The sequence below is a fragment of the Methylobacterium sp. M6A4_1b genome (genome assembly GCF_053345175.1).
In genome coordinates, this window is the sequence record NZ_JBKEZQ010000005.1 from 1 (window position 1) to 111,851 (window position 111,851).

The window sequence follows — 111,851 nt, forward strand, 5'->3', positions numbered from 1 at the left end:
CTCAGAACGCGTTGGTACGGCGGGTGATTTCGGCGAGGACGGTGCGTACGAGGATCTGGATGTCGAGGCGCAGGCTCTGGTTCTCGATGTACCAGAGGTCGAGGGCGGCGCGGCGCTGCATGTCGGCCAGGGTGGGGGTGGGCCCGCGCGAGCCGTTGATCTGGGCCCAGCCGGTGATGCCGGGCTTGACGGCGAAGCGCTGGCGGTAGGTCGGGATCTCGGCGCCGTAATAGAGGTCGTGGGCCAGGGCATGGGGGCGGGGACCGACCAGGGCCATGTCGCCCTGGAGGACGTTGAGGAGTTGGGGCAGCTCGTCGATGCTGGTCCGGCGCAGGAGGGCGCCGACGCGGGTCACGCGGGCATCGCCGCGGGTGGCCTGGTGCACGACCGCCCCGTCGTCCAGCACGCGCATGGTGCGGAACTTGTAGATCTGGAAGGCGCGCCCGTCCTTGCCGGTTCGGGTCTGGCGGAACAGGACGGGGCCGCGGCTGTCGAGGCGCACCAGCAGGGCGACGAGGACCAGCAGGGGGGCCAGGAGGACCAGGGCGAGGGCGGCCAGGACGGGATCGAGGGCGGGTCGCAGGGCCGCCAGGTTCGGGCGCGGCCGGGCCAGGCCGACGGTCTCCGAGGCGACGGCGACGCTCGTGCGGGCGGAGGTCGTGTCCATCGTGACGGTGCCCTCAGGATAAGCAGACATCGGTTCCCATCCACCCGCTGGCTCCGACACGAACCGGGGCTGACCTGTCCCATTTCGCGGCAAACTTCGGCGTGCGATTATCATTTAGCAGAAAGCAAAACAAATGTCTCGTGAACCATGCGAGTAGAAGAGCACAATGCGGCAGCACCATTCGGCATAAAACTTCCAGATGCCGTAACGGCCAGTATCAAAACGGTTTGATATTTCTACATTGTCACCGAAAGTTGTAGAGTATCGATCGAATATCAGGTTCACATTCTTGTGTCTCATCGAAAAAATCGAATTCTGAAGGTTAACACGCCTAGATCTAGGTCTTCGAAAATAGACTGGCCGTAAAACAGATCATCATCGGGACCAATGCGCGAAGAGTTGCCGTGTCTGCTTTCGACAGATTGGGAAGCAGGTTCTCGTCGGGTGGGCACGATCGATGTCGCGGTTGCCCTTCGGCCGGGCCGATCGAGAGAATCGGGCTTGGGCGAAGGCGCCGGACAGGGAGCGACGTCGGAGGACGGGTGCGGAGCGGTTCGATCCGACGCCGCGCCGGATCGCGGGTCAAACGGCACGGGACAGAGGTTCGGCGCTATCCTGCAAGGGATCGGAGATCGCCCAGCTCTGCCCTCGTCATCGGCGCCAGGACTATGGGGGCCTTCAGGTTGATCGGACCCGCCGGATGAAGGATCCGGGGCGTGAGAACGCAACGGAGACCGCCGCGTCACCGCGCGTCTCGAGGCTGGGGGTTGGCAGGTCGACAAGGATCCGGTTCCCCGCATCCGGCGACGCGCCGGGCGGAAGGTCCCGTAGAAGCGGCGGCGGCGAAACCGGCCGAGGTTCGAGTGTCCGCCGGTGCCAGTCCGCTCTGAAAAAATCGGAACCGATCCCATTTACGGTTGTTGGCCTCCCAACGCAACAGCGAAGGAGACATCGATGCGTAAGCTCGCTCTCATTTCCGCCGTTACGCTCTCACTTGGGGCTATTGGCGCAACCGGTGCTCAGGCACAGGGATACGGCTATGGCGGATCTCGGGATGGCGGCTACAGCCGCGATTACGATCGAGGCTATGACCGGGACCGTGGCTACGAGCGACGCGGCGATCGCCGCGACCGCCGCGGGCTTTCGACGGGCGCCGCCGTCGGCCTAGGCATCGCCGGTGTGGCGGCAGGCGCCGCGGCCGCCGGTGCCTATGACCGGGGCGGTCCAGGCTATTACGGTCGCGGTTACTGAGCGCTTCCATCTGCCAAAGACCTTAGGCCCTGTCGCAACCGTTGCGGCGGGGCCTTTTCATATCTTGCGAGGATCGTGAAGGTTCGGGATCCGCATTGGATGGGCTCACGCGATCGCAAAGCTCAGAATGACAGGCTTCGACGTCGCGTCGGTCCACCCGATACGGAACGCGTCGGCCGCGGGCTCCGTGCCGCAGACGGCTCGCGGGCGAAGCGTCGTCCGGCGCCAAGTCCGGATTGGTATCGCGGGGAGTCGCGGCGACACCAGCCAGCAGATCCGTGACGCCGCCGAGCCGCTGACGACGGTGCCGAAAGGGAGTGGAGCGGGTACCGGGAATCGAACCCGGGTATTCAGCTTGGAAGGCTGCTGCTCTACCATTGAGCTACACCCGCATCGCCGACCTTCGTATCAGGTCACCGAAGCTCGAGACGGCCCGAACGGGTTCGGCATCTCGGTACAGGTTTGGTGGGGGAAGTAGGACTCGAACCTACGAAGCTTACGCAGCGGATTTACAGTCCGCCCCCTTTGCCGCTCGGGACATTCCCCCAAACCGGCCGCCTCTCGACGGCGCGCCGTCCTTATGATGACCGCCCGACGCCGAGTCAACCGCGTGGCTCAATCGAAATACGCGAGATCGCAGATCCGCATTTGTGCCCTCTCGGCGCCGCGCCAGGTGTCCACCGAGAGCGTGCCGGCGACGTGCACTTCGCGGCCGATGCCGGAGAGGATGGCCTGTCCGAGTGGCCCCTGCGCGGCCCGGAACGCGATGGCGCCGATGGCCTGCCCGTCGCGGCTTCGCAGACGGGCCCGCACGTGCCCGTTGCCCACGATCGCGGCATCGACGATGCGATGCCGGGCCAGGACGAAGGTCGGCTCGGGGGCCGCCGATCCGAACGGCCCGGCCCGGTGGATCGTGCGGACCAGTTCGGCGGTGACGCCGCCCGCACTCATCGCGCCGTCCACCAGGAGCGCTTCCACCGCCCGCGCCGCGCTGACGGGCGCGGACAGCGCCGCCGCGAGGTGATCGCGAAAGCGCGCGACATCCGGACCCGGCAGCGTGACGCCGGCCGCCATGGCGTGGCCGCCCCCTTTGAGGGCTAGGCCCGCCTCCACTGCGCCACGGACCGCCTGTCCCAGGTCGGCGCCCACGATGGAGCGTCCCGAGCCGGTCGCGGTGCCGTCCGGCCGGAGGGCGAAGGCGAAGGCCGGGCGACCGAAGCGCTCCTTCAGGCGCGCGGCGATGAGCCCGACCACCCCGGGATGCCAGTCGGCGGATGCGGTCACCAGCACCGGATGCTCCGGATCGAGACTGAGGGCATGGTCCATCTCGGCCTCGGCGGCAGCGACCGCTTCCGCCTCGATGACCTGCCGCTCGCGGTTGAGCCGGTCGAGTTCCGCCGCGATCCGTGCGGCCTCGGCGGGGTCGGCGGTGGTGAGCAGCGTCGCGCCGAGGCCCGCATCCCCGATACGGCCGCCGGCATTGATGCGCGGGCCGACGAGGTATCCGAGATGCCACGCCTCCGGCGCCTCGCTCAGGGACGCGGCGTCGAGGAGCGCGGCGAGGCCGACGCGGCCGCGCGCGCGCATTACCTTCAGGCCCTGGACCACGAAGGCGCGGTTGAGGCCCGTGAGCGGTACCACGTCCGCCACCGTGGCCAGGGCGACGAGGTCCAGCGATTCGGCGAGATCGGGCAGCCGGTCGGCGAAGGCGGCCTCCCGGCGCAGGCGTCGGTTCAGGGCGACCAGGGTGAGGAAGACGACGCCGGCGGCGCAGAGATGCCCGAGGCCGGAGAGGTCGTCGAGGCGGTTCGGATTCACCAGGGCGTGGGCCGGCGGCAAGTGCTCGGGCGCGCCGTGATGGTCTAGGACGACGACGTCGAGGCCGAGCGCCGCCGCGGCCTCGAGGGGCGCGTGCCCGCTCGTCCCGCAATCGACGGTGACCAGCAGGGTCGCGCCGGCCTCCCGCAGAGCCGAGACGGCGGCGACGTTGGGGCCGTAGCCCTCGGTGATCCGGTCGGGGATATGGATCTGGACGGTCAGGCCGAGGCTGCGCAGGTAGCCGGCCAGGAGGGCGGCGCTGGCCGCGCCGTCGACGTCGTAGTCGCCGAACACCGCGACCCGCTCGCCGGCCACGACCGCACGGGCGAGCCGCTCCGTGGCGGACGTCATGTCGACGAGGCAATCCGGGTCGGGCATCAGGTCGCGCAGGCGTGGGCGCAGATGCGCGTCCGACTCCGCCGGGCGGATGCCGCGCCCGGCCAGCACGCGGGCCAGCAGTTCGGGCAGGGCATGCGCCTGAACCATGGTCGCCGCATAGGCCTGGAGGGCCGGATCCGCGCAGCGGTCCCGCCAGGGCCGGCCGAGGACCGAGCGGTTGACGTCGAGGAACGCGCGGGGCGCGTCGAGGGCGAGGGCGGCTGACACGGGGCGGATCATAGCGCCATGCGCGGCGCAGGGCTGCATCCGAAACGACAAAGGGGCCGGCGAACATGCGCCGGCCCCCCGTCGGTTCCGCTGCGGGCCATCGCCCGCATCGGTCTCAGAGGTTCTTGACGATGCTGTCGACCACCTTCTTCGCGTCGCCGAACAGCATCATGGTGTTGTCGCGGAAGAACACTTCGTTCTCGACGCCCGCATAGCCGGAGCCCATGCCGCGCTTGATGAAGAGCACGGTCTTGGCCTTCTCCACGTCGAGGATCGGCATGCCGTAGATGGGCGACGTCTTGTCGGTCTTGGCGGCCGGGTTGGTGACGTCGTTGGCGCCGATGACGAAGGCCACGTCGGCCTGCGGGAAGTCGCCGTTGATGTCCTCCAGCTCGTGAACCTCGTCATAGGGCACGTTGGCCTCGGCGAGCAGCACGTTCATGTGGCCGGGCATACGACCGGCGACGGGGTGAATCGCGTACTTCACGTCCACACCCTCCTTCTTGAGCATGTCGACCATCTCGCGAAGGCTGTGCTGGGCCTGGGCCACCGCCATGCCGTAGCCGGGCACGATGATGACGCGCTCGGCGTTCTTCATGATGTAGGCCGCGTCGTCCGCCGAGCCCTGCTTGACCGGACGGGTCTCGACGGCGCCGCCCGCGCCGGCCGCGGCGGCGTCACCGCCGAAGCCGCCGAGGATCACGGAGATGAACGACCGGTTCATCGCCTTGCACATGATGTAGGACAGGATCGCACCCGAGGAGCCGACCAGCGCGCCCGTGATGATGAGCGCGAGGTTGCCCAGGGTGAAGCCGATGCCGGCCGCTGCCCAGCCCGAGTAGGAGTTCAGCATCGAGACGACGACGGGCATGTCGGCGCCGCCGATCGGGATGATGAGCAGCCCGCCGAGCACGAAGGACAGGACGACGATCAGCCAGAAGATCGCCTTGCTCTCGCTGCCGATGAAGATCGCGATCAGCACCACCAGCGCGATGCCGAGGGCGATGTTGATGGCGTGCCGCTGGGGCAGCATGATCGGCTTGCCGGACATGCGTCCGTCGAGCTTCAGGAACGCGATGACCGAGCCCGTGAAGGTGATGGCGCCGATGGCCACGCCGAGGGCCATCTCGAACAGCGACTCCTTGTGGATGTGGCCGTTCTCGAGGATGCCCACCGCCTGCGGGGCGTAGAGGGTCGCGGCCGCACCCATCACGGCCGCGAGGCCGACGAGGGAGTGGAAGGCTGCGACGAGCTGCGGCATCGCCGTCATCGGCACGCGCTTGGCGATCACCGCGCCGGCGCCGCCGCCGATCGCGAGGCCGAGGATCACGATGACCCAGGCGCCGAGCCCGGCCGGCGGATGGCCGACCAGGGTGGTGAGCATGGCGAGGCCCATGCCGATCATGCCGTACAGGTTGCCCTGCCGCGACGTGGTCGGGTGCGAGAGCCCCCGCAGCGCCATGATGAACAGGACGCCGGAGACGATGTAGAGAAGGGATGAGACGTTCTGGGACATGTCTCAGGCCTTCTTCTTGTACATGCCGAGCATGCGCTGGGTGACGAGGAACCCGCCGAAGATGTTCACGCTGGCGAGGATGATGCCGACGAAACCGAAGAAGCGGGCCCAGCCGGTGCCGTGCTCGACATAGGGAACGCCGGCGGCCAGGAGCGCGCCGACGATGATCACCGACGAGATCGCGTTGGTGACGGACATCAGAGGGGTGTGGAGGGCCGGGGTCACCGACCAGACCACGTAGTAGCCGACGAAGATCGCCAGCACGAAGATCGCGAGCTGGAAGACCGTGGGGTCGACGGCGCCGTGGGTCACGGCGCTGAGGCCGTGGCCGAGGCCGTCGGCGTATTTCTGCGCCTGGAGCGCGTGCTGCTGCGCGATGTCGGCAGCGGTTCGGGCCGCGGCGGCGGCGGCGCGCGCCTGCTCGGCGGCCTGATCGGGGGGAAGCGTGGCCATCGTATCCTCCGGCGGGATCAGGATTTGGGCTGGAACGAGGGATGCGAAACCTGGCCGTCGCGGGTCAGGTTGGTCGCCTTGACGAGCTCATCGTCCCACTTGACCGCCAGGGTCTTGGCCTCCTTGTCGATCAGCGTCTCGACGAAGGCGTAGAGGTTGCGGGCGTAGAGGCTGGAAGCGGTGGCCGCGAGGCGTCCGGGCACGTTGAGGTGGCCGACGATCTTCACGCCCTTGTCGGTCGTGACGATCTCGCCGGCCTTGGCGCCCTCGACGTTGCCGCCGCGCTCGACCGCGAGATCGACGAGGACCGAACCCGGCTTCATCGATGCGACCATGGCCTCGGAAACCAGCTGCGGGGCCGGCCGTCCGGGAATCAGCGCCGTGGTGATGACGATGTCCTGCTTGGCGATGTGGGTCGTGACGAGGTCGGCCTGCTTCTTCTTGTACTCGGCCGACATCTCCTTGGCGTAGCCGCCGGACGTCTCGGCCTGCTTGAACTCCTCGTCCTCGACCGCGACGAACTTCGCGCCGAGGGACTCGACCTGCTCCTTGGTGGCGGGACGCACGTCGGTGGCGGTGACGACCGCGCCCATCCGGCGCGCCGTCGCGATCGCCTGGAGGCCGGCGACGCCCACGCCCATGACGAAGACGCGGGCCGCCGGAACCGTACCGGCCGCGGTCATCATCATCGGCATGGCCCGGCCGTACTCGGCGGCGCCATCGATCACGGCGCGATAGCCGGCCAGGTTCGCCTGCGAGGAGAGTACGTCCATCACCTGGGCGCGGGTGATGCGCGGCATCAGCTCCATGGCGAAGGCGTCGAGGCCGGCCTCGGCCATCGCGCCGAGTTCGGCCTCGTGACCGTAGGGGTCCATGATCGCGACGACGGTGGCGCCGCGCTTCAGGAGACCGATCTCCTCGGAAGACGGGCGCCGCACCTTCAGGACGAGGTCGGCCGATCCGGCCGCCTCGCCGGCGGCACCGGCGATGGAGGCACCGGCGGCCTCGTACTCGGAATCCGGAACGCCGGCCTTGAGGCCGGCCCCCGCCTGTACGGTGACCTCGGCCCCGAGAGCGATGAATTTCTTGACCGTCTCTGGCACCGCCGCGACCCGCGGCTCCGCGGGATCGGTTTCCGATAATACAGCGATGCGCATGCAGGAATGCTCCTTAAAGGACGGCCCGAAGGCGACCCGCAAAATCAGTCAAGAATCGTTCGGACCGGGATCAGGCGAAGGCGAGGTACAGGGCCAGCAGGATGCCGACGGCCAGGGGGGCTTTCCAGCCGATCGCAGGCGCCAGGGCGCCCACCGCACCGGCGATGCCCGACAGGATCACGCCGAAGATGGCCGTCAGCCAGGCCTCACGGAGTCCACCGACCGCCAGGGCCAGCACCCAGCACAGCACGACGCCGGTGCCGATCTCCACGAACCGAACGAAACCGCGATACGTCTGCTCGTGGGTCTTCTCATCCATCGCCGGGCTGTAATGCGCGCCGGACACGGTCTTGGTATCGGCCATCTTGTGGGCGTCCCCTTGGGCGTCGTCTTGATTTGTTCCAAGGGGATTTAGCGCAAGCCAAGGTCGCTCGCAATCGACATGCGCGCCCTGTAATCGGCGCGAACGGCTTTTTATTGCCACGCTTTCAAGCCGGCAACGAAAGTCCCGCCGTGGTCAGGGCCTCGCCCTGGCGGGCTTCGAGCTCCGCGAGGGAGAACCGGTCGATCTCCGCCTCGAACAACCGGTGGTAGTTCAGTTCCGAACGGAGGTGGAGGAAGACCGCGCCGAGGCCGACGGCGGCGCGGTCCATGAACACGAATTCCTGCGGGATCGTGACGGGACCGCGCGCCTTGAGGGCCTGATGCACTTCGAAGGCCTGGCGCCGCCCGTACTCGCCCGGCTTGACGCCGTCGGCCACCGTCCGGGTCCGGTCCTCCAGGATCGGCCCGTAGATGAAGCGCGCCCAGATGTTCAGGATCTCGACGAGCTCCTTGTTGAGGTTCTTGAAGCCCCAGGTCTCGTAGGCGTGGACGATCCGGGCGTTGTCGTTGGTCAGAAGGCCCCGGTACAGGTCGACGACGCCGCCGACGAAGCGCGGATGGAAGATCCGCACGCAGCCGTAATCGAGCAGGTTGATGCCCTGGGCTTCGCCGTCCTCCGAGAAGACCGTGTAGTTGCCGAGATGCGGATCGCCGTGGATGACCGCCGCGCGGCTGAAGGGATGCCACCAGGCCTTGAACATCGACTGGGCCAGCCGGTTGCGGATCTCGACGGGCGCCTCGGCGAAATCGAGGATCCGCTGGCCGTCGAGCCAGCCGAGGGTCAGCAGGCGTTTCGTCGAGAGATCCTTGTGGATGGCCGGAACCCGCACCGCATCGACGTCGCGCAGGACGTTCCCGTAGAGGACCGCGTGCTTGGCCTCGCGCTCGTAATCGAGTTCCTCCCGCACGCGGGCGCCGATCTCCTTGGCGATCTCGCGGGTGTCGAGCCAGGACGACATCCGGCGGTGGAGGGCGAAGGCGACCTCGAGCTGCTTGAGGTCGGCCTCCACGGCCGATTGCATGTCCGGGTACTGGAGCTTGCAGGCGAGCCGGGTGCCGTCGAGGGCGGTGGCGCGGTGGACCTGCCCGAGGGAGGCGGCCGCGGCCGGCTTGAGGTCGAAGCTCTGGAAGCGGGCCTGCCAGTCGGCCCCGAGTTCGGCCATCATGCGGCGCTTCACGAAGGCCGCGCCCATCGGGGGCGCGTCGGCCTGCAGCTTCTGCAGCTCGGTGGCGTATTCCGGCGGCAGCAGGTCCGGCACCGTGGCCAGCAGCTGCGCCACCTTCATGATCGGCCCCTTGAGGCCGCCGAGGGCCTGCGCCAGGGCCGCGGCGTTGGTGGGCGCCTCCTTGCCGCCGAACAACTTGGCGCCGGCCATCCGCGCCGCCACCCCACCGACATTGGCGCCGACGCGGGCGTAGCGGCTCGCGCGAGCGGAAAAACGGTTGGCTTCGCGATCGGTGTCGGCCATCGGGATCATTCAACTCGGCGGGAGAGGCTTACCCCGAGATAAGCGCGACGGCCCGGCCTGCCAGGGCGGCGGGCTCATGGGTCGCGGCTCGGCCCTCAGGGCGTCGGCCAGTTGTCGCGGATCCAGCGGGCGAGGCCCGCTTCCTCGATCTCGCCGGCGGCGAGGCCTCGGATCATCACCACGGCCTCGGCCTCGTCCACCAGGAAGTCGATGCCGTTCAGCCCGAGGAACGTGATCAGGGACAGGAAGGCCGCGCGCTTGTCGCCGTCGATGAAGGGAGGGTTTTTCGCGATCCCGAAGGCATAGGCGGCACCCAGCTGGCCAGATCGACCGCATCATAGGCGGCGCGGTTCACCGGCCGACCGAGGGCGGATTCCAGAGCACCCTCGTCGCGGAGTCCGCTCGGCCCGCCGAACAGTCTGAACTGACGGGCATGGATCGCCTGGACGAGCTCGCTCGTCAGCCAGACGATCTCGCCCCCCGATTCGCTCACTTCGCGAGTTCTGTGAGCGCGTTGCGATAAGTCTTCATCGCACGCTCGGCGATTTCCATTCCCTTCTCGAACGTCGGATCGAGCGGAGACAGCCGCACCGAACCATCGGCGTTCTCGGTCACCGAAAGCCAGTCGCCTTGAGCCAGATTGAGTTTTCCAAGCAGCTCCCCCGGCAGGATCAGGCCCGTGGAATTGCCGATCTTCCTGACTTCGAGTTTCATGGGGCGCCGCCCTTCGTTGTACGGAACGTATGACGGAAGGCGGCGCGCGCCGAGGGTCTTACGCTTCCATCGCCTCCAACTCGACGATCATGCCCTCGATCATCGACAGGCCGATCTGCCAGAAGCCCGGGTCGCGGGCGTCGAGGCCGAAGGGGGCCAGCAGTTCGCCGTAGGGCTTGGCGCCGCCCGCCGAGAGCAGGGCGAAGTAGCGGTCCACGAAACCGTCCTCCGCCTTGGCATAGACGCCGTAGAGCGAGTTCACGAGGCAGTCGCCGAAGGCATAGGCGTAGACGTAGAACGGTGAATGGATGAAGTGCGGGATGTAGGCCCAGAACGGCTCGTAGCCCGCGTCGAGGGTGATCGCCGGACCCAGGCTCTCCGCCTGCACCGACATCCAGAGACCGTTGATCTGCTCGGCGGTGAGCTCGCCCTGCGCCCGGGCGAGGTGGACCTTCCGCTCGAAGGCGTAGAACGCGATCTGGCGCACCACCGTGTTGATCATGTCCTCGACCTTCGCCGCCAGCATGGCGCGACGCTGGCTCGGGCTGGCGGTCGCGGCCAGGAGGCGGCGGAAGGTCAGCATCTCGCCGAAGACGCTGGCGGTCTCGGCCAGGGTCAGGGGCGTCGGCGCCATCAGGGCGCCGTTCGGGCCGGCGAGGACCTGATGCACCCCGTGGCCGAGTTCGTGCGCGAGCGTCATCACGTCCCGCGGCTTACCCTGGTAGTTGACCAGCACGTAGGGATGGGCGGAGGGCACGGTCGGATGCGCGAAGGCGCCGGGCGCCTTGCCGGGCCGGGTCGGCGCGTCGATCCAGTTGCGGTCGAAGAACGTCCGGGCGATGTCCGCCATGCGCGGCGAGAAGGCCTGGTACGCATCGAGGACCGTGTCGCGGGCCTCGCTCCAGGGAATGGTGCGCTGATCGACCTTCGGCAGGGGCGCATTGCGGTCCCAGTAGGGCAGCGCATCGCGCCCGAACCACTTCGCCTTCAGGCGATAGTAGCGGTGCGACAGGCGCGGATAGGCCGTCTGGACGGCCTCGACCAGGGCGGCGACCACCTCGGGCTCGACCCGGTTCGAGAGGTGGCGCGCATCCGCCACGTCCTTGAAGCCGCGCCAGCGGTCGGAGATCTCCTTGTCCTTGGCCAGCGTGTTGGTGATCAGCGTGAAGGTGCGCAGGTTGGCGCGGAAGACCTCGCTCAGGGCGCCCGCCGCCTCCTTGCGGATGGCGCCCTCCGGATCCTGAAGCTTGTTGAGGGTCGGCTCCAGGGTGAGCTGCTCGCCCTGCACCGAGAAGCGCAGCGAGGCGATGGTGCCGTCGAACAGGCGGTTCCAGGCGGAGCGCCCGGTGACGGACTTCTCGAGGAACAGCTTCTCGGTGCGGTCGTCGAGCTGGAACGGCTTCTCGCGCCGCAGATCCTCGATCCAGGGCGCGTAATGGGCGAGCGGGCCACCGGCCATCGCCCGGTCCATCGCCGCATCGGGGATGCGGTTCAGCTCGAGGGCGAAGAACAGCAGGTGGCTGGAGGCGGCGGTCAGGCGCTCCTGCGTGTCGCCGTAGAACTTCTCGCGCCGCTCGTCGGTGGTGTCGCCGGAATAGATCAGGCCCGCGAAGGACATCAGGCGGCCGAGCAGGTCTTCGATCCCTTCGTAGGCCGCGACCGCCGCGGCGAGTTCGGCCGAGGCCTCGGCGCCCTCGGCCATCGCCAGGAGCCGGCCGGCGTAGCGCTCGGAGAACGCGGCGCATTCCGCCTCGGCGCGCGCGAGGTCGGCGGCGAAGTCCGGCGAATCGATCCCCGCATAGAGGTCCGTCAGGTCCCATTCCGGCAGGACGCCGAGATCGGCCGCGTGCGCGGCGGCCCTGGCGGCGCTGGCCCCTTCCGCATGCGCGACGATGCCGGAACGAGTGGCATGGGCGCGAGTGGCACGGGCGACGGCTCGGCTCGGCATGATGTTCTGGTTTCCTCTGGGAGCGGTGAGTGCCGTGCGCGGTGATATCGAGTGCGGGGGCCCTTCGATCAATCCGGAACCGGCAGAATCCTGAGGGGCGAGACGGTTTGTCAGGGGGCGGCCGGCCCGGTCCCGAGCGCCGGCGGCCGCCGCGCCCGGAAAAGTCGGATCGTCGTTAAGCGCGGCTTTACGCTCTTGGGCCACCCTACGGTTCGAAACGAAACACGCCGGCGCAGATGGTGCCCGGACGACGCCCCGTCGCCGGCCACCTCACCGCTTGCGAACAGCGAGGCCGCCCCATGTCGACAACGGTCCTGATCGTCGACGACGATCCCGTGCAGCGCCGCCTCGCCGAAGCGATGGTCCGACGTCTGGGCTTCGAGGCGAAGGTCGCCGAGAGCGGCGAGCAGGGGCTCGCGACGCTCCGGTCCGGCGACGCGATCGACGTGGTGCTCCTCGACCTCGTCATGCCCGGCGGCCTCGACGGCCTCGGGGTGATGGCCGAGATGCGCAAGACCGGCCTCGACGTGCCGGTGATCGTGCAGACCTCCAACGGCTCGATCGACGCCGTGGTCACCGCGATGCGGGCCGGCGCCACCGATTTCGTGGTCAAGCCGGCCGGGGCCGAGCGCCTGCAGGTCTCGATCAAGAACGCCCTCAAGGTCGACCAGCTCGAGGAGGAGGTCCGGCGCATGCGCCGGCGCGCCTCCGGCGCCCTCACCTTCAAGGACCTGACCTCGCGCAGCGCCGACATGGAGCGGGTCATCCGCCTCGCGGAGCGGTCGGCCAAGTCGAACATCCCCGTGCTGATCGAGGGCGAGTCCGGCGTCGGCAAGGAAGTGCTGGCCCGGGCGATCCAGGGCTCCGGCGACCGGCGCGGCAAGGCCTTCGTCACGGTCAATTGCGGCGCGATCCCCGACAACCTCGTCGAATCCACCCTGTTCGGCCACGAGAAGGGCGCCTTCACCGGCGCGACTGAGCGCCACGTCGGCAAGTTCGTCGAGGCCTCGGGCGGGACGCTCTTCCTCGACGAGATCGGCGAACTGCCCCTCGACGCGCAGGTGAAGCTCCTGCGCGCCCTGCAGGAGGGGGAGGTCGACCCGGTGGGCGGCAAGCGCAGCGTGCGCGTCGACATCCGCCTGATCTCGGCGACGAACCGCTCGCTCCTCGACCTCGTCAAGCAGGGCCGGTTCCGCGAGGACCTCTACTACCGCCTCAACGTCTTCCCGATGACCCTGCCGCCCCTGCGCGCCCGCCGCGAGGACATCCCGGACCTGGTGCGCTCGTTCTGCGCGCGCTTCGCCGCCGAGGAGGGCAAGAAGGTCCGGGCCATCACGCCCGAGGCGATGGCGCTGCTCACCCGCTACGGCTGGCCGGGCAACGTCCGCCAGCTGGAGAACGCGCTCTTCCGCGCGGTCGTGCTGGCGGATGGCGACGAGCTCACCGTCTCCGAATTTCCCCAGATCGCCGCGCAGGTCGAAGGCTTCGACATCCGCATCCCCGCCGCGCCTGTCCAGCCCATGGTCCAGGGCGGGGCGCCGGAGCCCGTGCGCGAGATCGTCCGGGTGGAGGTGCGCGATCCGCACGCCATGAGCCTCGTCGCCGAGGAGACCGGCGAGATGAAGACCATGGAGGGGCTTGAGGCGGAGATCATCCGCTTCGCGCTGCAATTCTATCGCGGCCGGATGTCGGAGGTGTCGCGCCGCCTCGGAATCGGCCGATCCACCCTCTATCGCAAGCTCAAGGACCTCGGCCTCGCGGACGAGGACAAGGTCGACGAGGCCGCCGCCTGACCATCGTCCTGCGGTGAGCGTGCGATTGCGCACGCGCCCGCCCGGTCCGAGTATTCTAATCCCACCGGCCGGCACGGTCGGTTCCGAGGAGTTGCCATCATGGGCGTTTCGCGCTCCGCCTCCGTCGCGCTGTCCGCCCTGCTGGCGGGCTGCGTCGGCTACGGGGCTCACGCCCAGGTCCCCGAGCCCCAGACGTCCCAGGGCCAGCCTCCGCGAGCGCAGGCCTCGGACACGCCGGCCCCCGTCACGCGGAACGCCTCGGTCGATCCCGGGGCGGTCGCGCCGGCCAGGCCCGAACCCGCCGATGCGGCCGCGAACACGGCGAGCCCGGCCCCGACGCCGGACGCGAATTCCTCCACTCCGGGAACGCCGCCCGCGAGCGAAGCGGCGGCACCGCCTCCCCCGCCGAGCGACCCGCAGGCCGCGGCCATCGCCACCCGGCTCGCCGATTCCGCCCCCCTTCTCGCCAGGCTCTCGACCAAGGACCGCGAGGCGATCCAGGCCTTCTACGCGCTCGGCGCCTTCAAGCCGGTCTGGATCGTCGACGGGAGCCTGACCCCGGCGGCGAAATCCGCCGCGGCGCGCCTGGCCGCCGCCGGCGAAGACGGGCTGACGGCCTCGGCCTATCCGGTCCCAGTCCTCGGAACGCAGGGCGCGACCGAGGCCCAGATCGCGGAGGCGGACCTCAAGCTCTCCGCCGCCGTGGTGCTCTATGCCCGCGATGCGCGCGGCGGGCGCATTCATCTGGCCAGCCTGTCGCGCCTGATCACCCCCGTCCTCGACCTGCCGGCGCCGGAGGCCGTCCTCGCCCGCATCGCCTCCGGCGGCCCGTCGGCCGGATCGCTGCTCCAGGGCTACAACCCGGCCCAGCCGGGTTACCTCGCCCTGAAGGCGCGCCTCGCGACGCTGCGCGGACGCGGCCAGACCCCGGCCGCGCCCAGCGTGCAGCTGCCGGCGGGACCGGTGCTCAAGCTCGGCATGACGGACCCGCGCGTTCCGGCGCTGCGCAGCCGCTTCGGCCTCGAGACGCGGACGGCCGGCACCCTCGACGCCGCGCCGGGCAATCCGGAAACCTACGATGCCGGCGTGGTCGCGGCGGTGACCGCCTTCCAGCGCGCGCGAGGCCTGCCCGCCAACGGTGCCCTGACGCCGCAGACCGTGGCCGCCCTCGCCCGGCCCGAGGCCGCGGCGCGCGCCGACGACGCCGAGGCCGCGCTCATCGTCAACATGGAGCGCTGGCGCTGGCTGCCCTCCGACCTCGGCCGCGACTACGTCATGGTCAACATTCCGGAGTTCCGCGTGCGGGTGATCCGGGACGGGCGCCAGCGCGACGAGGCGCGGGTGATCGTCGGCAAGACGGAATCGCCGACCCCGATCTTTTCGGGACTGATGGAATACGCGGTCGTCAATCCGTCCTGGAACGTGCCGCCCTCGATCCTCAAGAACGAATTCCTACCCGGGCTCGCCCGCGACCCGAACTACGCGGCGCGGCGCGGCTACGAGGTGGTCTACCGCAACGGGAACGTCTCCGTGCGCCAGCCGCCGGGCGAGCGCAACGCCCTCGGGTTCATCAAGTTCATGTTCCCGAACAACCACGCGGTCTACCTGCACGACACGCCCAACCGGACCCTGTTCTCGTCTGCGCAGCGCGCCCTCAGCCACGGCTGCGTGCGGGTCGAGGACCCGTTCCGGTTCGCCGACGCCGTCCTGCCGGAGGCGTGGTCGAGCGAGCGCCTGAAGAAGCTCATCGGCAAGGGCGAGCGCCAGATCCGCCTGTCCGAGAAGCTGCCGGTCCACCTCGCCTACTTCACGACCTCGGTCGACGAGGCCGGAACGGTCCGCACCCTGCCCGACCTCTACGGCTACGATTCGCGCATGAAGATCGCCCTGGGCCTCAGCCCGAGCAGCCTCCTCGTCGCGCGCGGGACCGACGGCAGGACGCCGGAGGCCCGGCGCGCCGCCCAGAAGAAGCCTGCGGTGACCGCGCGGACGGGCTCGATCCTGACGGGCGCGCCGAAGCCGATGGCCGAGATGCGGCGTCCGCGCGTCCGGGATGTGAATTCCGAGGGCGATGCGGCGACCCGCACCACGGCGGCCCGTCCGCCCGCCGATTTCGGCGAGCCCGACCTGTGGACGCCGCGTCCCGGCCGCCCCTTGAACGGCTGGTGGTAGGCGACCGGCGCCTCGGCGCGCCGGGTCCCGGCACCGGCGCGGAGTCTCACCGCGAGGAAGAAAATCCGCCCTGTGCGTCCGCGCACAGCGGGGCACGATTTCGCCACGGTTGAGACTTAGCCGTTGAACCATGGGCGGCGACGCGCCGAGGATACGGTAAACCGGACGTTTACGGTTTTCGGCAACCTTGCGTTCACCACGATTCGCGCCCCGCGCGCGACTGGGTAGAGGGTGAGACCACGGTGGGTAAGCTTCTGCGACGCGGCCGTTCGGTCCAGCGCCTCTCCGTCCCCCTGCGCCTCTCGGTCGCGAAGCGCACCGGGCGCCTCGCCTTCATCGTCGGCAGCTTCGGCCTCGCCCTGGTCGGTGGAACCCGCGGCACACAGGATGCCGTCGCCAACGGCGACACCCGGACCATCTCGATCTATCACACCCACACCAAGGAAAGCCTGACCGTCACCTTCAAGCGCGACGGACGCTATGACCGGGCCGCCCTCGAACAGCTGAACTGGCTCCTGCGCGACTGGCGCGCCGACGAGCCGACCAAGATGGATCCCCGGCTGTTCGACACGGTGTGGGAGGCCTATCGGTCGGTGGGCTCCCAGGAGCCGATCAACGTCGTCTCCGCCTATCGCTCCCCCGGCACCAACGCGATGCTGCGGCGGCGCTCGCGGATGGTCGCCGAGTACAGCCAGCACATGCTCGGCAAGGCGATGGACTTCCACCTTCCCGACGTCTCGATCGACCAGATCCGCGCCGTTGGCATGCGGATGCAGCGCGGCGGCGTCGGCTGGTATCCGCGCTCCGGCACGCCCTTCGTCCATCTCGACGTCGGCTCCGTCCGGTCCTGGCCGCGCATGACGCACGACCAGCTGGCCCGCCTCTTCCCGGACGGCAAGACCGTTCACCTGCCCTCCGACAACCGCCCCCTCCCCGGCTACGAACTGGCCCGCGCCGAAATCCTCTCGCGCGGCGGCACCGTCCTCGGCGTCACGGAAGTGGCACAGATGGACGAGGATGACGGCCCGAGCATCAAGGGGTTCTTCGCGAGCCTGTTCGGGGGCGGGCGCGCCCAGGAAAGCGCACCGCCGGTCCAGGCGGCGGCCAAGGCGCCCGAGCGGACGCGGGCCAAGCCGGCGCCGGTCCTCGTCGCCAGCGCCGATCCGGAGGATGCGGTCGGCGCCCGCGCCGCCCTCGCCTACGCGGCGCCGGCCACCGACGAGGCGCTGAAGGGCAATCTTCTCCGCCGGGACGGCCGCAACGCCCAGAGCCTGCTGACCGGCGAGGCGCCGGATGCGGCCGCGACGCCGGCTTCGGAGCCCGTCGCCGCCATCGCCCTGCCGCTTCCGCCCCGGCGTCCGTCGGAATTCGCCGCCGTCACCGCAGCCCTCACGATGCCCCTGCCCCCGCAGCGGCCCGCCGTGCAGGTCGCAGGCCTCGGCAATGCCGGCATGGCCAATCTCGCGTCGACGCCCGTGGCGGCACGGGCGCCGCTGGTTCCCGCCAATGCCGAACCGCGGGTCCAATTGCGCGCCCTCTTCGCTGCCGCGGCCGCGGACGCGGAACCGGCGAGCCGCGCGGCTCCGGTGAAGCTCGCTCCCGCCAAGGCAAAGCTGGACGGCGCGCCGGCGGCCATCGTCATGCCGCTGGCCGGTGTCGCGACCCGCTTCTCCGCCCGCAGCCCCGGCGACGACCTCGCCGCCTCCCGCTTCACCAGCTCCGCCACGCGCCCGGTCCCCGGCACCCGCTGAGGCGCCGTTCCCCGCGATCGGGTCGTCATCCTCACCGCGATCGGCCGACGCGCTCGCGAAACATGCTTGCGATCCGAGGCTGCGCGACCGCGATCCAGGTCGCGCGCGCGACGGCCCTCCGGCCTCGCGGGACTTCGGACCATGGCCTGCATCGGCGCCTTCCGAAACCGGATGCGGTCGGAGCGATCGGCCAGCCGTCGCACCATAGTTCCTAAGATCGATCCAGAACCGGTTCCGATTGCCACTCGACCCGAAGGCCCGGACCGTAGAGGCCTGTATCCAGGCAAGATAAAGCATAGATCAGCGCTTTTGCTATCGCATCTTGCTTTCAGATCCGGACGCAAGCTCCAATTGCACCGAACAACGCGGCACGATCTTCGCTCTCAGGCTATCCGGGTTTATTGTTCCCTCATATTGGACAGCAGATCTGCAAAATCTTGTGATGAAACCGTCCCTTCAAAGTAGCCGTTTCTTTCGCCGATGCGGTCTCTGACCTACCCGTCTGATTGAATTAGCGGCCTCTCGAGCGCTGGCTGTACGTATTTAATCGCGTGCGGAAGTCGGTTCGATCCCCCAAATGGGGTATGCGGTCAGTCCTTCCTTCGAAGGACAAGAGCCGCACCCAGGCACTGGGAGAATCCGGCAATCGTAGGATGAGGACCGCGATGGCTCCAAATCGAAAGGGAGGCGGTTCGTGATGGTGACAATCAGCGTCAGCTGCCTCGTGGCCGGCGTCTCCCTGGCGGCAGCCGCCCAGAACGCGACACGCCGGCGTGCGGCCCTCGAATGGGCCGGCGGCACCCTGCTGATCGCCGGACTGGGACTTCTCGGCGCGGGTCTCCGCCTGTTCCGATAGAGTTCCGCCGGGTCCAGGAAGACCGGAATTCCTGGTCGCGACGTCCGGAGCGGGATTTGCGGGACCGTCGCCCTATCTGCACGGCATGATCGCCCCGCCCCTGCACCGCTACCGAACGGCGGTTTTCGCCGCCTTCGTCCTCTTGGTCTCGGGGCCGGCCCGGGCCGATGCACCGGTCCTTCTGCTGGTGGGCCTCGACGGCAAGACCTTCTTCGAACCGGATGGCGGTCGCAACGGGCCGAACGGCCAGGATGCGGTCGGCCTCGTCGACGTCAGCGACGAGGCCCGGCCCCGGCTCGTCCAGACGCTGCCCCTCGACAATTCCGTCTACGGACCGCCGTCGAATCTTCGGATCACGCCCGATGGCAGGCTCGGCCTCGTGGCGAGCTCCGTCCTGATGCGACAGGAGGGAGCGGCCTGGTACGCGCGGGCCGACAACCGGCTGCACGTCATCGATCTGGCCGCCAGCCCGGCGCGCCTCGTGGAGACCGTCACGGTCGGCCTTCAACCCTCCGGCCTCGCCATCGCGAAGGCCGGCGACCTCGCCCTCGTCGCGAACCGCGAGGGACGCAGCGTCACGGTCCTGACGATCCGGGGCACGGAGGTGCGTCCCGTGGCGACGATCGACGTCGGCGACGAGGCCGCGGCGGTCGCCTTCGCGCCCGACGGACGACGGGCCTTCGTGGCGAAGAACAAGGCCGGGCGCATCGGAATCCTCACCGTCGAGGGGGCGCAGGTGCGCTACGAGCGCGATCGGGACATGCCGGTGGGACCGGGGGTCTATGGGCTCGACGTGACGCCGGACGGGTCCCTGGCGCTCACCGGCAATACCGGATCGGAGCCGAGCGACGGTCACGCCGATACGGTGAGCGTCATCCGCGCCGATGGCCCCCGCCCCCGCGTCATCGATCATCTCGGCATCGGCGACACGCCCGAGGCCCTGGCGATCGCACCCGACGGCCGGCACGCGGCCGTCTCCGTGGTCCGCGGTGCGAGCGCACCGCGCAGCAGCCCGGCCTATACGCCGACCGGCGCCGTCGCCCTGCTGACGATCGCCCCGGACGGCGTCCGGCTGGCGTCGACGGCCGAGGCGGGTGCCGTGACCCAGGGGATCGCGTTCAGTCCGTCCGGGGCCTACGTCTATGTCGGGAACTACGTCGACCGGACGCTGGGCGTCTATCGGGTCGCGGGCGACAGCCTGATCGACACCGGCACCCGAGTGGCGCTGCCCGGCCAGCCCGCTTCCCTGGGCGGACGATAGGGTCCGCCGTGCCGGCCGATCGCGCCCCGACCTCGCTGCCCGCAGCCGGCGATGGCGAAGCCGCAGGACCGCCCGGGAGCGTCCACTACGTCGGCTTCCGTGACGACCGATACTGGAACGCCTACCGCATCTTCGGCGGGCCGCGGGTGATCCACCGGCGCTGGGATTTCTACGCCACGCGCGACGTGGGGCCGGACGATCTCGTGATCTTCGCCCATGGCGACGCGTCGCAACCGATCGCCGATCGCAATGCGGCGGACCTCGACGAACGCTGGCTCTAGGACGACGGTCGGCAGCCTCGCAGCGGGGCTGGCGGGGCGGGTCGGCTGAACCGACGAAGCCCCGCGCCATCGACGGACACGGAGCTTCGACAAGGCATGGAGCGGTCGATCAGGCGGCCTGCTTGCGGCCCTTGGTCTTCGGCTGCGCGTCCTCGTCCTCGTTGCGGTTGGCGACCTGGCCGAGGCCGATGGATTTCGCCAGTTCCGAGCGCATCGCCGCGTAGGACGGGGCGACCATGGGATAGTCGGCCGGAAGGCCGTAGCGCTGGCGGTAGCTGTGCGGATCGAGGCCGTGGCTGCTCAGGTGCCGCTTCAGCGTCTTGTAGCTCTTGCCGTCGAGGAAGCTGATGATGCCGTCCGGCATGACCGACTTGCGGATCTGCGCGGCCGTCGGCTTCTCGGGCGCGATTTCCTCCGCGGTCTGCGCGACGCCGCTGACCAGGCCGTTGAGGGCAGCGTGCACGCTGCGGATCAGGTCCGGGAGATCGGTGGTCCGGACGGGGTTGTTCGACACGTAAGCCGCAACGATGTCGGCTGCGAGATCGACGAAGTCGGTCGTTTGAAGTTCGGTGTTTTCAGACATGCGTACTTTTCTTTTCCCTGTGCCCCCAAGGCACCAGATCGCTCATCCGTAGACATTTATCAAGCGCCAGCGGACAATTTGATCGATTTACATGCCAGACATGCACATCACAGATAAGAGATGTGCACAACAGAGACGCTGCAGGAGAGCGCGTACTGGGGATTATTGCTATTGCCGTCAGGCAGTTCGACGGACTCAACCATCGGGTTGTCGTCGATAGACCGGGAGTCGTCCCTACCGGCCCCGCTTGACGACGAATCGCGGCGATCCGCGCGCGCGCTCGAAAGGCGCGCTTACGAGGAACGCCCGCCGGTTTCGGCGGTCGCTATCCACCCGTCCGGCCCCGATCCTGGGAGATCTCGTCCTGTTGCCGCTGACGCTCCGCTTGCCGCCGCCCGAGCCAGAGACTGTTCAGGAGCCAGGCGAGGGACAGGGGCACCGCCGTCACGGCGACGGCCGTCGAGCCGAGCCCGAGGGCCGCGATCCCGGCGAACGACCAGGCCCCGACCTGATCGCCGACGCGGTAGACCACCGTGTCGATGAAGTTCTTCGCCTTGTAGCGATCCTCGCGCGCCACGACGGTGAACAGCACCTCGCGGATGGGGCGCGCGATGGCGAAGTTGCCCGCCCGGCGCAGCACCTGGAACACCACGATGGCGGTGATCGTCGGAGACACCGCCAGCGCCGCGAAGCCGAGGATGCTGGCCGCCGGCAGCAGGGCGAGGCTCGGCCCGACGCCGATGCGCCGCACGATCCGTCCGGTCAGGAAGAACTGCACCCCGAGGGTGAGCCCGTTCACCAGGAGATCGACGCTGGCGAAGAAGGCCGTCTGCGCCCCGCGATCGGGGAAGCTGCGCTTGGCGATGCCGGCCTGCTCGAAATACAGGAAGGTGGAGGTGATCGAGAACAGCAGCAGGAACAGGCCGATGTTGAGGAGGTAGGGCGAGCGGAAAGTCCGGGTGATGCCCGCGAAGGCGCTGCCGCCGATGGCCTCGGCGGGCGCGGCCTCGCCGGCCCCCGGCGCCTCGCGCAGGCGGTCCGACAGCCGGGCGAGGCCGCGCATGCTGAACACCGCCGCCTCGAGGAGCAGGGCCGCGCCGATCAGGAGCGCCCAGGTCGGCACGTCCCGGGCCAGGATCGCCGTGGTGGCCGAGCCCGCGATGGCGCCCAGGGTCGCGCCGGCGGCGATGAAGCCGAACAGGCGCTTGCCCTGCTCCGTCGAGAAGACGTCGACGATGGTGGCCCAGAACACCGAGACCACGAACAGGTTGAAGATCGACAGCCAGATGAAGAAGGCCCGGCCGATCCAGACGTCGCCCTCCGGTCCCGCGAGGTACAGGGCGGCGGCGAAGACCACGATGTTGGCGGCGAAGAACCGGTAGGTCAGCGGCACGAAGCGCGCCCGCGGCAGGGTCTTCACCAGCCAGGCGAAGGGCACGTTGAGGGCCAGCATCCCCACCAGCGTCCCCGTGAAGAGCCAGGGCAGGTTCTCGATGCCGCCGGCCACGCCCATCTGGTCGCGGATCGGGCGCAGGACGTAATAGGCCGCCAGGATCGAGAAGATGTAGGCCCAGGACCAGGCGAGCGCCGGCGCCTCGCCCGGGCGCACGTCGACGAGACGTCCGAGCCGGGTCGAGGCCGGCCGCTCCGCCGGCGCATCGGGCGAAGCGCCGGCGGCGGTTTCACGGCTCAAGGCGTCACACCGAGGCGCGTGCGCAGGTCCGGGGCGGTGAGTTCGAGGCCGAAGCCGGGCGAGCCCATGGCGAAGCCGTCGGCCTTGGCGAGCGGCCCGACCGCCACCGGATCGAAGCCCGCATCGGTGACGAGCTTCGACACCTCGGCGACGGCCTTCGGGTCGTCGCCCGCGAGGGGAATCGCCATCCGGCCGCCGTCGCGATGGGCGTTCTTGGCGAACAGCTTGTAATTGGCCGCGTTGAAGGCCCGGACGATGCGGGCGCCGGCCAGGTACTTGGCCGAGACGGCGGCGATGCCGCCGGCCTGGACTTCGCCGTAGACCTCGCCGTCGCGGGCCTGGGTGGCGTTGCCGGCGTCGATCACGATCTTGCCCTTCAGGGCGGCGCCGTGATCCTGCGCGATCTGCGGATAGGCCTTGTAGGGCACGGCGACGAGCACGACGTCGCCGAAGGCGATCGCCTCGGCCGGAGTCCCGGCGCGGGCATTGGGTCCGAGCCCCTCGACGAGGCTCTTCAGTTCCTCCGGGTGCCGCGAGGACAGCATGACCGGATGGCCGGCCTTCGCCCAGAGGCTGCCGAGGGTGCCGCCGATGTTGCCGGCGCCGATGATGCCGATGCGCGCGGGCTGGGACGTCGCCTGCGCCCAGGCGGGGCCGGCGAAGGCCACCGCCAGGGTCGCGCCGGCGGCGAGCGCGAGGATCGCGCGGCGGGTCAGAGGATCAGAGTGCATCGACGAAGGCCTCCATGCGGGTGCGCTGTGCGGCGTCGGGCAGGCGGCCCCGAGCGGCGCCGAGGTTGTCCTTGACATAGGCCGCCTTGGCCATGCCGGGGATCGGGCAGGTCACGGCCTCGTGCCCGAGGACGTATTTCAGGAAGAATTGCGGCCAGCTCGCGCAGTCGAACTCCGCGGCCCAGGGCGGGAGTTCACGCCCCTGCACGGCCTTGAACAGGCGGTCCCGCCCGAACGGCACGTTGACCATCACGGCCATGCCGCGCGCCTTCGCCAGGGGCAGGATGCGCGCGGCGGCGCTGCGGTCGTCGAGGGCGTAGTTCACCTGGACGAAGTCCAGGGTCTCGCGCGTCATCAGGGCTTCCAGATCCGCGAGCTGGCTGTCGCGCCAGACCGTCGCTCCGAGGTAGCGGATCTTCCCCTGTGCCTTCAGGCCGCGCAGGGTCGCGAGGTTGGCCTCCGGATCGATGAGGTTGTGGACGGCGACGAGGTCGATCACCGCCGTCTTCAGGCGCTGGAAGGATCGGGCGATCTCCGCCGCACCGGCCTCGCGGCCCGGCGTCCCGACCTTGCTGCAGAGGAACACCTTCTCGCGCAGGCCGTCCTGGCCGAGGATCAGCCCGAGCACGTCCTCGGCGGTGCCGTAGCTCGGCGCGGTGTCGATCACCGTCCCCCCGAGCGATACGAACCGCTGCACCGCCTCGCGCAGCGGAGCGATCTTCTCCGGCGTCGGCTCGACCTCGTAGCGCCGCGAGGTGCCGATCCCGATCACCGGCACGGTTTCGCCGGAAGAGGGAATCGGCCGGCGCAGCAAGCCCATGGAAGGGGCAGGGTCGGCCGTCGCGGGACGACCCGGACAGGCGATCGACAGGGGCAGCATTCCGGCACCGGCGAGCAGCGCGCGTCGTGAGAGATCCATCGGGGCCTGAACTCCAGCGAAGTCGAGCGTCCGAGACATCTAGGGCCGCCGTGCGGCCTTCGACACGTCCGGGAGCGGACGGAGTATCGGTTCGGCGCTTCCGATGCCGGCCGAACCCGCGCGGTACGTCCGACGACAGCGCGGACCGGCCGGTTTCGGCGCGGCCGCGGCGGAACACGGCCCGTGCGAAGGCGCACCCTGTGGCTTTCAGGACATCCGCGGCAGCACACATGGTGCCGACACTTGGAACTGCTCCGAAAACGAAAGCTTAAGCATGCCGCTTAACGCTCGATAAGCACAGAGGACCTACCGATGAACTGAGATCAATTTTACCCTTCACCGAGACCGTGTGATGACGATTTATTACGTCGACGCATCTTCGTCCTCAGCGAGCGACCAGAACGGCGGCCGCTCCACGGCCACCCCCTTCGCGAGCCTCGACGCCGTCAACAAGCTCAAGCTGCAGGCCGGCGACACCGTCGCATTCAAGGCCGGCACGACCTACTCCGCCGCGGCGTCTGGGACGGGGGCGCTGAACATCGCCGCATCCGGCACGGAGGCCGCGCCGATCACCTTCACAACCTATGGCCTGGGGGCCGCGGCCGTCATCAACAACAACGCCTCCGGTTACTCCGACGGCATCAACATCGCCAATTCGAAATACATCGTCGTCGAAGGTCTGAACATCAGCGCGGCCGGACAAGCCGGCATCAACGTCATGAAAACGTCGAGCTTCGTGACGATCCGGAACATCGAGGCGAGCAACGTCGGCGAAGGCGTCATGCTCAACGGCACGAACAACCTCGTCACGCGAAGCTATTTCCATGATCTGAAGATGATCAAGAATACGCCCGACATCAAGGATGACGATTACGGCGCGGTCGGCATCCTGATCGGCAACAGTAACAACGAAGTCTCGTTCAATCGCGTCATCAACGGCAAGGCCGCCAGCTACGACTACGCCTATGACGGCGGCGGCATCGAGCTGTTCGGCAACATGGACAACATCAGGATCCACGACAACTGGGTCGAAAACAGCGTCGGCTTCATCGAGGCCGGCGGTTTCAACAACGCGTTGACGAACATCTCCATCACGAACAACGTCAGCCTGAACAACAACGGCTTCATGGTCCTGCACAATGGCGGCGGCGGATTCGCCAGCAAATTCGCCAACGTGGACGTCAGCCACAATTCGGTCATCGAGCAGAACAACAGCACGAAACAGATGGCGAGCGTCTTCCTGGACGCCGCCTACAAGCCAGGGCAGATCGCGTTCCACGACAATGCGATGTACCTCAATACCGGTGACTCGTTCTTCAAGCAGACCGGCGACTATCACTACAACAACGTCTTCTACATGCCCTCGACGGCGACGCATCTCTACAACAACTGGGACATGACGCTCAATTCCGGTGAGCGCTTCTCGACCCTGAGCCTGACGGGGGATCTCTCCATCGTTCAAGCCCTCGCCGCCCAGTCAGGCGGTGCGGGCGCGACGCTCGTGACGAACGGCAGCGTCGGCTTGATCGCGACCCCGGCCGTGGCGCCGTCCGTGGTCCCGGCGGCGAGCCCCGCCACCGCGGCCGCGGCGGCATCCGCCGACGGAAACTACCGCGCGATCTACCGGTTCTTCGACACCAAAACGGGAGACCATTTCTACACCACGAGCGGCAACGAAAAGCAGCAGATCCAGAGCACGATGCCGACCTTCAACTTCGAGGGCTCGCCCTGGGGGACGCCCGATCAGAGCGCGCTCACCCACGACGTGTTCCGCTTCCTGGAGACGAAGTCCGGCACGCACTTCCTGACCGACAGCGTCGCGGAGCGCGATCAGCTGGTCAATTCCGCCTCGAGCTACCACTACGAGGGCGTCGCCTTCCAGGCCTACAACGACCCGAGCGGGGCCGGGCACATGACGCTGGAGCGCTTCTACAACAAGGTGTCGGGGCTGCATCACTACGCGGGCAGCGCCGAGGAGGCCGCCGGCATCAACGCTGGCGCGGCCGGCGCCGGCTGGGTCGACGAGGGCAAGGCCTTCATCGTCCATGCCCCCTCGGACACCATGCTGTTCGCCTGAGGCGTCTCTCGGGACAGCGCGCCTCGGAGCAGGCGCGCGGCCTGCGGCCGGGGAACGCCGACCGCATGGGCGTCCTCGCTGGATCGCGGGCGATGCCGTGCAGCGACCGCCATCCCCTCGCTTGAAACCGCGACCCCGAGGCGGGACATCCCGGCGATTTTTCCTGCCGATCCAGAAGGAAACAGGGGTTCGCGAGCGCGTGTCCTCGACGCCGGGTCGCCCGTCTCGGGAAACGTCGCCACGGGGCGACGATGGAGGCCGAGCGCGGCGGGCCGGCCCGCGTCGGACCGATCCACACGACCGGCTGGGCATTCCGACGCCGCCGCCGACGCGGCGGGATCGGCCGGCCTGCGTGCCGCCCGGATCGACCGGGCCGATTCCCACCTTGGCGGAACCGCGAAACGGCACCAGTCCTGCTTGCCTGTGCGACGCGTTCTTTCAATTCGCCACGGAGACCCCAGGCATGAAGCGCGAAGACCTCACCGAGAAGCTCCTCGACATCAAGCGCGAGAAGGGCTGGACCTGGAAGTACATCCAGGAGGAGATCGGCGGCATTTCTCCGATCCTGATCACCGCTGCCTGCATGGGGCAGATGAAGCTGCCCAAGGCCCAGGCCGCCAAGGCCGCCGCGCTGTTCGGTCTCTCGCCGTCCGAGGAGCGGATGCTGAACGAGGCGCCCTTCCGCGGCTCGATCGCCCAGATGCCGCCCACGGACCCGCTGATCTACCGGTTCTACGAACTGGTGATGGTCTACGGCACCACCTGGAAGGAGCTGATCCAGGAGGAGTTCGGGGACGGCATCATGTCGGCCATCGACTTCAACATGACCATGGAACGCGAGCCCAACAACAAGGGCGACCGGGTGAAGATGAACCTCTCGGGCAAGTTCCTGCCGTACAAGTACTACGGCAACGAGGAGGGCGTGCCGGAATACGGCTTCAAGGAAGGCTGACCGGCCTGCCGGCGCGCGTCGCCGGCAGTTTCACGTTCCGCAGCACCTGCGTTCCTGGATCCCGGGCTCCGCTGCGCGGACCCGGGATGACGTGGGGCGGCCTGAGATCCCCCGGAAGAGTCCTCGGCTGATTCGCACCCATCGGCGCGAAGAGCCCGTCCGCGATCACTCCATCGTCGGGGCGAGCGTCTTCACGCTCTCGACGTCCTCGCCGAGCCAGGCCGCGTTCTTGGCCGTGCCGTCGAAGGTGGCGGAGGTCTTGAACAGCTCGTACTTGCCCTGGAGCGCGTAGGGCTTGCTGCGCTCCAGGAGCTCGGCCACCGTCGCCTTGTCCATCGGTCGATAGGTCTTCACCGCCTCGAAGGCCTGGTCGAGGTCGCGCTGGCTCTCGATGCCGGTGATCACGACGCTGGTCGGCAGGTTCAGGCAGAAGTGAAGGTATTCGAGCGGCTTGATCGGTGCCTCGCTCTTGAGGATGACCCCGTCGCCGAAGGTCTTCATGCCCAGGGCCGCGATGCCGTGCTGCACGAGATAGGGCAGCACGAGGTGCCCGAACGAGCGGAAATGCGCGTCCATCACGTTGAGCGGCATCTGCACGGCGTCGAACTGGAAGCCGCGCTCCTGCGCGACCTCGAGCATCTGCAGGTGGATGCGCGGATCCTTGTGGCCGGTGAAGCCGATGTAGCGCAGCTTGCCGGCCTTCTTCGCCTCGACGAAGGCCTCCATGGCGCCACCCTCGGCGAAGACCCGGTCCGGATCGTCGTAGCGCAGGATCTCGTGGTGCTGCACGAGGTCGATGCGGTCGGTGCGCAGGCGCCTGAGGGATTCGTCGATCTGGCGCATCGCCTCCTGCTTGGTGCGCCCGTCCATCTTGGACATCAGGAAGACCTTGTCGCGGTAGCCGCCCTGCGCGAGGGCGGCGCCCATGCGCAGCTCCGAGCGGCCCCCGTTGTAGTCCCAGCAATTGTCCATGAACGTGATGCCGCGATCGACGCCGGCCTGGATGAGGCGGGTCGCCTCGTCGTCGGAGACCGCGTTCTTGCCCAGGTGGAAGCCCCCCATCCCGATCGCCGAGATCTTCTCGTCGTGGCGGCCGAACGGGCGGTAGAGCATCTCGCCCCGGCGCTCGCCGGGATCGGTGCGCAGCGGCAGGTCGGCCGGGTCCTTCGGCCGGGTATCGGGCAGGCCGGGGGCGGTCTCGGCCGCGCCGGCGCTGCTGGTGGCGGCGAGGCCGGCGCCGGCGGCGGCGCCCTGAAGGAAGCTGCGGCGTTCCATGTCTGGTCTCCGGTGTGACGGGGGGTGGAGCGAAACGGGCGCGGCATGTCAGGCCCGCCGCCCGTCGTCGGACGGGGCCTCCGCGAGGGCCCGCGCGGCCTGGAGCAGGCGCATCGCCGCGCAGGCGGCCCCGTAGCCGTTGTCGATGTTGACCACGGTGATGCCGGGGGCGCAGCTCGCCAGCACGGCGTCGAGGGCGGTGCGGCCGCCCTCCGCCACCCCGTAGCCGACGGAGGTCGGCACCGCGATCAGGGCGCTGGCGACGAGGCCGCCGACGACGCTGGGCAGGGCCGCATCCATGCCGGCGGCCACGATGAGGATCGGGTGGGCGCGGATCGCGTCGAGCCGCCGGGTCAGGCGCCAGAGCCCCGCGACCCCGACATCGGCGAAGAGGGTCGTGGGGTGTCCCTGGTAGGCCAGGGTCCGTTCGGCCTCGCGGGCGACCGGAACGTCGGAGGTACCGGCGGCGACGATGCCGATCCGGGCCGGCCCGGCCAGCGGCCGGGCGTGGCCGAAGATCGCGGTGCGCGAGACCGCGCAATAGTCGATCCCCGCGCGGTGCCGCTCGGCGAGGGCCGCGTGCTTGTCGGCGTCGAGGCGCGTCAGCAGCAGCCGAGCACCGCGCGCGGCGGCGGCATCCAGGATCGCGTCGATCTGTAACGGCGACTTGCCGGCGGCGTAGATCGCCTCCTCGAGGCCGATCCGCTCGGGCCGGGCGAAGTCGAGGACGAACTCGTCGGCGACGCTCATCGGGCCGCTCCCGTCAGGAAGGCGCTGCCGGTGCGGTAGGCCATGAAGCGCACCGGAGCCTCCGGCAGGTTCGGAGGCGCACCGGCCCGGATCTCCGCCGCCAGGACGCTCCGGCGCGAAACGTCGAGCGCCGCGAGGCTGTCGGGATCGAGCTCCACCACGATCCCGGCGGCGCGGACACGGCAGCGCACGGCGCGCCTCGGACCGGGCGCAGCGTCGAGGGTGCGGCTCACCAGGCCCTCGACGGCGTGGATGAAGGCGAGGGTCTCGGGCTCGATCCGGATTCCGGTCTCGACCCGGCTCGACAGGCAGGGCGCCGCAGGGAGCTCCGCCACCGCCCCGAGGCCGAGGTCGCGGGCGAGCGCCCGCACCGCAGCCTTGTCCAGCCCGGCTTCCACGTAGGGATGGCGCACGCCGTGCATGCGTGCGGCGTCGAGGCCCGGCCGGTACTCGCCGAGATCGTCCAGATTGGCCCCCGACACCATGGTCCGGTCGGTGACGCGGCGGATGGTGCCGTAGAGGTTGGTCTTGCAGAAGAAGCAGCGGTTGACCGGATTGGCGCGGTAGTTCGGATCGGCGAACTCGCCGGCCTCGACCACGCGCAGGGACCAGCCCGCCCGGGCGGCCACGTCCCGCACCCGCAGCGTCGCCTCCGCGGGCACGGCCGGCGAGGCCGCGTGCACCATCAGCGCCCGGTCGGCCCCGAGGAGGCGATGGGCGGTCTCGGCGAGGGTCAGGCTGTCAACGCCGCCGCTGACCGCGACCGCGAGCGGCCCGATCTCCCGAAGGGCATCGTTCAGACGCGACCGGGGATCGCGGCTCATGCCGCGCCTCCGTCCGCGGAATCCGCCTGCAGCGCCAACGCCTCGGCCGCGCGACGCAGGCCGGCGCGGGTGGCGTGGGTCTCCTGCGCGACCGCATCGTCGGCCTCCGCCTTGGCGGTGCGCCCGCCCGGCCGGTCGACCACCTTCACCCGCACGGGCCGGCCCTCGACCGTGACCGTGTGCATCCGGCGCGGCAGGGCGGCGCCCGAGACGATGCGGTGGCGCAGGCCGATCGTGGTGGTCTCGCGGAAGCAGGCCGCCACCGCCGCGTCGAGGGCACCGGCGCGGGCGAGCGCCCGGACATGGGTCATCATCCGCCCCTTCTTGCCGAAGACCGGCATCTGCACGACGTCGAAGATGTCGGGATGGGCGCGCAGGCGGTCGAGGCCCATGCCGAGATCCTCCGCCGACTGGTCGTCCACCTCGAACTCGATCACGCCGAGGTCGCGGTGCTCGCCGCTCCCGCGCGCCGCCACAGGCTCGTAGACCAGGACGCGCAGGCAGTTGCTCAGGCCGGGCAGGACCTTGGTGCCGAAGCCGATGCCCGAGCCCGTCAGCACCCGCGGCGCGGCGGCGCGCGGCGGCGCGACGTCCCGCAGATGGCGCAGGATCGCGGCTCCGGTGGGGGTCACCCGCTCGCCCGGCACGCCGTCGTCCAGGGTCTCGAAGCCTTCGAGGAGGAGGCTGGTGGCGGGTGCGGGCACCGGCAGCGGCCCGTGCTGGGTCCGGACCCGGCCCGAGCCGAGGGGGAGCGCCGACACGCTCCAGGCCTCGGCGTCGAGGGCCGCGATCAGGTGGGCGGCCGCCACGATGTCGGCGATCGAATCCCAGGCGCCGACCTCGTGGAAGGCGACGAACGCCACGGCGATGCCGTGGACCCGCGCCTCGGCCTCGGCGAGGCGGGTGAAGATGCCGATGGCGTGGCTCCGCACGGCCGGATCGAGGGGGGCCGCCTCCAGCTCCGCACGGATGCGCGACCAGGGCCGGTGGCCATGCGCCGCCGGGGCGTCGCCGTGGTGATGCCCGTGCGCGGATTCGTGCTCATGCGCATGTCCGTGATCGGAGTGCCGATGGGGGTGAGCGGCCTCGGCGCGGACGTCCTCCGTCCCGCGGCGCGCCACGCGGAAGCGCCGGCCGGCCAGGATGCCGTCGTTGTGACGGACGAGTTCGCAGCACACCTCCGGCAGGGCGGCGCGGATGCTGTCCAGCACCCCGGCTTCCCGGTCGGGAAAGGCGTCGAGGAGCGCGGCGGCGAACATGTCGCCGGCGATGCCGCCGAGGGCGTCGAGATGGATCTGCATGCGCGTTCGCGTTCGTCGTCCCGTCACCGCAGGGAGCGAACGCGACATCGTCCGGAAAGGTCCGGCGGCAAGCGCCCGGGCGCGGAGACCGAAGGCCGCAGCGGCCGCGCTCAGTCCGCCCGCATCTGCTGCGGGCCGCCGGTCCCGGTTCCTGGCAAGCAGCCGCAGTCCAGGGGCCGGCCGCCGGCCTTGGTCGGCAGGGTCTCGCAGGTGACGAGATGCCGGAGCAGCTGCTCCATCTGCGCGATCTGGTAGGGCTTCTGCATCACCGGCACGGACCCATAGGCCGGCTCGATGCCGGACAGCCCGTAGCCGGTGGCGAAGATGAACGGTATCCGGCGCTCGAAGAGGACGTCGGCCACGGGGTAGCTGAAGGCCTCGCCGAGGTTCACGTCGAGGATCGCCATGTCGATGTCGGCCGCGCGCGCCAGGGCCACCGCCTTGTCGAGCCGCATGGCGATCTCGACCTCGCAGCCGAGGTCGAGCAGCATGTCCTCGCCGAGCATCGCGACCAGGCTCTCGTCCTCGACCAGCAGTACGCGTCGTCCCCCGAGATCGATCATCGTGCGCCCCGCCCCGCCACTAGGTCCTGGCCGTGCCAGCCGAGGGCCGTCAGCGGGATGCACAGGTGACAGGTCACGCCGGTGGGCGCGAAGGCGAGGGTCGCGGTGCCGTCGAATTCCATCGGCAGCTGCCGCTCGATCAGGCGGCTGCCGAAGCCCTTCCGCGTCGGCTCCGTGACGGGCGGCCCACCGGTCTCCGTCCAGACGAGGTCGAGCCGCTCGCCCGCACCGGCCGGCTCCAGGGTCCAGGACAGGCCGACCCGTCCCTCGGGGACCGAGAGCGCGCCGTACTTCGCCGCGTTCGTCATGAGCTCGTGCAGCGCCATCGCGAGGGTCACGGCGACCTTGGGGTGCAGGCGTGTATCGGGGCCGACGAGATCGAAGCGGGCGGTATCCACCTCCGCCAGGGCATGGGGCGCCAGCGCCCCCTCGACCACGCTGCGCAGGTTCGCGCTCTCCCAGTTCTGCGCGGTCAGAACGTTGTGGGTGTTCGACAGGGCGACCATGCGGGCGTCGAAGGTCTGGCGCGTAACCGGGTCGGTCTTGCCCCGGAACGTCTGCGCGGCGATCGACTGGACCGTCGCCAGGGTGTTCTTGACCCGGTGGTTCAATTCGTTGGTGAGCAGGCGCTGGCGCTCGGCCGCCGCCTTCTCCTCGGTGATGTCGCGGACCTCGATGATCGTGCCGATGATCCGGGCCTCGTCGTCGCGGATCGGGCTCGCGGTGAAGCCGACCGGATAGAAATGCCCGTCCTTGTGGACGAAGACTTCCTCGCCGCGCTCCTGATTGTTCTCCGGGAAGGCCCGGTCGATCGCGCATTCGGCGAGCGGGAAGGGCCGCCCGTCCGGATAGGTGTGGTGGACGATGTCGTGGAGCGCGCAGTCGCGGGCGAGCACCTCGGTCAGGCTGAAACCGGTGAGGAGTTCCGCCGCCCGGTTCATGTAGACGCAGTGCTGGCGGTCATCCATCAGGAAGATCGCCACCGAGGCGTTGTTCAGGACCGCGTTGAGGCGTCGCTCGGTCTCGTGAAGCTGCGAGCCGCGTCGCAGGGTGGGCAGGGTGGTCGTGGTCGTATCGAACGTCTGCATCGGTCCAAGGCTCGGCACGAACGATCGTTTCTCGGAAATGGACAGCGCGGAAGCTGGCCGTGACGGTTCAGCGGCGGTGCACGTCGCATATCGCAGGGCGGGGACCTCATCCTGCAGGCATCAGGTCCGCAAGCATGGGTCCACAGAGACGGGTCAGCGATCGGCGCCTACCGCAATCCACGGTTCGGGCATTGGTTCCGATCCCGCCGCGCTCATCCCGGACGCGCGTCATCGACGGGCCGCCGGGCGTCGGGTAGGGAAGCGTCACGCGGCGCGAATCACGCCGGGGGCAAGGTGCCCCCCGGCGCGAACGCCTCCGCCGAGGGTGAAACGGGGGCTCATGGACGACGCGCTCGAACGGCTTCGTCTGAAGGAACAGGCGCTCGAAGCGGACATCGCGGCGCTGCGGGCGCAGCGCGACGCCCTGGTCCGCTCGCCCGATCCGGGGCAGCGAACCTCGGCCGCGAGCGCCGACCTCCTGTTCACGGCGGCCGAGAAGACGCGCATGCCGATGATCATCACCGACCCGAACCTGCCCGATAACCCGATCGTCTTCGCCAACCGGGCGTTCCAGGACCTGTGCGGCTACGGGACCGAGGAGCTGCTCGGGCGCAACTGTCGCTTCCTCCAGGGCAGCGGCACCGATCCCGCCGAGGTCGCCCGGGTCCGCGACGCCATCGCGGCCCGGCGCGACGTGGTGGTGGAGATCGTCAACTATCACCGGGACGGCAGCGCGTTCCGCAACGAGCTCTACATCAGCCCGGTCTACGACCCGGACGGCCGGCTGACCTACTTCTTCGCCAGCCAGCTCGACGTCACCCGGTTCCGCACCGAAGAGGGCAAGCTCGCCGAGAGCGAAGCCCGCTACCGGACGCTGTTCGACGCCATCGATGCCGGGTTCTGCATCGTCGAGATGCGCTTCGATGCCGGCGGCCGGCCGGTCGACTACCGGTTCCTGGAAGTGAACCCGGCCTTCGAGCGCCAGGCGGGCCTCGGCGACGTGGTCGGCTGCTGGGTCAGCCAGGTCATACCGAACCTCGAGCCGCGCTGGCTGGAGACCTACGGCGAGGTCGCCCTCACGGGCCGGCCCGCACGGTTCGAGAGCGGCGCCGTCGCCCTCGGGCGGTGGTTCGACGTCCATGCCCTGCGGGTCGGCGAACCCGTCCAGCACCGGGTGGCGATCCTCTTCAACGACATCACCGGTCGGCGCGAGGCCGAGACGCTGCTGCGGACGACGGCGCGGGACCGGACCGCCGAGCGCGACCTCGTCTGGCGCGCCAGCCGCGACCTTCTGGTGGTCTGCGGGTTCGACGGCATCTATCGCGCCGTGAATCCGGCCTGGTCCGAGATGCTGGGCTGGCCGGCGGACCTCCTCGTCGGAGCCCGCTTCGACGACTTCCTCCATCCGGACGACGTTCCGGCCGCGACCGCCGCGTTGACGCGCCTGACCGAGGGCGGCGTCCTCGACAACCTGGACGTCCGCATGCGGACGGCGGACGGCGACCTGCGCTGGGTGTCGTGGAACGCGATCCCGCAAGGCGACCATTTCTACGGCGCCGGCCGCGACGTGACCGAGCGCAAGGCGCTCGAGGATCAGCTGCGCCAATCGCAGAAGCTGGAGGCGGTGGGCCAGCTCACCGGCGGCGTCGCCCACGACTTCAACAATCTCCTCACGGTCATCAAGTCGTCCACCGACCTCCTCAAACGGCCCGACCTGCCGGAGGAACGCCGCCAACGCTACATCGGGGCGATCTCCGACACGGTCTCGCGCGCCGCCAAGCTCACCGGCCAGCTCCTCGCCTTCGCGCGCCGGCAGGCCCTGAGCCCGGAGGTCTTCGACGTGGCGCGCGGGGTCGCCTCGGTGGCGGACATGGTCGGCACCCTCACGGGCGCCAGGATCCGGGTGGAGACCGAGGTCGATCCGGGGCTCGCCGCCGACGGCACGCCGCTGACCTGCCTCGTCGATGCCGATCCGAGCCAGTTCGACACCGCCCTCGTCAACATGGTGGTGAATGCCCGTGATGCGATGGACGGCGAGGGCCGGCTCCGGATCAGCGTGAGCCGGGCCCGCGCGATCCCGGCCGTGCGGGCGCATCCGCGGGTGCGCGGCGACTTCGTCGCGGTCTCGGTCTCGGATACGGGGTCGGGCATCGCACCCGAGGTGCTGGAGCGGATCTTCGAGCCGTTCTTCACCACCAAGGGCGTCGGCCAGGGCACCGGTCTCGGCCTGTCCCAGGTCTTCGGCTTCGCCAAGCAGTCCGGCGGCGAGGTCGTGGTGGAGAGCGTCCTGGGGCGCGGCACGACCTTCACCCTGTTCCTGCCCCGCGTCCGGGGCGCGATGCCGCCGCAGGCGGTCCTGTCGGAGCCGGCTTCCCTGGCCGATGGACATGGGACCCGGGTGCTGGTGGTCGAGGACAACCTCGAGGTCGGCGCCTTCGCCACCCAGGCGCTTCAGGAACTCGGCTACGTCACCCGCTGGGTCACCGATGCCGAGCAGGCCCTGCAGGTGCTGGAACCGGCGGAGCGCGCCTTCGACGTGGTCTTCTCGGACGTGGTGATGCCGGGCATGAACGGGATCGATCTCGGACAGGCGATCCGGAACCGCCATCCCGAGCTGCCGGTGGTCCTCGCCTCCGGCTACAGCCACGTCATCGCCGAGCGGGGGACGCACGGGTTCGAGCTGCTGCGCAAGCCCTATTCGGTGGAGGACCTCTCCCGCATCCTGCGCCGGGCCGTGGCACAGGGCCACCGCGGCGACGCGTGAGGGCGTCGGCCTGATCGCGGCCCTGCGACCCCGCCGGGATGAACCCGAGCGACGGGCTCCGGGTTGACCCGCGACACGGCGGCGCGACGGACCGGTCCTCGGTCCCGTCGCGCCGCGCAACCATCGGGACATCAGACATGAGCGACGGCGCCACCGCGAGCGACAGCCCCTTCATCAAGGGCCGGAATGCCCGCCTCTACGGCAGGCAGCGCGAGAGCTGCCCCTATGCCGAGGGAAGCGAGGACCGGGCGGCCTGGATCCAGGCCTTCGACGAGGCCTCGGACGACCGCCCGGTAACCGAGACCGGAACCATCGACCCCCAGACCGCCGAGAAGCCCTGACCCGCTTCGATGGGCCGGGGCGGCCGCAGGCCCCGGCTCGACTCAGCCGTTGAGGATCCGCCGCTCGGCCTGTAGGTAGCTCGGGCTGAACTCCGCCAGTGCCCTGAGGCGTTCCCAGTCGAGAATGGTCAGCCGCCTGCCGGAGAGTGCGATGAGGCGCTGCTTGCGCAGCGCCTGCAGCGACCGATTGACGTGCACGTTCGACAATCCGACCGTCACGGCGATGTCGGTCTGCGTCACCGGCAGGTCGTAGGTCATGCCCCTCACCAATCCGACGCCGCTCAGGCGCAGGTGCAGTTCGCAGAACAGGTGCGCGATGCGTTCCAGAGCGGTCCGGCACCCGATGTTGACGATCCACTCGCGCAAGGTCGCTTCGTTGATCAGGATGCACATCCGAAGCGCCTGGCGGACGGCCGGATGTTGCCGCACGACCGCCTGCAGCGCCTCCGAGGGCACCCGCGCGACCCGGCAGGGCGAGAGCGTGCTGATGGTGTTATCCATCCGGTTGATCAGGCCGGTCTCCAGCCTGCAGTGATCGCCCGGCAGGAGATAGGCGGTGATCTGGCGCGCGCCGTTCTGACGGAACTGGTTGCGGCAGGCGAACCCCCTGAGAACGACCAGGACCCCGTCCGCCGGCTCGCCCTCGCGCAGGATGTCGGTATGGGCCGGATAATCCTTGGCCGTCGCCACCAGGCGCGAGATCGCGTTGCGCGCCTCCGCCGAGAAGTCCTGGAAGGCTTCGAGCTTCTGCAGCAGTGCCGAGGCCGGCGCTTCCACTGCCGGGAGGACGGGGCGATCTTCGACCGCCGGATTTCTGAGGACCTGCACCATCTCAACCATTCCGGAGCGCCATGTCGTCGAGGGCGCCGACGAAGCCCGAGGGCATTGCGGATTTCGCCGGCCATGGACCGCCGGAGGCCTTTCGCGTCACGGGGCCGTCCCTGAGGCGCGGTTCGACACCGGGGCGGTTGCCCGACCCCTGCAGCGCTTCAGAGAAATCGGCGGCGACGGTTTCGCCGGCCTGCAAGATCAGCAGCTGTGGCGGTCCATCTCTATCCATGAAACGCCTCCTCGATGTCAGACACCGACCGATTCCACCCTGAACGGCGCTTCAAATAAGACCTCAAACATCAATCGACGCAAGTGCAGCTTCTGATCCCGGTTTGTATGAATTCACGCGATGAACTTCGGTGTGATACCTGACAGTTCAGCTTCGGATCCGATTGGTGGACGCATCCCGGGATAGACTGTCGGCCGTGCGCTTGCCGGGCGGATCGGCGCGGTCGCGACTGTCCCACATCGTTCGGCCTCCGTCGCCGGGTGACCGGGTGAGCCGGAGTACGATCCCACGGGCACGCGGAATCGCCTGCCATGCGCTCAGGGACCCGAGGCGTCCGCACGCCATTCGGCGTGGATCGCGTGTCTCTCTCGCCGCGAACGGATTCGCGCCGATGCCCCGCGGAGAACCGTGGCACGCAGCAGCGGATGGAGTTCGGAGCGAGCGGCATTGCCGATCGAGATCGGCCTCGCCCTGCCGGGCCTCGAAAATCCCGTGACCTCGACACGTGCTCGTGGTCGACCGACGCGGGATTCGCCCACCTTCAGCGGCCTCCGCGCCAGCGGATCGCCGGGCAGATAATCCGTCATTCGGTCTCGATATTCGCGCCTTGGTTTATAAAATTCCGCTTCAAGAGATTAATAACCGTTCTATACAGATAACCCGAGCCTTCTGCAGCGCAAACTTGCCATTTGCGGTCTCATCCGCAACCCTGGATCGATCAGGACATTGAGGACTTGGAATGGAAATCGCCCGTTTACTTCATGCCTTCGCAGGCCCCTTGATGGCCCTCGCGGGAACGATGCCATCCTGGCGTCGACCGTCCGCGCCACCGCCGCTCCTCGCGGGTCCGATGGAGCGGACGCATGATTTTCCGGCCGTCCAGCCCCAAGAAACGCCTTACTGGCCGGAGCGGTCTCACATCCTCTCGGGCAAGCCGGAGCAGACTGCGACCTATATCTACAAAAGCCCCGATGGCTTGTTCGCGGCCGGAATCTGGACCTGTCAGCCGGGCAAGTTCCGCATCGACTTCGGGCGGGCGGAGTTCATCCAGCTGATCGAGGGCGTGGTCACGGTCACCGACGCGGACGGCGTGTCGAAGACTTACCGGGCCGGCGACGCCTTCGTGACGCCCGCTGGATTTTCCGGCACCTGGGACGTGATCGAGCCGGTCAAGAAGCACTTCACCTGGTACGGCGCCGAGCCGGTCTGGTAGCGCGGTTGTCCTACTCGGCGGCGTCGATGATCCGGAAGCCCTCGATGCCCTGGCGCTCGGGATTGATCGCGGCCAGCGCCCGCTTGGCGGCCTCCAGCGGGTGCTCCGCCTCGATCCGTACAGAGGTCAGGTCGGGACTCTTGTAGACGGTGACGATGGTGTCCATCACCTCGGTCAGCGTCGTGCGCTTGTCCTCCGGCGCCGCGATGAGGAGTTGCAGGCCCCACGCCTGGTAGAGGTCCACCAGGGCCTGGCTGTTGCGCACGTCGAGCTTGGAGAACGCCTCATCCAGAAGGCAGAGGCCCAGTCCCGGGTTCTCGTCTCCAGGCCGGTCGCCCGGATAGTAGACCGAGGCGAGCGAAGCGGCGATGGCGACGTAGAACGGCGCCTGCGCCTCGCCGCCGGACCCGCGCAGGGCGCGGTTCGACATCGTGGTGCGGTTGCCAGCCCGATCGCGCATCCCGATCTCGTAGACGAAATAGTTGCGGTAATCGGCGAGCCGCGCCGCACTTTCGTCCCCGGCGATCAGGGCCGTGATCTCGTCGATGGCAGCGGAGAGCGGGCCGTCGGGGATCGCGCCGCCCTCGTCCGGCAGGATCGCCTGGGCGGCGTCCGGCGAGCGCGCGACCTCGGTCGCCAGGGCGTGGACGGCGGCGTAGCGACGGTCCACCTCCGCCTCGAAGGCGTAGGTCTGCCCGGTGAAGGTCTGGCTCGACAGGCGCTCGTTCAGGGCATCGAGGCGCGCGCGGACGCGCTCGAACTTGTCGGCGAGCCGGGTCAACAAATCCTCGATCATCAGGCGGCGCATCTCGTTCTCGGCCCGCCGCGCCTGGTCGCGGTACCGGCGCAGTTCGTGTCCCGCCACCTCGTCATGGGCGCGCTGCGCCCAGCCGTAACCGAAGGAGGCCGGCGCATCGCCGGCACCGAGCGGATTCTCGATACGCCACTGAACGCAGTACTCGGCGAGATCCCGCTCCGCGGCACGTCCCTGGGTTCGAGCCGTCTCAGCCGCTTCGCGAGCCCCCGCGCGCGCCGTGCTGGCGAGGTTCGCCAACGCCTTCGCATCCAGATCCGCCCGCTCCGCACGGAACCCGGTCAGCGCCTGCGGACCGAAGGCGTCCGGACGGACGAGGCGGATGCGCATGCTGTCTCCGCCGGTCCAGCGCCGGTAGGCGGTCCGGCGCGCCTGCAGCGCGGCTCGGGCCGCCTCACGGCTCGATGCCACCTTGGCCTTCAAGCCGGCCTCCTCGCCGAGGAGCAGATCGCGCTTCGGCTCCAGCACCTGGACGAGTTCGGTGAGGTAGGCCGAGCGCTCCTTGACGAGTTCGACGAGTTCCGCTTCCAGGACGCCGGTTTCGGCGCGCTCGACGCTTTCCCGCTCCGTGGTCAGGCTGCGGCGCCGGCCCTCGATGGCGTCCGCCTCGGCGCGCAGTTCGGCGAGATCGAGGCTGGTCTCGGACAGGCGACGGGCCAGAGCGGCGGCGATCCGCGAGGCTTCGCGCAGGACGTCCGCTTCTGCCCGTGCCCGGCGCGCCTCGGCCGCCGCCTGTTCCCAATCCTGGCGGCTTTCTGCCGTGGGCCCGCGATGTCCGTGCGTCATCATCAGTTGGACGGGACGAACCACGGAATAGGCCATCCCCGAAGTCGAGCGCCCGCTCGGGGCCACGGCGCGGCTCATATGAGCGAGCGCCGCATCGCTCGGGGCGAGGTCATAGCCGCCGAGGCGTGCGCCGAGGAAGGCCTGGGCGTGCGGATCCGCCGTCTCGATCAGCGCGAGGGGGCCCTCGTCGTCGCGCCCGCCGCGGCGTCGGGCCGTATCCGTCGTCTTCACGAGCAGGCAGCGATAGAACTGGCTCTTGCGCGCTTCGAGGTAAGCGAAGGCCTCGCTGAGCCGGTCGGGTTGCACCACCAGCGCCTCCCGTGCGGCGCCGAGAAGGCCCTCCAGAGCCTGCCCCCACGTCGGATCGGTGATTTCGGCGAGTTCGCAGATCGGGGTCGCGACGATGCCGCGGCTCGCCAGTTCCTCGCGAAACGCCGCGACGTCGGTGGACAGGCGCGGCGCCGAACTCCGACCCGTGCTCGGTGCCGGAGCCCGGGACTGCGCCTCGTTCTCCAGGGACCGGGCGCGCAAGGCCGCGTCCTCGGCTGTCCGTTCGAGGGGCGTCGCGATCTGGGGCATTCCCGCAAGTCCGCCGATGAGCGCCGCAAGTGGGCCATCCGAGCGCAGGGTTTCCTCAGGATTGGCCTCCCGCCGCAGACCGGACCGGGCGCAGGCCTCCACCAGGCGGGCTGCCTCGGGCGAAACCTTGCGGATCTCGCCGACGATCACCACAAGCTTGCCGGCGTCGAGAACGATGCCGACCAGTTCGCCGACCCGAGCGGCGAGGTCGCGTCGGTCGCGGGCCAGCATGGCGAGACCGGCATTGGAGGCGGCGAGCCGACCCTCGGCGGCGGTACCTGCCAAGAGCGCCTTCTTGCCGGCGATCTCGCCGTCGATCTCGCGGACGAAGCCCTGGCTCGTGGTGACGCTCTCCCGGGCGATTCGCAGGCGCTCGGCGACGTCCCTGAGGGCTTGGCGCGCGGTGACATTGTCGAGGATACGACGCCGCAGGTCGGCATCCGCGGCGCGCAACTCGCCGAGGACCGAGGCGAGACTTGCCTCCGCCCAGGTTTCGTAGCGCCCGAGAATGCGGGCAAGATGGGACAGGCGCCGCTCAAGCTCCTCGATGGTCTCGAGGAGGCGCCGCCAGGTTTCCACAGACTGGCGGATGCGCGCGACGTCGAGGGGCTCGGGCTCGAGCACGAAGGAGCGCACGAAGGCCGAGGAATCGAAGATCGGCTTGAAGGCGACCGCGTTGGAGAAGGTGCGCAGGAAATGGCGCGGCTCCGGCACCGCGGCCCCCTCGCGCAGCATGCCGAGGAGTTCGGCGGTGAAGCGCTCGCCCGACGCCCGGTACTCGTCGAAGGTCTCGCCGCGGGTCCGCAGATCCTTGGCGATCTCGGCCCAGGGCGCGACGAAGCTGCCACCCGGCGCCTCGCGGACGTAGTCGGCGATTTCGAAGCGGTGTCCGACATGGACGAAGCGCGACAGCGTGGTCTCCCGGCCATCCTCCGCTCGCGCCGCCAGGGCGAGCCCGGCCGAGACGACCCGGCCTGTCGTTTCGTTCTCGAAGACGAGGACGATCAGGGTTTCACAGGCCTCGCGCGTGGGACGCCCACCCTCTGCCGGGTCGCTGATCCAGCCGAGGCAATAATCCCGCACCGTACGGGCGCTGCGCCCGGAGGCCGAGGCGTTCAGGGCGAGCCGGCTCGCATTGTTGCCGGCGAGCACCGTGCCGACCGCGTCGAAGATCGTCGACTTGCCGGCGCCCGTGGGTCCCACCAGCGCAGCCGCGCCCCGAATCCGGATCTGCTCGCGGCGGATCAGGTACCAATTCGAGAGAACGATGTCGGTTAGGCGGTACACGGCCGGTGCTGGAAGTCCCGAAGCGAATGCGATCGCCTCGGAATGGACGCTGTGCGCCGCTGATGCAAGCCGCGGCCGGGACCGGCCTGGGGACGTATCACTCGTGTCCGCATGGGACGGCGCAGTCCGGCGGGACCGGGCCGGTATCAGCGACGGCAGCGGCTTTTAACGGTGCGCTTACACTGGACGGCGCCCGATCCGTCAGGCCGCCCCGTCGCCGCGCGCTGAGCCCCAGGCCCGGATCTGGTCCATCCAGGCATCCGGCGACAGCACCGCGATCCCCGGCAGCACCATCAGGGGCGTGATCTTCTCGACCTTGTCGCGTTCACCCAGGCGCAGGCCACCCTTGCGGGAGAACAGGCGCAGGATCTCGGTGAGGCGCGCCTCCTCCGGCGGATCGCTGCGCGTGGCGTTACGGATCGACTCGACGATGTCGTCCGTGGTGCACTCGACGACGCCGTCGGTCGTGACCCGATGGGCGCGCAGGCCTTCCTCGTAAGCGAGGCGGAGGGCGAGCAACACTAGAGTCTCGTCCTTGCGGAGACGTTCCGCCTGGGCATCGTGGCGAACGCCTTCGGGTGGGACCCGCAGGCACACCATCTGGTCGCGGTGCATCACTTCGAAGCCGTAGCCGAGGCACGCGAAGTAGGCTTGGAAAAAGGGTGCGTAGTGCCGGGCGAGTTCATAGGAACGCCCGATGCCCGGCGTTCCGCCATAGATGCACTGGCTCTTCAACATCACCTGAAGAGCACGCGTCAGTTCCTCCTCCGAGGGGGCGCGCGCGCCGGGCGGTGGCGGCTCCTCGCCGTCGAGGATGGCGCGAAAGGCTTCGAGCATGACGGACTCCGCGGACGCGGAAAGCGCCCGCGCCGGTCCGTGTCTCTAGCCCCTCTCCGCGCGTCGCGCCAAGGGCGGGCCGCGCGTCCGTGTACGCCGCTCAGGCTGCGACGGCCGGGGTCGCCCGGAACAGGGAGAGGCAGGCGGTGTCGCGATGCATGCTGAGGATCGAGGCGCGGTCGAGAGAGGGATTGGCCGCGAGGACGCGTTGTACCTCGGCCACGATGGTCTCGTACCGGACCGGATCGTAGTTCGGCTCCAGCGGACTCACCGCGATGTAGGTCTCGACCACGAGAACCCGCTCGCAGCGTTCGCGACCGACTTCAGCAGCGATCCAGGCCGATTTGATGAGGCATTTGGCGGTGGTCATGGGCGAACGCTCCCGCAGACTTTCGTCGCTCCGGTTTCGCGTCTTGCGCGCCAAACCTTAGGGAGGATGAACCCGTCCCAGAATTTTGCCAAGGGCCTGGATTAAACACACCGAGTCATTGACACACGAACGAAGGGGAAGAACTCGGAGCAAGCGTCCCCGGAAAGTGAGGGCGAGAGACACGATCACCGCCGGAGCGAGGGCGCCCTTTCGAGCAGGAAGTCCGGACAGTCGAGCCAGCCGTTCGAGACCCGTCCCCCCACCCGGGACAGCCGATACCGGGTACGCAAGGTGCCGTCGAAAAGGACGTCGATCTCGCGCAGGCGCTGGAAGACAACGAAGTCATCGACGTCGGCGATGTGGATCTGCGATCCGCGGATGGCATGCTCACGCCCGAAGTGAGTCTCGATGAAGGTCACGACGCGCTCCGGAGTCACGGCGACACGCTCGCGGAAGGCATCCTTGGCAGCGATAAAGGCTTCCACGATCGGGTCGATGGCGATCTCCGGCAGGGGCTCGGACTCGATTGCCGCTCGGCGCAGGCGCGGAGCGTAGCAATGCGGCTCCCCGATCGGCGGGCGGAAGAGTGAGACCTGCGGCTCGGGAATCCCGTCGAGGTCGTCGTCGGCCCCAGCCACCGCCCGCAGCGCCGCGGCGGTTCTCTCGATCCGGTTGGAATCGCGGTGGTCGAGGTAGCGCAAGGTGGCGGCGATGCGGCGCTCGAGCCGGGCGACGATGTCGGCGACGGCGTCGAGGTGACGGTCGAGCCCCTCGAAGATCGCCAGGATCTCGGCAAGGTCGCCGCGGACGGCCCGCTCGGCGCTCTCCCGGTCGGGCGCCCGCCCCTCGCGCAGCCCCGAATCGGTGAGCGCCCGGAGGGTCAGGGGATCGCGCAGGGCCCGACCGGCCTCACGCACGATGCCGGACCGGAAGCGGAACGGATTGAAGCGGGTGTGCAGCGTCCGGTAGTCGCTGACGAGGTGTCGCGCCACGAACTCCTCGAAGTACAGGCGCAGCGCGACCCCCTGGTCCGCCTCGCGCAGGATGCGCTCCTCGCTCTTGCGCATCGATCCGGCGAGGCTGCGCAGGTGGCTCAGGAAGGTCCGCGCCGACTTGGCGGCGTTGACCAGCGACTCGGAGCGTTCGGTCGGATTGGCGATGGCGCTTTCCAGGCTGCCCAGCACGTCGAGCACGGCACCCCCGTAGGAGCGCCGCTCACCTCTGTCGAGGCGCGCCAACTCTTCGATCACCATCCGTGCTTCGGGATCGAACTCGACCACCGGGACATAGCGCTCGCGCCGCTCCACCAGCCAGCCGGCGTCGAGAAGGCGGCGATAGACCACCGAGCGACGCTCGCCCGGTTCGACCGACGCCGCGCCTTCGTCGTCGACCTCCCGGTCGACAAAATCGGCGGCGAAGTCGCCGATCGCGGTCAGGAGTTCACTCTTGCGAAGCGGCTCGGCGGTGTCCCCGAACACGCGGCCGTGCAGGTGTAGCAGCAGAGCCGCATTGAAGGCCCGGCTCGGCGAGGCGAGCGGCTTGAAGAGGTCGTCGGAGAGGTGCGTGAACAGCATGACAGGGCCGGGAAAGATGAGCCTCGACCGGCACGGAGAGTCAAATAGCACGAGGCAAATCGCTGGAGGAAGGACGCGCGCGTCCCCTTGAACTCCGGCTGCCGTCGCCGCGTTGATCAGTGGTCGTTCGCGTCCCGCGAAGCCGTCCGTTTTCGCGGAGTCTGCGATGCCTATCTACCACCGGAGCGCCCTGCTCCTCGCCCTGTCCCTGCTCGCGGCCCCGCCCTTGTCCGGAGGCAGTGCCCACGCGCAGCCGGCCGCCGACCAGCCCGGGACGGGCTTCGCGCAGGCACTTCCCGGTGCGATGCGCGGCTCGAAGATCATCGGCCTGCCGGTCGTCGGCATGGATCACGTGCGGGTCGGTGCGATCGAGGACGTCCTGATCGGCGCCGACGGTAGGGTTCAGGCGGTGGTGATCGGTGTCGGCGGCTTCCTCGGCATCGGCGAAAAGCTCGTGGCCGTCCCCTACGACGCGGTCGCCTGGAACATGAAGGATGTCCCGCTGATGGGCGGGCCGACCTCGGTGACGACGCCCGAGACGAAACCTGGCCGGCAGGCCGCTGCCGAGGTCAAGCCGGAGACGATGCCGGGGGCCGACACCACGCGCGAAGTGCTCGGCGCCGTGCAGGACAAGCATACCGATCGCGTCACGTCCGCCACCGGCACCATCGATGAAACCAAGAAGCCGACGGCCGCTCGCGCCACGGCCCTGGCCGGCGGCGTGCCCTTGGAGGCCGAGATCCGGCTGACCAAGGCCCAGATCGACGCCGCGCCGGCCTTCCAATACGGCGCGGCTCGTCAGGCCGAGAAGTAGCACAGAGAGGTCTCATCGATGAACCGCACCCTGGTGCCGACTGCTCTCCTCTGGATGGCAACCCTCGGCCCGGCCCTCGCTCAGGCAACCAACCCGGCGCCACCGATCCCGGAACGCGGTCCGGCCGGCTCGAACTCCTCTGCCGCCAACGCGGCGGCCATGGATTTCAACTGGGTCTGGCTCAGCCTCGTGATCGCGGTGGTTGCCCTCGCCATCTGGTACGTCGCGCGCCGGCGCCAATCGGGCAACATCCGCTGAGAACCACCGACGGCCGTGCGGTTTGGCACCGGCGCGGTCGTCAGTCGGAGGGGTGATCAGCTACTGGCCTGCGCTCGGAAAGAAGAGCTGCTTGCCCTCGATCTTGTAGCTCGCGATGGCTGCCTGGCCATCGTGGGAGACCAGCCAATCGATGAAGGCTTGGCCCTCCTTGGCCTTCACGCTCGGGTGTTTGGACGGGTTCACCAGCATCGCGCCGTAGGGGTTGAACAGGCGCTTGTCGCCTTCGACGAGGATGGTGAGATCGCCGCGGTTCTTGAACGAGAGCCAGGTTCCGCGATCGGCCAGGAGGTAGGCTCCGAGAGCCGAGGCCGTGTTGAGGGCCGGGCCCATTCCCTGGCCGATGTCGCGGTACCAATCCCCCCTGACCGCGCCCAGGTCGACGCCCGCCTCCTTCCAGGTCCGCAACTCGGCGCTATGGGTGCCGGAGCGGTCACCGCGCGAAACGAATGGAACTTCAGTGGTGGCGAGCTTGCCGAAGGCCGCGACGACGTCGCCGCCGCGTATGCCGGCAGGATCGGATTTCGGACCGATCACGACGAAGTCGTTGTACATCACATCCCAACGCTTGGTGGCGAAGCCCTCGGCCAGGAACTTCTCCTCGGCCGGGCGGTCATGAACCAGCACCACGTCGGCATCACCTCGCCGGGCCGCATCGAGGGCCTGCCCTGTGCCGAGAGCGACGACCTTCACGGCGATCCCCGACTTCGCCTCGAACAGAGGCAGCAGGTGCTTGAACAGACCGGATTGCTCGGTGGATGTGGTGGAGGCGACGACGATCGAGGTCGGCTCGGCTTTGGCGGCGCATGCTGCGCCGAGGGCGAACAGCAGGCCGAAGGTCAGGAGGCCGCGGCGAAGGATGTCCAAGGAAGTTCTCCGGTGATGTAGGCCCGCGTCTCGGGAGCCTGGGGCGAGGTGAGAAGCGCATGGGTCGAGCCCTGCTCGACGGCACGTCCGCGCGCGAGCACGACGGCCTCGGCGGCGAGCCGCGTGACCTGACCGAGATTGTGGGAGACGAGCACGACCTTGGTACCCCGGCGCGCGATGTCGACGATCAGGCTCTCGACCAGTTCGGTGGCGCCGGGGTCGAGATTTGCCGTGGGCTCGTCGGCCAGCAGGAGATCGGGCTCGACCGCCCAGGCACGCGCTAGGGCCAAGCGCTGCTGCTCACCGCCGGAGAGGCGCGTCGCTGGCGCTTCCGCACGATCGCCGAGGCCGACGCGGGCCAGGGCCGCACGGGCGCGGCCCGCTCGCTCGGAGCGCGACAGACCGAGCGGTTCCAGCGCGATCGCGACGTTGGCGAGGGCGCTCGCGCGCAGCAGGGCCGGTCGCTGGAAGACGAAGGCGCGGCGAACGGGACCATCGCCGACGATCCGCACGCATCCGGCATCGGGCTTGAGCAGGCCATCGATGACGCGCAGGGTCGCACTCTTGCCAGCGCCGTTCGGGCCGATCAGGGCGGTGATGCCGGCGGCAGAGATGTTGGCGCTCAGTCCATCGAGGATGGTGGTGCCGTTGCGGGCGAGCACGAGACCGCTGAGTTCGATCGCGGGCATCCGGTCAGCCGCCATAGGCACGCACGGCGTGCGAACGCAGGAACGCAGCCACCGCGTTGACCAGGATCACCAGGGCGATCAGCACCAACCCGAGTGCGAGCGCGAGGCTCAGGTCGCCCTTCTGGGTCTCCAGGGAAATCGCCGTCGTCATCGTACGGGTATGCCCATCGATGTTGCCGCCGACGACGAGAACGGCACCGATCTCCGAGATTGCCCGTCCGAAGGCGGCGAGCGCCGTCGTCACCAGGGAGAAACGGGTGTCGTGAACGAGCGCGAGCGCTCGACGGGGCGCCGAGAGTCCGAGCGAGCGCAACTGCTCGCCGAGATGCGCCTCGGAATCCGCCACCACCTGCCGCGTGAGGGCCGCGACGAGGGGCGTCGCCAGCACCGCCTGCGCCGCCACCATCGCTGCAGGGGTGAACAGGAGTCCGAGGGACCCGAGGGGGCCGGAGCGCGACAGCACGAGGTAGAGCACCAGTCCGACGATGACCGGCGGTAAGCCCATGAAGGCGTTGAGGAGCCCGACCAGCACCGGCCGGCCCGGGAAGTCCGCCACCGCCAGGAACGCGCCGACCGGAATCCCGATGCAGAGCCCCAACCCGACCGCCGTGACGCTGACGCGCAGTGAGAGCAACGCGATCACGAAGACATCGCGGTCGAGGGTCGCCAAGCGCAAGATCGTTTCCTGGAATGTCTGAAACATCGGGACTGGGCTGTGCGGAGGCTCGCGGGATGATACGGGGTGAGGCGAAAGATCAATAGGAAAGTGCTTTCCGATGCGTTCGTCCACGAACCTTGCGTTGCAGGCCGACGGCGACTGGAACGGCCTCGGACTGCGCTCCACCTTCGCGCTGCTCAACGCCCTGGCCCGCTCGAACTCCCTGGTCGCTGCCGCGCGACGGCTGGAAATCTCCTATCGCTCAGCCTGGAGCCGGGTCACCGCCCTGGAGGCGGCCCTTGGACAACCGGTGGCGGTCAAGACCAAGGGGCACGGCACCGTGCTCACTCCCTACGGCCGCGCCCTGCACACCGCCCTGGCCGAGATGTACGACCGGCTCGGCCCCGTCCTGGACGCCGAAGCGGCCCGGACGGCCGAAGCGTTGCGGAGCCTCGATGTCCGGACGCCGGCTCCGTTGCGGCTCGCGGCGAGCCACGATCCGCTGCTCCTCAGCATCATCGACGAGAAGCCCGGCATCGCGCTCGCGATCGCTGGTAGCCTCGACGCGCTCGCGCATCTCCGCGCTGGGACCGCCGAGGCCGCCGGCTTCCACTACGGTTCGGAAGGCCCTGCACCGCCGCCGTTCGACGCCCTCTTCCGCGACCCGGAGCTGACCGTGAGGCCGCTGTTTCGACGCCAGCAGGGCCTGATGCTGGCGCAGGGCAATCCGCACGGCGTGACCAGCGTCCAGGACATCGCCCGTCTCGGCCTGCACTTCGTCAACCGCCAACGCGGGGCCGGAACGCGCATCTGGTTCGAGCGGCTCTGCGCAGAAGCCGGCCTCGAGGCGGGAGCCATCAGGGGCGCACAGACCGAGGAATTCACCCACCAAGCCGTCGCGGCGCTGATCGCCACCGGGGCGGCGGATGTCGGGATGGGGACGCCCGCGGTCGCCGAGCGCTTCGGGCTCGCCTTTCACCCGTTCGGCTGGGAGACCTACTACCTCGCGGCCCGGATCACCGTCGATGAAACGGTGCTCGCGGGACTGGCGGAGGCCGCCGGAGACGCGGCCGGAGCCGCCCTCGGCTACCAGAGTATCGCGTGCGGGTAGAAGGTGAGGATGTCTCCCGGGGTCACGGACGTCACATCGTCGCCGAGTTCGACGAGCCCGTCACTCTCCGTGAGCGACGAGAGCACGCCGGCGCCCTCCCGGGGATACTTGACCGCCTCCAGGACGGCGTCGGAGCCGAAGGCGACGCTGGCGCGAACGAACTCGCGCCGGCCCGCCTTCTTACGATAGGCGAAGGCGGCTCGAACGGGCTGGCCGAGGGGCGCGACGTCCATGGCGCCTCCGAGGCGAGCGAGGAGCGGGCGCACCACGAAGAGCAGCGTCACGTAAACGGCACCCGGATTGCCCGGCAGTCCGACGAACGGCGTGCCGTCGACGACGCCCATCGCCACCGGACGGCCGGGCTTGATGGCCAGACGCCAGAACATCAAAGCGCCGACCGCCTCGACGGCAGCCTTGACGTGATCCTCCTCCCCTGTCGAAACGCCGCCCGAGGTCAGGATCAGGTCATGGTCGCGTGCGGCGTGCCGCAGACGCTCGGCAAGCGCGCCGGGCTCGTCGCGCAGGATGCCGAGATCCGCGACCTTGGCACCGAGGCGAGTGAGCAGAGTCGCCAGCATCACCCGGTTCGAATCGTGGATCGCGCCGGAGGGCAGCGGTGAACCAGGCTCGGCAAGTTCGTCGCCCGTAGAGAACAGGGCTACCCGCAGGCGCGTGTGTACGGCGATCCGGTCATGCCCCGAGGCCGCCGCGAGGGCGAGGTCCTGCGGCCTCAGGCGCCGGCCGACTGGGATCGCGCAGGCGCCGCGGGCGATGTCTTCGCCGGCATCCCGCGCATTGGCGCCAAGCTTCAGCCCAGGGGGCAGCACGACCACGTCGCCGTCGCGGCGCACATCCTCCTGCATGAACACCGTGTCGGCCCCGGGTGGCATCGGGGCGCCGGTGAAGATCCGGACCGCCGCACCATCTGGCGCGATCGCCTCGGCGGCGACGCCTGCCGGAAGCCGGCCTCGGACCGGAAGCCGGGTCTCGCCCAGGGGGAGGAGATCGCGATGGCGAATCGCGTAGCCATCGACGGCCGAGTTCGCAAACGGGGGCACGTCGTGCAGCGCCACAACGGCTTCGGCGGAGATCCGCCCATCGGCCTGGACGAGAGGCAGCCGCTCGGTGCCGGCGAGCACGGGCAGGCGCTCGCCGATCAGCGCCACGGCGTCCTCGATGCGCATCAGAGCACCGCCGAAGGCGAAGCAATCGTCGGTCAGCTGGGCCATGACCCCTCCATATGCGCCAGCGCCGTCTCCAACGGCTCCGCCAGGCCGAGGACCAGATCGGCGATCTTCATGATCGCGTCGAGTTCGACCACAGGAACGGCGGCATCCGCGAAGTCTCGGTCGCTCGCCACGGCGACGATGCGGGGATCGTCAGGGTAGATCGGCGGCTTGCCGTTGGCGACGCGGTGAACCTCGAGCTTGGCGTGGGCCTCGCGCTTGAAGCCCTCCACGATCACGAGGTCGCAGGGCGAGATCCGGCGTAGAAGATCGCCGAGCCGCGCTTCCGGTGCGTCGCCGACCTCATGGATCTGAACCCAGCGCCGCGACGAGGACACGATGATTTCCGAGGCCCCGGCCTCGCGGTGAACGTAGGAATCCTTGCCCGGGTGGTCGACGTCGAAGGCGTGGTGCGCATGCTTGATCGTCGCCACCTTCACGCCGCGGGCGACCAGCAGCGGGATCAGTCGGGACAGGAGCGTGGTCTTGCCCGCCCCACTCCACCCGGCGAGGCCGATGACCCGGGCGGGATTCACGGCGCCTCCGCGGGCGAGAACCCGGCTTCGCTGAGAAGCGTGCGCGTCTCGGGCTCGTGTAGGCAAGCGAGGAAGGCAGCAAGTGCCGGCCGGTGACTATGGGCGGCTCGATAGGCGAAATCGTAGCGCTCATCGGCGAGGGGCAGAAAACCGAGGCTGTAGGCCCGCGCCACGGTGGCGATGGCGACGCCCCAATCGGCCCGTCCCTGTGCAACCGCCGCCGCAACGGCATTGTGCGAGCGCGGCTGGTTCCAGAAGCCCGGCGGGCGGGCGCCCTTGAGCAGGCCGTCGACGAGCACGCGGGTGCCCGAACCGGTGTTGCGGTTGACCAGGACGGTCTCCGGTTCCGCCAGGGCCGCCGCTACGGCTTCCTCCGCTGAGCGGCCCTCGAACAGGGGATGGCCGGGCCGGAAGACGACACCCTGGAGGCGCCCCCATCCCTCGGCCAACACCATGCCGGGCGAGAGGAACGGTCGGTTGTACACCCCGGTCTCGGCATCGAGCAGATGCATCGCCGCGAGGTCGCCCTCGCCCCGGCCCAAAGCGGCGAGGCCACCGGCCGAGCCGACCCAGATGGGCCGCGCGCGAATCCCCCGCTCCGCCAGCCGACCGATCACCCGGTCCAGGCCGACGCAGTGGCTGCCGATGATCGTGAGGTCCGGCGGCCGGACCCCGGCGCCGAGGCGGGTGACGGCCACGGTCTCACCGGCCTCCATGCCGGCACGGGCGGCAGGGATCGCGAAGAAACCGTCGGCCTGTGAAAAGGCTGTCACCGAGCCTGAGCCCTTGGGGAGCGGCAGGGCGCGCAGGCCGGTCTCCGTCTCCGCCAGGGCCGTCATCACGAACTCCGTGCGACCACGCTCGGAGGAAACGCGCTGAGGTAGGATCGCCGCGACGCTGCTCTCCTCCCGCGGCGGCAGGCCGGCCATCGCCCGCACCAGCGGCACTACGACATCGTGGAAGGTGAACATCGCCGAGGTCGGAAAGCCCGGCAGCACGATGATCGGCGTTCCGTCCGCCACCGCGAGGCAGAGCGGCTTGCCGGGTTTGAGGGCGACGCCGTGCACGAGAATGCCGGGCTCGCCGAGGCGCTGGAGGATGCGGTGCGAGACGTCCCCGGCGCCCTTCGAGGTCCCGCCCGACAGGACGACGATGTCGCTCCCGGCGATGGCATCTCGAAGCGCGGCCTCGAGGGCCGGTTCCTGATCGAGAACGATGCCGAGTGGCCTCACCGTGCCGCCGTTCTCGGTCACGGTGGCAGCCACGATCGGCCCGTTGGAATCGTAGATCGCCCCCGCCATCAGCGCTTCTCCCGGAGCGACGAGCTCGTCGCCGGTGGAGAGCACCGCCACTCGTGGGCGGCGGACGACGTCGATCGACGCGAGGCCGCAAGCGGCCAGCATGCCGATCTCTCGCGCGGTGATCAGCATCCCCTTGCGCAGAACGGTCTCGCCCGAGGCCATGTCGGCTCCGGCATAACCGATGAACTGGCCCGGCCGCGCCGGTTGGGCGAGGTCGATCGCGGAGCCCTCCGACCGAAAGTCGGTCTGCTCGACCATCACGACGGCGTCGGCTCCCCGCGGGACGACCCCACCCGTCGCGATCGGCGTCGCGGTGCCGGGCGTAACGGCCAAGCCCGGCACGACCCCGCAGGCGAGGATCTCGCGATTGAGGGTCAGGCGGCGCGGCTGCGCCTCTCCGGCGCCCTCGGTGTCGGCGGCGCGCAGTGCGAAGCCATCGACCAGGGCGCGGTCGAAGGGTGGCACGTCGATGGGCGAGGCGACGTCGTGGGCCAGAACCCGTCCGAGGGCGTCGGCCAGTTCCACGATCTCGGCCGGCAGAGCTTCGTGCGGCACGGCCGCCCGAAAGCGCTCGACCGCCTCCTCACGACTGACGACGGTCAGGAACTGCTCCTGGCGGGCGGCCTGGGACAGACGATCGAGAAAGGCGCTCTCATCGGAGGCGATGGCGGTGGGCATGGCGGCGCTCAAAGGGGCAGGCCCGAGACGATGCTGCCGGCCGGGTATCCTTCGGAATCCGGCTCGACCAGGATCGCCGCATCGGCCTGGATCAGGCTGGTGAGTGCCAAGTCGCTCCCGCCGAGCGGCAGCAGCCCGTCGGGCATCCTTCGAGCATAGACGACCTCGCTGAGGCCGATGGTGGAAACGACCTTGCGCAGGAGGGGCGCGGAGATGCCGACGACGGGCACGGCTCCAGACAGCGTCGCGATCAGGGTGCGACCGAGGGTCAGGAAAGCACTCAGCGCCGCATCGGGTCGCCCCGGCAGCAGAAGGACCGCCCGTCCTCCGACCTCGCCGAAGCCCGTGGTCTCTCCCGGTTTCAGCGCGATTCCATGTGCCTTAAGCATTCCGGCCAATGAGAGTCCGGCGGCAGCGTGATCGCCTCGGCCGAACCCGGTCCCGCCGATCACAAGGACGGCGTCGCCGTCCTGCATCCGGAGCACGTCCGCGAGCGCCTCCGGCGTCCGAGCAACCGCAATTTCGGCGACCGTCGCGCCCGCCTCGACGATGAGGTCTGTGAGGAGAGGCGACAGCGTGTCGCGGTCCGGGGCTCCGGCGACGATCAAGGTCAATCGCGGACGGCGCAGGGGCACGCTTCCGATCCCAATCGCCTGAACGGCCAGGCGCTGCAGGGGTGTGATCCGCTGACCGGCCGCCACCAGAAGGGCACCGGAAGCGGCCTCCGCGGCGGCGGCACGGACGCCCTCACCGACCGGCGCATCGGCCACGACGGACGGGCCCTCGATCGCCTCAAGCGGCAAGATCGTATCGGCGCCGTCCGGTAACCGGTGTCCAGCCTCGACCCAGAATGGCTGCCGCTGAATGGGAATCGGGGCATAGGGCGTGGCGCCGACGACATCGGCCCCACGCACGGCCCAGCCGTCTCGCAGGGCGGTCGGGTATTCCGGTATGGCACGCGGCGCGTGACAATCGTCGGCACAGATCCCGCCGACGACCTCGCCGAGGGGAACCGCCTCGGGAGCGACCGGTGCCAACCGTTCCGTCAGCGAACGAATGGCCTCCGTCAGGGGCATCAGGGCCGAGGACGCGGTAAGACGTAGGCCGGTTTCCGGTGCGGACGAACCGGACTCCGTCGCGACGGCGCTGCGGGCGGGAGCGATCATGTCTCGAGCGATGCGCCATCGACGGGCGATGATCAAGCACCTCCCGAGCATACCGCGTCACCGGGTCCCGTCCTTGTGCAGGGACATCGCCGAGGTGGATCGTCTAGTTTCGAATGCCGAGCCGATCTGCCGGTGCGTCTTGCGGGAATAGCATTGCGGGAAATCATCAAAGCCTCGATGTCGCGGCTACCTGACCTGCGGACACTCGCTCTCTGCTGCCTCGCCGTCGGCCTGTCCGCGTCTGCGGCCTATCCGCAGATGCGCGGGCATGGCGGCCCGGTCCGAGCCCTGGCCGTTGCTCCCGCGCGCGGCCTCGCGATCTCCGGCGGCTTCGATCAGGCCGCGATCCTCTGGGCGATCGACACGGGGACGGCGCTCACCGTCCTGCGTTTCCATGACGGAGCGGTCAACGCCGTCGCGGCGCTGCCCGATGGCGGGTTCGTCACGGCCTCGGAGGATGGCCGCATCGCCGTCTGGCACGCCGGTCAGCCCGAGCCCGAGCGGATCTTCGCGGAGCATGCAGGGCCGGTGGCAGGCCTCGCCATCTCCCCCGATGGGATGCTGTTGGCCTCGGCTTCATGGGATGGGACTGCACGCATCCGGCCGATCGCCGGTGGTCCGGCGCGGGTGCTCGAAGGACACCAGGGCAACGTCAATGCGGTCGCCTTCCTGCCGGACGGGCGACCGGTCACCGCCGGCTACGACGCGACACTGCGGATCTGGCCGTCTGCCGCAGATGGCCAGGGCGTTCCAGTGATCTTCACGCTGCCCACCAGCCTGAACGCCCTGGCGGTGACCCCGGACGGCGAGGTCGCCGTCGCGGGCGGAGACGCAATCGTACGCCTCCTTCGCCCAGACGGGACGGTCCGGGCGACCGTCGAGGCCGGGCCGAACCCGGTGATCGCCCTTGCGCCCTCCCCCGATGGCACCCGGATCGCGGCGGCGACGGTCGGCGGCGCGGTCGCCGTCATCGATCGTGGAGCAGGGACGATCCTGCACCGCCTCGTCGGTCCGGGTCTCCCGGTCTGGTCCATCGCCTGGCGACCAGACGGACGCGAACTTCTCACCGGGGGCAGCGACCGTCTCATTCGACGGTGGAACGCGCTGACCGGCGAGCCGATCGGCCCCCTTGCGATGCCGCGCCCGCCCGATGCGCTGGCCGCGTATCACGGGGATCGCGGGGCCGAGGTGTTCCGGGCCTGCGTCGCCTGCCACGCCCTCAAGCCCGAAGACGGGCCCCGAGCCGGTCCGACGCTCGCCGGCATCATGGGCCGGCGGATCGCGACCGCACCGGGCTACCGCTACTCCGACGCCCTGAAGGCTATGGACCTCGTCTGGGACACGCGATCCATTGCTCGACTCTTCGAGGTCGGCCCCGCCCGCTACACCCCCGGAACGCGCATGCCGGAACAAACGATCACCCGGGCGGAAGACCGCGAAGCCCTGGTGAAGTTCCTGGAGAGCGCCACGGCGATCCGCTGAGCCGGAGTCACAGGTTCCGGATCATGTAACGCGCCTCGCTGCCGTAGCTGGCGACCTTCACGGCCATCGCCGGACTGGCCTCGCAGATCGTGAAGCCCTGGCTCTGCCAGAACGGCGCCGTCCGGTTGACCGCGACAAGAGCGAGGCCCCGGAGGCCGGCCCGACGTACCCGCTCGACCAGCATCGAGAGGCCGGCCCGGGCATGCCCGGATCTTGCGAGGGCCGGATCGATCCCGAGGTCGTGGAGGTAGGCGCTCCCCTCCGCCGGTGGCGCCGGCGCCGGCGATGTGTTCAAGGGCGGAATATCTCCCAGCGGCCAGGGATACGCCACGGCGTAGCCGGCGACGTCTCCGGCCGGATTGCTGAGGGTCAGGCATAGGCCGGCGCCCAGCGCCAGCCGCTCTGCGAAATGCGCCGCTTCCTCCGGATGGTCCGGGAACAGTCGGTCGGCGAGGGCGACGACTTGCTCGAGGTCGCAAGGCGCCATGCTTCGCCACGTCCAGGAGTTCACGGCCGTGATCACTCCGGCTAGATCGCCTCGCCGCGGGCGGCCCGCTCACGCAGGTAGTCTTCGGTGGTGCGCGGGCGATCGCGCTCGGGTCCGGCATGGGGATCGAAGCCCTGATTCACCGCGACCTCGACACGACAGTCTTCGCACATCATGAGCGCCTGAACGCGCGCTTCGCCGGCCTCGCCACGGAACATCCAGTGCCGGTCGCGCAGCTTTTCCACCACGCGTTCGATGGTGCTGCGCGTGCCGAAAGGCTTGGCGCAGGCGAGGCAGGCGAAGGGCTCCTCCTCCTTCACGATCCGGCGCGGCGCCGCCCAAGCCTCGAAATCGACCCCGGGCTGCAACGTGATGACATTCTCGGGGCAGGTATTGGCGCACAGGCCGCACTGGACGCATAGGCTCTCCTCGAAGGCGAGCAACGGCCGGTCGGCACTGTCCGAGAGCGCATGAGTCGGGCAAGCGCCGACGCAGGCGAGACAGAGGGTGCAATCCTCGGTGCGGAAGTCCAGACCGCCGAACGGTGCTCCGGCGGCGAGCGCTATCCGCGCCACCGGCTCCGGCGCGGCCGCATGCATTTCGTTCAAAGCGAAACGCAGGACCTCGCGCTTACCGCCAACGGGCATGAACCGTGACGGCGCGTGGGTTGCCCGTCCGGTGGTGAGCGCTGCCAGTGCAGATCCCAGAGTATCGGGGTCATCCGTCTCGATCAGCGAGACGACGGGGTCGGCCGTAGCGCCGCCATAGCCGAGGCCGCGCGCCAGGGTGTCGCCGAGAACCGCCGCCCGGCGCAGGCTGTCGAGATCGTGCTTCGGGCGGTCGCGGGCGAGGATCCGCACGCCCGCCACGCCATGGGCAAAGAGCGCCGCAAAGGATTCCGGTCCGAGTTGGGTGATTTCGTTCACCCGCACGGGCAGGACCCGGGCCGGCAATCCGTCGCCATGGCGGGCGAGCGCATCGATCAGGGGTTCGCCATGGGCGCCATCATGGAAGAGCACGACCGCGTCGCGTCCCCCGGCCGCTTCGTAGGCCAGCATCAGGACCCGCAGGCGGCGCATCAGCGCATCGGCCGGCGGCAAGGCATAGGCGGCGGCTCCGGTCGGGCAGACCGAGGCGCAGTTTCCACAGCCGGCGCAGATGTAGGGATCGATCGTCACCGTATCACCGGCCGAGGTGATCGCCCCGGTGGGACAGACCTCGAGACAACGGGTGCAGCCGGTGATGCGTGACCGCGAATGCGCGCAGAGGTCGGCGTGGAAATCCACGAAGCGGGTCTTGTCGAAGGTGCCGACGAGGTGTGACGCCTCCGCGATCAGGCGCTCGACTGCCGCCGGGTCGCGTGGATCGGCCCGCATGTAGCCGAGCCGGACCTCGTGAGCGGGAAAAAGGGCGGTGCCTGCGCTCACGTCGATGACGATGTCGCAGGTCGACGTGGCGCCGTTGCGACTTGGACCGAACAGGAGCTGCGACCGGGATGACGGCGCCGGTAATGCATAGTCGTCGATCCGTAGCTCGAAGGCGCCGAGCCGGCCCTTGCCCCCGGCGACGGTACCCTGCACGATCGGAAATTCGTTGCGGAGCGGCGGCTCGACGGACTCGGGCCGGGTCAGCAGCACGGTCACGTCGAGGTGTTCCGCGAGCCGGCGTCCGACCTCGATGGCGGTGGCGTCGCGACCGTAGATCAGCGCCACGCCGTGGCTCTCGATCGGCACGGTCACGGCATCGGGGAGAGGCTCGGCGGTGGCCGCGAGCAGGGCCGCCATCTTGGGACCGGCCTCGCGCGCCTGCGACGACCAGCCTGCCGTCTCACGGATCTTGGCATAAGCGACGCGGTCTTCCGCGCCAAGTTCGGACGCGACCTCTTCGAAGAGGGGAGACTGCAGCGTGCAGGACACCGTCACGGGCACGCCCGCCTGCAGAGCGGTGCGGAACCGGTCGAGTTCGCGGCCACAGAGCTGGTCGGCGAGTGTCAGGGAGCCCGCGCAGCCGCGCCCGATCGCATCCGCATCGAGCGGCATCGTCTTCTCGCAGGAGCAAGCGAATACGATACGGTCTGACACGGACGGCTCCTGGATCGAGCGACGGAAGGATTGCGACGACGGATACACGGGCGTGGCGGAGCCCCTTCGCGTCGTCGTTCGTATGCCATATACTCGAATGGTTCAAAACTACGATCCGCCATCACCGCGCAGCGACGTCGCGTCCCGCGCGCACCTTGTACCTTGTGGCGCCGTCGTCGGCAGAACATGTCGTGGACAGACGTCCGTCACCCTGAATCTACCGCCGAGCTCCTTTTCGCCTCCTGATGACAGTGCGCCACACCACGACCGCAACCGCCCTCGCTCTGCCTCCGGCCTTCACCGCCCGGGCGGTGTCGCCCGCTGCCGGAGCGTTCCGTGAAGCGATGACGCTGGCGAAATGCGAGGGGTCCGACGCCGCCGGGACGCTGCTTCTCGCTGAGCGCGCGGACGTGCTTGACGTCGCGGTGATCCTGGCACCGGAGGAACCGCTGTCTTCGGCTCGGCGCGCCTTCCTCGCGGCCATGACGGCGCTGGCCGACGCGGTCGGTGCCCATGGGCCACCCGAGATGCCGCTGACCTTCGGCTGGCCTGATGTGCTGGTCTTCGACGGTGCGCGGCTCGGTGGGGGGCGGCTGGGCTGGCCCGACGGCTGCGACGAGCATTCTGTCCCGGACTGGCTCGTATTCTCCGCGATGCTACTCCTCTCGAAGGCGGGGGTCGGCGATCCGGGGCTCACCCCGGGCTCGACCGCGCTCGACGAGGAAGGATTCTCGCCCGACATCCGCGATGCGCTGGTCGAGAGCTTCGCGCGCAATCTCAACCGCACGTTCTCCGTTTGGACCGAAGACGGATTCGAAGGAATCGCGGCGCGCTATCTGGCGCACCTTCCCACCCCGGCGGGCGTGCCGGTGCGCATCAACCGCGCTGGCGACGTCGTCCTCGGCGAGTCCGAGCACTGGCCCCTGGCATCCCTGCTGCGCGAATCCGCATGGCTCGATCCGGAGACGGGTAAGGTTCGGCTATGACGGCGCTTAAGCTGCCGCGCACCCTGCGGCTCGACCCCTCGGACACCTTCGTCTTCGCGCATCCGGCCGAACCGGGCGAGTGGGCGGTGACGGGATCGTTCCTGTTCTGGGACCAGGACCTGACATCGCTCGAAGGCAAGGCCCGCTCTGCCTTCCGCTCAGGCTTCGTTGGGGTCGCCTCCCTGGGATTCTCGACACTTGTGGTGGTGAGCGAGGCCACCGAGGCCGAGCGCGACGCGGCGGTGGAGGCCCTCGCCCACCACATCCACGAACGTCTCGGTGCACCGAACCGGGAAACTGCGCGGACGGCGGCCCGCGAAGAAATCGATTTCGCCGCCTCGCTCTGCGGTGTGCCGGTCGGGAGTGTCGTAGCGATGCATCGGACCCAGACAGCAGGCGAGATTTCGGAGGCCTTCCGGACGCTCCACAAGCGGACTGCCGGAACGCGCGGTGCCGACCGCCTTCACGCCCATGCCCGCGCCTTCCGCTTCGTGGAGACCGATGACGAGGAGCACGAGGAGCGGGCCGACCTCATCGGTCTCGCGCGGGCTACGCCGGCTTCGGTGACCTGATCCATGGCCCATTTGGTAAACGGAGAGTCCCTGCGATGACCGAGTTCTGGGTCTCCAGCGGCCACCACCTGACGCAGCGCACCGCGGGCGGCGGGCTGGCGGTCACCGATGAACTGATCCTCGCCTATCTCGCTCGTCCCGAGCTGGTACCGCCGGAGGAGGCCTGTTCAGCGGAGCGCAGCCTCTACGCCGACCTGCTCGCGCACCCGCGCCGCGCGGTGCCTCCCGAGGCCGTCGCGGCCATCACGGACTCGGATGCCCGAGAGAATTGGGAGGTGCTCCTCGCCTTCCGCGACCGACTGCTCGACGCACGCTCGATCGAGGCAGCCTATCTCGCAATGGTCCGCCAGGGATTGCAGGGAATCCCCTCGCTGTTCCTCAATCAGCTCGTGCACCTGATCCTGCGCAACGCCCTCGATGGCTGCGACGACCCCTTCGTGCTGCGGGCCGCAGAGTTGATGTTCCGGTCGCAGCGGATCAGCCGTCTCGACGGAGCCGTTCTCTTGGCCGATGCCGAGGTCATCGAAGCGCGAGAGGGCGGCGCCCCGCTCTCGCCGCTGGTTGCCATGCTGGGCAAGGACGCGGCGAACGAGCTCGACATTCTGAACGAGGACAATGCCTGGAGCTATTGGAGCCGGTCCGACGCCTTCTCGATGGCACTGAATCTCGGCTCCAGTGCGCGCAGCCGCGAAGGCCTCGCGCGGGTGATCGAGGCCTTCGTCGGACACCTCCTGAACGTCGACGTTCGGGTCGCACCTCTCGACCGGCTGGAGGATCCCGATTGGCGCTGGTTCGTCGGCCTCGATGCTGAGGCGACCCGGATCGGCAACGCCCTGTGGCGCGGCGAAACGGTGTCGAACGCTGATCAGGAGCGCATGATCGCGATCTTCAGCCTGACCTTCGCGGATCGGTGCCATCTGGAGGACTCGATCGGAGACCGGCCGGTCTACCTGTTGCTGGCCGCGAACGCGGCGAACCTCGTCACGATGAAGCCGCAAAACCTGATCGTCGGGCTACCCATCAGGACGAATGAGGAGCCCTGCTGATGCCGAACCATTCAACATGCGTCGATGCGATGAGCGGCGGGCAGATGTCCCATGAACCCATGCAGGATGAACCCATGCAGGATCGGGTCATGCAGGATCGAGTCATGCCCCAGAACCATTTCGAGGTCGGCATCCTCGTGGCTCGCCGGCGCCTGCGCGGCCCCTGGGCGACGCATGCCTGGCTCCCCGTCGCCGCGCTTCCGGCTGCGCCACCTGTGGCAGACTGGACGACGTTATCGGAGACTGAGGAGGAGACGGTTTTCTATGCAGGTGCCTACGAGGTACTGCTGCACCCTGCTGAAACTTCCCATTACCGCGACAATCTTGTTTCGGGTCGACCCTCCCTGTGGGTCGCCCTCCGGAAGCTTGGCGAGGACGCCTACGAGATCGCGACCGTGACGGCGGATCCTTACGAAGGTGAGGCGATGGCCGAAGGCATCGGTGAGATCGTGGAGACCGTGCCGATGCCGGCGGAGTGCCAGGCGGTCCTGCTCGCCTTCTTCGAGGCCTTTCACGTCGAACGGAAATTCGAGAAGCGCAAGCGCGACCGCGCTGACCCGGAAGCGCTGGCACGCGGTGGCCCTGGTCGAGGGCGCGGCGAATGAGCGAAGGGATCCTGTCGCGCTGGGCGCGGCGCAAGCGAGAGGTTCGTCGCCAGGAACGCGTGCAGGCGGTGCCGGGGATGGTGAGGCGCCCCACCCCGCCCGAAGCTCAATCGACGATCGAAGCACAGGCCACGCAGGAAGCGACGACGGAGGCCGAAAGCCTCGCGGAAGCGATCGCCCGCTTGCCCAAGATCGAGGACCTGACCGCCGAGACCGAACTCGTGCCCTTTTTGCGAGTCGGTGTTCCGGCGGTACTGCGAAAGGCCGCCCTGCGGAGGATGTGGTCCGTTGATCCGGCAATTCGTGACTTCGTCAGCGAAGCACGGGACTATGCCTATGACTGGAACACGCCCGGCGGGGTTCCTGGCCTGGGTCCGATGCTGCCCACAGACGACATCAAGGCCATGGTCGAGCGGATCATGACCGGTCATGCCCCGCCACCCGCCTCGGGAACGTCCGCGAGCCCGGAAGATGAGCGCGAGACGGGACTCGTTGTCGCGCCGGTTGCGGAAGTCGATCTCAGCGCGCCTCAGGTGCTCCCAGGACAGGTCGAGCCAATCCCGCACGTTGTCGAGGATGGCTGTCATCCTTCGGAAAAAGCCAACCGCACGTTTCAATCGGCAACGATTGTATCTCCCCTGCGACGCCATGGCGGCGCGATGCCGAGCTAATCGGAAGAAACGCGATTGCCGCCGCGTGAAACGCTTTTTATTATAAATCCAAACTTAGCGGTCTGCACGTGAAGCGGCGCGGGGCCGGAAGGGTCGAGGAGTCGAATGCGTTCCGGTGCGTCGTTTTCAGAGCCTTCAGCCGAAGTGGGCATCGGCGTGACGGACTGGATCGACCCGGCCGAGGCAACGAACTTGGCCGTGGATGAAGTCGATTACCTTCGCGCCCAGCAATACGATCTTCTCGCCGTCCTCCTCGGACGTTCTCCGACGTCACAGCTCCTTGATGCGCTGGCTGGCCTCGAGGGCGGCGACAGCGTGCTCGGACGGGAGGTGGGCGCTCTCGCCTCTGCGGCCAGGACGATTTCTGCGGATGCCATCGAGCGGGAATACTTTTCCCTCTTCGTTGGCGTCGGACGCGGGGAGCTTCTGCCCTACGCTTCCTACTACCTGACCGGCTTCCTCAACGAGCGTCCCCTTGCCCGGGTTCGCGAAGATCTTACGGGACTCGGCATCGAGCGCGACCCTGCGACGACCGAACCCGAGGATCACCTCGCGATTCTCTTCGATGTGATGGCGGGCCTCACGGCTGGACGGTTCGTGGCGAAGCCCGGGGCGGCGCGGGCATTCTTCCTCCGGCACATCGCGCCGTGGGGCGAGCGCTTCTTCGCCGATCTGGAGCACGCCGGGTCGGCACGCTTCTATCGTCCGGTGGGCGGGCTGGGGCGCGCTTTCCTCGATATCGAGGCGGCCGCTCTCGCGATGGATGCCTGAGGCATCCATTCCTTTGGATCATTGCGTTCCGCCCATTTGGGCGAGAGTCGCTTAAGGAGTTTGAGCGGTGGGACAGGATCAGAAGGACCAACTCGGCCGTCGCCAGTTCTTCCGCGCGCTCGGCGGGGGCACGGTGGCGGCGGCCGCGGGCATCGCATCCCCCATGTCGGTCACCGAGGCCCAGGCCTACGATCCTGGCACCGACGAGACCCGGTCACGCTACCGCCTCACCGACGAGGTGAAGGCGTTCTACCGGACGAACGGCTACGAGACTCTCCAGAACAGCACGAACGCCGGAAAGAAGTGAGCCTGCGATGCTGACCAAGCGCAAGAGCGGTGACGCGAGCCGCACCAAGCATCAGGCCGTCGCCGCCGGCCTCGCGGCTGGCGTGCTCGACCGTCGCGGCTTCCTGAAGAAGTCCGGCCTCACCGCCGGCGCCTTGGCCGCGGCCGGCACCATCCAGCTCGGATCCGTTCGCCAGGCACGCGCCGCCGGGTCCTCGGCCACGTCACCGGACGTGCAGATCAAGAAGAACGTCTGCACGCACTGCTCGGTCGGCTGCACCGTCACGGCCGAAGTCGTGAACGGCGTCTGGGTCGGCCAGGAACCGTCCTACGCCAGCCCGATCAACCGCGGCACGCACTGTGCGAAAGGTGCGGCGATCCGTGAGCTGGTTTCATCCGACCGCCGCCTGAAGTATCCGATGAAGCTCGTCGGGGGTCAGTGGCAGCGCGTCTCTTGGGAGCAGGCCGTCGAGGAGATCGGCGATAAGCTCGCCGCCATCCGCGAGAAAAACGGCGCGGATTCGGTCTACTGGCTCGGCTCGGCCAAGTTCACCAATGAGGCCGCCTACCTGATGCGTAAGTTCGGCGCCTTCTGGGGTACGAACTCGGTCGACCATCAGGCGCGCATCTGTCACTCGACCACGGTGGCGGGCGTTGCCAACACCTGGGGCTACGGCGCCCAGACCAATTCCTACAACGACATCCGCAACGCCAAGACGATGATCATCCTCGGCGGCAATCCCGCCGAAGCGCACCCGATCTCCATGCAGCACGTCCTGTCCGGGAAGGAGATCAATCGCGCGAACATGATCGTCATCGATCCGCGCTTCACCCGGACGGCGGCCCACGCCACCGAGTACGTGCGCATCCGGTCCGGTACCGACATCCCGGTGGTCTGGGGTATCCTCTGGCACGTCTTCCAGAATGGCTGGGAGGACAAAGAATTCATCAGCCAGCGCGTCTACGCCATGGACGACGTCCGCAAGGAGGTCGCCAAGTGGACGCCCGACGAGGTCGAGCGTGTCTCGGGCGTGCCCGGCGAGCAGCTACGCCGGGTGGCGGAGAAGTTCGCCAAGGAAAAGCCCGCGACCCTGATATGGTGCATGGGCGCGACCCAGCACACGGTCGGTACCGCCAACGTGCGCGCGCTCTGCATCCTCTGTCTCGCCACGGGCAACGTCGGCAAGCCAGGCACCGGCGCGAACATCTTCCGCGGCCACACCAACGTGCAGGGCGCGACCGACCTCGGCCTCGATGTCACCTCGCTGCCGCTCTACTACGGTCTCGTCGAAGGCGGCTGGCGCCATTGGGCCCGCGTCTGGGACGTGCCCTACGAGTGGCTGCAGTCTCGCTTCGACGAAGTTCCCGCCGCGGCCGGCCGCAAGTCCCGTTCGCGCAAGGAGAACATGGAAGCGCCCGGCATCACCTCGACGCGCTGGTTCGATGCCGTGAACCTGCCGCCGGAGCAGATCGATCAGCGTAGCCCGATCAAGGCGTTCATGGTGTTCGGCCACGGCGGAAACACCGTGACCCGTCTGCCCGAGGCGATCGAGGGCATGAACAAGCTCGAACTGCTGGTGGTCGCCGATCCCCATCCGACCACCTTCGCGGCCCTCGACGCCCGGCAGGACAACACCTACCTGCTGCCGATCTGCACCTCCCTCGAGATGGAAGGGTCGCGGACGGCCTCGAACCGCTCCATCCAGTGGGGCGAGCAGATCGTGAAGCCGGCCTTCGAGTCGAAGAACGACTACGAAGTTCTCTATCTCCTGGCCAAGAAGCTCGGCTTCGCCGAGACACTGTTCAAGAACATCAAGGTCGAGAACAACGTCCCTTCGGCCGAGGACCTTCTGCGGGAGATCAACCGTGGCGGCTGGTCGACCGGCTATTGCGGCCAGAGCCCGGAGCGGCTGAAGGCGCATATGCGCAACCAGCACAAGTTCGATCTCATCACCCTTCGGGCGCCCAAGGACGACCCGGAGGTGGGCGGCGATTACTACGGCCTGCCCTGGCCCTGCTGGGGCAAACCGGAGCTGCGCCATCCCGGCACCGCGATCCTCTACAACACCTCGCTGCATGTGAAGGACGGCGGCAGCACCTTCCGTGCCCGGTTCGGCACAGAGCGCAACGGCCAGACCCTGCTCGCCGAGGACAGCTTCACCAAAGATTCCGATCTCACCGACGGCTATCCGGAATTCACCTTCGGAGTGTTCAAGAAGCTCGGCTGGGACAAAGACCTGAGTGCTGACGAGCTCGCCACGATCCTGAAGATCGGTGGCGACAAGCCCGATACCGTGAGCTGGGCCACCGATCTCTCCGGCGGCATCCAGCGCGTCTGCCTCGACCACGGGGTTATTCCGTTCGGCAACGGCAAGGCGCGCGCGAATGCCTGGAACCTGCCCGACCCGGTGCCGGTGCACCGCGAGCCGGTCTACTCGCCGCGTCCCGATCTGGTGGCGAAGTACCCGACCCGGCCCGACGAGCGGCAGTTCCGTATGCCCAATATCGGCTTCTCGGTGCAGAAGGCGGCGGTCGAGCGCAACGTGGCGAGGGACTTCCCCATCATCCTCACCTCGGGCCGCCTCGTGGAATATGAAGGCGGCGGCGAGGAGACCCGGTCGAACCCCTGGCTCGCCGAATTGCAGCAGGACATGTTCGTCGAGATCAACACCGGCGATGCCGCCGATCGAGGCATCAAGGACGGGTCCTGGGTCTGGGTCACCGGCGCCGAGAATAGCTCCAAGGCCAAGATGAAGGCGCTCGTCACGGACCGCGTTGGCAAGGGCGTCGCCTTCATGCCCTTCCACTTCTCGGGTTGGTACGAGGGCAAGGACATGCGCGACTACTACCCGAAGGGCACCGATCCGGTGGTGCTGGGCGAAAGCGTGAACTCGGTGACCACCTACGGCTTCGACCCTGTGACGGGCATGCAGGAGACGAAGTGTACCCTGTGCCAGATCAAGGCCGCGTAAGAGGAGCGTATCCACTATGGCCCGTATGAAGTTCCTCTGTGACGCCGACCGTTGCATCGAGTGCAATGCCTGCGTCACCGCATGCAAGAACGAGCACGAGGTGCCCTGGGGCATCAACCGCCGCCGCGTCGTGACCCTGAACGACGGTAAGCCCGGCGAGCGCTCGGTCTCCATGGCGTGCATGCACTGCACGGACGCACCCTGCGCCGCCGTCTGTCCGGTGAACTGCTTCTACACCACGGTCGATGCCGTTGTGCTGCACTCGAAGGACATCTGCATCGGCTGCGGCTACTGCTTCTATGCCTGCCCTTTCGGCGCGCCCCAGTATCCCCGCGTCGGAAACTTCGGCTCACGCGGCAAGATGGACAAGTGCACCTACTGTTCCGGTGGACCGGAGCCGGACCTGTCGGTGGCGGAATACGAGAAGTACGGCTCGAACCGTCTCGCCGAAGGCAAGCTGCCGCTCTGCGCCGAGATGTGCTCGACCAAGGCCCTACTCGCCGGCGACGGCGAGATGATCGCCGAGATCTACAAGCAGCGCGTGATCAAGCGCGGCTACGGCTCCGGCGCCTGGGGCTGGAAGACGGCCTACCGCGAGACCGTGGCGCTTTAACTGCCGCACCGTTGCCCCTGAGATCGCCAGCCCTTCCGGCGATCTCAAAAAATACCTCATCGAAAGGAACGCCGATGCGGCGGGCAGTCACGCTTTTCAGCACCCTCGTCGTCGCCACGACGCTCCTGGCCGCGCCGGCGGCATTCGGGCCCGCGTGGGCGCAGAACCCGATCACCCAGGACGGGCAGAATCCGATGGGGGCAAAACCCACGGCGGATTCGGTCAACGAGGAATTTCTCTTCAAGAACGCGGACAAGATCACTGGCCGAATCAGCATCCCAGACCGGAAAGCCGCGAACCTGATCCAGCCGCAGGGCCGTGAGTACCAGTCCTTCCGCGAGCACTACCTGCCGTGGATCGGTGCCGCCTTCATCCTCGGCATGATCGGCGCACTCGGTGCGTTCTTCCTCTGGCGCGGTCGCATCCTCACGGAGCACAGCCAGGAATCCGGTCGGAGGATCCTGCGCTTCAACACCTTCGAACGCTTCACACACTGGATGACGGCCGTTTGCTTCATCATCCTTTCGCTCTCGGGCTTGAACTACATCTTCGGCAAACGTCTGCTGATGCCGCTGATCGGGCCCGAGATCTTCGGCGCGCTGGCCCAGTGGGCCAAGTACAGCCACGTCTATCTTGCGTGGCCCTTCATGTTCGGCGTGGTGATGATGTTCGTCGTCTGGATCAAGGACAACATCCCGAACCGGCTCGATTGGGCCTGGATCAAGGCCGGCGGCGGCTTCATCGGCAAGAAGCATCCGCACGCGGCACGCTTCAATGCCGGCCAGAAGGGAGTCTTCTGGATGGTCGCGGGCTTTGGTGCCGCCATGAGCGTGACCGGCCTGATGATGCTGTTCCCCTTCGCGCTTCTCGACATCAATGGCATGCAGGTCATGCAGGTGATCCACTCGCTGATCGGCATCGCCTTCATCGCCGGCATCCTTGCGCACATTTACATCGGTACGCTCGGCATGAAGGGCGCCTACGACGCGATGGGGAGCGGCGAGGTCGACCTTGCCTGGGCACGGGCCCATCACGATCTCTGGGTGGAGCAGGAGCAGGCGAAGACCGCGAGCGGACCACAGCTTTCCGGGCGCCATCCCGCCGCTGCCGAATGACCATTCCAGCTGCCTGAGAATGCCGGGACGGCAACGAGGAAACCGATCATGAAAGCCTTCATCCTCGCCGTCATCGCGGCCGTCGGTCTCGGCGTTGCCGCGATGTACGTCCTGACGAGCAATCAGAAGTTCGCCTACCAGGCCTTCGCCACGTCCGGAGCCCGCGTGTCGGAACCGGGTACCAATTTGGTCGGGGAGAAATGGACCGGCGATCCAAGAACGGACGACACCGGGGAGTCGGCACACGGCAAGGCGACCGGGGAGCCGTCACATCCGAAGCGGTCCTGATCCATCCCTCGATCGCCGAACCCTACGAAGCGCCCGGACCACAGGGGACCGAAGATGATCCGACGCCTGCCCTTCATCGCGCTGCTCCTGTCGAGTTGCCTCGTGGCGCCCGCGGTCTTCGCGCAGGATGCGGCGCCTACGCCAGCGACGCCCCCCGCGAAGGGACCGGCGAACCTGTGTCAGGAATTGATCGCCTTCGTGCAGAAGCCGGAGGAGAAGAAGCAAGAGGCCGCCACGCCGGCGAAGCAGGCAACCGCGGTCTCCAATTCGTCCGGCAAGAGCGAGGGGCAGCCCTCGACGGGCGCGGGTGAACCGCAGCAGAAGTCGGGCTTGAGCGGGCCTACGAACACCGACACCAAGGCACCGACCAGCGATACGCGGGCTCCGGTGAGCGACGGCAAGACCGTCCTGACTCAGGCCAATGCCGCGGCGAAGTCTCCACCGTCGACCGGTGCGTCGGCACCGAGCCCGAAGCCGGATCCGGCCGTGGTTGCGCAGATCGAGGCGGCCGCCGGATCGAACGATCAGACCGCATGCCGCGCAGCGGCGCGCGCCATGCGGGTCGCTGGCGTCGTCATGCCCCCGCCGCTCCTCGGCCTCGCGGCCTTGAACCCGAAGTTCTTCGCAGGCTCGCAGCCCTGAGGGTGGGTGAGACGGCCGACCACGCGGACGCGCGACTTCCCGAGCGTCCCCTGATCGGACGAGACACCACTCTCTGCATGTCCCTGTCGGCGCGACCGGGACATTTCGGCTCGCGCTTCCACAACCGGCTCTACGCGCTTCTCGGGCTCGACTACGTCTACAAGGCCTTCGCCACAAGTGACCTGCCGGGAGCGGTCGCCGGGATCCGCGCCCTCGGCATCCGCGGTTGCGGGGTCTCGATGCCGTTCAAGGAAGCGGTGATCCCCCTCCTCGACGCTCTCGATCCCTCCGCGCGGGCGATCGACAGCGTCAATACCATCGTCAACGACGGCGGCCAGCTCCTCGGCTCAAACACCGACTACATCGCTGTGCGTGGCCTGCTGGCGCAGCATGGCATCGATCCGGCAACGCGCTTCCTGCTCCGCGGCTCCGGCGGCATGGCCAAGGCGGTCGCGGCGGCTCTGCGCGACGCCGACTTTCGGGACGGGACGATCATCGCGCGCAACCGCGAGGCAGGCGCTGCCCTGGCGGAGCGCTGCGGATTCGCCCACGCGACCGAACTTCGCGATCGGACGGCACCGCTCCTGATCAACGTGACGCCGCTTGGAATGGAAGGCCCGGACGCCGCGGCTCTCGCATTCCCGGAATCGACGATCGCCGCCGCTACGATGGCCTTCGATGTCGTGGCCCTACCCTCGCAGACGCCGTTTCTGATCGTCGCGGAGCGCCTGGGAAAGCTCTGCATCACGGGGCACGCGGTCCTCGTGCGGCAGGGCCTCGAACAGTTCATCCGCTACACCGGCGTAACCCCGACGCCTGCGCAAGTGGCCGACGCGGCGGCCTTCGCCCGGACCTGAACGGGCGAAGGCTCGGAGCGGTCAGCCCTCGGCCACCGGATGGTTGCCCATGATCTCGAGGGCGCGCACGAGAGCGGAATGATCCTTGTCTCCGGCGCCGTTGGCGGCGCAGACCGAAAAGAGTTGCTGGGCCAGTGCGGTTCCCGGAAGGGCGAGGCCGAGGGACTTGGCGCCTTCCAAGGCGAGATTCAGGTCCTTCTGGTGCAGGGCGATCCGGAAACCTGGTTCGAAGGTCCGCTTGATCATGCGCTCGCCGTGCAATTCGAGAATGCGCGAAGTGGCGAGGCCGCCGGTGATCGCCTGACGGACTTTGGCCGGATCGGCTCCGGCCTTCGAAGCGAAGAGCAGCCCCTCGGCCACTGCCTCGATCGTCAACGCCACGATGATCTGGTTCGCGACTTTGGCGACTTGACCGGCCCCGGTATCGCCCACGTGCGTCACCGTCTTGCCCATCAGGTCGAAGAGCGGCTTGACCCGCTCGAAGGCATCCGCCCTGCCGCCGACCATGATCGAGAGCGCGGCGTTCTTGGCACCGACCTCGCCACCCGAGACCGGAGCATCGAGGTAATCCACCCCGCGCTCGGCGAGCCGCGCGGCGAAGTCACGGGTCGCGATGGGCGAGATCGAGCTCATGTCGACCACTATCGCTCCGCGCTTGACACCCTCGGCGACGCCGTCCGCACCAAACAGCACGGCCTCGACGTCGGGTGTGTCGGGCAGCATGAGGATGATCACGTCTGAACGCTCCGCGACCTCGGCAGCGGTCCCACAGGCGTTGCCGCCGGCCGAGACCAGGGCCTCGGGTACCTGCCGACGCGTCTTGAGGGCGAGGCTGTGTCCGCCTGCGATGAGGTGGCCGGCCATGGGCGCGCCCATGATACCAAGGCCGATGAATCCGACGTTCATGTCCGTCTCCCAGGTGTTTGCTTCAGCGGAAGCGTGCGGCGAGTGCCTCGGAGGTGCGGGCGAGCAGGCCCATATCCGAGCCGACGGCGGTGAAACGGGTGCCCGCCTCGATGTAGCGGTGGGCGAGTTCCTCGTTGGCGGTGAGGATGCCGGCATGCTTGCCGCTACTCCGGATGCGGGCGATGGTGTCCTGCACCACCTTGACGACGTCGGCATGGTTCTGCTGGCCGAGGTAGCCGAGGCTGGTGGAGAGGTCGCCGGGTCCGATGAAGACGCCGTCGACGCCTTCCACACCCGCGATCTCCTCCAGGTTGTCCAGGGCACGGCGCGATTCGATCTGCACAGCGACGAAGATCTCGGCCTCGCAGCGAGCATGGTAATCGGGGATGCGGCCGAAGCGGGCGGCCCGAGGTGCCTGCGAGAAGCCGCGCACGCCGCGCGGGGCATAGCGCGTCGCGGCGACGGCACGGCGCGCCTGGTCGGCATCGTCGATGTTGGGAATCATCAGTGACTGCACGCCGGTGTCGAGGATGCGCTTGATGGTGATCGGCTCATCGCTCGGGACCCGCACCATCGCGTGCGCCCGGCTCTCCATCATCGACTGCACCTGCGCGTAGACGTCACGCAGGTCATTGGCCGAGTGCTCCATGTCGAGGAGCAGCCAGTCGAACCCCGAACCGGCGACGACCTCGGTGGAGATCGGGCTGGCGAGGCTGCACCACAGGCCGATCTGCTGCCCTCCGGCGTTCAGGGCCGCCTTGAAGCGGTTGGTGAGGATGTCAGTCATCGTCGCGTCTCCAGGATGCTTTGCGTTCCGCGCGCAGGGCGGGATCATCTGACGAGGCAGGGGCGCTTGTTGTCGAAGGCCCAATCGGGGATCAGGAACCGCATCGCCGCGGCGTCGTCGCGGGCGCCGAGGCCATGGCGCTGGTAGAGCGCATGCGCGGCCTCCACCTCGGCCCAATCGAGTTCGATCCCGAGACCGGGACGCTCGGGCACCTTCACGAGGCCGCCCTTGATCTGCAGGGGCTCCTTCGTCAGTCGCTGGCCGTCCTGCCAGATCCAGTGCGTGTCGATGGCAGTGACCCGGCCGGGCGCGGCGGCGGCCACATGAGTGAACATCGCCAGCGACACGTCGAAGTGGTTGTTCGAGTGCGAACCCCAGGTCAGCCCGTGATCGCGGCATAGCTGGGCGACGCGTACCGATCCGGCGAGAGTCCAGAAATGCGGATCGGCCAGCGGAATATCGACCGAACCGAGTTGGATGGCGTGGTTCATCTGCCGCCAGTCCGTAGCGATCATGTTGGTCGCGGTGGGCAGGCCGGTGGCACGCCGGAACTCGGCCATGATCTCGCGGCCGGAAAACCCATCCTCGGCCCCGCAGGGGTCCTCCGCGTAGGCGAGCACGTCGCCTTTGCCCTTGCACAGCGCGATGGCCTCTCCGAGCGACCAAGCACCGTTCGGATCGAGGGTGACCCGTGCCTTCGGAAAGCGCTCGTGAATCGCGGTCACCGCCGCGATCTCCTCTTCGCCGGAAAGGACGCCGCCCTTCAGCTTGAAGTCGTTGAAGCCGTAGGTCTCGTAGGACGCCTCGGCGAGGCGTGCCACCGCGTCGGGAGTCAGGGCCTCCTCGTCGCGCAGGCGGAACCAGCCATTGCGCTCTTCCGGCTCCCGGTACGGTAGATCGGTGCGGCGGCGGTCGCCGATATAGAAGAGGTAGCCCAACATCTCGACGGCGTCGCGCTGCTGGCCCTCGCCCAGGAGGGCCGCCACCGGTACGTCGAGAAACTGCCCGAGCAGGTCGAGGAAGGCGGATTCCACGGCCGTGACGGCGTGGATGGTCACGCGGAGATCGAAAGTCTGGAGGCCTCGGCCACCGGCATCGCGATCGGCGAAACGCATGCGCATCGCGTTGAGCACCGCCTGCCAATCGCCGATCGGCCGGCCGATGATGAGGTCGCGGGCATCCTCGAGGGTCTGACGAATGCGCTCGCCGCCGGGCACTTCGCCCACACCCGTGGCGCCGGCGGAATCGGAGAGAATGACGAGATTGCGCGTGAAGAAGGGGCCGTGGGCGCCGCTGAGGTTGAGCAGCATGCTGTCGCGACCGGCGACCGGCACTACCTTCATGGCGGTCACGGTCGGGGTGCGGGACGCGCCCCGCGCTGATGAGGCTGTCGAATCGAAGGCCATGGACATTCTCCCGAACCAACCACTGCGGCGTCTGCGCACCGTCTCGCGTCCACTGTTCTAGGAATCCCGCCGATGCCAGTCCAAGCCAAAGGGTGGATCGATTGATGCCGGCATCGCATCGATCGGTGGATCGTCTCTGCTCAGTTCGTGCAGAAGCGCGCGGAGATGAGCGAGGAGCGGGACGTCGCTATCCCGTTTCCAGGCCAAGTGAAGCTCGGCCGGTCGTGGCACCGCAAGGATCAGAGGCCGAAAGGCGATGCCCTCGAAGCGCAGGCGCTCGGCCGCCGTCGGGACAAGGGCGATCCCGATACCGGCACGCACCAGCGCGAGGATCGAGTGGATCTGCGTGAGTTGCTGGACGACGCGTGGTTGCAGGCCGGCCCCGGCGAAGAGACCGATCAGCAGATCGTGGAAGTAGCTCGCCTCGTGTGGCGCGTAGCCCACGAACGGCTCGCTGCGAAGATCCTGGAGTCCGAGGGTCAGCCGATCGGCCAGAGCATGATCCGCCGGCAGGGCGACGACCAGCGGCTCGGCGAGCGCCTGCTCGGCTTCGAGTTCGGGATGGTTGACCGGCGGACGGATGAAGCCTGCATCGATCTGCCCCGAAAGAATCGCCTCGATCTGATCCTTGGTCACCATCTCACGCAGGGAGAGGGTCACGTCCGGCATCGCGCTTCGGCAGGCGATGACGAGGCGCGGCAGGAAATCATAGGCGGAGGCCGCGGTGAACCCGAGCTTGAGGACGCCTGCTCGTCCGGCAGCGACCTGCCGCGTCACGTATGTCGCCGTCTCTGCGAGTCTCAGGATCCGCAACGCCTCGGGCAGGAAGCTGCGTCCGGCGGCGGTGAGCCATACCGAACGGCTTGTCCGATCGAGGAGCTGCACATCGAGAACCCGTTCCAGAACCTGGATCTGCCGCGACAGCGGCGGCTGGGTCATGTTCAGCCGTGCGGCGGCCCGGCCGAAATGCAATTCCTCCGCGACGGCGGCAAAGCAGCGGAGTTGGCCGAAATCGAGCATCACGCCTCGCAACGACGATGCGGCCGAGGGTTTCCCCACGGCCGCGGTTCCGTGCCGGCCCGAGGGAAAGGCGCCGTCTAGCGCAGTTCCACTCGTTTGATCTCACCGACGATGACGAGATAGCAGAACACCGCAACGAGTGCGTTCAGGCCCACGAAGACCAAGGCGCCGTTGAACGATCCTGTCTGCTGGACGATGTAGCCGATGGCGATCGGCGTGGTGATACCGGCGGTGTTCCCGAAGGTGTTGAAGAGGCCCCCGTTCAGACCGCCGGTGGAACGTGGCGATGTGTCCGAGACCACGGCCCAGCCGAGGGCCCCGATGCCCTTGCCGAAGAACGCCAGAGCCATCAGGCCGATCACCACTGCATCCGCCTGGACGTAGTTGCAGCCGATGATGCTCATCGAGAGCAGCATACCGCCGACGATGGGAATTTTCCGCGCGGCCGTCAGCGAGTAGCCGCGCTTGAGCAACAGGTCCGAAAGCCAGCCCCCAAGGATACCGCCGATGAAGCCGCAGAGCGCCGGCAGCACCGCGGCGAAGCCGGCCTGCAGGATCGACAGGCCGCGTTCCTTCACGAGGTAGACCGGGAACCACGTGAGGAAGAAGTATGTCAGTGTCGTGATGCAGTACTGGCCGATATAGATACCCAAGAACATGCGATTCGAGAGAAGCTGCTTGATCGTCCTACCCGCTTCCGCCTGCGTACCCGCGCCACGCCCATCCATGTCGAGAAGGGCTCCACCCTCTTCGATGTAGTCGCGTTCGGCCTGATTGATCGCCGGGTGCTCCTTCGGCCCATGGATCACCTGGGTCCAGAGCAGCGCGAAGGCGACGCCGAGGGCACCCATCAGCGTGAAGACATGGTGCCAGCCGTAATGGTGCACCACCCAACCCATCAGCGGAGTGAACAGCACCGTCGCGAAGTATTGCGACGAGTTGAAGAAAGCCGAGGCGGTGCCGCGCTCCGAGGTGGGAAACCACGCCGCAGTGATCCGCGCGTTGGCCGGAAACACCGGGGCTTCTGCCAGACCGACGAGCAGGCGCAGGCTGAACAGCACCGCGACCGCGGCGAAGCCGGTGAAGAATCCCACCGCCCCCTGCATGAGGGTGAAGGTCGACCACAGGAAGATGGCGCCAGCATAGACCCACTTGGCGCCGTAGCGGTCGAGCAGCCATCCGCCAGGCAACTGAGCAACGACATAGGACCAAGCAAAGGCCGAGAACACGTAACCCATGGAGACGGCGTCGAGGCCGAGATCCTTGGCGAGCGACGGGCCAGCAATCGAGAGCGTCGCGCGATCGGCATAGTTGATGGTGGTGGCGATAAACAGCATCGTGACGATGAGGAGCCGCACACGGCTCCGCTTCGCCGCGGTCATGACCAGACCGGCGCCCATGGCGTCTCTCCCTGAGAGCGGACCACCCGGCCTTCGCCTGGGTGGACATCGGTCATTCTCGTAAGCGCCCTGTCGGGACCTCGGCGACCGTTTGCAGGACGAAGGCTACGGCGCGTCCGAGCCGCCCGTCCAACTCAAAGACTGGATGGATCGATACCACAACGGCATGAATGCCGTGCCATCTGAGCGCCGCACTACGGGAGGCCCGATCCCGAGCCGTCGGTGTTTCTCAGCGCCGTCCGGTTCCTCCGCAGGGACTTTCCGGCACGCGGATCCTCGGCGAAGAATACCTCCAGCACGCGCTCCAGCTCTCGATTCGGCCGCTTCATACCGGTGATGAAGCGTGAAATCCGTGGCTGATTGATGCCGAGCTCCCAGGCAAGGCGCGCTTGGCTCCATCCCGAGCGATCGAGGAACTGACAGACGTCGGACGGGCGGACCGGCATCGCTCCATCCAGTGCGTTCGTTTGCACGCCTTTGCATCAGGGTAGGGACCGGGTCCGTCGACGACCATACGAAGGTCCCGATTAATCCGATCCGATCTCATCACGTTGCCGTGAACGACTTGATCGTTCCGATTACTTTCGATTGTCGCGCTTTACGTATGTCAGGTCACCAAAGCGATCTGAGAGGAAACGCCATGCGGTATACGATCTTCGGTGCCCTGTTCGCCGCCCTGCTCCCGATGGCAGCGCACGCAGAGGGCGATGCCGCAGCAGGCGAGAAGGCATTCGCGCCCTGCAAGGCTTGCCATGCTTTCGGCAAGAACGGCGTCGGGCCGAACCTGACGGGCGTCGTCGGGCGCAAGGCAGCTTCCGAGGAAGGCTACACCTATTCGGCGGCCCTCAAGGGCTCCGGGATCACCTGGGACGAGGCCAATCTGCACGAGTGGCTGAAGAATCCGAAGGCCAAGGTGCCCGGAACCAAAATGGTCTTCGCGGGCTATCCCGACGACAAGAAGATTGACGACGTGATCGCCTATCTGGCCACCAAGAAATAAGGCGGGCGGGGTCTTCGCCTGCCTCCACAGGCGTTTGAACCTCAAAACGTAGAAATGCCGCTGGGCTGGTCCCAGCGGCGTTTCTCGTTTCACAGCAATCTACTCTGTCTATTGTGGCGCAGGCACCGGCGATTGCATCGGAGCGGTCGTGTCGGGCGCCTTGGGGTCAGCCGCACCCACGGTCTCGGTGGATTTCGCGAGTTCCGGGTAGGCATCGACCACGTGAGCCCCGTTCAGCGGCTTGCTGACCCCGTTGTGGCAGGTGGTACAATTCACCTTCGGCACGTCGCCGAGGGCGCCGAGGCGGTTCGGCGGGAAGGTCGACAGCAGCGGATCGAGGTAGTTGCCGTTGATGTCCCGCACCATCCGGATGCCGTGCCAAGCGGTGGTCCGCTGCGGCGTGCTCTGCGACCAGTTCGAGATCGCCCGGGTATTGTGGCAGAAGGTACAGTTCACCCCGAGACCTTCCGACATGTGGATCATCAAGCCGTAGGTCTTCTCGGCATCCTGGATCGGCTTGCCCTTCGTCGTCGGCAGCGCCGTCGTCGCGTTCACCCGGATCGCATTGTTGTCGATGTTCTTGTCGGCGAGATACTCGGTGAGGGTATCGTAGGGCAGCGAAGCCAGGCCGACCGAGGGTGCGGCCATGTTCTGCCCAATGTTGCGGGCGATGAAACCGCCTGGGCGGTTCGGACCCGGCTGGGTGAACCAGATATTGGCCGGCACCGGCTGCCCGCGGTGACAGGTGTAGCAGGTGACGCCGGCACCACCGACGTGGTTTTCCTTCCAAGAACTGTTGATGTGCTGCGTCATCTGCAGCATCCGGCGCGCGACCTTCTTCTGATAGAGGCTGTCGTCGGCCATGTTCTCTGTGTTGTGACAGTAGGTACAGCCCTGCTCGGGGCTGACCCATTCGGTCATCGAAGCCATCAGCCGATTGAACTCATTGACGCTGACGTTCTTGAGGACCTGGACGTTTTCGTAGGTCGTGCCGGCGAGTTCCTCGCCGGGCTCGGCCGGATCGGCGGGTGCCGGCGCGAGGTTGGCTGCCTTGGTTGCCTCGACCCCTTCGCGGGTGTGGACCTGCGCCATCGCGGTGCCGCGAAAGCCGTTCTGATGGACCGCCAGCGGCGGTCGATCCCAATCGGTCAACCCCACCATCGCCACCGTGAGGAAGAAGGCGATGGAGGCTCCGAGGACGGTGAAGAAGGTCTTCATGGAGCTCCCCCGGGAATGCTGGTGGGTGACACGCTCAGCGGATCGATGACCGGCGGATAGACTTGCGGATAGGACGGGGCGACGCCGTGCTTGACCGCCCAGAGGTACCAGTTGTCGACGACCGTGCCAGTGAGCAGGATGCCGATGCCGCCGGTGAGCGTCGTCAGGACCGCGAACCACCAGGCCCAGCGGTGGACCGACTCCATGGTGGCGTTGAAGCCCATGGTCCAGCGCCAGAACAGAGCGGCGCGCTCGGTGGCGGTACCGCGGTCGACGATCTGGTCGATCTCACGCTCGCCGCCGAAGCGGCTGACCGCAAGGATGGTCCCACCATGCATCGCGAAGAGCAATGTCGACCCGTAGAGGAAGACGATCGAGAGCATGTGGAAGGGATTGTAGAACAGGTTGCCGTAGCGCAGCGAGAACGCGGCGGTCCAGTCGAGGTGCGGGAAGATGCCGAAGGGCACCGCCTCGCTCCAGGACCCCATCAGCACCGGCCGGATGAAGCCGAGGACCAGGAACAGCCAGATCGCCGAGGCGAAGGCCCAGGGCACGTGGTAACCGAGGCCGAGCGCCTTGGCGCGGCGGAACAGGCGCAGCCACCAGAGCATCACGGATGCGGTGAGGAAGAAACCGGCGATCAGCCACCACCCGCCTTCGGCCAGGGGCGGCAGGACCCGCAGGCCGTATTGCGGTCGAGGTGGTTCGAGGGCCAGCCAGGGAAGCTGGCGCACGAACTGGATCGGATCCCAATTTACGCTCGCCCACATGTTGAGGCCGATGATCTCGAAGGCGATCAGGCCGCAGGCGAAGGAGAGCGCCCCGAGATAACCGATATAGATCGGGCCGACCTGGGCGTTGCCGATGAGGCCGAACAGGTAGGAGTTGAACGGGGTGCCCCAGCGCTTGTTCGAGTCGACCGGGATGCCGAGGTCCGGCGAGATCGGGCGGACTTGAACTTCGGAGAAGATGTTCTGGTAGTAGGCCATGGTGTCACGAGCCTCCCTTTTTCGAGATCAGCGCCAGACCGGGAGATTGAGCCACCAGCCCCACCACTCGGGCCAGCCACGGGTCCAGATGGGACCGCTGATGACGATGCAGACCGCGCTCCAGAACCCCGCCGACAAGGCCAGGAAGAGGCCGAGCCGGTGGATGCCCAAGGTTCCGATCGAGTAGCCGATGGTGTCGCGGAAGAAGGTGTCCTCGTGCTCTGGGGTCTTCACCACCTCGCCTTTGCCAGGATTGGTGGAGGACAGGATCAATGAGCCGTGGAGCGAGAGCGCCAGCGTCGTGGTGAAGAAGAACGTCACCGCCAACATGTGCGCCGGATTGTAGTGGAAGTGCAGGTACTGGTAGCCGGTGTTCGAGACCCAATCGAGATGGGAGAGGATACCGTAGGGGAAGCCGTGCCCCCAAGCACCCATCAGCAGCGGCCGGATCACAACCAGCGTGACATAGGCGAAGATCGCAACCGAGAAGGCGAAGGGCACGTGGTAGCCGATGCCCAACTTACGGCAGATCTCGACCTCGCGGAGAGCCCAGGAGGAGAAGGCGCCCACGGCGCAGAAGGTGATGATCTGCCAGAGGCCGCCTTCCTGGAGGGGGGCCAGAGCGAGCCCATATTTCAGATCGGGGGGCGCGATGTTGATCTGCCAGATGTTCCAGGTCGGCCCGAGCGCCGCGCCGTAGATGATCAGAGCAGTGCCAAGCACCGAGAAGAATAGCGTCGTGACGCCAAAGAAGCCGACATAAAACGGCCCGACCCAGAAATCGAACAGGTCTCCGCCGACCAGCGTGCCGCCGCGGACGCGGTATTTTCGTTCGAAACTCAGCATCGCCATCGCGACCTCCCAGGCCCATCACCAGTCTTGTCGGCGATGGTCGACGGGTGGCTCGTGGCCAGCCCGCCGATCATCCGTTTTCGAGGGACTCTGCTTTTGATACCGGCCTGGTCAGGCAGGCATCGTCGGCAGAACCAGCGTCTGCGCGTTGGCGGCACGCGGCGCCTTGGGGCCTTCCAGCCAGTTGAACCGGTCGGTGCTGAGTAGGATGAAGTGAATCAGCAGCGCCAGAATGAACAGGAAGGTGAAGAGCGCCACCAGGGTGCGGCGCGGATCGAAGAGAAGCCAGACCTTGTGCATGATGGGGGTCCTTCTCAGGAGAGCAGGGAGACGACGCCTTGGGCAGCCGTCTCGAGGGCGGCGTAGCCCTTCGGTCCGGGCAGCCACGGGCGCCACAGCCACACGAGGATGTGGGCGACCACGGCGATCGCCGTGAAGATGATGAAGCTCGTCAAGAAGATCGCGTGGAACTCCTTGGCTTCCGGTTCCGTCAGCCCGGACAGGCTGCTCGGTTTTTCGACAATGCCATTGGCCATCGGTTCAAACCTCCGCTTTGACTAGCCGCGCCCGTGGGACGGGAGACGGCGGGGTGCGCCTGCGGCCGCGCAGCGCGGCTTCGGCGGTCCTTCCCGCCTGTTCGGACGGGAGGTCGATCGGGGGCGGGCATAGTGCCTCGACCCGAGGGCAAATCAGGTCAGGGAGGCCCCGCAGCGGCACCGCGGATTCTCCCTGGGGGTCACCCCATGAAGACGAAGGGGATCGCCGAGACGGCCATGGCCCGCGCCTCCGCGAAAACCGAGCGTTGCTGCTGCGGCAGCGTGCTCTTGGCCTGCGGGATCACGCGCTGCGCGAGCGCGGCGACCAGGAAGAACGGGTAGGTGGAGGCCAGGATGATCCGAAACTGGACCTCGTCCTGATGCAGACGCGACACCGGATTCAACGAACGTTGCATGGGATGAGTCTCCTCCTGGCGTTCCGCGGCAGGACGCATCCGGTTCAGGACGCGCGGGGTCGGCATAGACCGGCTGGACGGCGCCGCACCGTACCAGCCGGAAAGGGAATGGGGGTCGAGCCGGGGTTGCGCGCTCATGCGGCGGCTCCCAGGCTGGCTTCGGCGCGCGCGCGCTCGACATGGCCGACGACGACACGTGTTCCGCTCTCGCACCGGGCGACGCGCTCGGCTGCGTCGCGCAGGCGCTTGGCCGCCGAGATACGCACTAGCACGGGATGGGCCTCGACGAGTTCGTCGAGACGGGCGCGGGCGGCCTCGTCCCACGGCAGCTCGCGATGAAGGCGCGCTGGGGTCGCCTCCACCTTGTCCATGTCGCGCGCGAGCGGCAGGATGTGGAAGAGCATCTCGAAGAGCGCGTTGCAGACCTCCTGGACGAGGTAGGTCGCGCCGGCGAAGCCCATGAAGGGCGTGCCGGTGTACCGCCGGATGATCGCCCCGGGAAAGGAGGCCGGCACGAAGACGGCGCGGGCGCCCGCTTCGGCCGCGTACATCCGCTCGTTGAAGGATCCGAAGAGAACCAGGGGTGGATTCTTCGCGATCATCTCGCGAATGGCAGCGTTGTCGGTCTTCGCGCCCGCCCTGCGGGATTCCGAGAAATGGCAGGGCAGTCCCATCTCGTCCTCGAGAAAGTGCCGGACCCCCCGCGCATAGGTCTCCGAGGCCACGATCCCGAAGCTCGCCGTTCCGAAGAAATCCTGCGTCACCGAGCGCCAGAGGTCCCAGATCGGCTTGATCGTGGTGTGCTTCTCCCGCGCGATGAAGGGCTCCGGATCGAGGCCGAGCGCCTCGCCGAGGGCACGCAGGAACCGCGTCGTCGAGTGGATGCCGATGGGCGCCTGGAAGTAGGGACGCTCCAGGGCCTCGCAGAGCAGGCGGCCGAACTCGCGGTAGAGACAGATGTTGGCATCGGCATTCACCAGGGCCGGCACGTCGGCGAGGTGCGAGCCGAGGGGGAAAACGAGGTTCACCTCGGCGCCGATGCCCTCCACCAGCCGGCGGATCTCGGCAAGGTCGGAGGGCATGTTGAAGGTGCCGTAGGCAGGCCCGATCAGGTTCACCCGCGGCTTCACGCCCTCCTGGCGTTCCGGTCGGGCAGGAATGCCCTTCTTGGCGAAACGCTTGGCGCCGTACTCGTTCCAGAGCCAGGCCATCGCTCGGTCGGCAGCCTGCCACTGGTCCTCGTCGATGGTGCGCGGCAGGAAGCGCTGAAGGTTGGTGCCCTCCGGCGTCACGCCGCCGCCGATCATCTCTGCGATGGAGCCGGTGACGACCACGCTCGGCTGGGTCGGGTCGAGGGTGGCGTGCGCCCGCTTCATCGCGGCTTCGGTGCCGTGGCGGCCGAGTTCCTCCTCGGCCAGGCCCGTGACCACGATGGGCAGTTCGTGCGGCGGCAGGGCGTCGGTGTAGTGCAGCACCGAAGTCACCGGCAGATTCTCACAGCCCACCGGACCGTCGATGACGACCTGCAGGCCCTTGATGGCGGTGAAGACGTAGACGGCGCCCCAGTAGCCGCCCGCCCGGTCGTGATCGATGACGAGCATCAGGCCATCTCCCCGATCGGATCGTGGGTGGGCTTCGCTCGTACCTCGGAAGCGACGTTTCGACGGAGCTTCGGTACGTCTTCCCAGATGCCGGCGGCATGGCCCTCGCCGACGCCGTCGAAGAAGTCCCGCATGGCATCGAAGCGCGCGCGGTTGCCAAGCGCGGCATTGATGACCTTGGCGAGGGAACCGGCTCCCGCCACGCCCATGAGCGGACGGGCCGAGATCAGGTTGGTGAAGTAGAGGGCCGGAATGCCGAGCGCCTTGGCCTTCTGCACCACGGGCGTGGTGCCGATGGCGAGGTCGGGCCGGACATCCATCAGGGCCGCGAGGTCGTCCTCGAGGGACGCCCGGTAGCGCACCGTGACGCCGCGGGCCTCCAGCCAGTCCCGGTCGGCCTCGGAATGGGGCGTACGTGGGCAGGCGGTGCCCACATAGGCGAGGTCCGCACCACTCTCCACGAGAAGGCGGCCGACGAGCAGTTCGGAGCCTTCGTAGCCCGACAGCGTGATCCGTCCCCGAATGGGGCTGGCATCGAGCGCACCCCTGATCATGGGCAGGATGCGGTTCTTGGCGGCCTCCACGGTGGCGCGCGGCACGGCGCAGGCCTCGCCGATGCGATCGAGCCAATCGGCGGTGCCGTCGTGCCCGACGGGTGCCGAGCCGACGATCGGCCGCCCGGCCGCCGCGAACTCGCGGAGCGAAGCGGTATAGAAGGGGTGGATCGCCGCAACGGCGGTGCAGTCGAGCGCCGCGTAGAGCTCGCGCCATTCCCTTGTGGGCACCACGGGACCGGCACTCAGGCCCAGAGGCTCCAGCAGGCCGCCGATGACGACCGGATCGGCGGGGAACATCTCGCCGAGAAGGGCCACGGTCGGGCGCTCGGACCGACCGGCGCGGGGCGGCTGGACGGGTCCCTGCTCGGCCTCGCTGCGCGCGAACTTCAGCATCGCGCCCGCCAGGACGTCCTTGGCCTCGGCATGGGTGGGGACCCCGAAGCCGGGAACGTCGATCCCGATGATGCGGACTCCGTCGATCTCCTTCGGCAATAGGCGCAGCGGCACGCCGGAGGCCGCTGGCACGCAGAGATTGATCACGACGACGGCGTCGTATTCGGTGGGCTTGGCCACCTGGAAGACCGCTTCGCGGATATCTTCGAACAGCTTGCCCGTCACGAGAGTCTCGGAGTTGAAGGGCACGTAGCCCACGCTCCGCTTGGCTCCATAGAAGTGCGCGGTGAAGGTCAGGCCGTAGACGCAGCACGCCGAGCCGGAGAGAATCGTCGCCGTGCGGCGCATCCGCAGGCCGACCCGGAGCGAGCCGAAGGCCGGGCACATGCTCTGGGGCTGATCGTGCGGGCCGGTCGGATAGTCCTTCCGGAGTTGCTCCAGGGTGTCGGACATGCCGGCGGCCTCTGCGGCCGCCCGCAGCGTGTCCTTGCCGGAATGGCAGCCCAGGCCGTCCCCCTTCACAGCCGCGTGGTTCAAGACCGCGGCCGAAGTGGAAGGCACCGGGACCAGGCTCGATGCCGGGCGCTCCTTGCGGGCACGAAGATCGGCGATGTCGAGGGTGACGGCCATGATGCGTCAGACCTCGTCGTAGACGACTTCGAGGGATGGCTTCACGATCTGCGTCGTGCCGCACATGTCCTCGAAGGTGGCGGGCACCAGGGTGACGCCGCGTCCGACGGCTTCGCCCTTGAACAGACCCAACAGCCCGTCCTGGCTGAGGGGCGTCGGATGGTTCGGGGCCGCCTCGTGTACGTTCTGAGCCAGATCTGCGAACAGCGAGCCCCAGGGACTCTCGGGCCGGCCGATGATCTCGTAGTTCGCGCTCTTCTTGCGGATGTCGTCGTCGGCCGGGATTGAAGCGAGGACCGGGATCCCGACCGCTGCCGCAAAGGCCTGCGCCTCGCCAGTTCCGTCGTCCTTGTTGATGACGAGGCCGCCGACACCGACATTGCCGCCGAGCTTGCGGAAGTATTCCACCGCCGAGCAAACGTTGTTGGCGACGTAGAGCGACTGCAGGTCGTTCGAACCGACGACGATGACCTTCTGGCACATGTCGCGGGCGATCGGCAGGCCGAAGCCGCCGCAGACCACGTCGCCGAGGAAGTCGAGGAGGACGTAGTCGAAGCCCCACTCGTGGAAGCCGAGCTTCTCCAGCAGCTCGAAACCGTGGATGATGCCGCGTCCGCCGCAACCACGCCCGACCTCGGGACCGCCGAGCTCCATGGCGTAGACGCCATCGCGCTTGAAGCAGACGTCGCCGATCGCGACCTGCTCGCCGGCGAGCTTCTTCCGGGTCGAAGTCTCGATGATCGTCGGGCACGCGCGTCCGCCGAACAGCAGCGAGGTGGTGTCGCTCTTTGGATCGCACCCGATGAGCAGGACCTTCTTACCCTGCTGGGCCATCATGTAACTGAGATTGGCGAGGGTGAACGACTTTCCGATACCGCCCTTGCCGTAGATCGCGATGATCTGCGTGGCTTTCGTGGCGGCGACCGGCACGGGATCCGGCTCGATGCCGGCCTCGGTGCGCAGGGCCTCGGAGGCCTTCAGGGCGGCGCCACTCAGCTGCATGTTCATGCGGCTCTCCAATCCAGGATCAACTTCAGGCACTCGGGCTCGCCGAAGGCCGTTCGGTAGGCATCGGGAGCGTCCGTGGCCGGTCGCCGATGGGTGACGAGGCCGTCGAGGGAGAGACGATCCGCAGCGATCAGCGCGAGGGTCGCCGTGAGGTCTTCCGGTCGCCATTGGGCAGCGACGCGGATGCGGGCTTCGCGCAGGAAGGCCGGGGCGAAATCGAACCCGAGTCGGCCCTCGTAGAAACCGGCGAGGACGATCTCGCCGCCTTGGGCGAGGCGCGTGATGGCCGTATCGAGGATCGCGGGGTCGCCGCTGACATCGAGGATCGTCGCGTAGTCCCGCCGGGTATCCGCATCGGGAGCGACGACCAGGTAGGCATCGCCGTTCGAGCGGCGGACGGGGTTGGTCTCCCACACCTGGGGGCTCCCGCCGAGCGCCACGGCGATCCGCGCGACGAGATGTCCAAGGACGCCGTGGCCGACGATCAAGAGGGGACGTTGCAGATCGATGCCTGCGAGGGCATGGCGGGCGGTGGCGGCCAGCGCGATCAGGGTTCCGCGCTCACCCAACGCATCGCCGATCGGAACCAGTCGATCACCGGCACTGACGAGATGAGATGCCGCCCCGCCGAACAACCCGCGCACCGGGCCAAAGCAGCGGGCGCCGGGGACGAACACGGTCTGCCCGACCCGAACTCCACTGCCGGCCCCCGCCTCGATGACTTCGCCGACGGACTCGTAGCCGGGCACCAGCGGGTAGCCCATGCCGGGAAACTGAGGCATCCGGCCGGACCAGAGCAGGCGTTCGGTTCCTGTGCTGATCCCGCTCCAGCGCACGGCCACCACGGCGTCGACCGAGGTGGGATCGTCGAGCGCCAGGCTCTCGATGCTGAGCTTGCCGGGATCGTGGAGAACGACGGCGTTCGTCTGCATCGAAACTTCCCTCCCCTGATCCACCGACTCGGTTCGTTTCGTTCTGAACCTGTTGTGTCATCCTAGATAGACACTTCTAAACGTCAAGGCAAAGTTACACTTGCGGACGCCTTATCGCGTGGACACCAGAAGGCGGGCGAGAAGCGGGCGCCGGGTGGAAACCTCGCGGGTCCGCTTGAAGCCTGCTTCGGCAAGCAGCGCGGTCAGCTCCTCTCGGGTTCGGCAGTGACCGCTGCCCATCGCCAGGAGGTAGAATCCGAAATACGCATCGGTGACCTGTTCGGCGCCGGGCGTGCCGCTCATGGGTTCGGCGAGAACCAGGCGCCCGCCCGGTGGCAGCGCATCCCGGACGACCCTCAGCAGGATCCGGACGGTCGCGTCGTCGTGATCGTGAACGACCCGCACCAGGGAGATGACGTCGGCGCCGGGCGGTAGGAGATCGGAAACGAAGCTGCCGCCGAAGGTCTCGAAGCGACCGTCGAACCCAGCCCGCGCCAGTTGTCCCTGCGCGCGTCGGGCGACCGCCGGCAGGTCGAACAACCGGAGCCGGAGGGCAGGTGCCGTTCGGCCTGCCGCCATCAGAAAGGCGCCTTCGCCACCGCCGACATCCATCAGGCAGGCGTGGCGCCGCATCGGGTAGGCGTCGAGGATATCTTCGGCAATCAAGGCCTGTGACGCCGACATCAAACCGCTATAGGGCGCGATCGCATCCGTCTGCAGGCCGGCCCCGTCTTCACTCGCGTAGGGCCAATAGCCCGCGAGACGAGTCCGGCCCGCTTCCCCGCGCAGGAGAGCAACGGGATCGCGCAGGTCGTCGTAGAGCAGGGCGTGGTGCTCGATCATTCGGCCAATCGACGGATTGCCGACCAGGGCGGCACCGAGATCCGCCAGAAGGTAACGGCCATCGCTCAGGCGCCGGATCAGGCGCAGCGAGGCCGCCGCCTTGAGGAGTCGCGCCGCGGCCTCGGACGACAGCCCCATGCGCGCGGCCAGGACCGCTTCGGACATCGGTCCATTTGAGAGCCAGCCGAAGAGATCCAGCCGGACGCAGGCGAGGAGCGTCTGCGAGTAGGTGAACCCGGCGCAGAGATCGAACAGCGCTCGCGTATTCGAACGCGCGATGCCTCGCGTCAGCGGGAAGGCCGCGGCCCAGCGCTGGAACCGCGGGTCGGCCACGATGCGGGCCCGGAGGGCATACCATCGGGCAAGAAGCCCGCCGGTGCCGGGCGGAACCTGGGGATCGAGTGTGACGCTACGCGCCACGTCAGGCCAGTTCCTGCGCAAGGCTCGCGGGAAGGAAGAGGCGCGTCTGCGCCACGATCTCGGCACGGAGGACCTCCGCACCGGGACAGTCGGGAATCACGTCGACGGCCTCGCGCACGAGGCGCTTCAGACGTGCCAGCGCCCCACCCATGCCGAGAAGCGCAGCGGCGTTCGGCCGGCCGAGCGTCGAATCGCGACCGACGGGCTTGCCGACCTCTTCCTGGCGACAGGCGACATCGCGCAGGTCGTCGGCCACCTGATAGGCTTCCCCGAGGCATTCCCCCAGGAGTCGCCAGGGTAGCGACGGTGCGCCGGCCGCAGCCGCCCCCGTCACCGTCGCGGCGGCGAACAGGGCCCCGGTCTTGGCCTGCTGGTATTCCGTGAGCGCCACGGTCGGTTCGGATTCCCAGGCCTGTCCCGCGGCGATACCGGAAGGCGAGCCGGCCGCCCGGGCGACGAGGCCGACCAGTGCGGCCAGACGCTGGGGGCTGCGCGCCGCACCCCGGGCAAGAGTCTCGAAAGCCGAGACGATCAGCGCATCCCCCGTCAGCACCGCCAGGGGCTCGCCGAACGCCGCATGGACCGAAGGCTGGCCGCGCCGGACCGGTGCATCGTCGAAGCAGGGCAGATCGTCGTGCACCAGCGAAGCGCAGTGCAGAAGTTCGATCGCCGCAGCCGCAGCGTCCGAGGCCGACGGATCGTCGTCCCCGCAGGCGCGAGCGACCGAGAGACAGAGGCGCGGACGGATCCGGTGTCCACCTGGGAAGACAGCATAGCGGATCGATTCCGCGAGTCGTGGTGGAGCTCCTGGGGCCTCGAGATGGGCCACGGCGGTGTCGAGGGCCTGCTCGATGCGACGGTTGGCGTCCATTGGCCGTCTCTCCGATGTCACTTGTTCTTGCTATGACAAAGTGTCAGGATTTATTGACAGTCGTCAAGACAGAACCGCATGACGGAGAAACCTGGGTGAAGGTTGTCATCATCGGCGCCGGAATCGGGGGTCTCGCGGCGGCCTTGAAGCTCGCCGCCGCTGGGCTCGACGTCACGGTGTTGGAGGCCGGTCAGCGACCGGGCGGCAAGATGCGCCGCGTTCCCGTGGGCGGCACCGCCATCGATGCCGGGCCCACCGTCTTCACCATGCGCTGGGTCTTCGAGGAGATCTTCGCCGAGTGCGGCGCCGACCTCGCCGCCCACGTCGGGCTGGAACCGGCCGCGATCCTGGCCCGTCATGCCTGGGGTCCGGGCGAGCAACTGGATCTCCACGCAGACCCGGACGCCTCGGAAGCGGCGATCGGGGCGTTCGCCGGGCCGCGCGAGCGTGACGGATACCGTCGCTTCCGCGCCCGGGCCGCCGAGGTCTACGCCACCTTGGAAGGGCCGTTCATCCGCGGCGAACGCCCGAGCCCGATCGACCTGACGCGTCGGGCAGGGCTTTCCGGCATGGGCGACCTCTGGCGGATCCAGCCTTTCACAACGCTCTGGCGCGCCCTCGGCGACTATTTCGCCGATCCGCGCCTCAGACAGCTCTTCGGCCGTTACGCGACCTATTGCGGCTCGTCGCCCTTCGCCGCGCCTGCGACCCTGATGCTGGTGGCGCATGTGGAGAGCCAGGGCGTCTGGCACGTGGCCGGCGGCCTCAGCCGGCTCGCCGGCGCGGTGGCCGAGCTGGCGGCGGAGCGCGGCGCCGGGTTCCGTTACGGAACTACGGCCCGTGGCATCGCCCTGCAGGGCGGCCGCGTCGTCGGCGTCGACCTCGACGACGGTGAGCGGTTGCCGGCGGATGCCGTGGTCTGCAATGCCGACGTGGCGGCCCTGGCCGACGGCCTCCTCGGACGCGACGCCGCTCGGGCGGCGGAGACCGTTCCAGCCGCCGACCGTTCGCTCTCGGCGGTCACCCTCTGCCTGCAGGCGCGTGCCGACGGCTTCCCGCTGTCACGGCACACGGTGTTCTTCTCTAGCGACTACGCGGCCGAGTTCGCGCGCATCGGTGGCGGGCACCTGCCGGACGATCCCACCGTCTACGTCTGCGCGCAGGACCGGAACGAGGCGAATGCGCCGTCGGGCCGGCCCGAGCGCCTGCTCTGCCTCGTCAACGCCCCGCCCCGGACCTTCAGCCCCTCGGAGATCGAGACATGCGTGACCACGATGCGGCGGCGCCTGAGCGCGAGCGGTTTGACTCTTTCGGAGACCGCGGCGCCGGTGACGACGGGACCGGCGGAGTTCGCGCGCCTGTTCCCGGGATCGGGGGGGGCGCTCTACGGGCGGGCGTCCCACGGCTGGATGGCGTCGTTCAAGCGCCCGGGCGCCCGCACGCGGATTCCGGGCCTCTACCTCGCGGGGGGGAGCGTGCATCCGGGGCCGGGGGTGCCGATGGCGGCGCAGTCCGGGCGGATCGCGGCGGACAGCCTGCTGCGGGACCGGAGTGGCGCCCGCGCTTCGATACGCGGGTGGATCGCGACGGCTACGTCTGGTGGTACGTCGATGCCCTGAGCGAGGACGGACGCCAGGGCCTCACCATCATCGCCTTCATCGGAAGCGTCTTCTCGCCCTACTACGCCTGGGATCCGACCCGCGATCCCTTCAATCACTGCGCCGTCAACGTCGTGCTCTACGGGGAGCGGGCCAACCGCTTCTGCATGACCGAGCGGGGCCGCGCGAGCCTGAGCCGCGATGCCGATCACATCCAGATCGGGCCGAGCGGCCTGTCGTGGGACGGCACCACGCTGACGATCCGCCTGGACGAGGTGACGGCGCCGATCCCCTCGCGGGTCCGGGGGACCGTGCGCCTGCGCCCGGGCGGGTTCACGCCGGGGCCGCACCGCCTCGACGCCCTGGGCCAGCACCGCTGGTGGCCGATGGCGCCCTCTTCGCCCGTGGAGGTGGCCCTGGAGGAGCCGGGGGTCGCCTGGAAGGGCACCGCCTACTTCGACACCAACCACGGCGACACCTCGCTGGAGGCGGCCTTTCGCGACTGGACCTGGTGCCGGGCCGACCTGCGTGACGGGGCGGCGATCCTCTATGACGTGAACCGGACCGATGGCACCCGGCAGGAGCTGACCCTGTGCTTCGCCGCCGACGGAACGCCCCGGGACATCGACCCGCCGCGGCGGGTCGCGCTGCCGCCGACGCGTTTCTGGCGGATGCCGCGCGACACGCGCAGCGACGATGAACGTGTCGAGGTCGCGCGCACTTTCGAGGACACGCCCTTCTATGCGCGCTCGTGTATACGGTCGACCTTGCGCGGCGAGTCGGTCCGGCCGATCCACGAGAGTCTGTCACTCACGCGTTACAGTCACCCGCTGGTGCGGCTGATGCTGCCGTTCCGGATGCCGCGCCGGACGCGCTGATACGGATCAGGCCGGCGGGCCCTTCGCCCGCTCGGCCGCGGCGCGTTCCGCCTCTGCCCGGTCGCGCCGGATGCCGCGCTTCAGGACGACGAGTTGCCAGATCGCCAACCCGAGGGCGAGGGCGAAGACCAGGCCGATGTCGAAGGCGGCGAAGAGCGGGTCGGTCACGGACCGACCGGCACGGCGCCCTCGCGCTCGCGCAGGGTCTCGATGAGGTCGAGGACCCGGGCGACCTGGCCGGGAACGTTCCACCAGGCCGGCGCCGAAGGTACGGGCTGGGCGGCGACGGCCTCCACCAGGAAGGCGGTCTCGGCCAGGGCCGGCGCGGAGTGGGCGGGCACGGCGGCGAGCGGCAGCAGGGCGCGGGCCATCAGCGCGGCCTTGCGGCGGCCGGGAACGCGGGCGCGGGTGGAGACCGGATCGAGCCCGCCGCGCTCGAGGTCGCGGCCGATCTCCGCATAGATCAGGCGGGCGGCGCGGATGGCGGGCCGGCAATCGATGGGCAGCCCGGGGATGCCGGCTTCCGCGCGCAGGTAGAGTGTTTCGGCGACGGCGAGGAGGCGTCCGACGACCGCCCCGAGTTCCGGGCCGGCGACGGGGTTCGCCAGGAAGGCGTCCGGGTCGAGGCCGGCCTCGCGCAGCCAGGCCAGCGGCAGGTAGAGCCGCCCGGCCCGGGCGTCCTCGCCGACGTCGCGGGCGATGTTGGTGAATTGCATCGCGACGCCGAGGTCGCAGGCGCGGGCCAGGACGGCGCCGTCGCGCACGCCCATTAGGACGGTCATCATCGCGCCGACGCTGCCGGCGACCCGGGCCGCGTAGGCGGTGAGGTCGGACAGGGTCTCGTAGCGCCGCCCCTGGGCATCCCAGGCCAGACCCTCGATGAGGGCGGCCGGCAGGGCCTGGGGCAGCTTGTGCACGGCCACGAGGTCGGCCATGGCCCGGTCGGCGGCCGCGTCGCAGGGGGCGTCGTCGTAGATGCGGGCGAGGCGCGTGGCGAGGCGGCCCAGGGCCGCCGGCCGGTCCCGGGCCAGGGCGTCGTCGACCGCGTCGTCGGACAGGCGGCAGAAGGCGTAGAGCCCGTAGGCCGGCCGCCGGACCCGCGCCGGCAGCAGGGCGGAGGCGGCAAAGAAGCTGCGCGAGCCGTCGCGGATCGCGGCCCGGCAGGCGGCGTGATCGGCCGCATCCGCGTGGGGCGTCGCCCAGAGCGGCGCGCGGGCCGGCGCGCGCCGGACGGCGTCGAAGAGGGTCACCTCGGGCCGGGCGATATCAGGCGAACAGACGCGCATCCGGCACCACCGTGTCGAGGACCTTGGCCGAGGACAGAACGCCGGGAAGCCCGGCGCCCGGATGGGTGCCCGCGCCGACGAGATAGAGATTTCGGAACGCCGAGGAGGCGTTGTGCGGCCGGAACCAGGCCGATTGCGTCAGCACGGGCTCCAGGCCGAAGCCGGAGCCGCGGAAGCTCAGGAAGTCGTCGGCGAAATCCGCCGGCGTGGTGATGCGGGAGGTGACGATCGATTCCGAAAGACCCGGCATCACCGAGGCCTCCAGGCTGTCGGCGATGGCCTTCCGGTAGGGCTCGGCCAGCGCCGACCAGTCCTGCCCGCCGGCGAGGTTGGGCACCGGCGCCAGCACGTAGAACGCATCGCAGCCCGGGGGCGCCAGGAGCGGGTCGGTGGCGGTGGGGCGATGCAGGTAGAGGCTGAAATCCGGCGCCAGCACCTTCCGGACGAAGATGTCCTCGATGAGTTCGCGGTAGCGCGGCCCCATCAGGATGGTGTGGTGGGCGAGGTCGGGAAACTGCCGGTTCGTGCCGAAGTACCAGACGAACAGGCCCATGGAGGAGGACGAGGCCTTGAGCTTCGCCCGGTGCCAGGACCGGCCCTCCCCGCCCAGGAGGGTCAGGTAGGTCTCGGCGGAATCGGCGTTCGAGACGACGATGTCGGCGGCGATGCGGGTGCCGTCGGCCAGCGTCACCCCGGTGGCGCAGCCCGCCGCGACGTCGATCCGGGCGACCTCCGCCCGGTAGCGCATGGCTCCGCCCTGTCCCTCGATCAGCTTGACGAGGCCGTCGACCAGGCGGCCGGTGCCGCCCATGGCGAAGTGCACGCCCCAGCGGCGCTCCAGATGGGCGATCAGGCAGTAGATGGCGCTGGCCCGGAAGGGCGAGCCGCCGATCAGCAGGGGGTGGAAGCTGAAGATGGTGCGCAGGCGCTCATCGCGGATGTGGCGCGCCACGAGGTCGTAGACCGAGCGATGGCCGCCGAGGCGCAGCAGGGAGGGCGTGATCCGCAGCATGTCGCGGACCGACGAGAAGGCGACGTGCCCCAGTTCCTCGAACCCGACCCGGCAGATCGCGGCGCTGCGCTCCATGAAGCGTTCGTAGCCGGGGACGTCCTCGGGCGAGAACCGCGCCACCTCGGCCCGCATGGCATCCGGATCGCCGCTGTAGTCGAAGGTGGCGCCGTCGGGGAACCGGATGCGGTAGAAGGGCAGCATCGGCGCCAGGGTGACGTCGTCGGCCATGCGCCGTCCGCACAGGCTCCACAGCTCCTCGAACAGGAACGGCGCCGTCACGATGGTCGGCCCGGCATCGAAGGTGAAGCCGTCCTGCCGGTGGACCCGGGCCCGGCCGCCGGGCTGCTCCAGGCGCTCCAGCACCGTCACCCGATAGCCGCGCGCGCCGAGGCGCACCGCCGCCGCCAGACCCCCGAAGCCGCTCCCGATCACCACCGCGTGCGGGCGGTGGGACCGGGTCGTCGCAAGGCTCGGCGGGTCGGCGAGTGTCAACATAGGCTGACACTATTCGCGGGGAGGCGTCGGGCGCAAGCGTTGATTTCGCCTCCCGTTGCTACGCTGGCGATGACGTCCCTCGTGCTCTGACTTCAGCGACGGGCGCATTCTATCGCTAAGAAAATTGACTGTGCACACTCGAGGATACAGCCCTGAGTGAACTACGTCTTAGCGGTGATCTGTACATCTTGTGTCATTAGACAGGGACGGCTCAGGTGAGCGTGTCGCTCGGACGGGTGGCATCGAACCTTCCGACCCCTTCGCTGAGTCCCTCCGGGACATACCCGATGAACAACTTCTTCAAATCGCTCGCCATCTACGCGCTCGCAGGGCCACTCATTGGTTCACTGGTCTATTTTTGCGTTCGCTCCTTCATCGAATGGGATCCCAATATATTTCAGATCAATCTATACATGATTATAGTTGTCTCCTATGGCATCGGTATCATTCCGGCACTGCTCAGTGGCTTCCTATATCAGTATCTAGCCTTTTTCATCAAAAGCAAGATCGTTAGAGTATTGACGGCAATACCCATTGGTGCAGCTGCCATGTTCACTTGGATCAGCGAAACATCGGGATATGTCGTTTTGTTCGACAAATCGGTGTCGTTGTCGGTGCTGTTCGGATCCTTCGTGTCATTCGTGTGCGCTGGCATCATCGAATTCAGCACCCCGTCCGCACGGATCGCGGAAAGACCGTGAATGGCGCTCGAAACAGATCTTGCAGATACGGCTCGCGCGCGTCGTCAGCCTTGATGGGGTTCGGCGTCAGCGCCGCGCCTCGGTCATCATCCGCACCGCGAGGCCCGCCAGGACGGTTCCCATGATCCAGCGCTGGACGGTGGCGAAGGACGGCCGGTGCCTGAGAAACCGGGCGATCGATCCGGCCGAGACCGCGACCAAGGCGTTGACCAGGACGCTCAGCACGATCTGGATCGCCCCGAGGCTCAGGGCCTGGGCGAAGATGCTGCCGCGCGCCGGATCGATGAACTGCGGCAGCAGCGACAGGTACATCACCGCGATCTTCGGGTTCAGCAGGTTGGTCAGGAGCCCCATCAGGAAGAGCTTGCGGGGGCTGTCCTTCGGCAGGGCCTTGACCTCGAAGGGCGAGCGTCCGCCCGGCCGGACCGCCTGCCACGCGAGCCAGAGCAGGTAGAGCCCGCCCATCAGGCGAATCGCATCGTAGGCATAGGGCACCGCCAGGACGAGGGCGGTGATGCCGAAGGCGGCGCAGAGCATGTAGACCACGAAGCCGAGGGCGACGCCGCCCAGCGAGATCAGGCCCGCCCGCGGTCCCTGGCAGATCGAGCGCGAGATCAGGTAGATCATGTTCGGCCCCGGCGTCAGGGCCATGCCGAGGGCGATCGCCGCGAAGGCGAGGAGGCTCGTGGTTCCGGGCACCTTCGTGATCCACCTGCGTGAGAGGTCGGGGGCGGCCGGCAGCGGGATCCGCGTTCCGGCCAGCCTTGCGGGCCGAGACTCCCTTCATCGGAGATCGGCGTCGCCAGAACGCTGCAAATCGTGGGCCGGCGGCGCTGCCGATCATCGGGGAACATTCGTGCGCGGCGACGGGTCGATATCACGACACCGCCGAACGAGAGGATTCCGCCATGCCGCAGATGTTCGATTGGATCTTCTTCGCGATCGTCCTTCCCCTGCCGGCGTATCTCCTCTGGGACTGGTATCGGCATCGCGATCCCCCGACGGGGCGGCAGGCCGGGCCGCGCTAACGCGGCTTCTCGAGCTGCCAGGTCAGGTGGGTCCGCACGGTCGGCCAGTCCGGCGCGACGATGCTGTAGACGCAGGTGTCCCGCAGGGAACCGTCCGCGAGGCGCTGGTGGTGGCGCAGGATGCCGTCGAGCCGCGCGCCCAGGCGCTCGATCGCCCGCCGGCTCGCCTGGTTCATCGCATGGGTGCGGAACTCGACGGCGAGGCAGCCGAGCCCGTCGAAGGCGTGGGCGAGCAGCAGGCGCTTGGCCTCGGTGTTCAGGTGGGTGCGCTGGACGCGGGCGGCGTACCAGGTCGAGCCGATCTCCACCCGCGGCCCGGCGGCGTCGATGTTCATGTAGGTGGTCATGCCGACGGGGCGTCCGCCGGGGCCGTCGAGGACGGTGAAGGGCAGCATCGTGCCCGTCGCCTGCAGGTCGAGCCGGCGCGCGATCTCGGCCGCCATCCGGTCCGGGGCGGGAATGGCCGTGTACCACAGGCGCCAGACGTCGCCGTCGCGCACCGCGTCGGACAGGGCTTCGGCGTGGTCCTGCGCCAGGGGCACGAGTTCGACATGCCGGCCGGTGAGCGTGAGGGGCGACAGGGCCATGGGGGAAAACCTCGCGGACGGGCGCCGGGCCGGCGCCGTCTCCGGACAGCCCGCAGCGGACATCCTGCGCCCGTCGGTGCGGCCGGGCCGCCTCCGCGTCAAGCCCCCGCCGTAGAGCGCTCGGCGGCCTGATGCCGGTAGGCCGCGACGATCTCGGCGGCGATGCGGTCCGGCGCCTCCTCGTGGGCGAGGTGCCCGAGGTTGCGGATGAGGCGGACCCGGGCGTCGGGCAACCGGTCCTTCAGGGCGAAGGCGGTCTCGGGGGCGATGGCCTTGTCGTCCCCGCCGACGAGCAGCAGCGTCGGCACCGCGAGCCGGCCGATGTCCCGGTCGAGGGCGGCGAGGTTCCAGTTCGCCATCATGCCGAGGGCGCCGGCGACGTGGCCCGGGCGGCGGAAGAGGCGCCGGTAGAGGTCGAGGCCGCGGGCGTCGAGGCGGGAGCCGGTTCCACGGATCAGGCGCTCCACCGCCGGGCGGTCGGCGGTCCAGGCGAAGATCCGCGGGGTGACGGGGTTCAGGAACAGCATCCGGGCGAGCCCCGGGAACAGCACCGAGGCGAGTCCGGGAAAGGGCGTCAGCGCACCGTTGAGGGCGACCAGCAGGCGGGGCTTCAGGCCGTCGAGGCAGAGCCGCACCAGGATCGCCGCGCCGGCGGAATGGCCGACCACGAGGTCCGGTGCGATCTCGAGGGTGCGCAGCAGGTCGCTGATCGCCGCGGCCATTCCGGGCAGGGACAGGCGTCCGGCGGGCAGCGGATCGGTGAAGCCGTGGCCGGGCAGGTCCGGGGCCACGACCCGGAAGTGCTCGGCGAGGAGCGGCGCGAGACCGGCCCAGGAATGGGTGGCCGCGCCGGTGCCGTGCAGGAGCAGGACGACGGGGGCCTCGGGTGCCCCGAATTCCTGCACGTGCCAGGTCAGGTCGGAGGCACGGACGAACCGGCTCGCGGCGCGGTTGGGCCAATCTGCGCCGTCGCGCTCCCATTGGGGCCGGTCGCTCGGCGCAGGCATCGCGAATCCTTCAGCGTGCCGAGCGGATCGCGGTGCTCATGGCCGCGGCATCGGCGTAGGGAAGCGGGACATAGCGCGCGCCCATCGCTTCGGCGAGGCGCCGCGCGGCATCCTGAGGCCGCGCGGCGGTGTCGATGAGGATCGAACGGATGTCGGCGGCGCGCAGGAGGCCGGCGGCGTTCAGGGCCTCGGCGCCGGCCGCGGCTCGGCCGGACGCACCGGAGCGGGCGATGTTGGCGCGCCCGTCGGTGAGCACCACCACGACCGGGGTCCCGCCGCCGCGCCGGACGGCGCGCGCGAGGTCGCCGGCCGCGTCGAGGCCGGCGGCGAGGGGCGTGCCCCCGCCCCCCGGCAGGGCCGAGAGGCCGCGCCGGGCGCGCGCCAGGGCGCGGGTGGGCGCCAGCACCACCTCGGCCCCGCTCCCCCGGAAGGCCACCAGGGCGACCTTGTCGCGTCGGACATAGGCCTCGGCCAGGAGCAGTTCGACCGCGCCCTTCGCTTCCGCGAGGCGCTCCAGTGCGGCCGAGCCGGAGGCATCCACGGCGAAGATCGTGGTGGTCTCGCTGCGCTGCCGGAACCGGGTGATGCGGAAATCGGCGCTGCGCACCTCGATCAGGCGCGGGGAGCCCTGCGCGCCGGCCCGCAGGCGCTGCCAGGGCGCGGCGGCCCGCAGGGTTGGCAGGAGCGCGAGGCGGCCGGTGCGGGGCGAGCCGGGCCGGGTTCCGGCCGGGCGCCCGCTGCGGGGCGCCTGCATCACCGCGCCGACGCGGCCCGCTTTCGGCGACGACGGCGCCGCGCCGGCCTGGGCGAGGCGAGCGAGAAGATCCGGCGGGATCGCCGCGCGGGCGGCCTCGACGAGGCTTTCCGCACCCGGTTCGAGGCCGGCATCGGAGGGCGCGGACTCGTCCGGCGCGGGCGGCTCGGGTCGCTCCGGGGGCGCGGCCGGCGCCGCTTCCGTGCTCGGGGGCAGGCGCGTCGCGCGGGGGGCGAGGACGAGGCAGACGGCCTCGCGCACGTCCTCCGCGCGGAGTTTCCCGCTCCCCGCCAGCAGGCGGGCGACCCGCAGCGCCAGCAGGGGTGCGCGCAGCGAGAGGATGCCGAGTTCGGCCGCGACCGCGCAGAGATCGGCGACCGCGCTGTCGGGATCGACGTCCGGCGCGGCCGGGTCCGGTGCGGTTTCCGGCGGATCTCCCTGGGTGTCGCCCCAGGCGAGGGTGGTGAGGTCGAGCCGGAAGGCCAGGCGGTCGGCCAGGGCCTCGGGAACCCGCGCGTCGTCGCCCTCCCCCTCGTCGAGGAGGATCAGGCCGATCCGCGCCGGTGCCCGGGCGGCCGGTCCGTCGCGCTCCGCCCGGACCTCGCCCGCATCCAGGACCGCGGCGAGGCGGGCGGCGGTGCCGGGCGACAGGCGCTCGGCCATCGGCACGACCACGCACCCGCCGTCGGCCTCGGCGAGGAGCCCGGACTGGGCGATCGGCCGCCCCGCCGCGAGGGTCGCGGCGAGGTCGAGGCCGCCGAGAAGGCGGTCGTCGGCGATCCCCGCCGGCATCCGGCGCGGGGGCCGGCCGGGTCCGAGCACGCGGGCGAGGTGGTCGAGCCAGAGGTCGCGCACGGGACCGGCCCCGGCCCGGACGAGGACGCCGCCGCAGCCGTGCGGATCGGCGGCGGCGAGGCCCGCCACGCGCAGGGCGTCGGCCCAGGCCGAGCTCATCGGGCGGGGCTCATCGGGCGAGGAGGTCCTCGACGGCGCGGGCGACGCGCGCGGTGGAGCCGGATTCGTCGAGGGGGTTGCGGCGCAGGCGGTGGCGCAGGGCCGAGGGGGCGATCCGCGCCAGATGGTCGAGGTCCACCGTCTCGGCGCCCTCGTAGGCGGCGAGCGCCCGGGCGGTGCGCATCAGCGTGAGTTCGCCGCGCAGGCCATCGGTGCCCAGCGCGAGGCAGAGCCGCGCGGCGGCCTCCAGGGTGGCGTCGGGGACACTGAGTGCGGGAAGGCGCGCGCGGGCGGCGGTGAGCGCCTTGCGGATGGCGCGGTCGGCCTTGGCGTAGCCCGCGCAGAACGCCGCCGGATCGCGCTCGTAGGCGTCGCGGCGGCGGACCACGTCGATGCGGGTCGGCAGGTCCGTGGGCGTCGTCACCTCGACCGCGAGGCCGAAGCGGTCGAGGAGCTGGGGCCGCAGCTCGCCCTCCTCCGGATTGCCGCTGCCGACGAGGACGAACCGGGCGGGATGGCGGATACTCAGGCCCTCGCGCTCCACGGTGTTCACGCCGGAGGCGGCCACGTCGAGGAGGAGGTCGACGAGGTGGTCCTCGAGGAGGTTGACCTCGTCGATGTAGAGGAAGCCGCGGTTGGCCCGCGCCAGAAGACCCGGCTCGAAGGCCTTCTCGCCGCGCGTCAGGGCGCGCTCCAGGTCGAGGGCGCCGACCACCCGGTCCTCCGTGGCGCCCAGCGGCAGATCCACCACCGGGACCGGAACGGACTCGGCACGCAGCACCGCCTGCGCGCGGCAGTGGTGGCAGTGCTCAACCGGCCGGCCGGGATCGCAGGCATAGGGACAGCCCACCACCGCCGCCATCGGTGGCAGCAGGGCGGCGAGCCCCCGGATCGCCGTGGACTTGCCTGTGCCGCGGTCGCCGAAGACCAGCACGCCGCCGACGGACGGGTCGACGGCCGCGATGAGGAGCGCCCGGCGCATCTCGTCCTGGCCGACGATCGCGGAGAAGGGAAAGGTGGGTGCGGCAGCCGGGAGGCTGCGCGGCGGCTTGTCCGGGCCGGTGGCCCGGAGGATCGGAGCCTTCTCGCGCGAAGACGCGGTGGAGACCGGTTTCGGAGGCATCGCTCGGATCGATCCGTTCACGTTCATGCGCTTGGTCTTTCCTGATCCCGGCGCCCGTTGCGCATCGCCCGCTCCCCTCTGCGGGAGACGGTGGCCCCCGTCCGCGGCCGGCTGAGGGGAGCACCGTGTTCGGAAACGCCTTCGCCTCTCGCGGGACTTCGTCCCGGCCCGCCTGCTCCGCAGGCACCCTCCCCCGCACCGGGGGAGGGCTTGCACGTCGTCTACTCGGCCGCGGCGCGCTGCACGCCCATCCGTGCCCAGATCGCTCTCAAGGCCCCGACCAGATGGTCGATGTCAGCGTCCGAGTGCAGCGGCGAGGGCGTGATGCGCAGGCGCTCGGTGCCGCGCGGCACGGTGGGATAGTTGATCGGCTGGACGTAGATGCCGAACTCCTCGAGCAGGGTGTCGCTGATCGCCTTGCACAGCACCGGGTCGTAGACCATCACCGGCACGATGTGGCTCTCGTTGGACAGGTAGGGAATGCCGGCGGCGTCGAGGCGCGCCCGCACCGTGGCGGCCCGCTCCTGGTGCCGGGCGCGCTCCGCGCCGCTGGCCTTGAGGTGGCGGATGCTGGCCGCCGCACCCGCGGCGACGGCCGGCGGCAGCGAGGTGGTGAAGATGAAGCCCGAGGCGAAGCTGCGCACGAAGTCGCAGAGCTTGGTCGATCCCGTGATGTAGCCGCCATGGACCCCGAAGGCCTTGCCGAGGGTGCCCTCGATGACGTCGAGGCGATGGGCCAGCCCGTCGCGCTCCGAGATGCCGCCGCCGCGTGCCCCGTAGAGGCCGACCGCGTGGACCTCGTCGAGATAGGTCAGCGCGCCGTGCGCCTCGGCGACGTCGCAGATCTCCGCGATCGGGGCGATGTCGCCATCCATCGAGTAGACCGATTCGAAGGCCACGATCTTCGGGCGGGCGGGGTCGACCAGGCGCAGCTTGCGGTCGAGATCCTCGGGATCGTTGTGGCGGAAGATGTGGCGCTCGGCCCGGCTGGCCTTGATCCCCTCGATCATCGAGGCGTGGTTGCCGGCGTCCGAGAAGACGGCGCAGCCGGGCATCTGCGACCCGAGGGTGCCGAGCGCCGCCCAGTTCGAGACGTAGCCGGAGGTGAACAGGAGGGCTGCCTCCTTGCGGTGCAGGTCGGCGAGCTCGCGCTCCAGCAGCACGTGGTAGTGATTGGTGCCCGAGATGTTGCGGGTGCCGCCGGCTCCGGCGCCGCAGCGGTCCAGCGCCTCGTGCATGGCGCCGAGGACGGCCGGATGCTGGCCCATGCCGAGATAGTCGTTGGAGCACCAGACCGTGACGGGCCGCGTTCCGGCCGGGGTGTGGTGCGTCGCGTGCGGGAAGCGGCCCGCCTGCCGTTCGAGGTCGGTGAAGACGCGGTAGCGCCCCTCGCGGTGCAGGCCGGCCAAAGCAGAGCCGAAGATCTCTTCGTAGTTCATGCCCGTCCCCTTCCCTCGTTGCACGGCGGGTTCTGGCCCGCTCGCCTCTCCTGCCGCCGCGGCGGCGTCGATTGAGCCGGTCCGCCGGGGCGGTCCGGGTGATTTCAATGTCTCTCCGCCTCGGCGAGGCACGGCTCGCCGACGCGGGTGCCCTCCCCGCGCGCGGCCGGGACCGGCGACGGCACCGGACCGGAGCCGGACACCTTCGGCAGGCTCCACTGCCAGAGCGCGGCCGAGGGCAGCGGCAGCATCAGGAAGCCGTGCTCCAGGGTGGCGAGCGCCATGAGGGTCGCCAGGATGCTGAAGCCCGCGACCTCGTGGGCCGTGATGCCCTCGGCCAGCGCCGCCAGCACCAGGGCGGCGGTGGCGAGGCCGGCCGCCGTCACCGAGACCGGGAACAGCGGGTTCATGGCGCGCACCCGCAGGTAGCTGCCGAGATAGGCGAGGTGCTCGGGCAGGAACTCGGCATTGAGGTTGCGCACCCCGAGGAACAGGTTGAGGCGGGCCGAGAGGTTCATTCCCCAGAGGACCAGGTAGGTCCACAGGGCGAAGTGGTTCGGCTGGCCCCAGGTCAGGGCCAGGATCGCGAGGCCGCCGGCCACGATGGCCGCCTCGTGCCAGAGGCTGGTAGCCGCCGCCGCCCGGAAGCGTTGGAAGCCCCGGGCACCCGGGGGACAGCCCACCGCCCGCGGGCCGGAGACGAAGCCCATGTAGTAGCTCATCTCCTGCCAGCCCCAGACCACCAGGGCCGCCGTGAAGGCGATGTACGCGCTTCCCTCGCTGGCATCCCCGGCCGAGGCGCCGATGGCCCAGAGCGCCAGGGCGAGCACGCCCGTGCCCGCGACCATGCTGGCCGCGTGGGTGGCGCGCGGGCGATGGTCGAGGAGCAGGATGAGGCCGGTGGAGAACCACCAGACCAGCACCGCGTAGAGGGCGGGAAGCGCGTAGGCCGCCATCCTACCAGACCGGCTCGAGGCGGATCTCCGCCGGCATCGGGTTGTCGAGGGTCGGCAGGGCGTAGAGCCGGGCGAAGTTCACCGCCGAGGCGGCGATCCAGGCGCCGTGCTTCAGCTTGCCCAGGAGACCGCCCTGCGCCTTGGCGTCGGCGATCCCGATCGAGCAGGCCAGGAGCCGGTCCAGCGCCTGCTTGAAGCGCGGGTTTTCGAGGTCGAGGGTGAGCGGGAAGGTCTGCTTCGAGATCTCAGAGGTGATCCGGAAGACCTGGAAGTCGTAGTCGCTCGGATCGACGCCGAGCGCCTCATGGAAGGCGGGGCGGCAATGGTCGCGGACATACATGGTCGCGAAGACCGCGAGCAGGAAGAACTTGATCCAGTAGCGGTTGACGCCCGAGGTCAGCTTCGGGTTGGCCCGCATCAGGAGCGCGAACGCCTCGCCGTGGCGGAACTCGTCGTTGCACCACTTCTCGAACCATTTGAAGATCGGATGGAAGCGGCGCTCCGGGTTGCGCTCCAGCTCACGGAAGATCGTGATGTAGCGGGCGTAGCCGATCTTCTCGGACAGGTAGGTGGCGTAGAAGATGAACTTCGGCCGGAAGAAGGTGTACTTCTTGGACTTCGTCAGGAAGCCGAGATCGACGCCGATGCCGAAATCCTTCAGCACGTCGTTGATGAAGCCGGCATGGCGTGCCTCGTCGCGGCTCATGAAGCCGAAGAGTTCGCGGATGTCGGGATTCTTCGCGCGCTTGCGCATCTCGGCATAGAGCACGCAGCCCGAGAACTCGGCAGTGATCGACGAGACCAGAAAGTCCATGAACTCCTTGCGCAGGGCCGGGTCGAGCCCGGACATGTCGAGGTCGAACTCCTCGTTCCGGGTGAAGTGGCGCTTGTTCGGGTCGGCGCGCAGCTCCGCGATGAGCTTGTTCCACTCCGCCCGCACGGGCTCGACGTCGGTGCGGTCGAGTTCCTCGAAGTCGGTGGTGTAGAAGCGCGGCGACAGGAAGGTCGTTTCCTGGGCGGCCTTGGTGCCCTCGTTCATGGGCAGCTTCGGCATCGGCGTCTTTGCGGTGGGCTGCTGGATCGCTGCGGTCACAGGCGCCTCCTCTCGGAAAAGCTGACTTCGTAGAGCTCGGTGAGTTCGAGGTGGCCCGCGAGCTTCGTCCAGAGCCGTTCGAGGCGTCCGGCGCGGGTCACCGTGGCGGTGCGCCGGACGACGAGGCGCTCGCCGTAGGGGACGGAGGTCGGGGCGTCGTGCACCTGCACGGCGTCGCCGGGCTCGATCTCGAAATTGGCGTCGAGGACCACGTGGGCATGCAGACTTTCCGAGGTCTGCTCGATCTCGACGGTACAGGGGACGTCGACGGTGCGACGTCCGTTCAGCCAAGCCATCATGGTGCGGCTCCCTTCGCGCCCTTCGCCGAATTCCTTGACGGTTCGGCGTTCGCGGGCACCCCGTCACAAGACCCCGGAATACCGCCCGATGGCAAGGCGGTCGGGCACACATCTTGGGCGAGCATGGGTTCGGCGGGCATCAATCGCGCGAAGGCGGCGTAGTTCGACGGGCCGAAGGCACCGAAATCCACGCTGCGGCCGGTGAGCGCATCGTCGAGGCGCAGGGAGCCGTCGTCGAAGCGCGTCAGCCGGAACGGCACCTCGCGGGAGAGGCCGGCCCGCAGGCGGCTCTGCGCGAAGCCCCGCAGGGTGGCGCGGATGAAGTTGTCCTCCCCCGGCCGGACCGTGGCGACGAGGTCGCCCCGCTCGGCATCCCGCAGCGCGATCGAGCCGTCCGCCGCATCGTCCACCCGCAGGGCGAGGCTCTGAACCGGCCGGGCCGGCTCCATCCGCGTGAGGCCGACGCTCTCGACCCGGCCGACCGTGATAGCCAGCACGGCGAAGGCGACGAGGAGGCCGACCCCCGCGACGAGACTCCGCGAGGTGCGGCCGGCGGTCCGTGCGAGGGGATGCGGGTTCATCGGCTCAGCTCGCCGTCGCGAGGCGGGGGCCGGGCGCCACGCGCGGTCGCAGCACGACGGGTCCGGCCACCTCCTCCGGCGCTTCCCGGTGTGCCGCGAGGGCACGGGCCAGGATCTCGGCGACTTCGCCGCCCCGCGCGACCGTGCGCAGCATCGGCTCGGGCCGGTTCACGTGCCAGGGCCGGGCATGCGGCCACAGGTGCAGATAGGCGACGCGGTTGCCCGGGCGCAGGCGCAGGGGCAGGTCGGCGCTGCCGTCGCGGTAGAGGTGGCAGCCGGCCTCCTCCACCAGGGAGAAGGGCAGGTTCAGGGTCATCGGCAGGGCGATGCCCACCCGCATGACCACCCGGCGGTTGGTGATGGTGTAGGTCGTGGTGCGGGCCGAGAGCCAGCCGAGAAGGGCCAGCAGCAGCACCGCGCCGGTTCCGATCGCGAGGGTGGGCAGCGCCAGGGACGCGGCCTCCAGCGCTTGTCCGGACAGGGCTGCCGGGAGCGCCGCCCAGAGGGCGAGCCCGGCGAACCAGGACCCGACGAGGGTCAGATGCAGCGCCCGGAAGGCGATGCCGAAGCCGCAGGGGCGGCCCTGCCAGAGGATGTGCTCGCCGGCCGGCAGCGGCGCGGGCAGGCCGGGGGGGGCGTCGAAGGCGTTGGCGGGGAGGTGCGGCGCGCGCCGCGCGGTGGACCGGCTCACAGGATGGCCTCCTGGCGGGTGGGGGTCGCGTAGAGGGTGCCGCCGCCGAAGAAGGCCATGATCCGCTCCTCCTCGTTGAGGGTGACCGAATCCGGATCCTTGGTGGTGGGGATGTCGGCGAACTGGTGCGCCAGCAGCGCCTCGGTCGTGACTTTCTGCGAGAAGCGGCCGGTCCGGCAGAAGGTGGCGGGCATCAGCACCCGCCGGCCGCCGGCCCCGAGCTCGACCTCGTAGTAGCGCACCATCGACTCGCCCCGGTCGACCCAGAGGTCGCTCACCGTGCCGGCCACCTGCCGGTCGGCGCCGAACACCGACATGCCGATGGGGTTCGGACCGAGCTCGTGGACCACGAAGTGGTCGGCGACCCGCAGGGGCACGATGCGCTTCTCGCGATCCCAGGTCTCGTCGTGGCTGTCCTCGCGGTCGGCGTAGGCGCCGGGACCGATGGCGTCGTGCAGGCCGTCCGTGTCGGGCTCCAGGGGCGCGCCCGGCCAGACCTCGTGCTTGTGGCCGCGGTAGTTCCAGGGGGTGCGCTCGCCCGTCTGGGGCGCGTGCTTCACGTGGCCGTTGGAGAGGAGGAATTCCTTCGGCGACGGGATCAGGAACGGATCCGGCGGCATCGCCCGGCCGCGGGCGGCCTCGGATTCCAGGGGATAGCCCTCGCGGCGGTCCTCCCGGCGCAGGTAGAAGACGAGGCCGGCGAAGAAGATCCAGAACGCGTAAAGGACCACCTGCGCGACGTCGACGTAGCCCGTGATTTCACCTCTCGGCATGTCCGGTCTCCTTCAGGCTGAGCGGGGCAAGGATCGAGCGAGCGGCGTGCGGCTCTCAGGCCGGACGAGCGGGCCGATGGCCAGCAGCGTCGCGAACAGCAGCGCGATCTCGATGTGGTAGACGATGAGGTATCCGGTGGAGGGCAGGTTCAGCGCCTCGCCGAGATGTCCGGATTCGGCCAGATGCGCGCCCAGATCGCGCAGGATGCCGCTGGCCGCGATGGCGAGGCCGGCGGCGCTCGCCTGGACGGCGCCCCAGGCGCCCAGCGCCAGGCCCGTATCGTCCGGGCCGGCCTTGGCCATGGAGGCCGTCAGGGTTCCGTGGGCGAACAGGCCGCCGCCGAGGCCGATCAGGGCGACGCCCACGGCGAAGAGGCGGGCGGAATCGAGGGGCGCGGCGAAGACCACGGCCGAGAAGGCCGCGATGCCGACCACCGCGCCGGAGGCCGCGACCCGGAAGGCGTCGCCGCCCCGGTCGAGCCAGCGCGCGGCCACCAGGAGGCCGATGCCGCCGCCGCCGGCCAGCAGCGCGGTGAGCGCCGTGGTGGCCGCCACCGGCAGGTGCAGGATCTGCCCGCCATAGGGCTCCAGCAGGATGTCCTGCATCGAGAAGGCGGCGGTGCCGAGGCCGGTGGCGACGAGGCGGCGCCGCGCCCGGCCCTTGCCGGCATAGAGCGCCCAGGATTCCGAGAAGGCCGGCCGGGGCAGTTCGCGCGCCGTGCGGCTGGGCGACCGGGGCTCCTGCTTCCACAGGGCGATGCCGTTGAGCACGACGGTCAGGAGCGCCGCGCCCTGGATCACCTTGATCAGGCGCAGGGCCGAGAAATCCGCCAGCAGCAGCCCGAAGACGACGGCGCTGACCACCATGCCGGCCAGCAGCATGACGCAGAGGAGCGCCACGACCCGGGGGCGGGCATGGGCCGGGGCGAGGTCTGTGGCGAGCGCCAGGCCCACGGTCTGGGTGGTGTGGAGACCCGCACCCACCATCACGAAGGCGAGCGCGGCGGCGAGGTGCCCGGGCCAGGCCGGCCCGGTGGTGTCGCCCGACAGGATCAGCAGGGCGAAGGGCATGATGGCCAGGCCCCCGAACTGCAGCAGCGTGCCGAACCAGATGTAGGGCACCCGGCGCCAGCCCAGCACCGAGCGGTGGGTGTCCGAGCGGAAGCCGACGAGCGCCCGGAACGGCGCGAAGATCAGCGGCAGCGAGAGCATCACGGCCACGATCCAGGCCGGGACCGCCAGCTCGACGATCATCACCCGGTTGAGGGTGCCGATGAGGAGCACGGCGGCCATGCCGACCGTGACCTGGAACAGGGCGAGCCGCAGCAGGCGCCCCATGGGCAACTCCGCCGTCGCCGCGTCGGCGAAGGGCAGGAAGCCGGGGCCGACGCGCTGGATCGCGCGGGCCATGGAAGCGCCAAGGCGGGTCATGGCGCCCGCCGGAGTTCGAAGGCCTGGGACAGGTAGAACCCGCTGTTCACCCGGTGTGCGCGGCCGATCCGGATATCGGCCAGGGCCGGCTCCGCGGCCACGCGACGGCGCAGGTCCGCCTCGCCGACCGGGACGATGGCGGGCGCCCGGTCGCCGCGCGGGAAGGCCCGGCCGGCCATGTGCATCAGGGTGAGGAGCGGCGTGCGCGGCGCCACCGTGAACAGGATCGCGGCGTCGGTGCGGGCGCTGAGCTGAGCCAGCGCCGCGACGATGTCGGGCGTGGCGTAGTGGATCAGCGAATCCATCGCGACGACGAAATCGAAGCGGCCGAGGGCGGGATCGAGCATGTCGCCGACCCGGAAGTCGATGTGGCCCGGACCCGACAGGGTGGTGCGCTCCCGGGCGAGCCCGATCAGCGTCGGCGAGACGTCGATGGCGACGACCTCGGCCCCGCGGCGCGCGGCCTCCAGGCTGAGGGCTCCGGTGCCGCATCCGGCATCGAGCAGGCGCTTGCCGGTCAGGTCGGCGGGAAGCCAGGACAGGAGATTGGCCCGCATGGCGTCGCGCCCGGCCCGCACGGTGGCGCGGATCTTCGAGACCGGCGCATCCGAGGTCAGCCGGGCCCAGGCCTCGACGGCGGTGCGGTCGAAGTAGGTGGTGAGCTGGGAGCGGCGGGCGGCGTAGCTGTGCGAGGTCATGGTGGGGCGCCCGCTCAATCGAAGCCGAGGAATTCGAACAGGTCGCGGTCCTTCATCGGGATCGCGTCGAGCGGCTTGCCGCCGGCCCAGAGGTGGGCCGCGAGGCGCATGTATTCGGTGGTGACGGCCAGGAGTTCGGGCGTCTCCTCCATCTCGAACAGGGTCGACTTCTTCAGGCGCGAGCGCCGGACCACATCGAGATCGGGGAAGTGGGCGATGCGCTCCAGGCCGACGGCGGCGTTGAAGCGGTCGATCTCGTCGGTCTTGGCCGAGCGGTTGGCGATGACCCCGCCGAGGCGCACGGGGTAGTTCTTCGCCTTGGCGTGGATCGCCGCGACGATCCGGTTCATGGCGAAGATGGAATCGAAGTCGTTGGCGGTGACGATGAGGGCCTGGTCGGCGTGCTGGAGCGGCGAGGCGAAGCCGCCGCAGACCACGTCGCCGAGCACGTCGAAGATCACCACGTCGGTGTCTTCCAGGAGGTGGTGCTCCTTCAGGAGCTTCACCGTCTGGCCGACGACGTAGCCGCCGCAGCCGGTGCCCGCCGGGGGGCCGCCGGCCTCGACGCACATGACGCCGTTGTAGCCTTCGGCGACGAAGTCCTCGATGCGCAGCTCCTCGGAGTGGAACTGCACGGCCTCCAGGGCATCGATCACCGTCGGCGCCAGGCGCTTCGTGAGCGTGAAGGTCGAATCGTGCTTGGGGTCGCAGCCGATCTGCAGGACGCGCTTCCCGAGCTTGGAGAACGCCACCGACAGGTTCGACGAGGTGGTCGACTTGCCGATGCCGCCCTTGCCGTAGACCGCGAACACCTTGGCGGTGCCGATCTTGAGGTTCGGGTCGAGTTCCACCTGGACGCTGCCCTCGGGGCGGCGCGCGGTGACCGGATTGCGGATGGCGATGTTCATGCGGCGACCCCTGCGGTGATGCCTTCGACGCGGTCCTCGAGTTCCTCCTCGGCGCGGTCGAGCGCGTCGCGCGTCTCCGCGTCGGGGGTCCAGAAGCCGCGCTGGTGCGCCTCGATCAGCCGGTGAGCCACCTTGGCCGAAGCGGTCGGGTTGAGGGCCGCCATGCGCTCGCGCATGGCGGGGTCGAGGACGTAGGTCTCGGTGATGCGCTGGTAGATCCAGGGGGCGACGCCGTTGGTGGTGGCCGACCAGCCCAGGGTGTTGGTGAGATGCGCCTCGATCTGGCGCACGCCCTCGTAGCCGTGGCCGAGCATGCCCTCGGTCCATTTCGGGTTGAGCATCCGGGTGCGGGTCTCCAGGGAGACCTGCTCGGTCAGCGAGCGCACCACGCCCTCGCCGCGGGTCTGGTCGCTGATGAAGATCGGCACGGCCTCGCCGCGGGCCTTGGCGACGGCGCGGCCCATGCCGCCGAGACCGTCGAAGTAATGGTCGACCGAGGTCACGCCGACCTCGACGGAATCGAGGTTCTGGTAGGCGAGGTCCACGGTGGCCAGCACGCTTCCCATCAGGGCGCGCTGGGCGCTCGGCACGCCGGTGCGGCCATAGGCGAAGGATTTGCGCCGCGCGAAGGTCTCGGAGATCTCGTCGGCATCCTCCCAGCGGCCGGATTCCACGAGCGCGTTGACGTTGGCGCCGTAGGTGCCCTCCGCGTTGGAGAAGACCCGGAGCGCGGCGGTCTCCAGGTCGATGCCGTGCTCGGCCTGGAGCGCGAGGGCGTGCTTGCGGACGAAGTTCCGCTCCTCCGGCTCGTCGGCGATGGCCGCGAGGTAGGAGGCCTCCGCCAGGAGCTTGGTCTGCAGGGGCAGAAGATCGCGAAAGATCCCCGACAGGGTGACGACCACGTCGATGCGCGGGCGCCCGAGGGTGTCCAGCGGGATCAGGGTCGCGCCGCAGAGCCGGCCGTAGCCGTCGAAGCGTGGTGCGGCGCCGATGAGCGCGAGCGCCTGGGCGATGGGCCCGCCCTCGCTCTTCAGGTTGTCGGTCCCCCACAGGACGAGGGCGATGCTCTCGGGCAGCGCCGCGCCCTCGTCGCCGTAGCGCGCCAGCAGGCGGGCCGCCTGACGCGCGCCGTCGGCGAGCGCGAAGGCCGAGGGAAGCCGGTAGGGATCGAAGCCGTGCAGGTTGCGGCCGGTGGGCAGGATGCCCGGATTCCGCAGGAGGTCGCCGCCGGCCACGGGAGCGATGAAGCGACCGTCGAGGGCGGCGAGCAGTCCCCGGATCTCATGATCCTGTGACAACAGGAGATCGGTCTCGCGCAGGGCCGCGAAGGCTTCGCGGTGCGCTTCGGTGAGGTCGAGGCCGGCCTGCGCCAGGGCGGAGTCGACGGCCTCGCCGTCGACCAGAGCGCGGATTCCGGCGCGGCTCGGCAGGAGACCATGGCTGGCCTCCGCGAGGGCGAGGAGGATGTCGACCCGCTCCTCGGGCGGGGTCGCCGCGCCGGTCACGTGAAGACCGTGCGGGATCAGGGTGTGCTCCAGCTCGTGCAGGGCGACCGCCAGGCGGTGGACGTGACCGGCGAGGTCGGCATTCCAGGCCGGCTCCGCGGCCACGAGGTCGAGGCCGGCCCCCTGCGCCTGGATCAGCTCGGCGAGGTCTCTGCGCTCGCCCACGGCCTCGGGCTCCAGGGCGCGCCAACGCTCGATGGACGCCTTGAGGTCGATGAGGCCGCGATACAGACCGGCCTGGGCGAGACTCGGGGTCAGGTAGCTCACCAGGGTCGCGGCGGAGCGGCGCTTGGCGAGAAGGCCCTCGGAGGGGTTGTTGGCGGCGTAGAGGTAGACGTGCGGCAGCGCGCCGATCAGGCGTTCCGGCCAGCAGGCGCCCGAGAGGCCGGTCTGCTTGCCGGGCATGAATTCGAGCGCCCCGTGGGTCCCGAAATGCAGCACGGCATCGGCACGGAAATCCTCGCGCAGGTAGCGGTAGAAGGCCGAGAAGGCATGGGTGGGGGCAAAACCGCGCTCGAAGAGCAGCCGCATCGGGTCGCCCTCGTAGCCGAAGCCCGGCTGGACGCCGACGAAGACGTTTCCGAACTGGGCGCCGAGCACGAAGATCTGCGCGCCGTTGCTGTTCTGGCGCCCCGGCGCCGGACCCCACTGGGCCTCGATCTCGGCCAGATGCCGCTCGCGCCGGACATGCTCGTCGGCGGGAATGCGATGGTGGACGTTGGCGGGCGTTCCGAACCGAGCGGCGTTTCCGGCGAGCACCGCCTCGCGCAGGGCGTCGACGCTCTCGGGGACCTCGACCGCGTAGCCCTCGGCCTTCATCGCCGTCAGGGTGTTGTGAAGCGAGTGGTAGACCGACAGGAAGGCGGCGGTGCCGATGCTGCCGGCATTGGGCGGGAAGCCGAACAGGACGACGGCGACCCGGCGCTCGGCCCGCGCCTTGCGGCGCAGGGCGACGAGGCGCTCGATGCGCGCGGCGAGCATGTCGGCGCGTTCGGGATGCACGACCATGTCGCGGGCGCTGGCGCCCAGCGAGCGGCTGGAGCGTCCGCCGAAGACCATCGGAGCCGTGGCGCCGTCGAGTTCGGGAATCGCCACCATCATGGTGGCCTCGACCGGCGAGAGGCCGCGGTCGGACGCTTCCCACTGCTCCAGGGTCTGGAACTCCAGGGCATGGGCCGCGAGGTAGGGGACGTCGAGCTCGGAGAGCAGCGCCTGTGCCCCGGCGGCATCGTTGTAGGCGGGGCCGCCCACCAGGGAGAATCCGGTGAGCGAGACCAGCGCGTCGATGGTCGGGCGCCCGTCGGCGCGGAAGAACGCATCGACGGCGGGGCGGTTGTCGAGGCCGCTGGCGAAGGCCGGCACGACGGCGAGGCCCCGCGCCTCCAGGGCCGCGACGACGCCGTCGTAATGGGCGGTGTTCCCGGCCAGCACGTAGGAGCGCATGACGAGGAGGCCGACGCGACCCTTCAGGGGACCGGCGGGCGCCGGCACCTTCGTCACGTCCTCGCCGATTCGGCCGGCCATGCGCGGATGGTAGAGGCCGGTCTCCGGGTAGCTGAGCGGTGCCGGCGCGGCCGCGATCCGGCGCCAGCTCTCGCGCGGTCCGGCGGCATAGCGGCCGACCAGGAAGCGCACGAGGTTGGCGATGTTCTCGTCCGAGCCCGAGAGCCAGTATTGCAGGGTGAGGAAATAGGCCCGCACGTCCTGGGCCGAGCCCGGGATGAAGCGCAGGATCTTGGGCAGTTTCCGGATCATCGCCATCTGGCGGGCGCCGTTGCCCTGGGCGCCGGGCTTGCCGCGCAGCTTCTTCAGGAACTCCAGCGCGCCGCTCTTGGGGCCGTCCATGTCGAAGCGGTTCAGCCGGGTGGTCTTCACCACCTCGCCGGCCGAGAGGCAGCCGACCATCGCGTCGCAATGCGGACGCCGCGCGAGGAGCGACGGCAGGATCGCCCGGACGTGCTCGTCCATGAACAGCATCGTGGAGACGATGATGTCGGCGCGCGCGATGTCGGCCTTGCAGGCCTCGAGGGCGGCCGGATCGGTGTCCCAGGCCGCCGCGGCGTGGAAGTCGAGGACGAGACCCGGCAGCTCGCGGGTCAGGCGCTGGCGTGCGCGCTCCAGCGCGCTCGCCACGTGATTGTCCATCGTCACGAGGACGACCCGGAGCGCCGGGCGCTCAGCGTCCGAAATGCGCTTTGGCATCGTACAGGGTCTCGAGAGTGATGAGCGGCAGGGCGCGTTCCCGCGCGAAGCGCTCGGTGTTCGCGCGGGCTTTGCCCCGCACGAAGAACGGGATCTTCTTGAGTTCCTTCTCGGCCTCCGAGGCCCAGGTCAGGACGATCGGCCCGGCCGGAGCGGAAAGGGCATCGGCGGTGACGGGTGGTTCGACCGGGCCGGGCGCCTCGGCGGCGACCTCGACCGACGCGGTGCCGTGCCGGGGCAGGTGCGAGGGCGCGGCCGCGCCGTGGAACTCGGCATCCTCGCGGAACATGCCGAGCAGGTGCTCCTCCAGGCCCATCATCAGGGGATGGACCCAGGTGTCGAACAGGACGTTGGCGCCTTCGAAGCCCATCTGCGGCGAGTGCCGGGCGGGGAAATCCTGGACGTGGATCGGGGCCGAGATCACCGCGCAGGGCAACCCGAGGCGCTTGGCGATGTGGCGTTCCATCTGCGTGCCGAGCACAAGTTCCGGCTGGGTGGCCTGGATGGCGGCTTCCACATCGAGGTAATCGTCCGTGATCGTGGCCTCGATACCGTGCAGCGCCGCCTCTGCGCGGACTTCGCGGGCGAATTCGCGCGTGTAGGTCCCGAGACCCACCACCCGGAAGCCGAGTTCGGTGGCGGCGATCCGGGCGGCGGCCAGCGCGTGGGTGGCGTCGCCGAAGATGAAGACGCGCTTGTCGGTGAGGTAGGTCGAATCGACCGAGCGCGAGTACCAGGGCAGCCGCGAGGGCGCGCCGGCCAGGACGGGGGCCGGGTCGACGTTCGCCGCGGCG

Annotated in this window: 104 protein-coding genes, 2 tRNA genes and 1 pseudogene (1 of these 107 running past the window's edge); 33 read left to right on the top strand and 74 right to left on the bottom strand. The window is 69.0% G+C overall.

The features are described 5' to 3' along the window. Position 1: 1 nt before the first annotated feature. On the bottom strand, positions 2–697 hold the full coding sequence (locus ACLBWX_RS06815) for an exopolysaccharide biosynthesis polyprenyl glycosylphosphotransferase (RefSeq protein ID WP_447676320.1): 696 nt from the start codon (positions 695–697) through the stop codon (positions 2–4). 924 nt (positions 698–1,621) lie between these two features. Between ACLBWX_RS06815 and ACLBWX_RS06820 the strand changes: the two genes are divergently transcribed. After that, positions 1,622–1,918, top strand: coding sequence for a hypothetical protein (locus tag ACLBWX_RS06820; RefSeq protein WP_447676321.1), 297 nt, complete (start codon positions 1,622–1,624; stop codon positions 1,916–1,918). Positions 1,919–2,236: 318 nt separating this feature from the next. On the opposite strand, the gene ACLBWX_RS06825 is transcribed toward ACLBWX_RS06820, so the two are convergent. The 11 genes and pseudogenes from ACLBWX_RS06825 to ACLBWX_RS06875 all read right to left on the bottom strand — a co-directional run bounded on the left by ACLBWX_RS06825 (position 2,237) and on the right by ACLBWX_RS06875 (position 11,983). After that, positions 2,237–2,310: transfer RNA gene (locus tag ACLBWX_RS06825), tRNA-Gly, on the bottom strand. A gap of 71 nt (positions 2,311–2,381) precedes the next feature. Beyond that, a tRNA-Tyr gene (locus ACLBWX_RS06830) sits at positions 2,382–2,465 on the bottom strand. A 68-nt stretch (positions 2,466–2,533) separates the two neighbouring features. Then, positions 2,534–4,354, bottom strand: a complete 1,821-nt coding sequence (gene recJ, locus ACLBWX_RS06835; protein ID WP_447676322.1) for a single-stranded-DNA-specific exonuclease RecJ — start codon at positions 4,352–4,354, stop codon at positions 2,534–2,536. Positions 4,355–4,457: 103 nt separating this feature from the next. Then, a complete protein-coding gene (locus ACLBWX_RS06840) occupies positions 4,458–5,858 on the bottom strand; it encodes an NAD(P)(+) transhydrogenase (Re/Si-specific) subunit beta (protein ID WP_447676323.1) in 1,401 nt (466 codons plus the stop codon). Between the two features lie 3 nt (positions 5,859–5,861). Further along, a complete protein-coding gene (locus tag ACLBWX_RS06845) occupies positions 5,862–6,311 on the bottom strand; it encodes a proton-translocating transhydrogenase family protein (protein WP_108035050.1) in 450 nt (149 codons plus the stop codon). 17 nt (positions 6,312–6,328) lie between these two features. Next, positions 6,329–7,468 carry a Re/Si-specific NAD(P)(+) transhydrogenase subunit alpha gene (locus ACLBWX_RS06850; protein ID WP_447676324.1) on the bottom strand — a complete coding sequence of 380 codons (1,140 nt, stop codon included), beginning with the start codon at positions 7,466–7,468 and terminating at the stop codon, positions 6,329–6,331. Between the two features lie 70 nt (positions 7,469–7,538). Next, complete coding sequence (locus ACLBWX_RS06855; protein WP_447676325.1) at positions 7,539–7,832, bottom strand: aa3-type cytochrome c oxidase subunit IV; 294 nt, start codon at positions 7,830–7,832, stop codon at positions 7,539–7,541. Between the two features lie 124 nt (positions 7,833–7,956). Continuing rightward, positions 7,957–9,321, bottom strand: coding sequence for an ABC1 kinase family protein (locus ACLBWX_RS06860; protein ID WP_447676326.1), 1,365 nt, complete (start codon positions 9,319–9,321; stop codon positions 7,957–7,959). Positions 9,322–9,416: 95 nt separating this feature from the next. Next, positions 9,417–9,814: pseudogene (locus ACLBWX_RS06865) on the bottom strand (type II toxin-antitoxin system death-on-curing family toxin). Beyond that, complete coding sequence (locus tag ACLBWX_RS06870) at positions 9,811–10,035, bottom strand: AbrB/MazE/SpoVT family DNA-binding domain-containing protein (RefSeq protein WP_447676327.1); 225 nt, start codon at positions 10,033–10,035, stop codon at positions 9,811–9,813. Before ACLBWX_RS06870 ends, ACLBWX_RS06865 begins: the two are co-directional and overlap by 4 nt. 58 nt (positions 10,036–10,093) lie before the next feature. Beyond that, positions 10,094–11,983 carry a M3 family oligoendopeptidase gene (locus tag ACLBWX_RS06875; RefSeq protein WP_447676328.1) on the bottom strand — a complete coding sequence of 630 codons (1,890 nt, stop codon included), beginning with the start codon at positions 11,981–11,983 and terminating at the stop codon, positions 10,094–10,096. Positions 11,984–12,282: 299 nt separating this feature from the next. Here ACLBWX_RS06875 and ACLBWX_RS06880 point away from each other — a divergent pair, with 299 nt between their 5' ends. The 6 genes from ACLBWX_RS06880 to ACLBWX_RS06905 all read left to right on the top strand — a co-directional run bounded on the left by ACLBWX_RS06880 (position 12,283) and on the right by ACLBWX_RS06905 (position 20,097). Beyond that, positions 12,283–13,776: a sigma-54-dependent transcriptional regulator gene (locus tag ACLBWX_RS06880; RefSeq protein ID WP_447676329.1), complete on the top strand. Its 1,494-nt coding sequence runs from the start codon at positions 12,283–12,285 to the stop codon at positions 13,774–13,776. Positions 13,777–13,875: 99 nt separating this feature from the next. After that, positions 13,876–15,948, top strand: coding sequence for a L,D-transpeptidase family protein (locus tag ACLBWX_RS06885; protein ID WP_447676330.1), 2,073 nt, complete (start codon positions 13,876–13,878; stop codon positions 15,946–15,948). A 242-nt stretch (positions 15,949–16,190) separates the two neighbouring features. After that, complete coding sequence (locus tag ACLBWX_RS06890) at positions 16,191–17,699, top strand: DUF882 domain-containing protein (protein WP_447676331.1); 1,509 nt, start codon at positions 16,191–16,193, stop codon at positions 17,697–17,699. Between the two features lie 697 nt (positions 17,700–18,396). Then, positions 18,397–18,555: a hypothetical protein gene (locus ACLBWX_RS06895; protein WP_447676332.1), complete on the top strand. Its 159-nt coding sequence runs from the start codon at positions 18,397–18,399 to the stop codon at positions 18,553–18,555. Positions 18,556–18,640: 85 nt separating this feature from the next. Beyond that, a complete protein-coding gene (locus ACLBWX_RS06900; protein ID WP_447676333.1) occupies positions 18,641–19,816 on the top strand; it encodes a YncE family protein in 1,176 nt (391 codons plus the stop codon). Positions 19,817–19,824: 8 nt separating this feature from the next. Next, positions 19,825–20,097, top strand: a complete 273-nt coding sequence (locus ACLBWX_RS06905; RefSeq protein ID WP_447676334.1) for a hypothetical protein — start codon at positions 19,825–19,827, stop codon at positions 20,095–20,097. Between the two features lie 109 nt (positions 20,098–20,206). Here ACLBWX_RS06905 and ACLBWX_RS06910 read toward each other — a convergent pair whose 3' ends face one another. From ACLBWX_RS06910 to ACLBWX_RS06925, 4 genes are all read right to left on the bottom strand, one after another. Further along, the gene (locus tag ACLBWX_RS06910; protein ID WP_447676335.1) at positions 20,207–20,680 is read right to left on the bottom strand and encodes a MucR family transcriptional regulator; all 474 of its coding nucleotides are present in this window, start codon (positions 20,678–20,680) and stop codon (positions 20,207–20,209) included. A 325-nt stretch (positions 20,681–21,005) separates the two neighbouring features. Then, complete coding sequence (locus tag ACLBWX_RS06915) at positions 21,006–22,373, bottom strand: NTP/NDP exchange transporter (RefSeq protein WP_447676336.1); 1,368 nt, start codon at positions 22,371–22,373, stop codon at positions 21,006–21,008. Next, positions 22,370–23,104 (bottom strand): NADPH-dependent F420 reductase, encoded by a 735-nt coding sequence (locus ACLBWX_RS06920; protein WP_447676337.1) that lies wholly within the window; start codon positions 23,102–23,104, stop codon positions 22,370–22,372. Before ACLBWX_RS06920 ends, ACLBWX_RS06915 begins: the two co-directional genes overlap by 4 nt. After that, positions 23,094–24,023, bottom strand: coding sequence for an aldo/keto reductase (locus tag ACLBWX_RS06925; protein WP_447676338.1), 930 nt, complete (start codon positions 24,021–24,023; stop codon positions 23,094–23,096). Before ACLBWX_RS06925 ends, ACLBWX_RS06920 begins: the two co-directional genes overlap by 11 nt. A gap of 352 nt (positions 24,024–24,375) precedes the next feature. Between ACLBWX_RS06925 and ACLBWX_RS06930 the strand changes: the two genes are divergently transcribed. Then, entirely contained in the window at positions 24,376–26,100 is a 1,725-nt protein-coding gene (locus ACLBWX_RS06930; RefSeq protein ID WP_447676339.1) for a hypothetical protein, read from the top strand. Positions 26,101–26,563: 463 nt separating this feature from the next. Next, positions 26,564–27,052 (top strand): cyanase, encoded by a 489-nt coding sequence (cynS, locus tag ACLBWX_RS06935; protein WP_447676340.1) that lies wholly within the window; start codon positions 26,564–26,566, stop codon positions 27,050–27,052. 165 nt (positions 27,053–27,217) lie between these two features. Here the strand turns inward: cynS and ACLBWX_RS06940 are convergent, their stop codons facing one another. The 6 genes from ACLBWX_RS06940 to ACLBWX_RS06965 all read right to left on the bottom strand — a co-directional run bounded on the left by ACLBWX_RS06940 (position 27,218) and on the right by ACLBWX_RS06965 (position 32,853). Next, positions 27,218–28,327, bottom strand: coding sequence for an aldo/keto reductase (locus tag ACLBWX_RS06940; protein ID WP_447676341.1), 1,110 nt, complete (start codon positions 28,325–28,327; stop codon positions 27,218–27,220). Between the two features lie 48 nt (positions 28,328–28,375). Beyond that, complete coding sequence (gene larB / locus ACLBWX_RS06945) at positions 28,376–29,077, bottom strand: nickel pincer cofactor biosynthesis protein LarB (protein WP_447676342.1); 702 nt, start codon at positions 29,075–29,077, stop codon at positions 28,376–28,378. Then, positions 29,074–29,901 (bottom strand): adenine nucleotide alpha hydrolase, encoded by an 828-nt coding sequence (locus tag ACLBWX_RS06950; RefSeq protein WP_447676343.1) that lies wholly within the window; start codon positions 29,899–29,901, stop codon positions 29,074–29,076. The genes larB and ACLBWX_RS06950 overlap by 4 nt, the downstream gene beginning before the upstream one ends. Continuing rightward, on the bottom strand, positions 29,898–31,202 hold the full coding sequence (locus tag ACLBWX_RS06955; RefSeq protein WP_447676344.1) for a LarC family nickel insertion protein: 1,305 nt from the start codon (positions 31,200–31,202) through the stop codon (positions 29,898–29,900). Before ACLBWX_RS06955 ends, ACLBWX_RS06950 begins: the two co-directional genes overlap by 4 nt. Positions 31,203–31,312: 110 nt before the next feature. Further along, positions 31,313–31,765, bottom strand: coding sequence for a response regulator (locus ACLBWX_RS06960; RefSeq protein WP_447676345.1), 453 nt, complete (start codon positions 31,763–31,765; stop codon positions 31,313–31,315). Next, positions 31,762–32,853, bottom strand: a complete 1,092-nt coding sequence (locus ACLBWX_RS06965) for a sensor histidine kinase (RefSeq protein WP_447676346.1) — start codon at positions 32,851–32,853, stop codon at positions 31,762–31,764. The genes ACLBWX_RS06960 and ACLBWX_RS06965 overlap by 4 nt, the downstream gene beginning before the upstream one ends. A gap of 340 nt (positions 32,854–33,193) precedes the next feature. Here ACLBWX_RS06965 and ACLBWX_RS06970 point away from each other — a divergent pair, with 340 nt between their 5' ends. Beyond that, positions 33,194–35,617: a PAS domain S-box protein gene (locus ACLBWX_RS06970; protein WP_447676347.1), complete on the top strand. Its 2,424-nt coding sequence runs from the start codon at positions 33,194–33,196 to the stop codon at positions 35,615–35,617. Positions 35,618–35,754: 137 nt separating this feature from the next. Then, entirely contained in the window at positions 35,755–35,958 is a 204-nt protein-coding gene (locus ACLBWX_RS06975) for a ribosome modulation factor (protein ID WP_447676348.1), read from the top strand. A gap of 42 nt (positions 35,959–36,000) precedes the next feature. On the opposite strand, the gene ACLBWX_RS06980 is transcribed toward ACLBWX_RS06975, so the two are convergent. Then, positions 36,001–36,789, bottom strand: coding sequence for a Crp/Fnr family transcriptional regulator (locus ACLBWX_RS06980; protein WP_447676349.1), 789 nt, complete (start codon positions 36,787–36,789; stop codon positions 36,001–36,003). A 968-nt stretch (positions 36,790–37,757) separates the two neighbouring features. Between ACLBWX_RS06980 and ACLBWX_RS06985 the strand changes: the two genes are divergently transcribed. Continuing rightward, the gene (locus tag ACLBWX_RS06985; protein ID WP_447676350.1) at positions 37,758–38,231 is read left to right on the top strand and encodes a cupin domain-containing protein; all 474 of its coding nucleotides are present in this window, start codon (positions 37,758–37,760) and stop codon (positions 38,229–38,231) included. 10 nt (positions 38,232–38,241) lie between these two features. Here the strand turns inward: ACLBWX_RS06985 and ACLBWX_RS06990 are convergent, their stop codons facing one another. From ACLBWX_RS06990 to ACLBWX_RS07005, 4 genes are all read right to left on the bottom strand, one after another. Next, positions 38,242–41,697, bottom strand: a complete 3,456-nt coding sequence (locus ACLBWX_RS06990) for an SbcC/MukB-like Walker B domain-containing protein (protein ID WP_447676351.1) — start codon at positions 41,695–41,697, stop codon at positions 38,242–38,244. Between the two features lie 201 nt (positions 41,698–41,898). Beyond that, on the bottom strand, positions 41,899–42,534 hold the full coding sequence (locus ACLBWX_RS06995; protein ID WP_447676352.1) for a DUF4194 domain-containing protein: 636 nt from the start codon (positions 42,532–42,534) through the stop codon (positions 41,899–41,901). A gap of 100 nt (positions 42,535–42,634) precedes the next feature. Beyond that, on the bottom strand, positions 42,635–42,904 hold the full coding sequence (locus ACLBWX_RS07000; protein ID WP_447676353.1) for a hypothetical protein: 270 nt from the start codon (positions 42,902–42,904) through the stop codon (positions 42,635–42,637). Between the two features lie 185 nt (positions 42,905–43,089). Beyond that, a complete protein-coding gene (locus ACLBWX_RS07005) occupies positions 43,090–44,478 on the bottom strand; it encodes a Wadjet anti-phage system protein JetA family protein (RefSeq protein ID WP_447676354.1) in 1,389 nt (462 codons plus the stop codon). 166 nt (positions 44,479–44,644) lie between these two features. Here ACLBWX_RS07005 and ACLBWX_RS07010 point away from each other — a divergent pair, with 166 nt between their 5' ends. Both ACLBWX_RS07010 and ACLBWX_RS07015 read left to right on the top strand, forming a co-directional pair. Next, on the top strand, positions 44,645–45,292 hold the full coding sequence (locus ACLBWX_RS07010) for a PRC-barrel domain-containing protein (protein ID WP_447676355.1): 648 nt from the start codon (positions 44,645–44,647) through the stop codon (positions 45,290–45,292). A gap of 18 nt (positions 45,293–45,310) precedes the next feature. Next, a complete protein-coding gene (locus ACLBWX_RS07015) occupies positions 45,311–45,550 on the top strand; it encodes a hypothetical protein (protein ID WP_447676356.1) in 240 nt (79 codons plus the stop codon). A 60-nt stretch (positions 45,551–45,610) separates the two neighbouring features. Here the strand turns inward: ACLBWX_RS07015 and ACLBWX_RS07020 are convergent, their stop codons facing one another. Genes ACLBWX_RS07020 through ACLBWX_RS07030 form a run of 3 tightly spaced genes read right to left on the bottom strand, consistent with a single transcriptional unit; the run spans position 45,611 to position 47,827 of the window. After that, positions 45,611–46,435: a substrate-binding domain-containing protein gene (locus tag ACLBWX_RS07020; protein ID WP_447676357.1), complete on the bottom strand. Its 825-nt coding sequence runs from the start codon at positions 46,433–46,435 to the stop codon at positions 45,611–45,613. After that, positions 46,408–47,124, bottom strand: a complete 717-nt coding sequence (locus ACLBWX_RS07025) for an ATP-binding cassette domain-containing protein (protein ID WP_447676358.1) — start codon at positions 47,122–47,124, stop codon at positions 46,408–46,410. Before ACLBWX_RS07025 ends, ACLBWX_RS07020 begins: the two co-directional genes overlap by 28 nt. Positions 47,125–47,128: 4 nt before the next feature. Continuing rightward, positions 47,129–47,827, bottom strand: a complete 699-nt coding sequence (locus ACLBWX_RS07030; RefSeq protein ID WP_447676359.1) for an ABC transporter permease — start codon at positions 47,825–47,827, stop codon at positions 47,129–47,131. 73 nt (positions 47,828–47,900) lie between these two features. Between ACLBWX_RS07030 and ACLBWX_RS07035 the strand changes: the two genes are divergently transcribed. Further along, positions 47,901–48,893: a substrate-binding domain-containing protein gene (locus tag ACLBWX_RS07035; protein ID WP_447676360.1), complete on the top strand. Its 993-nt coding sequence runs from the start codon at positions 47,901–47,903 to the stop codon at positions 48,891–48,893. Here ACLBWX_RS07035 and ACLBWX_RS07040 read toward each other — a convergent pair. From ACLBWX_RS07040 to ACLBWX_RS07055, 4 genes are read right to left on the bottom strand one after another with little or no spacing between them, the layout of a single operon-like run. After that, the gene (locus ACLBWX_RS07040) at positions 48,869–50,122 is read right to left on the bottom strand and encodes a molybdopterin molybdotransferase MoeA (protein WP_447676361.1); all 1,254 of its coding nucleotides are present in this window, start codon (positions 50,120–50,122) and stop codon (positions 48,869–48,871) included. The genes ACLBWX_RS07035 and ACLBWX_RS07040 overlap by 25 nt on opposite strands. Next, positions 50,110–50,655 carry a molybdopterin-guanine dinucleotide biosynthesis protein B gene (gene mobB, locus ACLBWX_RS07045; RefSeq protein ID WP_447676362.1) on the bottom strand — a complete coding sequence of 182 codons (546 nt, stop codon included), beginning with the start codon at positions 50,653–50,655 and terminating at the stop codon, positions 50,110–50,112. Before mobB ends, ACLBWX_RS07040 begins: the two co-directional genes overlap by 13 nt. After that, positions 50,652–52,634 carry a molybdopterin biosynthesis protein gene (locus ACLBWX_RS07050; protein ID WP_447676363.1) on the bottom strand — a complete coding sequence of 661 codons (1,983 nt, stop codon included), beginning with the start codon at positions 52,632–52,634 and terminating at the stop codon, positions 50,652–50,654. The genes mobB and ACLBWX_RS07050 overlap by 4 nt, the downstream gene beginning before the upstream one ends. 8 nt (positions 52,635–52,642) lie before the next feature. After that, positions 52,643–53,710, bottom strand: coding sequence for a molybdopterin-binding protein (locus tag ACLBWX_RS07055; RefSeq protein WP_447676364.1), 1,068 nt, complete (start codon positions 53,708–53,710; stop codon positions 52,643–52,645). 267 nt (positions 53,711–53,977) lie between these two features. Here ACLBWX_RS07055 and ACLBWX_RS07060 point away from each other — a divergent pair, with 267 nt between their 5' ends. Next, positions 53,978–55,282 carry a c-type cytochrome gene (locus ACLBWX_RS07060; RefSeq protein ID WP_447676365.1) on the top strand — a complete coding sequence of 435 codons (1,305 nt, stop codon included), beginning with the start codon at positions 53,978–53,980 and terminating at the stop codon, positions 55,280–55,282. A 7-nt stretch (positions 55,283–55,289) separates the two neighbouring features. Here the strand turns inward: ACLBWX_RS07060 and ACLBWX_RS07065 are convergent, their stop codons facing one another. Together ACLBWX_RS07065 and ACLBWX_RS07070 are read right to left on the bottom strand one after the other, a co-directional pair. Beyond that, on the bottom strand, positions 55,290–55,769 hold the full coding sequence (locus ACLBWX_RS07065) for a GNAT family N-acetyltransferase (protein ID WP_447676366.1): 480 nt from the start codon (positions 55,767–55,769) through the stop codon (positions 55,290–55,292). 41 nt (positions 55,770–55,810) lie between these two features. Beyond that, positions 55,811–57,808, bottom strand: coding sequence for a 4Fe-4S binding protein (locus tag ACLBWX_RS07070; RefSeq protein WP_447676367.1), 1,998 nt, complete (start codon positions 57,806–57,808; stop codon positions 55,811–55,813). Positions 57,809–58,095: 287 nt separating this feature from the next. Here ACLBWX_RS07070 and ACLBWX_RS07075 point away from each other — a divergent pair, with 287 nt between their 5' ends. The 13 genes from ACLBWX_RS07075 to ACLBWX_RS07135 all read left to right on the top strand — a co-directional run bounded on the left by ACLBWX_RS07075 (position 58,096) and on the right by ACLBWX_RS07135 (position 69,273). Then, positions 58,096–58,836, top strand: a complete 741-nt coding sequence (locus ACLBWX_RS07075) for a biotin/lipoate--protein ligase family protein (RefSeq protein ID WP_447676368.1) — start codon at positions 58,096–58,098, stop codon at positions 58,834–58,836. Then, a complete protein-coding gene (locus tag ACLBWX_RS07080) occupies positions 58,833–59,408 on the top strand; it encodes a DUF6505 family protein (protein WP_447676369.1) in 576 nt (191 codons plus the stop codon). Before ACLBWX_RS07075 ends, ACLBWX_RS07080 begins: the two co-directional genes overlap by 4 nt. A 35-nt stretch (positions 59,409–59,443) precedes the next feature. Further along, the gene (locus tag ACLBWX_RS07085) at positions 59,444–60,454 is read left to right on the top strand and encodes a DUF6352 family protein (RefSeq protein ID WP_447676370.1); all 1,011 of its coding nucleotides are present in this window, start codon (positions 59,444–59,446) and stop codon (positions 60,452–60,454) included. An 89-nt stretch (positions 60,455–60,543) separates the two neighbouring features. Further along, positions 60,544–61,059, top strand: a complete 516-nt coding sequence (locus ACLBWX_RS07090; RefSeq protein WP_447676536.1) for a DUF3305 domain-containing protein — start codon at positions 60,544–60,546, stop codon at positions 61,057–61,059. After that, the gene (locus ACLBWX_RS07095) at positions 61,056–61,730 is read left to right on the top strand and encodes a DUF3306 domain-containing protein (RefSeq protein WP_447676371.1); all 675 of its coding nucleotides are present in this window, start codon (positions 61,056–61,058) and stop codon (positions 61,728–61,730) included. Before ACLBWX_RS07090 ends, ACLBWX_RS07095 begins: the two co-directional genes overlap by 4 nt. Positions 61,731–61,835: 105 nt before the next feature. Further along, the gene (locus ACLBWX_RS07100) at positions 61,836–62,501 is read left to right on the top strand and encodes a TorD/DmsD family molecular chaperone (RefSeq protein ID WP_447676372.1); all 666 of its coding nucleotides are present in this window, start codon (positions 61,836–61,838) and stop codon (positions 62,499–62,501) included. Positions 62,502–62,568: 67 nt separating this feature from the next. Continuing rightward, the gene (locus ACLBWX_RS07105; protein WP_447676373.1) at positions 62,569–62,808 is read left to right on the top strand and encodes a formate dehydrogenase; all 240 of its coding nucleotides are present in this window, start codon (positions 62,569–62,571) and stop codon (positions 62,806–62,808) included. A gap of 7 nt (positions 62,809–62,815) precedes the next feature. Then, a complete protein-coding gene (locus ACLBWX_RS07110; protein ID WP_447676374.1) occupies positions 62,816–65,758 on the top strand; it encodes a formate dehydrogenase subunit alpha in 2,943 nt (980 codons plus the stop codon). Between the two features lie 16 nt (positions 65,759–65,774). Next, on the top strand, positions 65,775–66,371 hold the full coding sequence (fdh3B, locus tag ACLBWX_RS07115) for a formate dehydrogenase FDH3 subunit beta (RefSeq protein WP_447676375.1): 597 nt from the start codon (positions 65,775–65,777) through the stop codon (positions 66,369–66,371). Between the two features lie 74 nt (positions 66,372–66,445). Then, entirely contained in the window at positions 66,446–67,486 is a 1,041-nt protein-coding gene (locus ACLBWX_RS07120) for a formate dehydrogenase subunit gamma (RefSeq protein ID WP_447676376.1), read from the top strand. A gap of 48 nt (positions 67,487–67,534) precedes the next feature. After that, on the top strand, positions 67,535–67,774 hold the full coding sequence (locus tag ACLBWX_RS07125; RefSeq protein WP_447676377.1) for a hypothetical protein: 240 nt from the start codon (positions 67,535–67,537) through the stop codon (positions 67,772–67,774). Positions 67,775–67,828: 54 nt separating this feature from the next. Further along, positions 67,829–68,416, top strand: coding sequence for a hypothetical protein (locus ACLBWX_RS07130; protein WP_447676378.1), 588 nt, complete (start codon positions 67,829–67,831; stop codon positions 68,414–68,416). Between the two features lie 2 nt (positions 68,417–68,418). Next, on the top strand, positions 68,419–69,273 hold the full coding sequence (locus ACLBWX_RS07135; RefSeq protein WP_447676379.1) for a shikimate 5-dehydrogenase: 855 nt from the start codon (positions 68,419–68,421) through the stop codon (positions 69,271–69,273). A gap of 21 nt (positions 69,274–69,294) precedes the next feature. On the opposite strand, the gene ACLBWX_RS07140 is transcribed toward ACLBWX_RS07135, so the two are convergent. The 6 genes from ACLBWX_RS07140 to ACLBWX_RS07165 form a co-directional block, all read right to left on the bottom strand. Next, complete coding sequence (locus tag ACLBWX_RS07140; RefSeq protein ID WP_447676380.1) at positions 69,295–70,179, bottom strand: 2-hydroxy-3-oxopropionate reductase; 885 nt, start codon at positions 70,177–70,179, stop codon at positions 69,295–69,297. 22 nt (positions 70,180–70,201) lie between these two features. Beyond that, positions 70,202–70,966: an HpcH/HpaI aldolase family protein gene (locus ACLBWX_RS07145; RefSeq protein WP_447676381.1), complete on the bottom strand. Its 765-nt coding sequence runs from the start codon at positions 70,964–70,966 to the stop codon at positions 70,202–70,204. Between the two features lie 44 nt (positions 70,967–71,010). Further along, positions 71,011–72,372 (bottom strand): glucarate dehydratase, encoded by a 1,362-nt coding sequence (gudD, locus tag ACLBWX_RS07150; RefSeq protein ID WP_447676382.1) that lies wholly within the window; start codon positions 72,370–72,372, stop codon positions 71,011–71,013. Positions 72,373–72,429: 57 nt separating this feature from the next. After that, positions 72,430–73,392 carry a LysR substrate-binding domain-containing protein gene (locus ACLBWX_RS07155; protein ID WP_447676383.1) on the bottom strand — a complete coding sequence of 321 codons (963 nt, stop codon included), beginning with the start codon at positions 73,390–73,392 and terminating at the stop codon, positions 72,430–72,432. Between the two features lie 77 nt (positions 73,393–73,469). Continuing rightward, positions 73,470–74,792: an MFS transporter gene (locus ACLBWX_RS07160; protein WP_447676384.1), complete on the bottom strand. Its 1,323-nt coding sequence runs from the start codon at positions 74,790–74,792 to the stop codon at positions 73,470–73,472. A 194-nt stretch (positions 74,793–74,986) separates the two neighbouring features. Next, positions 74,987–75,238, bottom strand: coding sequence for a helix-turn-helix domain-containing protein (locus ACLBWX_RS07165; RefSeq protein WP_447676385.1), 252 nt, complete (start codon positions 75,236–75,238; stop codon positions 74,987–74,989). A gap of 194 nt (positions 75,239–75,432) precedes the next feature. Here ACLBWX_RS07165 and ACLBWX_RS07170 point away from each other — a divergent pair, with 194 nt between their 5' ends. After that, on the top strand, positions 75,433–75,792 hold the full coding sequence (locus ACLBWX_RS07170; RefSeq protein ID WP_447676386.1) for a c-type cytochrome: 360 nt from the start codon (positions 75,433–75,435) through the stop codon (positions 75,790–75,792). Positions 75,793–75,900: 108 nt separating this feature from the next. Here the strand turns inward: ACLBWX_RS07170 and pufC are convergent, their stop codons facing one another. From pufC to ACLBWX_RS07230, 12 genes are all read right to left on the bottom strand, one after another. Beyond that, complete coding sequence (gene pufC / locus ACLBWX_RS07175) at positions 75,901–77,010, bottom strand: photosynthetic reaction center cytochrome PufC (protein ID WP_447676387.1); 1,110 nt, start codon at positions 77,008–77,010, stop codon at positions 75,901–75,903. Then, positions 77,007–77,999, bottom strand: a complete 993-nt coding sequence (gene pufM / locus ACLBWX_RS07180; protein ID WP_447676388.1) for a photosynthetic reaction center subunit M — start codon at positions 77,997–77,999, stop codon at positions 77,007–77,009. The genes pufC and pufM overlap by 4 nt, the downstream gene beginning before the upstream one ends. A gap of 27 nt (positions 78,000–78,026) precedes the next feature. Next, on the bottom strand, positions 78,027–78,851 hold the full coding sequence (gene pufL, locus ACLBWX_RS07185; protein WP_056467695.1) for a photosynthetic reaction center subunit L: 825 nt from the start codon (positions 78,849–78,851) through the stop codon (positions 78,027–78,029). A gap of 111 nt (positions 78,852–78,962) precedes the next feature. Then, positions 78,963–79,151 (bottom strand): light-harvesting antenna LH1, alpha subunit, encoded by a 189-nt coding sequence (pufA, locus tag ACLBWX_RS07190; RefSeq protein ID WP_018043293.1) that lies wholly within the window; start codon positions 79,149–79,151, stop codon positions 78,963–78,965. Between the two features lie 14 nt (positions 79,152–79,165). Continuing rightward, the gene (gene pufB / locus ACLBWX_RS07195) at positions 79,166–79,387 is read right to left on the bottom strand and encodes a light-harvesting antenna LH1, beta subunit (RefSeq protein ID WP_055956020.1); all 222 of its coding nucleotides are present in this window, start codon (positions 79,385–79,387) and stop codon (positions 79,166–79,168) included. Between the two features lie 200 nt (positions 79,388–79,587). Beyond that, on the bottom strand, positions 79,588–79,803 hold the full coding sequence (locus ACLBWX_RS07200; protein WP_447676537.1) for a hypothetical protein: 216 nt from the start codon (positions 79,801–79,803) through the stop codon (positions 79,588–79,590). A 134-nt stretch (positions 79,804–79,937) separates the two neighbouring features. Further along, entirely contained in the window at positions 79,938–81,404 is a 1,467-nt protein-coding gene (gene bchZ, locus ACLBWX_RS07205; protein WP_447676389.1) for a chlorophyllide a reductase subunit Z, read from the bottom strand. Then, positions 81,404–82,984, bottom strand: coding sequence for a chlorophyllide a reductase subunit Y (gene bchY / locus ACLBWX_RS07210; protein WP_447676390.1), 1,581 nt, complete (start codon positions 82,982–82,984; stop codon positions 81,404–81,406). The genes bchZ and bchY overlap by 1 nt, the downstream gene beginning before the upstream one ends. Positions 82,985–82,990: 6 nt before the next feature. Further along, on the bottom strand, positions 82,991–83,992 hold the full coding sequence (locus ACLBWX_RS07215) for a chlorophyllide a reductase iron protein subunit X (RefSeq protein ID WP_447676391.1): 1,002 nt from the start codon (positions 83,990–83,992) through the stop codon (positions 82,991–82,993). Then, entirely contained in the window at positions 83,989–84,924 is a 936-nt protein-coding gene (bchC, locus tag ACLBWX_RS07220; RefSeq protein ID WP_447676392.1) for a chlorophyll synthesis pathway protein BchC, read from the bottom strand. The genes ACLBWX_RS07215 and bchC overlap by 4 nt, the downstream gene beginning before the upstream one ends. A gap of 111 nt (positions 84,925–85,035) precedes the next feature. Continuing rightward, complete coding sequence (locus ACLBWX_RS07225; protein ID WP_447676393.1) at positions 85,036–86,187, bottom strand: methyltransferase; 1,152 nt, start codon at positions 86,185–86,187, stop codon at positions 85,036–85,038. A 1-nt stretch (position 86,188) separates the two neighbouring features. Continuing rightward, complete coding sequence (locus ACLBWX_RS07230; protein ID WP_447676394.1) at positions 86,189–87,058, bottom strand: polyprenyl synthetase family protein; 870 nt, start codon at positions 87,056–87,058, stop codon at positions 86,189–86,191. 32 nt (positions 87,059–87,090) lie between these two features. On the opposite strand from ACLBWX_RS07230, the gene crtD reads away from it, so the two are divergent. Together crtD and ACLBWX_RS07240 are read left to right on the top strand one after the other, a co-directional pair. After that, on the top strand, positions 87,091–88,677 hold the full coding sequence (gene crtD / locus ACLBWX_RS07235) for a 1-hydroxycarotenoid 3,4-desaturase CrtD (RefSeq protein WP_447676395.1): 1,587 nt from the start codon (positions 87,091–87,093) through the stop codon (positions 88,675–88,677). Then, entirely contained in the window at positions 88,635–89,534 is a 900-nt protein-coding gene (locus ACLBWX_RS07240; RefSeq protein WP_447676396.1) for a carotenoid 1,2-hydratase, read from the top strand. Before crtD ends, ACLBWX_RS07240 begins: the two co-directional genes overlap by 43 nt. Positions 89,535–89,540: 6 nt before the next feature. Here ACLBWX_RS07240 and ACLBWX_RS07245 read toward each other — a convergent pair whose 3' ends face one another. Genes ACLBWX_RS07245 through ACLBWX_RS07255 form a run of 3 tightly spaced genes read right to left on the bottom strand, consistent with a single transcriptional unit; the run spans position 89,541 to position 92,327 of the window. Then, complete coding sequence (locus ACLBWX_RS07245; protein WP_181259591.1) at positions 89,541–89,702, bottom strand: hypothetical protein; 162 nt, start codon at positions 89,700–89,702, stop codon at positions 89,541–89,543. Then, the gene (locus tag ACLBWX_RS07250) at positions 89,699–90,820 is read right to left on the bottom strand and encodes a phytoene/squalene synthase family protein (protein ID WP_447676397.1); all 1,122 of its coding nucleotides are present in this window, start codon (positions 90,818–90,820) and stop codon (positions 89,699–89,701) included. Before ACLBWX_RS07250 ends, ACLBWX_RS07245 begins: the two co-directional genes overlap by 4 nt. Further along, positions 90,801–92,327 (bottom strand): phytoene desaturase, encoded by a 1,527-nt coding sequence (locus tag ACLBWX_RS07255; protein WP_447676398.1) that lies wholly within the window; start codon positions 92,325–92,327, stop codon positions 90,801–90,803. Before ACLBWX_RS07255 ends, ACLBWX_RS07250 begins: the two co-directional genes overlap by 20 nt. Before the next feature lie 287 nt (positions 92,328–92,614). On the opposite strand from ACLBWX_RS07255, the gene ACLBWX_RS07260 reads away from it, so the two are divergent. Then, positions 92,615–93,028 (top strand): hypothetical protein, encoded by a 414-nt coding sequence (locus tag ACLBWX_RS07260; RefSeq protein WP_447676399.1) that lies wholly within the window; start codon positions 92,615–92,617, stop codon positions 93,026–93,028. Positions 93,029–93,094: 66 nt separating this feature from the next. On the opposite strand, the gene ACLBWX_RS07265 is transcribed toward ACLBWX_RS07260, so the two are convergent. The 17 genes from ACLBWX_RS07265 to bchB all read right to left on the bottom strand — a co-directional run. Next, positions 93,095–93,727 carry a LysE family translocator gene (locus ACLBWX_RS07265; RefSeq protein ID WP_447676400.1) on the bottom strand — a complete coding sequence of 211 codons (633 nt, stop codon included), beginning with the start codon at positions 93,725–93,727 and terminating at the stop codon, positions 93,095–93,097. 325 nt (positions 93,728–94,052) lie between these two features. Beyond that, a complete protein-coding gene (locus tag ACLBWX_RS07270) occupies positions 94,053–94,643 on the bottom strand; it encodes a GNAT family N-acetyltransferase (protein WP_447676401.1) in 591 nt (196 codons plus the stop codon). A 98-nt stretch (positions 94,644–94,741) separates the two neighbouring features. Beyond that, on the bottom strand, positions 94,742–95,650 hold the full coding sequence (bchO, locus tag ACLBWX_RS07275) for an alpha/beta fold hydrolase BchO (RefSeq protein WP_447676402.1): 909 nt from the start codon (positions 95,648–95,650) through the stop codon (positions 94,742–94,744). A 10-nt stretch (positions 95,651–95,660) separates the two neighbouring features. Then, the gene (locus ACLBWX_RS07280) at positions 95,661–97,358 is read right to left on the bottom strand and encodes a magnesium chelatase subunit D (RefSeq protein ID WP_447676403.1); all 1,698 of its coding nucleotides are present in this window, start codon (positions 97,356–97,358) and stop codon (positions 95,661–95,663) included. A 10-nt stretch (positions 97,359–97,368) separates the two neighbouring features. Further along, positions 97,369–98,481 carry a magnesium chelatase ATPase subunit I gene (bchI, locus tag ACLBWX_RS07285; protein ID WP_447676404.1) on the bottom strand — a complete coding sequence of 371 codons (1,113 nt, stop codon included), beginning with the start codon at positions 98,479–98,481 and terminating at the stop codon, positions 97,369–97,371. Between the two features lie 221 nt (positions 98,482–98,702). Further along, positions 98,703–99,920 carry a 5-aminolevulinate synthase gene (gene hemA / locus ACLBWX_RS07290; RefSeq protein WP_447676405.1) on the bottom strand — a complete coding sequence of 406 codons (1,218 nt, stop codon included), beginning with the start codon at positions 99,918–99,920 and terminating at the stop codon, positions 98,703–98,705. Positions 99,921–100,024: 104 nt separating this feature from the next. Then, entirely contained in the window at positions 100,025–100,876 is an 852-nt protein-coding gene (puhE, locus tag ACLBWX_RS07295) for a putative photosynthetic complex assembly protein PuhE (RefSeq protein WP_447676406.1), read from the bottom strand. 1 nt (position 100,877) lies between these two features. Beyond that, entirely contained in the window at positions 100,878–101,969 is a 1,092-nt protein-coding gene (gene acsF, locus ACLBWX_RS07300) for a magnesium-protoporphyrin IX monomethyl ester (oxidative) cyclase (RefSeq protein WP_447676407.1), read from the bottom strand. Then, positions 101,966–102,265, bottom strand: coding sequence for a hypothetical protein (locus ACLBWX_RS07305; RefSeq protein WP_056467648.1), 300 nt, complete (start codon positions 102,263–102,265; stop codon positions 101,966–101,968). Before ACLBWX_RS07305 ends, acsF begins: the two co-directional genes overlap by 4 nt. Next, positions 102,265–102,849, bottom strand: coding sequence for a photosynthetic complex assembly protein PuhC (gene puhC, locus ACLBWX_RS07310; protein ID WP_447676408.1), 585 nt, complete (start codon positions 102,847–102,849; stop codon positions 102,265–102,267). Before puhC ends, ACLBWX_RS07305 begins: the two co-directional genes overlap by 1 nt. Before the next feature lie 4 nt (positions 102,850–102,853). After that, the gene (puhB, locus tag ACLBWX_RS07315; RefSeq protein WP_447676409.1) at positions 102,854–103,540 is read right to left on the bottom strand and encodes a photosynthetic complex putative assembly protein PuhB; all 687 of its coding nucleotides are present in this window, start codon (positions 103,538–103,540) and stop codon (positions 102,854–102,856) included. Beyond that, positions 103,537–104,313, bottom strand: a complete 777-nt coding sequence (puhA, locus tag ACLBWX_RS07320) for a photosynthetic reaction center subunit H (protein ID WP_447676410.1) — start codon at positions 104,311–104,313, stop codon at positions 103,537–103,539. Before puhA ends, puhB begins: the two co-directional genes overlap by 4 nt. Positions 104,314–104,325: 12 nt before the next feature. After that, positions 104,326–105,744 (bottom strand): MFS transporter, encoded by a 1,419-nt coding sequence (locus tag ACLBWX_RS07325; RefSeq protein ID WP_447676411.1) that lies wholly within the window; start codon positions 105,742–105,744, stop codon positions 104,326–104,328. Next, the gene (gene bchM, locus ACLBWX_RS07330) at positions 105,741–106,442 is read right to left on the bottom strand and encodes a magnesium protoporphyrin IX methyltransferase (protein WP_447676412.1); all 702 of its coding nucleotides are present in this window, start codon (positions 106,440–106,442) and stop codon (positions 105,741–105,743) included. The genes ACLBWX_RS07325 and bchM overlap by 4 nt, the downstream gene beginning before the upstream one ends. Before the next feature lie 14 nt (positions 106,443–106,456). Beyond that, the gene (gene bchL, locus ACLBWX_RS07335) at positions 106,457–107,350 is read right to left on the bottom strand and encodes a ferredoxin:protochlorophyllide reductase (ATP-dependent) iron-sulfur ATP-binding protein (RefSeq protein ID WP_447676413.1); all 894 of its coding nucleotides are present in this window, start codon (positions 107,348–107,350) and stop codon (positions 106,457–106,459) included. Continuing rightward, on the bottom strand, positions 107,347–111,057 hold the full coding sequence (locus tag ACLBWX_RS07340) for a magnesium chelatase subunit H (RefSeq protein ID WP_447676414.1): 3,711 nt from the start codon (positions 111,055–111,057) through the stop codon (positions 107,347–107,349). The genes bchL and ACLBWX_RS07340 overlap by 4 nt, the downstream gene beginning before the upstream one ends. Further along, a protein-coding gene (gene bchB / locus ACLBWX_RS07345) for a ferredoxin:protochlorophyllide reductase (ATP-dependent) subunit B (protein WP_447676415.1) crosses the window boundary here: on the bottom strand, positions 111,032–111,851 show its 3' portion. It continues 758 nt past the right edge of the window; only the last 820 of its 1,578 coding nucleotides appear in the window; the start codon falls outside the window, past its right edge; it ends in the stop codon at positions 111,032–111,034. The genes ACLBWX_RS07340 and bchB overlap by 26 nt, the downstream gene beginning before the upstream one ends.

What these genes read in the sequence shown, in the direction of transcription:
- ACLBWX_RS06815 (WP_447676320.1), bottom strand. Translation starts at nt 697, where the DNA reads ATGTCTGCTTATCCTGAGGGCACCGTCACGATGGACACGACCTCCGCC.
- ACLBWX_RS06820 (WP_447676321.1), top strand. Translation starts at nt 1,622, where the DNA reads ATGCGTAAGCTCGCTCTCATTTCCGCCGTTACGCTCTCACTTGGGGCT.
- recJ (WP_447676322.1), bottom strand. Translation starts at nt 4,354, where the DNA reads ATGATCCGCCCCGTGTCAGCCGCCCTCGCCCTCGACGCGCCCCGCGCG.
- ACLBWX_RS06840 (WP_447676323.1), bottom strand. Translation starts at nt 5,858, where the DNA reads ATGTCCCAGAACGTCTCATCCCTTCTCTACATCGTCTCCGGCGTCCTG.
- ACLBWX_RS06845 (WP_108035050.1), bottom strand. Translation starts at nt 6,311, where the DNA reads ATGGCCACGCTTCCCCCCGATCAGGCCGCCGAGCAGGCGCGCGCCGCC.
- ACLBWX_RS06850 (WP_447676324.1), bottom strand. Translation starts at nt 7,468, where the DNA reads ATGCGCATCGCTGTATTATCGGAAACCGATCCCGCGGAGCCGCGGGTC.
- ACLBWX_RS06855 (WP_447676325.1), bottom strand. Translation starts at nt 7,832, where the DNA reads ATGGCCGATACCAAGACCGTGTCCGGCGCGCATTACAGCCCGGCGATG.
- ACLBWX_RS06860 (WP_447676326.1), bottom strand. Translation starts at nt 9,321, where the DNA reads ATGGCCGACACCGATCGCGAAGCCAACCGTTTTTCCGCTCGCGCGAGC.
- ACLBWX_RS06870 (WP_447676327.1), bottom strand. Translation starts at nt 10,035, where the DNA reads ATGAAACTCGAAGTCAGGAAGATCGGCAATTCCACGGGCCTGATCCTG.
- ACLBWX_RS06875 (WP_447676328.1), bottom strand. Translation starts at nt 11,983, where the DNA reads ATGCCGAGCCGAGCCGTCGCCCGTGCCACTCGCGCCCATGCCACTCGT.
- ACLBWX_RS06880 (WP_447676329.1), top strand. Translation starts at nt 12,283, where the DNA reads ATGTCGACAACGGTCCTGATCGTCGACGACGATCCCGTGCAGCGCCGC.
- ACLBWX_RS06885 (WP_447676330.1), top strand. Translation starts at nt 13,876, where the DNA reads ATGGGCGTTTCGCGCTCCGCCTCCGTCGCGCTGTCCGCCCTGCTGGCG.
- ACLBWX_RS06895 (WP_447676332.1), top strand. Translation starts at nt 18,397, where the DNA reads ATGGTGACAATCAGCGTCAGCTGCCTCGTGGCCGGCGTCTCCCTGGCG.
- ACLBWX_RS06900 (WP_447676333.1), top strand. Translation starts at nt 18,641, where the DNA reads ATGATCGCCCCGCCCCTGCACCGCTACCGAACGGCGGTTTTCGCCGCC.
- ACLBWX_RS06910 (WP_447676335.1), bottom strand. Translation starts at nt 20,680, where the DNA reads ATGTCTGAAAACACCGAACTTCAAACGACCGACTTCGTCGATCTCGCA.
- ACLBWX_RS06920 (WP_447676337.1), bottom strand. Translation starts at nt 23,104, where the DNA reads ATGCACTCTGATCCTCTGACCCGCCGCGCGATCCTCGCGCTCGCCGCC.
- ACLBWX_RS06925 (WP_447676338.1), bottom strand. Translation starts at nt 24,023, where the DNA reads ATGGATCTCTCACGACGCGCGCTGCTCGCCGGTGCCGGAATGCTGCCC.
- ACLBWX_RS06930 (WP_447676339.1), top strand. Translation starts at nt 24,376, where the DNA reads ATGACGATTTATTACGTCGACGCATCTTCGTCCTCAGCGAGCGACCAG.
- cynS (WP_447676340.1), top strand. Translation starts at nt 26,564, where the DNA reads ATGAAGCGCGAAGACCTCACCGAGAAGCTCCTCGACATCAAGCGCGAG.
- ACLBWX_RS06940 (WP_447676341.1), bottom strand. Translation starts at nt 28,327, where the DNA reads ATGGAACGCCGCAGCTTCCTTCAGGGCGCCGCCGCCGGCGCCGGCCTC.
- larB (WP_447676342.1), bottom strand. Translation starts at nt 29,077, where the DNA reads ATGAGCGTCGCCGACGAGTTCGTCCTCGACTTCGCCCGGCCCGAGCGG.
- ACLBWX_RS06950 (WP_447676343.1), bottom strand. Translation starts at nt 29,901, where the DNA reads ATGAGCCGCGATCCCCGGTCGCGTCTGAACGATGCCCTTCGGGAGATC.
- ACLBWX_RS06955 (WP_447676344.1), bottom strand. Translation starts at nt 31,202, where the DNA reads ATGCAGATCCATCTCGACGCCCTCGGCGGCATCGCCGGCGACATGTTC.
- ACLBWX_RS06960 (WP_447676345.1), bottom strand. Translation starts at nt 31,765, where the DNA reads ATGATCGATCTCGGGGGACGACGCGTACTGCTGGTCGAGGACGAGAGC.
- ACLBWX_RS06965 (WP_447676346.1), bottom strand. Translation starts at nt 32,853, where the DNA reads ATGCAGACGTTCGATACGACCACGACCACCCTGCCCACCCTGCGACGC.
- ACLBWX_RS06970 (WP_447676347.1), top strand. Translation starts at nt 33,194, where the DNA reads ATGGACGACGCGCTCGAACGGCTTCGTCTGAAGGAACAGGCGCTCGAA.
- ACLBWX_RS06975 (WP_447676348.1), top strand. Translation starts at nt 35,755, where the DNA reads ATGAGCGACGGCGCCACCGCGAGCGACAGCCCCTTCATCAAGGGCCGG.
- ACLBWX_RS06980 (WP_447676349.1), bottom strand. Translation starts at nt 36,789, where the DNA reads ATGGTGCAGGTCCTCAGAAATCCGGCGGTCGAAGATCGCCCCGTCCTC.
- ACLBWX_RS06985 (WP_447676350.1), top strand. Translation starts at nt 37,758, where the DNA reads ATGGAAATCGCCCGTTTACTTCATGCCTTCGCAGGCCCCTTGATGGCC.
- ACLBWX_RS06995 (WP_447676352.1), bottom strand. Translation starts at nt 42,534, where the DNA reads ATGCTCGAAGCCTTTCGCGCCATCCTCGACGGCGAGGAGCCGCCACCG.
- ACLBWX_RS07000 (WP_447676353.1), bottom strand. Translation starts at nt 42,904, where the DNA reads ATGACCACCGCCAAATGCCTCATCAAATCGGCCTGGATCGCTGCTGAA.
- ACLBWX_RS07005 (WP_447676354.1), bottom strand. Translation starts at nt 44,478, where the DNA reads ATGCTGTTCACGCACCTCTCCGACGACCTCTTCAAGCCGCTCGCCTCG.
- ACLBWX_RS07010 (WP_447676355.1), top strand. Translation starts at nt 44,645, where the DNA reads ATGCCTATCTACCACCGGAGCGCCCTGCTCCTCGCCCTGTCCCTGCTC.
- ACLBWX_RS07015 (WP_447676356.1), top strand. Translation starts at nt 45,311, where the DNA reads ATGAACCGCACCCTGGTGCCGACTGCTCTCCTCTGGATGGCAACCCTC.
- ACLBWX_RS07025 (WP_447676358.1), bottom strand. Translation starts at nt 47,124, where the DNA reads ATGCCCGCGATCGAACTCAGCGGTCTCGTGCTCGCCCGCAACGGCACC.
- ACLBWX_RS07030 (WP_447676359.1), bottom strand. Translation starts at nt 47,827, where the DNA reads ATGTTTCAGACATTCCAGGAAACGATCTTGCGCTTGGCGACCCTCGAC.
- ACLBWX_RS07035 (WP_447676360.1), top strand. Translation starts at nt 47,901, where the DNA reads ATGCGTTCGTCCACGAACCTTGCGTTGCAGGCCGACGGCGACTGGAAC.
- ACLBWX_RS07040 (WP_447676361.1), bottom strand. Translation starts at nt 50,122, where the DNA reads ATGGCCCAGCTGACCGACGATTGCTTCGCCTTCGGCGGTGCTCTGATG.
- ACLBWX_RS07050 (WP_447676363.1), bottom strand. Translation starts at nt 52,634, where the DNA reads ATGCCCACCGCCATCGCCTCCGATGAGAGCGCCTTTCTCGATCGTCTG.
- ACLBWX_RS07055 (WP_447676364.1), bottom strand. Translation starts at nt 53,710, where the DNA reads ATGCCCCTGACGGAGGCCATTCGTTCGCTGACGGAACGGTTGGCACCG.
- ACLBWX_RS07060 (WP_447676365.1), top strand. Translation starts at nt 53,978, where the DNA reads ATGTCGCGGCTACCTGACCTGCGGACACTCGCTCTCTGCTGCCTCGCC.
- ACLBWX_RS07065 (WP_447676366.1), bottom strand. Translation starts at nt 55,769, where the DNA reads ATGGCGCCTTGCGACCTCGAGCAAGTCGTCGCCCTCGCCGACCGACTG.
- ACLBWX_RS07070 (WP_447676367.1), bottom strand. Translation starts at nt 57,808, where the DNA reads ATGCCGCTCGATGCGGATGCGATCGGGCGCGGCTGCGCGGGCTCCCTG.
- ACLBWX_RS07075 (WP_447676368.1), top strand. Translation starts at nt 58,096, where the DNA reads ATGACAGTGCGCCACACCACGACCGCAACCGCCCTCGCTCTGCCTCCG.
- ACLBWX_RS07080 (WP_447676369.1), top strand. Translation starts at nt 58,833, where the DNA reads ATGACGGCGCTTAAGCTGCCGCGCACCCTGCGGCTCGACCCCTCGGAC.
- ACLBWX_RS07085 (WP_447676370.1), top strand. Translation starts at nt 59,444, where the DNA reads ATGACCGAGTTCTGGGTCTCCAGCGGCCACCACCTGACGCAGCGCACC.
- ACLBWX_RS07090 (WP_447676536.1), top strand. Translation starts at nt 60,544, where the DNA reads ATGCAGGATCGAGTCATGCCCCAGAACCATTTCGAGGTCGGCATCCTC.
- ACLBWX_RS07095 (WP_447676371.1), top strand. Translation starts at nt 61,056, where the DNA reads ATGAGCGAAGGGATCCTGTCGCGCTGGGCGCGGCGCAAGCGAGAGGTT.
- ACLBWX_RS07100 (WP_447676372.1), top strand. Translation starts at nt 61,836, where the DNA reads ATGCGTTCCGGTGCGTCGTTTTCAGAGCCTTCAGCCGAAGTGGGCATC.
- ACLBWX_RS07110 (WP_447676374.1), top strand. Translation starts at nt 62,816, where the DNA reads ATGCTGACCAAGCGCAAGAGCGGTGACGCGAGCCGCACCAAGCATCAG.
- fdh3B (WP_447676375.1), top strand. Translation starts at nt 65,775, where the DNA reads ATGGCCCGTATGAAGTTCCTCTGTGACGCCGACCGTTGCATCGAGTGC.
- ACLBWX_RS07120 (WP_447676376.1), top strand. Translation starts at nt 66,446, where the DNA reads ATGCGGCGGGCAGTCACGCTTTTCAGCACCCTCGTCGTCGCCACGACG.
- ACLBWX_RS07125 (WP_447676377.1), top strand. Translation starts at nt 67,535, where the DNA reads ATGAAAGCCTTCATCCTCGCCGTCATCGCGGCCGTCGGTCTCGGCGTT.
- ACLBWX_RS07130 (WP_447676378.1), top strand. Translation starts at nt 67,829, where the DNA reads ATGATCCGACGCCTGCCCTTCATCGCGCTGCTCCTGTCGAGTTGCCTC.
- ACLBWX_RS07140 (WP_447676380.1), bottom strand. Translation starts at nt 70,179, where the DNA reads ATGAACGTCGGATTCATCGGCCTTGGTATCATGGGCGCGCCCATGGCC.
- ACLBWX_RS07145 (WP_447676381.1), bottom strand. Translation starts at nt 70,966, where the DNA reads ATGACTGACATCCTCACCAACCGCTTCAAGGCGGCCCTGAACGCCGGA.
- gudD (WP_447676382.1), bottom strand. Translation starts at nt 72,372, where the DNA reads ATGGCCTTCGATTCGACAGCCTCATCAGCGCGGGGCGCGTCCCGCACC.
- ACLBWX_RS07155 (WP_447676383.1), bottom strand. Translation starts at nt 73,392, where the DNA reads ATGCTCGATTTCGGCCAACTCCGCTGCTTTGCCGCCGTCGCGGAGGAA.
- ACLBWX_RS07160 (WP_447676384.1), bottom strand. Translation starts at nt 74,792, where the DNA reads ATGGGCGCCGGTCTGGTCATGACCGCGGCGAAGCGGAGCCGTGTGCGG.
- ACLBWX_RS07165 (WP_447676385.1), bottom strand. Translation starts at nt 75,238, where the DNA reads ATGCCGGTCCGCCCGTCCGACGTCTGTCAGTTCCTCGATCGCTCGGGA.
- ACLBWX_RS07170 (WP_447676386.1), top strand. Translation starts at nt 75,433, where the DNA reads ATGCGGTATACGATCTTCGGTGCCCTGTTCGCCGCCCTGCTCCCGATG.
- pufC (WP_447676387.1), bottom strand. Translation starts at nt 77,010, where the DNA reads ATGAAGACCTTCTTCACCGTCCTCGGAGCCTCCATCGCCTTCTTCCTC.
- pufM (WP_447676388.1), bottom strand. Translation starts at nt 77,999, where the DNA reads ATGGCCTACTACCAGAACATCTTCTCCGAAGTTCAAGTCCGCCCGATC.
- pufL (WP_056467695.1), bottom strand. Translation starts at nt 78,851, where the DNA reads ATGGCGATGCTGAGTTTCGAACGAAAATACCGCGTCCGCGGCGGCACG.
- pufA (WP_018043293.1), bottom strand. Translation starts at nt 79,151, where the DNA reads ATGCACAAGGTCTGGCTTCTCTTCGATCCGCGCCGCACCCTGGTGGCG.
- pufB (WP_055956020.1), bottom strand. Translation starts at nt 79,387, where the DNA reads ATGGCCAATGGCATTGTCGAAAAACCGAGCAGCCTGTCCGGGCTGACG.
- ACLBWX_RS07200 (WP_447676537.1), bottom strand. Translation starts at nt 79,803, where the DNA reads ATGCAACGTTCGTTGAATCCGGTGTCGCGTCTGCATCAGGACGAGGTC.
- bchZ (WP_447676389.1), bottom strand. Translation starts at nt 81,404, where the DNA reads ATGCTCGTCATCGATCACGACCGGGCGGGCGGCTACTGGGGCGCCGTC.
- bchY (WP_447676390.1), bottom strand. Translation starts at nt 82,984, where the DNA reads ATGGCCGTCACCCTCGACATCGCCGATCTTCGTGCCCGCAAGGAGCGC.
- ACLBWX_RS07215 (WP_447676391.1), bottom strand. Translation starts at nt 83,992, where the DNA reads ATGAACATGCAGCTGAGTGGCGCCGCCCTGAAGGCCTCCGAGGCCCTG.
- bchC (WP_447676392.1), bottom strand. Translation starts at nt 84,924, where the DNA reads ATGCAGACGAACGCCGTCGTTCTCCACGATCCCGGCAAGCTCAGCATC.
- ACLBWX_RS07230 (WP_447676394.1), bottom strand. Translation starts at nt 87,058, where the DNA reads ATGGACGCCAACCGTCGCATCGAGCAGGCCCTCGACACCGCCGTGGCC.
- crtD (WP_447676395.1), top strand. Translation starts at nt 87,091, where the DNA reads ATGACAAAGTGTCAGGATTTATTGACAGTCGTCAAGACAGAACCGCAT.
- ACLBWX_RS07250 (WP_447676397.1), bottom strand. Translation starts at nt 90,820, where the DNA reads ATGCGCGTCTGTTCGCCTGATATCGCCCGGCCCGAGGTGACCCTCTTC.
- ACLBWX_RS07255 (WP_447676398.1), bottom strand. Translation starts at nt 92,327, where the DNA reads ATGTTGACACTCGCCGACCCGCCGAGCCTTGCGACGACCCGGTCCCAC.
- ACLBWX_RS07260 (WP_447676399.1), top strand. Translation starts at nt 92,615, where the DNA reads ATGAACAACTTCTTCAAATCGCTCGCCATCTACGCGCTCGCAGGGCCA.
- ACLBWX_RS07270 (WP_447676401.1), bottom strand. Translation starts at nt 94,643, where the DNA reads ATGGCCCTGTCGCCCCTCACGCTCACCGGCCGGCATGTCGAACTCGTG.
- bchO (WP_447676402.1), bottom strand. Translation starts at nt 95,650, where the DNA reads ATGCCTGCGCCGAGCGACCGGCCCCAATGGGAGCGCGACGGCGCAGAT.
- ACLBWX_RS07280 (WP_447676403.1), bottom strand. Translation starts at nt 97,358, where the DNA reads ATGAGCTCGGCCTGGGCCGACGCCCTGCGCGTGGCGGGCCTCGCCGCC.
- bchI (WP_447676404.1), bottom strand. Translation starts at nt 98,481, where the DNA reads ATGCCTCCGAAACCGGTCTCCACCGCGTCTTCGCGCGAGAAGGCTCCG.
- hemA (WP_447676405.1), bottom strand. Translation starts at nt 99,920, where the DNA reads ATGAACTACGAAGAGATCTTCGGCTCTGCTTTGGCCGGCCTGCACCGC.
- puhE (WP_447676406.1), bottom strand. Translation starts at nt 100,876, where the DNA reads ATGGCGGCCTACGCGCTTCCCGCCCTCTACGCGGTGCTGGTCTGGTGG.
- ACLBWX_RS07305 (WP_056467648.1), bottom strand. Translation starts at nt 102,265, where the DNA reads ATGGCTTGGCTGAACGGACGTCGCACCGTCGACGTCCCCTGTACCGTC.
- puhC (WP_447676408.1), bottom strand. Translation starts at nt 102,849, where the DNA reads ATGAACCCGCATCCCCTCGCACGGACCGCCGGCCGCACCTCGCGGAGT.
- puhA (WP_447676410.1), bottom strand. Translation starts at nt 104,313, where the DNA reads ATGCCGAGAGGTGAAATCACGGGCTACGTCGACGTCGCGCAGGTGGTC.
- ACLBWX_RS07325 (WP_447676411.1), bottom strand. Translation starts at nt 105,744, where the DNA reads ATGACCCGCCTTGGCGCTTCCATGGCCCGCGCGATCCAGCGCGTCGGC.
- bchM (WP_447676412.1), bottom strand. Translation starts at nt 106,442, where the DNA reads ATGACCTCGCACAGCTACGCCGCCCGCCGCTCCCAGCTCACCACCTAC.
- bchL (WP_447676413.1), bottom strand. Translation starts at nt 107,350, where the DNA reads ATGAACATCGCCATCCGCAATCCGGTCACCGCGCGCCGCCCCGAGGGC.
- ACLBWX_RS07340 (WP_447676414.1), bottom strand. Translation starts at nt 111,057, where the DNA reads ATGCCAAAGCGCATTTCGGACGCTGAGCGCCCGGCGCTCCGGGTCGTC.